Below are 111,483 nucleotides of genomic sequence, written 5' to 3'. Positions count from 1 at the left end.
TCGCCGGCTCCGAGGGCCTCCAGGTCCGCGAAGTGCTCCGTCCAGCACGTGCGGGGGTCCTCCTCCAGGAACCAGAGCAGGGTCAGCCGGGTGTCGACGCCCTCGACCTGCTTCACGTACGTCATGCGGTCGCCGGGCAGCGGGGTCGGGCGGAAGACCGTCACCATCGCCGCCGGTGAGCCGGCGAGGCGGCGGGGCAGGTCGCGGGTGCGGAGGCGGTCGAGCAGGGCCGCCCGCTCCTCCGGGCCCGCCGCGTCGATCACCTGGAGGACCAGCCCGGCGTAGGGGTGGTCGAGGGCGTGGAAGTCGCGGGGGCCCGCCGCCCCGTCGCGGTAGACGGTCGCCTCGTGGTCCTGGAACGAGGTGAAGACGTGGGTGCGGGCGTGGTGGACGCGGGCGTCGCGGTTGAGCCGCTTGTTGATGCCGACGGTCCACTTCATGTGGTCGTCGTAACGGCCCTCGGTGATCCAGTACGTGGAGAGGTAGCAGCCGGTGGTGACCGGCCGGGCGACAGCGGACTTCTCCGGGCCGCGCAGGAGCTGGAGTTCGCGGGTGGCGACCCAGCGGCGGCCGGCGTACATCCAGGGCATGGCCATGGCGCCCGCGTAGTAGTGGTCGTCCTCGTACCAGCGGTTGTACGCGTGCTCCTGGCCCGGGTGCGGTTCGACCATGGTGATCAGCGCGTGGCCGGGGCGGACCCCGTACGGGCCGACGGCCGCCAGTTCCGCGTACGTCTCGCTGCGGGTCTCCTCGCTCACTCTCGTACCCCTTCCCATGTCGGTTCCGGGCTCCTACTCTGACGGACCGTCAGATACTTGGCCAGGGTCGAGGAGGGTCCGGATGCTGCTCCGGGGGAAGACGGTCGTCGTGTCGGGGGTCGGGGCGGGGCTCGGGCACCGGATCGCGGAGACTGTGGTGCGGGACGGGGGCAACGCGGTGCTCGGCGCCCGCACCGAGGCCAGTCTCGCCAAGTCCGCGGCGGAGATCGACCCGGAGGGCCGCCGCACCGCGTACCGGGTCACGGACATCACCGACGAGGTGCGGTGCGAGGCCCTCGCCGCGCTCGCCGTCGAGCGCTTCGGCGGTATCGACGCGGTCGTCCACGTCGCCGCCTGGGACTCCTACTTCGGAGGCCTGGAGGACGCGGACTTCGAGACCTGGCAGGGGGTGCTGGACGTCAACCTGCTCGGCACGCTGCGGATGACCCGGGCCTGCCTGCCGGCACTGAAGGAGCGCGGCGGTTCGGTCGTCCTCATCGGGACGCAGTCGGCGGTGGCGGCGCCCTCGCAGGTGCGGCAGGCGGCGTACGCGGCCTCGAAGGGGGCGCTGACCTCGGCCATGTACTCGCTCGCGCACGAGCTGGGGCCGTACCGGATCCGGGTCAACACCGTGCTGCCGGGCTGGATGTGGGGACCGCCGGTCCAGGCGTACGTCCGGTTCGCCGCACACACCGAGGGGGTGCCGGAGGCCGAGGTGCTGGCCCGGCTCACCGAGCGGATGGCACTGCCCGAGCTCGCGACGGACGGGGACGTGGCGGAGGCGGCGGTCTTCCTCGCCTCGGACCGGGCGCGGGCCATCACGGGGCAGTCGCTGCTGGTCAACGCCGGGGAGCTGATGCGCTGAGCCGCTTCCCCAGGCCACGCCACAAGTTCATAGATGTGAACAAGGGTCAGTGAAGCGAACGATTTTACTGGCCCTTGACCCTCCTTTGCATTGTCCGGGCCTTGCAACTCCCCACACCATGAACCCCGTTCACAAGGCGGACCGGATCCCATGGAGGGGACGCAATGAACAGTCTCGACTGGGCCGTGCTCATCGGCTACTTCGGCGTCATGGTCGCGATCGGCGTCTGGTCCCACAAGCGCGTGGACACCGTCTCCGACTTCTTCACCGCCGGCGGCCGGATGCCCTGGTGGCTCTCCGGCATCTCCCACCACATGTCGGGCTACAGCGCGGTGATGTTCACCGGATACGCCGGCATCGCCTACACCTACGGCGTCACCTCCTACGTCACCTGGTCCTTCCCCATCGCCATCGGCATCGCCATCGGCGCCCACCTCTTCGCACCCCGTCTCAACCGGCTCCGCTCCCGCCTCCGCGTCGCCTCCCCGCTCGAATACCTCAAGGACCGCTACGACCTCCCCACCCAGCAGGCCCTCGCCTGGTCCGGCGTCCTCCTGAAGATCGTCGACGTCGGAGCCAAGTGGGCCGCCATCGCGACCCTGCTCTCCGTCTTCACCGGCATCTCCCTCAACCAGGGCATCCTCATCACCGGCGTCGTCACCGGGATCTACTGCACCGTCGGCGGACTCTGGGCCGACGCCCTCACCGAACTCGGCCAGTTCGTCATCCAGCTCCTCGCCGGCGTCGCGATGCTCGTCGCGGTCCTCGGCGAACTCGGCGGCCTCAGCGCCCTGTGGACCGTGTGGGACCGGCCCGAGCTCCAGGGCCACACCGCCCCCACGGCCGGCCCGTACACGCTGACGTTCCTCCTCGCGTACCTCTTCATCAAGACCTTCGAGTACAGCGGCGGCATGTGGAACCAGGCCCAGCGCTACATGGCCACCCCGTCCGCCCGCGAGGCCACCCGCTCCGGGCGCCTCTCCGCCGTCCTCTGGTTCGTCTGGCCGCTCGTCCTCTTCTTCCCCATGTGGTGCGCGCCGCTGCTCGTCCACCCGGAGAAGCCCGACGGCTCCGACGCGTACGCCCTCATGACCGAACAGCTGCTGCCGCACGGCCTCCTCGGGCTCGTCGTCGTCGGCTTCTTCTCGCACACCATGGCCATGTGCTCCTCCGACGCCAACGCCATCGCGGCCGTCTTCACCCGGGACATCGCGCCCGTCCTCAGCAAGGCCGCGCGGAGCTGGACCCAACGGGCCGGACTGCTCGCCGCCCGCTGGTCGACGATCGCCTTCCTCGGCCTGTCGATGGCCGTCGCCACCCAGGTCGACTCCCCCACCTTCAAGGACATCATCACCGTCGTCATCAAGTGGGTCGCCGGACTCATGGGGCCGATCGCGATCCCCTTCATGCTCGGCCTGCTGCGCCCCTTCCGGAAGTCGGGCCCCACGGCCGCGCTCGTCTCCTGGGCGGCCGGGCTGTTCGCCTTCTGGCTCACCAACTACGGCCTCGACGGCATCGAGCTGCAGATCCAGATCGTCTCGCCGCTCGCGACCTCGCTCGTCCTGTACGTCCTCATCGGGTACGTGAAGCCGGAGGACACCCCGGAGCGGGACGCGCTGCTCGCCCGGCTCGGGTCGGACGGCGGACCGGTCCCCGCGCAGGAGGGCGCGCGGGCGGATCAGCCCCTCGGGTAACGCGCCAGCCAGCCCGGGGAGGACTCCGCCGCGCCGTGCAGGGCCGCGCCCTGGGTCATCTCCATCGCGAAGTCGTCCGCGAGCTCCAGGACCGTCGGGCGGCCCTCCAGCTCGGCCAGCCAGGCCGGCGGGAGGGCCGTCTCGCCGTGCAGGGCGCCGAGCAGCGCGCCCGTGAGCGCGCCCGTCACCGGCGAGGGCCCGTCGTGGTTCACCGCGAGCCGCAGCCCGTGCCGTACGTCCTCGCCGACCAGGGCGCAGTAGACCGCCGCCGCCAGTTGCCCCTCGGCCCGGTCCTCACCGGCCCCGAGAGCCGTCACCCGGTCCGCGTCCGGCGCCCCCTCCCGTACGGCGGTCAGCGCGGCCTTCAGCGCCTCGGTCACCGGCTCGTGACCGGGGCGCACCGCGAGCTGCTCCAGGGCGCGGGCCACCGCCGCCTCCACGGAGCCGCCGCGCGCGAGCCCGTGGACGGTGACCGCGAAGGCGCCCGCCGCGAGGCCGGCCTCCGGGGCGCCGTGCGTCTGCGCCGCGCACTCCACGGCGAGCTGGCAGACGAGCTGCGGCTCCCAGCCGACGAGCAGCCCGAAGGGGGCGGAGCGGGCGAGCGCGCCGGAGTCGGCGGCGTCCGGGTTCTTCGGCCTGTCGAGCGTGCCGAGGACGTCGTCGCCGAGGCCGGTGAGGCAGGCGCGGGGCGGATTGCGGCGGGCGTAGAGCCACTCCTCGCGGGCCAGCCAGCCGTTGTCCTTGCGCCGCTCGTCCGGGCCCCAGTCGCGCTGGGTGGCGGCCCAGCGCAGATGCGCCCGGTGGACGTCGGTGGGCGGATGCCAGGCGCCCGTGTCCCGGCGGACCTGGGCCCTGATGAGGCCGTCCACGGTGAACAGGGCCATCTGGGTCGCGGCGGTGACGGCGCCGCGGCGGCCGAAGACGGGCACGGGGTCCGTGAGTCCGTCGGGGCCGTGGGCCTCGCGCAGCTCCGCGAGCGTGCGGCCGTCGGCGGGCGCGCCCAGGGCGTCGCCGAGGGCCCCACCGAGCAGACAGCCCCGTACGCGGGCCCGGAAGTCCTGCTGTTCGGTGCGGCCCCACACGGCTGCGGCTGTCGTGACCACGACGTGCCCTCCCCCCGTAGACCGGTCTGCGCAGCACTGTAATCGACCGGGTTCGCGCGTTCGGGGCGCGGAACGTTATGTGATCGGACGCCCTTCAGGCCACTTTTGACCACGTTGCACCGCCCGGTGCGGGCAGTCGTCCCGCGCCCCCGCCCGCTGCGGGCAATCGTTCGGCCGGGGCGGCGCCCCCCGTTGTGGGCAGTCGTTCCGCTGGGGCGGCGCCCACCCCTCGCGCCCCCGTTGTGGGCAATCGTTCCGCAGGGCGGAACGGGTGGGCACAACGGGACGGCGCCCCTTGCCGGGCCTAGGCTCCCGCGCCTGAACCCGCACCGGGCCGTGCGGCGCACATGTGGTGCGGGTCCGGGCGCGGAACGCGGGGGCGCCGCGAAGGGCGCCGTCCCGTGTGCCCACCCTCCCCCAAGCTCTCGGCTTCGCTCGAGCAGGGGGACCCCCCTGCCCCGGCGGGACGATCGCCCGCAGGGCGGGTGGGCCGGGGCGCCGCCCAGCAGGGCCCGTGGGCCCCACACGGCGCGGGCCCCACACGGCGCGGGCCCCACACGGCGCGGCGTCGGACCGGTGGGCGTGGCCCGTGTGGAGTGGGGTTACTCCTGGGGCAGGAGCGGGAGGAGTTCCGGGAGGTGGCCGTCCGAGGCCCGGGCCGTGCGCCGGCGCTCCTCCGGGACCTCCCCGTACAGCGTCGTCCGGGGCCGGGACGGCCGCCCCGCCGCCTCCGCGATCGCCTCCAGGTCGCGGATCGAGCGGTACGAGCCGTAGCTCGAGCCCGCCATGCGCGAGATGGTCTCCTCCATCAGCGTGCCGCCCAGGTCGTTCGCGCCCGAGCGGAGCATCTCCGCCGCGCCCTCCGTGCCCAGCTTCACCCAACTGGTCTGGATGTTGGGGATCCAGGGGTGCAGCAGCAGGCGGGCCATGGCCGTCACCGCGCGGTTGTCGCGGGCGGTCGGGCCGGGGCGGGCGATGCCCGCGAGGTAGACGGGCGCGTTGGTGTGGATGAAGGGGAGGGTCACGAACTCGGTGAAGCCACCGGTCTCCTGCTGGATGCGGGAGAGCGTGCGGAAGTGGCCGAGCCAGTGCCGGGGCTGGTCCACGTGTCCGTACATCATGGTGGAGCTGGAGCGGATGCCCAGCTCGTGGGCCGTCCTGACGACCTCGATCCACGTCGCCGCCGGCAGTTTGCCCTTCGTCAGCACCCAGCGGACCTCGTCGTCCAGGATCTCCGCCGCCGTACCGGGGATCGAGTCGAGGCCGGCCTCCTTCGCCGCCGTCAGCCACTCCCGTATGGACAGGCCCGTGCGGGTCGCGCCGTTGACCACCTCCATCGGCGAGAAGGCGTGCACGTGCATCCCGGGAACCCGTTCCTTCACCGCGCGCGCGATGTCGAAGTAGGCCGTGCCGGGCAGGTCGGGGTGGATGCCGCCCTGCATGCAGACCTCGACGGCGCCGACGTCCCAGGCCTGCCGGGCGCGGTCCGCGACCTGGTCGAGGGAGAGCGTGTACGCGTCGGCGTCGGTGCGCCGCTGGGCGAAGGCGCAGAAGCGGCAGCCGGTGTAGCAGACGTTGGTGAAGTTGATGTTCCGCGTGACGATGTACGTGACCTCGTCGCCGACCACGGACCTGCGGACGTCGTCCGCGATCCGCGTGAGGGCGTCGAGCGCCGGGCCGTCGGCGTGCAGCAGGGCGAGCGCCTGGGCGTCGGTGAGCCTCGTCGGGTCGTCGGCGGCGACGGAGAGCGCCTCGCGGACGTCGGCGTCGACGCGCTCGGGGACCATGCCGGGGGCGGCGGCCTCGCGGAGGGCCTCCCAGTCGCCGTACACGTCGCCGAAGTCCTCGCGCCGGTCGGACGTGCGGCCCTCGGTGTCGATGGTGGCGTGCAGGTCGGTGCGGCCGGTGGCGGTGAAGGCCTCGTCGGGCTCCTGCCAGGGCAGGCCGCGAACGGGCGCGTCGGGATTCGCGAGGCCGGTCTCGGGGTCGGCGAGGGCGCGGACGTGCGGGAGGAGCCGGGGGTCGAGCCAGGGTTCGCCCCGGGTGACGAACTCTGGGTAGACGCAGAGCCGTTCGCGCAGTTCGAAGCCGGCGGCGGCGGAGCGGGCGGCGAGCTCCTCGATCCGCGGCCAGGGGCGCTCGGGGTTGACGTGGTCGATGGTGAGCGGGGAGACCCCGCCCCAGTCGTCGATGCCGGCGGCGATCAGCCGTTCGTACTCGGAGTCGACGAGGTTCGGCGGGGCCTGGAGGCAGGCGGAGGGACCCATGATGAGCCGGGCGACGGCGACGGTGGCGACGAGGTCGTCGAGTTCGGCGTCCGGCATCCCGCGCATCGCCGTGTCCGGCTTGGCGCGGAAGTTCTGGATGATCAGCTCTTGGATCGAGTGGTACGCGCGTGCGACGCGGCGCAGCGCGAAGAGGGACTCGGCCCGCTCCTCCAGGGTCTCCCCTATGCCGAGCAGCAGCCCCGAGGTGAAGGGGACGGAGGAGCGTCCGGCGTCCTCCAGCACCCGCAGCCGCACGGCCGGTTCCTTGTCGGGGGACCCGTAGTGGGGACCGCCGGGCTCGGACCAGAGACGGGTCGCGGTCGTCTCCAGCATCATGCCCATGGAGGGCGCGACGGGCTTGAGGCGCTGGAAGTCGGTCCAGGACAGGACGCCGGGGTTGAGGTGGGGCAGGAGCCCCGTCTCCTCCAGGATGCGGATCGCCATGGCCCGTACGTACGCGATGGTGTCGTCGTACCCGTGGGAGTCGAGCCACTCGCGGGCCTCGGGCCAGCGGTCCTCGGGCTTGTCGCCGAGGGTGATCAGGGCCTCCTTGCAGCCCGCCTCGGCGCCGCGCCGGGCGATGTCGAGGACCTCGTCCGGCGACATGAACATCCCGTGCCCGTCCCGGCGCAGCTTGCCGGGGACGGTGACGAACGTGCAGTAGTGGCACTTGTCCCGGCAGAGCCGGGTGAGCGGTATGAACACGCTCTTCGAGTACGTGACGACCCCCGGCCGCCCGGCCGCCTCCAGACCGGCGTCCCGCACGCGCCCCGCGGACGCCACCAGGTCCGCCAGGTCCTCTCCCCGCGCCCGCAGCAGCACGGCGGCTTCGGCGACGTCGAGCGCGACGCCGTCCCGGGCCCGTTTGAGGGCGCGGCGCATGGCGTTCCCGGTGGGTCGTCCTGCCTGGTGATCCGTCATGGACCGAGCATACGAGCGAGCTGGGGGGCGAAGCTCCTCCGTTGCGGGCGATCGTTCCGCGCCCCGCCCCTGTTGTGGGCAGTCGTCCCGCTGGGCGGGACGGGTGGGCACACGGCGGGTGGCGAGGGGCGCCGCCCAGCAGGGCGCGGCGCCCGTACGGGTGGGGGCGGGTGTTCAGAGGTACCGCGCGTACTCGTCCAGGACGCCCAGCACCTCCCCCTCGTCACCCGGCGGCAGCTGCAGGACGACCTCCTCGCAGCCCAGTTCCTCGTAGTGGGCGAGTTTGCCGGGGTTCGGGAGGACCGCGTACGGGACGAGCTGGAGGGCCTCCGGGGCGCGGCCGGCCTTCTCCCAGGCCTCGCGGAGGACGGGGAGGGACTCCGTCAGGCCCCGGCCGCCGATCGGCATCCAGCCGTCGGCCTGCGCGGCGATCTGCGCGAAGAGCTTCGGTCCCGCCGCGCCGCCCAGGAGGACGCGCGGGGCGCCGCCGGCCGGCTTGGGCCAGACCTCCGAGGCGCTTACGGAGTCGCCGTGCTCCCCCGCGTACGCCGTCGGTTCGGGCGCCCACAGGGCCCGCATCAGGTCCAGGCGTTCGCGGCCGAGCTCGCGGCGGGTGGACCAGTCGACGCCGTGGTCGGCGGCCTCCTCCCGGTTCCAGCCGAAGCCGACGCCGAGGGTGAACCGGCCCCCGGAGAGGTGGTCGAGGGTGGCGACCTGCTTGGCGAGCACGATCGGGTCGTGCTGGGTGACCAGGGTGATGCCGGTGCCGAGGCCGAGGCGTTCGGTGACGGCCGCGGCCTGTCCCAGGGCCACGAGCGGGTCGAGCGTCCGGGCGTACTCCCGGGGCAGCTCCCCGCCCGCCGGGTGGGGCGTGGCCCGCTCGACGGGGATGTGGGTGTGCTCGGGGAGGTAGAGCCCCGCGAAGCCGCGCTGCTCCAGCTCGCGCGCGAGCCGTACGGGGCCGATGGTCTCGTCGGTCAGGAAGATCGTGGTCGAGATCCGCATAGCGGCACGGTAGGGGGTGGGACGCGGATTTCCGAGGGGTGCGGGGGGCCGGCTCTCAGGAACGGGCCGGGTCCACCGCCCGCTGCTCCGCCGCCAGGTCCCCGCACCCGCCGTGCTCCCAGACCCGAGACCCGCTCGCGGAAGCGCTGGAGCGTGAGCGGGGTCCGGTCCTCACCGGGGACGCCCTCGAAGTGGACCGTGCCGCAGCGGTGGCGGTACCAGCCGTGCGACCAGAGCTCCTCGGCGCGGTGCCGTCCGCGCGTCAGGCGCGTGAAGGCGGCCTTGCGCCGCCGCACGAGGACGAGGACGGCCACGAGCGGCGCGAGCGCCGAGATCCGTCCCAGGACCTCGTGGGCCGGCGGCGGCTCGGCGGGGACGCCGAGGCAGCCGATCGCGTACGACGACGGCCCGGGCAGGCGTACGTGGTGCGGCTCATGGCTCCCCCTCGTTCCACGGGCGCGCCGTGGGACGGATCATGCCGTCCCGGGTTCCCTCCGACCCGTTCGAAAACCGCCTGCGGCCTCCTCCTCCGCCCCCTACCGTTGCCGGGTGCTGAACCGAATCGAGACGTACTACGACACCGTCCCCCGTTCCTCCGCCCGCGCCGAGGACTTCGGACCGCTGACCCTCTTCGTGCAGGAGGGGCGGGGCTGGCCCTACTACGCCCGCCCGGCGCTCGGGCACGAGGGCGAGGTCTCCCCGGAGGCCGTGGAGAAGGTGCGGGCCCGGCAGCGGGAACTGGGGGTGCCCGAGGCCTTCGAGTGGGTCGCGGAGACGACGCCGGGGCTGCGGGCCGCCGTGGAGGCGACCGGCCTCACCGTGCACGAGCACCCGCTGATGGTCCTGGAGGGCGAGCCGCTCCCCGTGCCGGAGCCCGAGGGCTTCACCGTACGGATGGTGGGCGCGGACGACCCCGCCCTGGAGAGCGCCGTCGCCGCCCCGTACGCCGCCTTCGAGGCGGAGCCGCAGCCCGGCACCGCCGCGCGGATCGCCGACCGGATCACGGCCGGCTGGACGCGGCTCGCGGCGGCCCTGGACGCCGACGGGAGCGCCCTCGCGGCCGGCCAGCACCAGCCCGTCGGGCCCGTCACCGAGGTGGTCGGCGTCGGCACCGTCCCGGCGGCGCGGCGCCGGGGCCTCGGGCTCGCGGTCACGGCCGCGCTGGTGGCGGACGCCCGTGCCCGGGGTGTGGAGCTCGTGTTCCTCACGGCCTCGGACGCGGACGTGGCCCGGCTCTACGGCCGGCTCGGCTTCCGCACGATCGCGACCGCTCTGATCGCGGAGTCCTGATCACGGAGGGCTGATCACGGAGGCCCGGAAGAAAATGTCGAAAAAGTTCTCCGGTCGTGTCACATCCTCGGCGCGCGGTCCGTCAGTGCAGTGAAAGCGACGCACGAACGACGGAGAACGAGGAGTGCTCACCATGGCGCACACGCCCCAGGCCCGCATGACCAACCCCGCGTACGTCCTGGCCGACGCCGGTCCGGCGATCCAGAACCTGCTCAAGGCCACCCGTCAGGGCGGGGTCGACGAGTCGATCCTGGAGCTGGTGCACCTGCGGGCCAGCCAGATCAACAACTGCGGCTTCTGCGTCGACTACGGCGCCAAGAGCGCCAAGAAGAACGGGGTCGGCGACGAGAAGCTGTTCGCGGTCGCGGCCTGGCGCGAGGCGCCGTACTTCTCCGACGAGGAGCGGGCGGCCCTCGCCCTCGCCGAGGCCGCGACCCGGCTCGCCGACGTCTCGGACGCGGTGCCGGACGAGGTGTGGGACGCCGCCGCCGACCACTTCGACGAGAAGCAGCTCGCCGCGATCGTGCTGATGGTCGCCGTCACCAACCTGTTCAACCGGCTCAACGTCACCGTGCGGCAGCCCGCGGGCGTGGGGTTCTGACCATCAGCACGTCCACCGGGTCCTCGGACTCCAGCCCGAATCCCTCCCGCTCGTAGAGGCGGCGGGCCGCGCTGCCCTGCAGGACCACGAGGCGGACGGGCACGCCCGCCTCGTCGGCCCGGGCGAGCAGTTCGCGCAGCACCGCCGTCCCGAGGCCCAGGCCCCGGGTCTCGGGGGCCAGGTAGAAGTGCTCCAGGTAGAGCCCTTCGCCGTTCTCGTACGGGCGCACCGTGACGCACCCGGCGAGGGCGCCGTCCAGTTCGATCACCGAGGCGTGCGCGGGCGAGAAGCCGTCCCGGAGCCGCTGTCGCACCCGGTGCTCGTCGTAGCGGCCGAGGCGCACCAGGTCGTCGCGCATGGCCTCGGCCCGCAGCTCGGCCATCGCCTCGACGTCCTCGGCGCGGCCGGGGCGCAGCACCCAGTTCGTCTCCCGATACATGCACGCATCCTAAGGAGTCCTCCGTGTCCGCACGCATGACCAACCCCGCCCTCGTCCTGCCCGAGGCCGTGCCCGCGATCCTCCAGCTCGTCAAGGCGGTCCAGTCGGGCGGCGACGTGCCCGCCACCACCCTCGACCTGGTCCACCTGCGGGCGAGCCAGATCAACGGCTGCGGGTACTGCGTGGTCGGCGGGGCCCTGAAGTCGCAGAAAGAGGGCGAGACGGACGAGCGGCTGCACGCCGTCGCGGCCTGGCGGGAGACCCCGTACTTCACGGAGGAGGAGCGGGCGGCGCTGGCCCTCGCCGAGTACGCGACCCGGCTCGCGGACCGCCCGGACGCCGTGCCTGACGCGGTGTGGGAGGAGGCGGCCCGGCACTACGACGAGAGGCAGCTGTCCCAGATCGTGCTGTGGATCGGGGTCACCAACCTCTTCAACCGGATCAACGCGACGACCCGGCAGCCGGCCGGCGCGACCTGGTAGCCGTCGGGCCGGGTGACCCGGTGGCCGTCGCGACGGGTGACCCGGTGGCCGTCACCACGGATGACCCGGTGGCCGTCACGGCGGGCGGCCCGCGGTCGTAACCGGATCCGCGCCGTCCGCGTTGGAGCGGGCATGAAGAGGATCCTCACCGCAGCCGCCCTGACCGTCTTCGCCGCCGCCGGTGCCGCCGGCGCGGCCGCCGGGACCGCGGCCGCCGACACCGGCGGCATGAACCTTCCCTCGGTCGTCCCGCTCAGCGGCGTCCTGACCCCCAAGGCCAAGCCGGCCGGCACCCCCGACCTGCCGCCCGCCAACGCGGCGGTGGAGCGCCTGCTCCCCGGGCACCACTGAGCCGTACGAACGTAACGAGGGTGGCGGGACCCCCCACGGGCCCGCCACCCTCGCGTTTCCGGGACGCCTCAGGAAGGCGTCAGTCCGCGACCACCAGCGACGGGGTCTCCTTGGTCAGGACCTCGCCGCGGAAGAACGCGGGGCTCCTGCGCTGCATGACCAGCATGATCACCACGCCGAGGAGCAGCAGGCCGACGCCGATCACGAAGACCGAGCCGACGCCGAAGACCGCGGAGCCGGAGCCGTAGGCCGGGTCCCACATGTCGTAGAGCGTCTTGCCGAAGACGGCGGTGAGCATCAGGCCGCCGAGGAGCGGGATCACGCCCTTGAAGGCGAGGTCGCGGGCGGAGCCGAAGAGCTCCTTGCGGAAGAACCAGACGCAGGCGAAGGCCGTCAGCGCGTAGTAGAAGCAGATCATCAGGCCGAGCGCGTAGATGGTGTCGACCAGGACGTTCTCGCTGACCAGGGTCATCACGGTGTAGAAGACGCCGGTGGCGACGCCGGCCACGATCGTGGCCTTGCCGGGGACCTTGAAGACGGGGTGGACCCGGGCGAAGGACGGCGGCAGCGCCTCGTAGCTGGACATGGCGAGGACCGTGCGGGCGACCGGGATGAAGGTGGTCTGCAGGCTCGCGGCGGCGGAGGCGAGGACGGCGACGAAGAGCGCGATGCCGAGGACGGGGCCCATGACCGGGCCCGCGAGGGCGGCGAAGACGTTGTCGGAGGTCTCCGGGTTGGCGAGGCCGAGGCCCTTGTCCCCGGAGCCGACGACCATCTGGGCGGCGATGCCGGTGGCCAGGTAGGAGCCGACCAGGACGACCATCGAGATGAGCGCGGCGCGACCCGGGGTCTTGTCGCTGTCGGTGGTCTCCTCGTTGGCCGTGAGACAGGTGTCCCAGCCCCAGTACATGAAGATCGACAGCGAGAGGCCGGCGGTGAAGGCCGCGAAGGAGCCGACGGAGAAGGGGTTCAGCCAGGACCAGGAGAAGGAGGCGCCGGTCGGGAAGTCGACCGAGCCGGCCTTCTGGAAGGCCATCACGACGAAGACCGCGAGGACGGCCAGCTGGAGGCCGACGAGGGTGTACTGCACGCCCTTCGTGGCGGTCATGCCGCGGTAGCTGATCGCGGTCGCGGCGGCGATCAGGGTGAGGCAGGTGAGGATGTGGACGGCCTTGTTGTCGTCCAGGGCGGCGATCGAGGGGTTGCCGGTGACCTCCCCGGCGAGCAGCCAGAAGTACGAGGTCGCGACGCCCGCCAGGTTGGACAGCACGATGATCGTCGCGATCACCAGGCCCCAGCCGCACATCCAGCCGACCTTGGGGCCGAAGGCCTTCACGGTCCAGGTGAAGGACGTGCCGCAGTCCGGCATGCGCTTGTTGAGCTCGCGGTACGCGAACGCGACGAGCAGCATCGGCAGGAAGCCCGCGAGGAAGACCGCGGGCATCTGCAGGCCGACCTCGCCGGCGGTGGAGCCGAGGGTGGAGGTCAGGCAGTAGACGGGGGCGACGGTGGAGATGCCGATGACCGCGCTGCCCATGAGGCCGACGGAATTCCCGCCGAGGCCCTTGGTGCGCACGCCATGGGCGTCGCCCGGGGCGTCGGCGCCCCCTACCGTGTCTCCGGCCCGCGGCCGCACGTCCACCTGAGTCATGAACTCGACGTTAAATGCTGCGGTTTCCATATCCGGAGGGACAGACTCCGCTCAATTGATCGATCATCGCCTTGCATTGCGGGGGTCGAATCGGACACTCGCCAATGATTGAAAGATCGACCAACCTCACCGGCCGACCAACCGGTAGGTCCGGCGGCGAGTGTCCGATATGCGGGAACCGCAGCAGCGCCCTAAATGTCCGTTTCAAAATTTTCCCGAGAAATTTTCGGGCCGGTCCTCACCCCGGTTCTTCCGGGCCATCTCCCGGCCCTCGCTCCGGTTCTCCCGGCCCTCACCCCGGCCAGACGACCGCCTGCAGCTCGCTGTACGCGTGCAGCGCGTACGAGCCCACGTCCCGCCCGACACCGCTCTTCTTGAAGCCGCCGAACGGCGCCTCCATGTTCCGGCCGATCGTGTTCACGCCCACCCCGCCGGCCCGCAGCCGGGCCGCGACACGGAACGCGCGGGCCACGTCGCCCGACCAGACGTAGTCGATCAGCCCGTAGTCGCTGTCGTTGGCGAGCGCGATCCCCTCCTCCTCGTCGTCGAAGGGGACGACCACCACGACCGGGCCGAAGATCTCCTCCCGCACCACCCGCATCTCGTTGGTGCAGTCGGCGAGCAGCGTCGGGGCCACGTAGAAGCCCTTCGCGAAGTCCGGACGCTCGCCGCCCGCCACGACCCGCGCCCCTTCCTTCCTGCCCAGCTCCACGTACGACTCCACCCGGTCGCGGTGGGCCGCCGAGATCACCGGGCCGACCACCGTCCCCTTCTCCGCCGGATCCCCCACCTTCATGAAGGCCAGACAGCCGGTGAGCTTCTCGATCAGGCGATCGTGGATCCCGCGCTGGGCCAGCACCCGGGTCGGGGCGGTGCAGATCTGCCCGCTGTAGAAGGCGAAGGTCGTGCCGATCCCCATCACCGCCGAGTCCAGGTCGGCGTCGTCGAAGACGAGCGCGGCCCCCTTCCCGCCCAGCTCCATCAGCTGCCGCTTGAGCGAGCGGCCGCAGACCTCGCCGATCGCCTGCCCGACGGCCGTGGAGCCGGTGAAGGAGACCATGTCGACGTCCGGGGAGTCGACGGCGGCCTCGCCGACCGCCTGCGCGGAGCCGGTGACGACGTTCACCACGCCCGCCGGGACCCCGGCCTCCTCCAGGGCCCGGGTCATCGCGTACACGGAGAGCGGGTCCTGCGGGGCCGGCTTCACGAGCACCGTGTTGCCCATCGCGAGCGCCGGGGCGATCTTGCCGGCCGGGTTGGCCCAGGGGTTGTTGTACGAGGTGATGCAGGTGACGACACCGACCGGGCGCCGCACCGCCACCGCGCCGAACACCCCGGCCTTCCCCATCGGACCGGCCTCGTTGATCTGCGGGGGCAGCGCCTGCTCGACCGGCTCCATCGCCCCGCGCGCGTACCGGCGGAACCGGGAGGCGCCGACGGCGACCTGCATCCCGCGCGCGGTGCCGGTGGTGGCGCCGGTCTCGGCCCGGGCGAGGAGCGTGTTCGCCTCGGCGTCCCGGGCCATCAGGTCCGCGGCCCGGTCGAGGATCGCCGCCCGCTCCTCGGGCCGCGTGCGGGACCATGTCGCGAAGGCCTCGCGGGCGGCGGCGGCCGCCTCGTGCACCTGGGCCCGGGAGGCCTCGGGCGCGAGCCCGACGACCTCCTCGGAGGCGGGGTCGATCACCTCGTAGTGCCCGCCGTCGGGCTCGACCCACTGCCCGCCGATGAAGAGCTTCTCGGTCCTCACGTTCCCGGTCCTCACGTTCTCGGTCGTCACCGCGTGCTCACCGTCCTCGTGTCACGGCCCGAGCGCAGGACGCGCCCCGGGATCGCGCCGGTCACCTGGTCGTCCCGTACCGTCTCCACGCCGTTGACCCGCACCGACACGATCCCGACCGCCCGCGAGTCCAGGCGCGGGCTGTCCCCCGGCAGGTCGTGCACCAGGGTCGCCGGGCCCGCGTCGATCCGCTCCGGGTCGAAGAGGACCAGGTCGGCGTGGAAGCCCTCCGCGATCCGGCCGCGCTCCCGGAGCCCGAAGAGCCGGGCCGGGTCGTCGCTCAGCATCTTCACCGCCCGCTCCAGGGGAACCAGCTTCCGGCCGCGCAGACAGTCGCCGAGGAAGCGGGTCGTGTACGGGGCGCCGCACATCCGGTCCAGGTGCGCGCCCGCGTCCGAGCCGCCGAGCATGACGTCCTCGTGGTCCCAGGTCTCCCGGCGCAGCGCCCAGGAGGCCGGGTCGTTGTCGCTGGGCATCGGCCACAGCACGGTCCTCAGGTCGTCGTTGGCGCAGATCTCGACGAGGGCCTGGAAGGGGTCCTGGCCGCGCTCGGCCGCGATGTCGCCGACGACGCGTCCGGTGAGACCGTCGTTCTCCCTGCTGTACGTGTCCCCGATGACGTACCTGCCGAAGTGCGCGAGCCGCCGGAAGACCCCGGCCTCCTTCGAGTCCGCGCGCCGCAGCATCTCGGCGCGTACCTCCGGGTCGCGGAGCCTGGCGATCCGCTCGGGCACGGGAAGGCCGAGGACCTCCCCCCACCCCGGGATGAGGTTGAGCGCGCAGAAGGTGCCGAGGGACATGTTCATGGGGGTGAGGATCGGCATCGTGAGCGCCACGATCCGGCCGCCGGACTTCCGGGCCCGCTCGGAGGCGGTGAGCTGGCGCGGGACGCGCTCGGGGACGGCGGCGTCGATGGTCAGGACGTTCCAGTTGAGGGGCCGCCCGGCCGCGGCGGTCATCTCGACGAACAGCTCGATCTCCTCGTCGGAGAACTGGTCGAGGCACCCCGCGAGGATGGCCTCGATCTGCGTCCCCTCGTGCTCGCCGACGGCCTTCGACAGGGCGATCAGCTCGGCGGGGCTCGCGTGGCGGGAGGCGACGGGGGCGCCGTCGCCGTCGGAGTGCGTCGAGGACTGGGTGGTGGAGAGCCCCCAGGCGCCGGCGTCCATGGCCTCCTTGAGGAGGGCCACCATCTGCGCGAGCTGTTCGGGAGCGGGCTGCCCGCCGACCGCGTCCGGGCCCATCACGTACCGGCGCAGGGCGCAGTGGCCGACCATGAAACCGGCGTTGACGGCGATCCGGCCGTCGAGGGCGTCCAGGTACTCGGCGAAGGACGACCAGCTCCAGTCGACACCCTCTTCGAGGGCCTTGAGCGCCATGCCCTCGACCTTCGACATCATCCGGCGCGTGTAGTCGGCGTCCTCGGGCCGGTCGGGGTGGAGCGGCGCGAGCGTGAAGCCGCAGTTGCCGCCGGCGACGGTGGTGACGCCGTGGTTCATGGACGGGGTGGCGTACGGGTCCCAGAAGAGCTGGGCGTCGTAGTGGGTGTGCGGGTCGACGAAGCCTGGGGCGAGGACGAGGCCGGTGGCGTCCTCGGTGGTACGCGCCGTGGCCCCTTCCCCGGGGAAGACGATCCGGCCGTCGCGTATCCCGACGTCGGCGACGCGGGCGGGGGCGCCGGTGCCGTCCACGACGGTGGCGCCCTTGATCAGGTGGTCGAGCATGACGATCCCTCTCCGTGCGCTGTCCTCTGTCCTCTGTGCGTGTCCTCTGTACGTGGGTGCGGGCGCGGGCGTGGATGTGCCCCGGACCGGGGCCGCCGCGGAACGGCCTCCGGCCGGGGCAGGTACGGGGCGACGGTCCGGGAAGACGCCACCCCGCGCTTCAGTGCCGCCCCTGGTGCGGGCGGTCGTTCCGCGCCTCGTCGTCCGTTGTGGGCAGTCGTTCCGCAAGGGGCGGAACGGGTGGGCACAACGGACGGCGCCCTTGCCGGCGCCCGAGGCTCATGGGCCTGAACCCGCACCCGTGTGCGCCGCCGCTCGGGTGCGGGTCCAGGCGCGGGACGCGGAGGCGCCGCTGGAGGGCGCCGTCCCGTGTGCCCACCCGTCCCGCCCTGCGGGACGATTGCCCACACGGAGGTGGCGGGGGGGCACCGCCCCGCCGGGCGCGGCGCCCGCACGGCCGGGGGCGCCGGCCAGTAGGTGCGTGTGGGGAGCGGGTCAGCTGCCCGCGGACTGGCGCATGCGGGTCGTGCGGTGCACCGGATCCGTGTCGATCTTCGGAATCACGTGCTCCCCGATCAGCTTGATCGAGTTCATCGTGTCCTCGTACGAGATCCCGATCGGCAGCCCGAAGGACAGCTGGTCGGCGCCCGCCTGCTCCCACCGCTTGCACTGCGCGAGGACCTCCGACGGGTCGCCGCAGATCATCAGCTCCTCCTGGATGAGGAGTTCGATGATCTCGGCGGAGTACTCGGGGAGGAGTTCGGGCCACTCGGGGATGCCCTCGGGCCGCGGGAACGTGTCGTGGTAGCGGAACAACAGGGACTGGAGGTAGTTCAGCCCACCGCCGACCGCGATCTCGACCGCCTTCTCGTGCGTCTCGGCGCAGATCGCGGTCGAGGTGACCATGACGTTGTCGTTGACGAAGTCGCCGACCGCCTTGGCCTCCTTGATCGCGTTCTTGTAGGACTCGACGACCCACTCCATGTCGGAGACCTTCTGGACGCTGAAGCCGAGGACGCCGAGGCCCATCTTCCCGGCCATGGCGTACGAGGAGGGGGAGCCGGCCGCGTACCACATGGCGGGGTGGGACCTCCCGTACGGCTTGGGGAGGACCTTGCGGGGCGGCAGCGACCAGTGCTTGCCCTGGAAACCGGCGTACTCGTCCTGGAGCCACATCTTGGGGAACTCGGCGATGGTCTCCTCCCAGATCTCCTTCGTGTGGTTCATGTCGGTGATGCCCGGCATGAACCCGAGGATCTCGTGGGAGCCCGCCCCGCGCCCGGAGCCGAACTCGAAGCGCCCCCCGGAGAGGTGGTCGAGCATCGCGACCTTCTCGGCGACCTTGACCGGGTGGTTGACGGGGGCGAGGGGGTTGAAGATGCCCGAGCCGAGGTGGATCCGTTCGGTCGCGTGGGCGAGGTAGCCCAGGTAGACGTCGTTGGCGGAGAGGTGCGAGTACTCCTCCAGGAAGTGGTGCTCGGAGGCCCAGGCGTACTTGAAGCCGGACCTGTCGGCCTGGATGACGTACTCGGTCTCCTCCATGAGGGCCTTGTGCTCGGCTTCGGGATCGGCCTCGGCGCGCTTGCCGACGTATCCCTGTACGAAGATCCCGAATTCCAAGGGGGTTCACCGTCCTCGTCGTTTCTGACGATCCGTCAGATTCCTTGATGTGCCCGACTCTCGCACCGGGGCGCAGGTGCGTCAATACCTGACGTGTCGTCAGAAAAGGCTGACGCCCGCCAGCCAGCCGCCGTCGATCACGAACGGCTGGCCCGTGATGTACGCCGAGTCCTCCCCGGTCAGGAAGAGCGCCAGGGCCGCCACCTCCTCCGGCCGGCCGATCCGCCCGAGCGGCACGAGCTTGCGGTACAGCCCGGCCGTGGTCGCCGGGTCCACGCCCTCCGGGTTGCTCATCGGGGTGTCGATCGCGCCCGGGCAGACGGCGTTCACCCGGACGCCCTTCGCGGCCAGCTCCAGGGCCGCGACCCTGGTGAGCCCCAGGACCGCGTGCTTCGTCGCCGCGTAGGCGCCCACCCCGGCCATGCCGGTGAGTCCCGTGTACGAGGCGGTGTTGACGATCGTCCCGCCGCCGGCCGCGGCGATCTCCGGCGCGACCGTGCGGATGCCCAGGAAGCAGCCGGTCTGGTTGACCGAGACGATCGCCAGGAACTCGTCGAGCGGGGTCGACACCAGCTCGTTGAAGCGGAGGATGCCCGCGTTGTTGACGAGACCGTCGATCTTCCCGAAGCGCTCCTTGGCCGCCGTCACGGCCGCCGCCCAGTCGTCCTCGCCCGTCACGTCCAGGTGGACGTACGCGGCCCGGTCCTCCCCCAGCTCCTTGGCCAGCGCCTCGCCGGCATCGTCCAGGACGTCCCCGAGGACCACCTTCGCGCCCTCGGCGGCGAACAGCCGCGCCTCCTGCTCGCCCTGCCCGCGCGCCGCCCCGGTGACGAGGACGACCCTCCCGTCGAGCTTTCCCATGTCCGCACTCCCTGGGTTCCGTCTTTCGGCCCGTGCCGGGCCCACGGGGCCCGGCACTCCGGTTAGCCGCGTCGCCGTCAGCCGGCAACGCTCCGCGTCGACTCCCCCTCCGCCGTGCGATCGCACGGCCCGGGCCCGGTCCGCCCGGTCCGCCTGATCTGCCTGATCCGCCCGGTCCGCCCGGCCGAAAAGCAGGCCCTAGAGGTGGGGAGCGACCTCCGTGCCGAAGGCCGCGATCTGGTCGACGAGTTCGGCCCGGCTCCGGGAGCGGAACCGGACCTGTATCTGGTGCGCGCCCATCTCCCCGTACGCGCGCAGGGAGGCGGCGAGCTCCTCCGGCCGGCCGCTCAGGGTGCGCCGGCCGACCTCCCAGCCGGGCGTGCCGACGTACAGCGCCTCGGTGATCGCGCCGACCGTGATCGGCTCCGCGATCCCGGCCTCCGCGCGCAGCCGCAGCAGCTTCCGGATCTGCCCGGCGAGCTTCTCGCGCGGGTCGCCCTGTGGCAGCCAGCCGTCACCCTTGAGCGCGGCCCGGCGCACGGCGGCCGGGGAGGAGCCGCCCACCCAGAGCGGGACCCGCTCCTGCGCGGGCCGGGGCAGCTGCCCCAGGTCCTTGAAGGCGAACCGCTCCCCCAGGTGCTCCGGGTACTCCTCGGGGCCGAGGGCCGCCCGCAGCGCGTCGACCGTCTCGTCGAGGACGGCGCCCCGGCGGGCGAAGTCCACGCCGAGCGCCTCGAACTCCTCCTGGACGTGCCCGGCGCCGACCCCGAGGACCAGGCGGCCACCGGAGAGGTGGTCGAGCGTCGCGTACGCCTTGGCCGTGACGAGCGGATGGCGCAGGCCGACGACGGCGACGTGCGAGAGGAGCCGGACGCGCTCGGTGGCGGCGGCGAGGAAGGAGAGCGTGGCCACCGGGTCGTACCAGACGGTGCTCATCGGCCCGGCGAGGCGGCGGGGGACGGCGACGTGGTCGCAGCTCGCGAGGTAGTCGAAGCCGTGTGCCTCGGCGGCGCGGGCGACGGCGAGCAGGTCCGCCGGACCCGCGGCCGCCTCCCAGGCCTCGGCGTAGAGGGTGCTCTGCGACTGGACCGGCAGCTGCATGCCGTAGACCACCATGGGAAACCCCCGCATCTGACGGACCGTCACTTAAGTGAGCAGGCCCATGCTCGTACCTGACGGTTCATCAGGCAAGGGGTAGGGGGGTGGGACTCCGGGCAGGGCGGGGCGGGTCGGGTGGGGGGCCGGGCCGAGTGGGCCCGGCCGAGTCAGGCCCGGCCCGGCCCGGCCGTGAAGCGCGTCGTCCGGCCGGTCGGCCCGAAACGCGCCCGCTCGGGCAGCTGAGCTGCCCGAGCGGGGGGAACGGCCTTCTTCTTCGCGCTCCGGTGGGTCAGGTGCTGTCCGCCGCGCCGGTCGCCCTCACGTGGCGCACCAGGGCCGAGCCGGCCAGACAGACGATGCCCACGGCGCTCAGGAGCGCCAGCGCCTTCGCCCAGGCGAAGGTGGTGCCGAGACTGCTGCCCAGCAGGTCGCCGCCGCGTGCGCTCGCGACTCCGTGGAGCGCGATGACGAGGATGGCGAGGCCCGCGGCGGCGGCCCAGACGATCAGGGTGTCCCGGGCCGCGAGCCATACCGCGCACGCCAGGCAGAGCACGGTGACGACCGCGGACACCGCCTCCGGGTCGCCGCCCGAGCGCAGGCCCGCGAGGTCCACCGGCAGATGGAGGAGGCCGCAGGCGAAGAGCGCGAGCGCCGCGGGCCAGCGCAGTGCCGAGCGCAGCGCTGGCGAGGCGGTGTGGCTGCCGGGACCCGAGGCCAGTGCGCCGTCCAGGGCGGACTTCCGCCCCTTGGCGCCCCGGACGCGCTTCGGCGCGGTGGCGGCCGGTGCGGCTTCCCCGCCGGGGCGCGCGTGGTCATCCCCGCCGGGTTCGGCCTGCCGCGTCCCGCCGTCCCCGTTCCCGGCGGACTGCCAGTCGCTGCTGTCGGCGCCGAGGATGCCGACGAGCTGCACCACGTCCTCGACCGGCCGGCCCACCGCCGCGGCACGCAGCGTGGTCTCGGCCTGGTGGAGGTCGTATCCGGACGCGTTCAGGAGCGCGAGCAGCTGGCGCACCTCCTCCAGCGGGCGGGTGACGGCCGCCGCGCGGAGCGCCACGTCCGCGGGACTGGAGAGTGCGCCGGTCGCCTGGAGGCGGGCCACCAGCGCGGCCACCTCCTCCACCGGCCGCTCGGTCGCCGCCGTCCGCAGGAGCGTGTGGACCGCTTCGTCACCGGACTCGTCGTGGGCCTCGTCATGGGCCGCCGCGGGCTCGGGAGCGGTGTGCGGCTGCGGGTCGGTCAGGGCCTCGGAGGCGGCCGGGGACTCGGGCTCGACCGAACCGTCAGGCTCGGCCGGGGACTCCGGATCGGCCGACAGCTCAGAGGCGGTCCGCGTCTCCTCGCCGGCCGGGGACTCCGCAGCGGTCCGCGCCTCCGGGCCGGCCGGCGGCTTCGCGGTGGCCGGGGACTCCCGGCCGGTCGAGGCCTCCGGTTCGACCGAGGACTCCGGTTCGGCCGAGGCCTCCGGTTCGGCCGAGGCCTCCGGTTCGGCCGGGAGCGCCGTCGTGACCGGAACCGCCGGTGTCACCGGAACCTCCGGTGCGAGCGGAACCGGCTGCGTCGGCGGCGCGAGCGGAACCGGCGGTACGGCGAGGGACGCCGTCGGCCGATCGGGGAACGGAGGCGCGCCGAGCGCCGGGGAGGAGGAGACAAGCGGCTGGCGGGACGGACCCGGGCGAGGCTCTGTGGTCGGCTCTATGTCGTCGTCCGCCGGTGGGATGTGCGGGAGGTCGGGGGTCATGTCACAGGCTCCGTTCGTGAACATCCGGAGGGACGTCCACCATGGCTGTCTCGTGATGTGCAAGAAACGCACACTTGACTACTATTTGCCCGCAGTCCATGACGCATCGCCATCAGGGAAGAGCCTTGTTGGGCCGATGGGGCGACAAGCGGCCCGGGCCGGGGTACGGAACGGGGCCCGCACGGGTGCGGCCGGGCCCCCGAGGAGGGCCCGGTCCGCGCCGAAGGAGACGTCCTACGGCCGCCAGAGACCGTCCGGGGTCAGGCCGAGGAGCCCGATCGCGTTGCCGCGGACGATCCGCTCGACGACGTCCGCCGGCAGATGGCCCATCTGTGCCTCGCCGACCTCCTTCGACTTGGGCCAGGTGGAGTCCGAGTGCGGGTAGTCGGTCTCGTACAGGACGTTCCCCGCCCCGATCGCGTCGAGGTTGAGGAGCCCGAAGGCGTCGTCGAAGAAGCAGCCGAAGACGTGGTCCGCGAAGAGCTCGGACGGCGGGCGGGTGACCTTGTCGGCGACGCCGCCCCAGGCGCGGTTCTCCTCCCAGACGACGTCGGCGCGCTCCAGGATGTACGGGATCCAGCCGATCTGCCCCTCCGCGTACATGATCCGCAGGTTCGGGAAGCGCTCGAACTTGCCGCTCATCAGCCAGTCGACCATCGAGAAGCAGCAGTTCGCGAAGGTGATGGTGGAGCCGACGGCCGGCGGCGCGTCGGCGGAGGTCGACGGCATCCGGCTGGAGGAGCCGATGTGCATCGCGATGACCGTGCCGGTCTCGTCGCACGCCCGGAAGAAGGGGTCCCAGTGGTCCGTGTGGACCGAGGGGAGCCCGAGGTGTGGCGGGATCTCCGAGAAGGCGACGGCGCGGACGCCGCGTGCGGCGTTGCGGCGGACCTCGGCGGCGGCGAGGGCCGGGTCCCAGAGCGGGATGAGGGTGAGCGGGATCAGCCGCCCCTGCGCCTCGGGCCCGCACCACTCCTCGACCATCCAGTCGTTGTAGGCGCGGACGCAGAGCAGGCCGAGCTCGCGGTCGCTCGCCTCGGTGAAGGTCTGCCCGCAGAAGCGGGGGAAGGTGGGGAAGCAGAGCGCGGACTGGACGTGGTTGACGTCCATGTCGGCGAGGCGGTCGGGCACGGAGTGGGAGCCGGGCCGCATCTGCTCGTACGTGATGACTTCGAGGCGTATCTCGTCCCGGTCGTAGCCGACGGCGGTGTCCAGCCGGGTGAGGGGTCTGTGCAGATCCTCGTACACCCACCAGTCGCCGATCGGGCCGTCGTCCCCCTCGGCGCCCATGACCGGGGCGAACTTGCCGCCGAGGAAGGTCATTTCCTTGAGGGGGGCGCGGACGATCCGGGGCCCGGTGTCGTGGTACCGGGACGGGAGCCGGTCCCGCCAGACGTGCGGGGGCTCCACGGTGTGGTCGTCCACCGAGATGATCTTCGGGAAGGTCTCCATGGCTTTCACGGTAGCGCTGATCTGACGACCCGTCAGCTAGTGGGGGCCGGAACGACCGGGTTACCGGCTCACAACGGCTTCACAACGACCGACCCGATGCTGACGGACCCCCTCCGGACAAGGCAGACTGTCCTGGGCGAAACCATCGGCAGGAGCAGGGGGAGCGATGGACCGTGAGAACGGGCCGCGAGTTCCGGCGCAGCGGGCTCCGAAGCCGGGACCGGCGGCCCCGGTGGGCGAAGTGACGGCTGCCGAGGGGACCGCGGGCGCCGACGTGCGCCCGGCCGCGGGCACCGGCACCGGTACCGGCACAGTTGCCGGCCATGACACAGGTACAGGTACCGGCACAGGCACCGGCACCGGCACCGGCACGAGCGGGGACTCCCCCGGCTCGCTCCGCTTCGGGGTGCTCGGCCCCGTCCGCGCCTGGCGCGACGGCGAACCCGTCCCCACCGGCTCCCCGCAGCAGCGCGCCCTGCTCGCCGCGCTGCTCCTGCGCGGCGGCCGCACCGCCACCGCGCACGAGCTGATCGACGCGCTCTGGGGCGAGGAGCCCCCCTCCCAGGCGCTCGCCGCGGTCCGCACCTACGCCTCCCGGCTCCGCAAGGTCCTCGACCCGAAGGTCCTGGTCAGCGAGTCCGGCGGCTACGCGCTCCGCACCTCCGCCGACGCGCTCGACGTGACCGCCGCCCAGGAGCTCGCCGCGGAGGCCGAGAAGCTCCGCGCGGCCGGGGACCGGACGGCCGCCCGGGCGCGGCTCGCCGAGGCGCTCGACCTGTGGGACGGCGAGGTGCTGGCGTCCGTACCCGGTCCGTACGCCGAGACCCAGCGGGCCCGCCTGGAGGAGTGGCGGCTCACCCTCCTCGAAACCCGCCTGGACATCGACCTGGAGGTCGGGGCGCACGCGGAGGCCGTCTCCGAGCTGACCGCGCTCACCGCGGCGCACCCCCTGCGGGAGCGCCTGCGCGAGCTCCTCATGCTGGCGCTCTACCGCAGCGGCCGGCAGGCGGAGGCCCTCGCCGTGTACGCGGACACCCGCCGGCTCCTCGCCGACGAACTGGGCGTCGACCCGACCCCCGAGCTCTCCCGGCTCCAGCAGCGCATCCTCCAGGCCGACGCGGAACTCGCCCGCCCGGTGGAGGAGCCGGCGCCCGCAGCCGCGCCCACGGCCCGCCCCGCCCAGCTCCCCGCGACCGTCCCCGACTTCACGGGCCGCGCCGCCTTCGTACGGGAACTCGGCGCCCGGCTCGCCACCGCCGAGGGCCACGTCATGGCGGTCTCGGCGCTCGCGGGCATCGGCGGCGTCGGCAAGACCACGCTCGCCGTGCACGTCGCCCACGAGGCCCGGCCGCACTTCCCGGACGGCCAGCTGTACGTGGACCTCCAGGGCGCGGGCAGCCGCGCCGCCGCGCCCGAAACGGTCCTCGGCTCGTTCCTCCGAGCCCTCGGCACACCGGATTCGGCCATCCCGGACTCGCTCGACGACCGGGCGGCGCTGTACCGCTCGACGCTGGACGGCCGCCGGGTCCTGGTGCTGCTGGACAACGCCCGCGACGCGGCCCAGATCCGGCCCCTGCTCCCCGGTACGGCGGGCTGCGCCGCCCTGGTCACGAGCCGCATCCGCATGGTCGACCTGGCGGGCGCGCACCTGGTCGACCTGGACGTGATGTCCCCGGAGGAGGCACTCCAGCTGTTCACGAGGATCGTGGGCGAGGAGCGGGTGCAGTCGGAGCGCGAGGCGGCCCTGGACGTGGTCGCGGCCTGCGGCTTCCTCCCCCTGGCGATCCGCATCGCGGCGTCCCGTCTGGCGGCGCGCCGGACGTGGACGGTCTCGGTCCTGGCGGCCAAGCTCGCCGACGAGCGGCGCCGCCTCGACGAGCTCCAGGCGGGCGACCTCGCGGTCAAGGCCACCTTCGAACTCGGCTACGGCCAGCTGGAGCCGGCCCAGGCGAGGGCCTTCCGCCTCCTGGGCCTGGCGGACGGCCCGGACATCTCCCTGGCGGCAGCGGCGGCGGTCCTCGACCTCCCCCTCTGGGACACCGAGGACCTCCTCGAAGCCCTCGTCGACACGTCCCTCGTCGAATCGGCGGCCCCCGGCCGCTACCGCTACCACGACCTGGTCCGGCTCTACGCGCGCGCGTGCGCGGACCGCGACGAACAGCCCCCGTCGGAGAAGGAGGCGGCGCTCTCGCGCCTCCTGGACTTCTACCTCTCGACGGCGGCGCGGGTGTACGCGATCGAGCGCCCGGGCGACCGCCTGGTGGACCACCTGGAACCCACGTCCTACGAGGGCCTGACCTTCACGGACCGCCACGAGGCCCAGGACTGGCTCTACGCGGAGGCCAACTGCCTCCTCGCCTGCGTCCGCCAGTCCGCGTCGTCCCCGACGACCCTGCGGCGGGGGGTGGACCTCCTGTGGGCGTCCCTGGACCTGGGCGAGTCCGGGGCGAACTCCAAGGAGTTCGAGGCGACGGGCGTCGTCGTGCGCGATGCGGCCCGAGCCCACGCGGACGCCAGGGCCGAGGGCCGTGCGCTCATGGTCCTCGCGGGCGTCCACCACACGGCGGGCCGCTTCAAGGAGGCGGACCGCGACGCCGAACTCGCACTGCCGCACGCGGACCGGGCCGGCGATCCGGTACCGGCCTGCTGGTCCGCCAACGCCCGGGGCATCATCGCGCTGTACCAGAACCGGTTCGTGGAGGGCGAGCAGTACCTCACCGAGGCGATCGAGCGGTTCCGCGGCATCGGAGACGAGCCCGGGGAAGCCAGCGCGCTCTGCAACCTCTCGCGCATCCACCTGGCGACGGGCCGTACATCGAGCGCCATAGCGCTCGCCCGGCAGGGCACGGACATATACGACGCGATGGGGCACGCGCTCCGGGGCGCCAACGGGCGGTACGCCCTCGGTCTCGCCCTCACCCAGGACAACCAGCTCACCGCCGCGAGCGAACAGCTCCGTGAAGCGCTGGCGGTCTTCGCCGACAGCCGGCAGCGGCTGTGGGAGGGCATGACGCTCTTCCGGCTGTCCGAAGTGGACATCGCCGCCCGCCGGCACGCCCAGGCGGCGTCGAACGCCGAGATGGCCCTCACGGTGCTGCGGGGCATCGGAGGGGAGTGGCGGCGGGGCAACGTCCTCACCGTCCTGGGGCGAGCCCTGTTCGGCATCGGACAGACCGGTCGTGCGCTCGTCTGCTGGCAGGAGGCACTCGGAATCTTCGACGAACTCGACGCCCCGGAAGCCGAAGAGGTCCGTGCGCTGCTGATCCCCGCGACCGCCGCATAGAGCCGCGCGGCCAGTGCGTTCATCGTTCGTTTATCGCCCCCCGGCATGCTTCTCTGCATGACGATCCGCCGCGTCGGGGGGCAGACGGGTCGCCGATGAGGGCCGCAGCCCCTGAGTACTAGGGTGATCGGCCCCGGAGATTCGTCCGGCTGTCCACGGGGGAATGGCTGGGCGAATCTCCTCACATCTCGGACATCACACGCAGGAGTTGACGAGCATGACGGACCCGATCATCAAGCCCATGGACATGCACGCGACCTCGGAGCCGGCTGTCGACGCGATCACCGAAAAGATCACGGGCGGTCACGACGAGACCATCGCCACCAAGGACATGCACGCCACCTCCGGGCCGGCCGACGCCATCGCGGACAAGGTCCTCGGTGACGGAGCCACCACCGACGACATCCACGTCACGTCCGAGCCGGCCAACTAAGCCACTCCCGACGGGGAACGGCACCGGCGGCGACTTCGGGGGAGCTGCCGGGGCCGAACAGGGAGGTCCGGTCGACGGGGGAGCACACGGGCTCGGGGGACACCCGACGGAACCAGGGGGGATCCGTCCGGGGAGAGCCCGTGCGCAACGCGATCGGACCACCGCACCACGGAGGGGCCGGGCATCTGCCCGGCCCCTCCGCCCTTTCCGTCGCGGCTCACGCCCCCTCGGCGCAGCCCTCCCCCGCCGGGGCGACCGCGCCGCGGGAGACGTAGGCGGTCCAGCGGGCCACGGCGGAGTCGGGTTCCTGTTTGGCGTAGCGGGTGTAGCCGTCGCCGTAGGCGGGGTCCTGGGCGTAGCCGACGACGTAGGTGCGGCCGGGGAGGAGGACGGGGTACAGGGGGTCGTGGCTCGTGTAGCGGCCCTGGGGGTCTCGGCCGACGCCCTGGCCGAGGGTGAGGGTGGTGGGGACCTCGCCCTTGAGGGGGTGGAGGACCCGGAGGCGGACGCGCTGGATGCCGCCGGGGCCGCCGTCGGTGTCGGGTTCGTAGCCGACGGACGATTCGACGGCGGCGTAGGCGAGGTGGCTCATGGCGGCCGGCACGTACTCGTCGTGGGAGAGGTCGGGGAGGCAGAGGGCGTGCACGGGGCCCGTGCGGGCGGTGAAGGCCTCCGTCGCGGCCCACCCTGTGGCGCCGAGGACGAGCGTCCCGGCGAGGACGAGGCCGGCGGTCCGGTGTCGGTTCATGGTCACTTCCAGAGCTTGCGGTAGTTCGCCTCGTCGCGGTCCGTGGGCTCGGTCGGCGGGTTGTCGGGGACCTTCGTCCACATCACGGAGGCCCAGGTGTCCGGCTTGTGGCACAGGCCGAGGGCGTGGCCGAGCTCGTGGACGGCCACGTGCCGGCGGGAGTTCCGGTCCTTGTAGCGGCCGTCCAGGTAGTAGGAGTTCAGGTAGATGTAGTCGACCCCCGGTTTGCCCTGCCAGTAGCCCCCGTGGCCGTCGGCCTTGGAGTAGTCGCGCCACTCCAGGTCGTTGACGCTTCCGGCGTCGTCGGGGGCGATCTTCACCAGACCGAGGGACCAGGCCCGGTGGGCCCAGGTCAGCGGATCGTTGTACTTGCTGTCGTCCTCCCAGCGGAGCTCCTTGCCGTCCACGCTGGAGTCCCCTCGGGTCTCGGACTCCCCGGAGACGCACGGCGCGGGGCCGACGGCGGCCCCGGCGGCGTGGGGGCTGAGCAGGAGGGCCGCGGCCAGGACGGCGGCGGCCGTGACGGGACCGGCTGCCTGCATCGGGGGCTCCTCGCGCGATCCGGGACCGGGGTTCGGAGCGTATCCGCAGGTCCCGGGTCCGGAGTGGTGGATGCACCGCGCGTCATCCGGACGGGCGAGCGCCCGCCGGGAGGCACGCGACCGGACGCGCCCCGCGCGCCGAGTCAGCGATCGGCGGGCGGGGTCGTCGTGCTCGTGCGTCAGCGGGCGTAGGAGCCGAGGCCGACGAGGCAGTAGACGTACTCGCTGATGGTGGTGCCGTTCATGGTGTACCGGTGGGAGAAGGCGTACTCCGTCCTGGGGTTGGAGTTGCACCGGTTCATGTCGGAGGTGAACGGGAAGGTCTGGATGACCTTGTAGTGGGCGTCGGACGCCGAGCACGGCACCTCCTCGACGCCGCTGACGCTCTGTGCGGTCTCCGAGTTCGGGAGGGTGCCGTTGAGGCAGGTGCCCTTCTCGTACGGGTCGGGCTCCTCCTCGGTGGGTGTGGGGGCGGGGGTGAGGACGGGGTCGCTGGTGGGCTCGGGCTCGTACGTGTAGGTCGACGAGGGGGCGGGGCCCGCGCTGCCGCGGCTTTCGTCCTCGTCGTTCAGGAGGTACGAGCCGCCGACGAGTGCCCCGATGACCAGGAGCACGACCAGGCAGCCGAGGCCGCCGGACTTCTTGGGGGCCGCCGCGGCCCCGGCGACCGTGATGCGCAGGTACACCGTGCCCTCGCCGAGCCTCGCCGCGACGAGTTCGCCGTGGCGGCAGGGACGGACGGTGAGGTGCGCGGGACCGGACGGCAGCTGGACGGTGAGGATCACGCCCTGTGCGGCCTGCTGCGGAGTGAGCGTGAGGGGAATCTCTTGCGTCGGCACCGGCTGCTCCTGGGACGGGGAGAGGCGAAGGGCTGCTCATATGACGTGTGTGCGAAGGGAGTTGGTTGCAGTCGCCGCTGTCGGATCCCTGTTGCCGGTTCCCCGTTGCCAGTTCCCCGTTGCCGGATCCCGTTGCCGGATCCTGCTGCCGGATCCCGCCGTCAGCTGCCCGACCGCGCCCTCAGCTCCCCCTTCACCACCTTCCCGCTCGCGTTCCGCGGGAGCTCCGCTACGAACTCGACCTCCCTCGGGACCTTGTAGTTCGCCATCTCCCTGCGCGACCAGGCGATGACGTCGTCGGCCGTCAGGGTCGAGCCCGGCCGCCGGACCGCGAAGGCCTTGCCGACCTCGCCGAGGCGGGGGTCCGGGATGCCGATGACGGCGACGTCCGCGATGTCGGGGTGGAGGCCGAGGAGCTGTTCGATCTCGGCCGGGTAGGCGTTGAAGCCGCCGACGATGAACATGTCCTTCAGGCGGTCGGTGATGCGGAGGTTGCCGGCCCCGTCCAGGACGCCGACGTCTCCCGTGTGCAGCCAGCCGTCCGCGTCGATCGCCGCCGCCGTCGCCTCCTCGTCCTCGGAGTAGCCCTTCATCACGTGGTGGCCCCGGACCAGGACCTCGCCGGAGTCGGAGAGCCGCAGTTCCGTGCCCGGGATCGGGCGGCCCGACGTCGTGGCGATCGTCTCGTCCGGGTCGTCGCGCCGGCACATGGTGACGATGCCGCTCGCCTCGGAGAGGCCGTACGCGGTGAGGACCGTGCCCACGCCCAGTTCGGCGCGGAGGCGTTCGACGAGCCGCAGCGGGACCACGGCCGCGCCCGTCACGACGAGGCGGAGGGTGGAGAGGTCGTGCGCGGTGCGGGCCGGGTGGTCCAGGAGGGACTGGTGGAGGGTGGGCGGGCCGGGGAGGACGGTGATGCGCTCGGCGGCGATGTTGGCGAGGACGGTGTCCACGGTGAAGACGGACTGCGGGACGATCACCGCGCCCCGCATGAGGCAGGCGAGGATGCCGGCCTTGTAGCCGAAGGTGTGGAAGAAGGGGTTGACCACGAGGTAGCGGTCGCCCTCCCTCAGGCCGGCGAGCTCGGACCAGATCGCGTAGCAGCGCAGGGTCTGGGCGTGGCTGATGACGGCGCCCTTGGGGCGGCCGGTGGTGCCGGAGGTGTAGACGACGTCGGAGGGGGACGCGGGGTCGATGCCGTCGGCGCGGGCGCGGACGCGGGCGGCCGGGACGGTGTCGCCCTCCGCGAGGAAGGCCTTCAGGGTCGTCCAGCCCTCGTCGTCGGGGGCGGTGTCGCCGAGGACCACCACCCGCTCCAGGTCGGGTAGTTCGGCGCCCGAGCGGCGCAGGGAGGCGACGTACGAGGTGCCGAGGAAGGTGCCGGTGACGAAGAGCAGCCGGGCGCGGGAGCGCTGGAGGACGTAGGCGGCCTCGGCGCCCTTGAAGCGGGTGTTCAGGGGGACGAGGACGGCGCCGGCGGTGACGGCGCCGAGGGCGGAGACGATCCAGTCGAGGGTGTTGGGGGCCCAGATCGCGACCCGGTCCCCGCCGCGTATCCCGGCGGCGAGGCAGGCGGCGGCGGCCCGTTCGACGCGCTCGCCGAGTTCGGCGTACGTGACGCGGACGCGGCCGTCGACGACGGCCTCGCGCGGTCCGTGGCGCTCGGCCGCCGCCCGGACGAGTCCGGGGATCGTGCCCCACTCCAGGTCACCGCGCACGTCCCCGTCCGGGTGCGTGTCCACGTCCATGCCCAACCTCCCTGTAGCTGACTATCCGTCAGATTAGTTGTAGCCTGACGCGCTGTCAGCAGTGCTGCCCCATGAGGAGGTTCGGTGCTCAAGGACGCCACGGCCATCGTCGGGATAGGACAGACCGCCTTCGCGAAACAGCTCCACGAGACCGAGAAGACCCTCGCCTGCCGGGCGATCCTCGCCGCTCTCGACGACGCCGGGATCACCCCCGGCGAGGTCGACGCCTTCGCCTCGTACACGATGGAGGAGACCGACGAGGTCGAGGTGGCGAAGGCCATCGGGGCCGGCGACGTCACCTTCTTCAGCAAGGTCGGATACGGCGGCGGCGGCTCCTGCGCCACCGTCGGCCACCTCGCCGCCGCCGTCGCCACCGGGCAGGCGAGCGTCGGCGTCGCCTGGCGGTCCAGGAAGCGGGGCTCCGGCCCCCGCCCCTGGAAGAACACCGCCGTCCAGCTGCCCACCCCCGGCCAGTGGACCCGCCCCTTCGGGCTGCTCCGCCCCGCCGACGAGATCGGCATGCTCGCCCGCCGCTACATGCACGAGTACGGCGCCACCCGCGACCACCTCTTCAACGTCGCCCTGGCCTGCCGCAACCGCGCCAACCAGAACCCCGCCGCGATCATGTACGAGCGGCCGCTGACCCGCGAGATGTACATGACCGCCCGCTGGATCAGCGAACCTCTCTGCCTCTTCGACAACTGCCTGGAGACCGACGGCGCCCTCGCCTGCGTGATCGTCTCCGCCGAACGCGCCCGCGACTGCCGACAGAGACCCGTCTACGTGCACGCCGTCGCCCAGGGCCTGCCCGCCCAGCACCACGGCATGGTCAACTACTGGAACGACGACCCGCTCTCCGGCCCCGCCTGGACCGCCGCCCGCCACCTCTGGAAGCAGGCCGACTTCGGCCCCGCCGACGTGGACGTCGCCCAGATCTACGACGCCTTCACCCCCCTCGTCCCGCTCTCCCTGGAGGGCTACGGCTTCTGCGGACGCGGCGAGGGCGGCGCCTTCACCGAGGGCGGCGCCCTGGAGATCGGCGGCCGGCTGCCGCTCAACACTGGCGGCGGCGGGCTCTCCGAGGCGTACGTGCACGGCTTCAACCTCATCAACGAGGGCGTCAAGCAGCTGCGCGGCACCTCCACCGCCCAGGTCCCCGACGCGGCCACCTGCCTGGTCACGGCGGGCGAGGGCGTCCCCACATCGGCCGTCCTGCTGAGGAGCTGAACCCGAATGCTGACACCGGTCATCGACGAGGACGGCGCGCCCTTCTGGGAGTACGCCGCCCGGGGAGAACTGCGGATCCAGGCCTGCGCCTCCTGCGGCGAGCTCCGCTTCCCGCCCCGCCCCTGCTGCCCGCACTGCCGGTCCTTCGACAGCGAATGGCGGCTCATGTCCGGACGCGGCCGGATCTGGTCGTACGTCCTCCCCCACCCGCCGCTCCTGCCCGAGTACGCCGCCCAGGCGCCGTACAACGCGGTGCTCGTCGAACTCGCCGACGCCCCCCGCATCCGCCTCGCCGGCAACGTCGTCGCCGCCCCCGACGCCCCCCTGAACTCCGTCGACCCGGCCCGGCTGCGCATCGGCGCCCCCGTGCGGGTCGCCTTCACCGAGGTCGACGGCGTCACCGTCCCCCGCTGGCTCCTGGAGCGGACATGAGCGTCCGGGTCGAGCGCGACGAGGAGACCGGGGTCGCGGTCGTCACCCTCGACCGGCCGGAGAAGCACAATGCCGTCACCCTCGACATGGCCCGCGAACTGGGCTCCGTCTGGCGGGGGTTCCGGTACGAGGACGAGGTCCGGGCGATCGTCGTCACCGGGGCCGGCGACCGGGCCTTCTGCACCGGGATCGACCGCGAGGACGCCGGAAGGATCCCGCAGCCCTCCTCCCCGTACACGATCGACGACCCCCTCCTCACCCTCGGCCCCAAGGCCAACGACCTGTGGAAACCGGTGATCGCCGCCGTCGAGGGCATGGCCTGCGGCGGGGCCTTCTACCTGCTCGGCGAGGCGGAGTTCGTCATCGCGGGCGAGGGTGCCACCTTCTTCGACCCGCACACCACCTACGGCATGGTCTCCGCCTTCGAGACCGTCCACATGGCGCGGAAGATGCCGTACGGAGAAGTCGCCCGGATGGCCCTCATGGGCACCGCCGAACGGGTCTCCGCCCGGCGCGCGTACGAGACGGGACTCGTCTCCGAGCTGACCGCGCCGGGCGGCGCGCTCGACGCCGCGCGGTCGGCCGCCGCCGTCATCGCCTCCCACCCGACCGAGGCCGTCCAGGGAACCGTACGGGCGCTGTGGTCGGTCGACGAGGCCGCCCGCGCCCGGGCCCTCGCCCACGCCCCGCACCTGGTGGCGCTCGGGAACCTGCCGCCGGAACGGCAGGCCGGCCTGTTCACGACGAGGGCGAAGGGCTACCGGACGCGGTAGGGGTGGCGGTGGGCGTGGCGGTGACGTCGACCCTGTCCACCGCGTACACCCTGCAGTTCTTCACCTGGCCGACCAGCCCGGGGGTCTTCATCGGAATGTCGTGGATCCTGGCGCCCCCGCTCTCGACGTCGACCCGGGCCTCGGCCAGCTCGACGAGCGAGCCGCCCGCCCCCTCGAACTCCAGCAGGATCCGGAACGTGCCCGTCACCCCGCTCCTCGGCGTGACCCGCACCGTCGCGTCGGTGTCCGCCTTGCGGGCCGGCTTGCCCTTGCGCTTCTTCTCGGCGGGGTCCACGCAGTCGATCACCTCGACCTCGACCTCGGCCTGGGCCTCCGTCGGGGTGCCCCCGGAGGCGGTGGTGTCGCCGTTCGCGCCGCTGTAGTCGTTGTTTCCCTGCTCGTCGCTGGAGCAGCCGCCGCCCGAATCGTCGTCGGAGTCCGAGTGGCTCCGGCTCTTGCCGCTCTTGCTCTTCCCGCCGCCACCGCCGCTGCTGCCGTGGCCGCCCTTGCCGGTGTGGAAACCGGTCAGCGCGAGGACCACCACCGTGAGCGTCGCCGCGAGCTTCAGGCGTGTCCGTACCATCGCCGCCGTCTCCTTCTGCGTGTCGTGTCCGCGCCACCCTAACGTCGCTCCCGCGCCGCGTGGCGGGGCCCCCTCACCCGGCGTAGCGTCGGGAACGAGGGCCGGACCGTCTAGGAGGGCCGCACCGATGATCCGCGACATAGCCGGCTCCGTCCTGGCTCTCGCCGGAGCGACGGCCGCCGTCTGGAGCCCCTTCCGTGCCTGGTACGACGGCCGTCCCGGGCGTGACTACGCCATCGGGGACCTGTTCACCGGCATCACCGACGCGAAGGCCGACGTCCTGGGCTCGATCCTGCTGCCCTTCGCCTTCGCCGCCCTCGTCACCCTCGTCGGCGTACTGCTCCGCTCCCGCCTGCTCGTCGCCCTCGCCGGGCTGGTCGTCCTCGGCTTCACCGTCCTGTGGATGGTGCGGCTCGGCCAGGCGGAGGGAAGCCTCACGATCGGCGCCGACGGCAGGGGACTCGGCGATGGGGTCGCGAACGCCTTCGGCGGCGGGGTCCTGCTGCTCCTCGGCGCGCTCGTCATGCCGGGCCGGCACCACGCCCGCAGGACGAGCCGGGTGGACCGGGCGCCCCGGCACAAGCACCCGCCCCTGGACGGCCCGCCGGCGGACCGGGCCCCGGCGGACGGAACCCAGGCGGACGGGACCCTCGCGGACGGGCACCGGCCGCAGCCGCCCTACGCGGCCCCGACCCAGACCTACGACATGCCGACCTGGGACCGGGACCGGGGCGACGACGGCAGCCCGCCGCCCCCGCCGCCCCCGCGGCGTTAACGCGCCGCGGCGCCCCTGCCCGTCGCCGTGCCCTTGGCCGCGTCGAGCGCGTACACGCAGCGGTCCTTGCTGCACGCGTACACGACCCCGCCCTTCGCCACCGGCGAGCCGGTGATCTCGCCGCCAGTCGCGAGCTTCCAGCGGAGCTGCCCACCGGTCGCGTCCAGGGTGTACAGGACGTGGTCGGCCGAGCCGAAGTGCACCCGGCCGTCGGCGACGACCGGGGAGCCGACCAGCTCGCCGCCCGCCGCGAACCGCCACCGGGGGGTGCCGGTGACCGCGTCGAGCGTGTAGAGCGCGCTGCCGCTGCCCACGTGGACGTTGCCGTCGGCGACGAGCACCGGCTCGGCGGACTGGCGCGGCTCGGTCGCGATCCGCCAGCGGTCCTGGCCGGTGGTGGCGTCGAGCGCGTACACGGTGCCGAGGTGGTCCGAGAGGTACACCCCGCCGCCCGTCACGGCCGGCCCCGGCGCGAAAGCGGGCGGGGAGAGGAAGACCGCCGGCGCCTCGAAGTGCCAGCGGACGTGCCCGCCGGCGATGTCGATCGACAGGACCCTGGTCCCGGCGGAGACGTACACGCAGCCGTCCTCGGCCGGGGCCACCCGGACCGGCACGTTCGCGCAGGAGGCGGCGTCGCCGATCGGGTACGACCAGCGCTCCACGCCCGTGCGGGCGTCGAGGGCCTGGAGCCGGGCGTCCCGCCACACGTACACGGTGTCGCCGTGCACGGCGGGCCCCGCCTCCGGGGTCTCGAAGTCGGTCTGCGCGCCGGTGAGCTCCCACAGCTTGGCGCCGTTGGAGGCCTCCCAGCCCTGCACCCCGCCGCCGCGCGTGCCGGTGACGACCGTGCCCCGGTCGACCTGCAGCGAGTACACCCAGGCGTCCGTGTGCAGCCGCCAGCGCTCGCCGCCGTCGGTGGCGTCGAGGGCGTACAGGGTGGGGCCGTCGGAGGCGTGGATGCGGCCCGAGGCGACGGCCATCGACCAGGCCACGTCCCGGGTCTTGAACTGGCGCCGGCCGCTCCCCGTGTCCAGGGCGTGCACCTCGAAGGAGGTCACGTACAGCAGGTCGCCGTCGACGACCGGGGTGCCCCACACGTCGTTCGACATCCGGAAGCGCCAGGGCCGCCAGTGACCGGGCTCCGGCGGGGGCTGCGGGGCCGCCGTCTGGTCGGTGCCCTGCGAGGGCACCGACACGGGACGGGAACCCTGCTGCGGGGCCTGCTCGGCCCCGCTCGGGCCGCCGCCGGGCGGGCGGATCCAGCCGGTCGCGGGGCCCGCGTCGGCGCCCCGGCCGACGGCGAGCGCCGCCCGGGTGTCGGCGACCCGGGGGCCGGGGCCGATCGGCACGGTCGCGCCGCCGAGGCGCACGGGACCGCCCGCGCCCTCGGCGGGACCGGCGTGCCGGCCGCCGACGGGCGCGTGCTCCGGCGCGCGCTCCGGGAAGCGGGGGTCGGGGCGGGGGCCCGGCGGGTCCGCCGGGGGCCGCGGCGGCGTCACCGGGCCGGGCAGCTGACGGCCGCCGCCGCGGCGCTGCTCGATCATGGCGGTGGCGCTCTGCGGCAGCCAGGCGGAGGCCGTGCCGCTGTCGTCGCTGCCGGGGCCGAAGAGGTGCGGGGCGAGCTGCGCCTGGAGGTCGGCCGGCGTGGGCCGGCGGGTGACGTCCATCTGCATGCAGGACTCGATGAGGGGCCGCAGCTCCTCGGGCAGGCCCTCCAGGTCGGGGCCCTCGCGGAGCAGCATGAAGACGGTCTCGACCGGGTTGGCGCCGTGGAAGGGCGCGTGGCCGGTGGCGGCGAAGACCAGCATCGAGCCCAGCGAGAAGACGTCGCTGGCGCCGGTCACGCTGCGCGAGTCGCGGGCCTGCTCGGGCGACATGTAGGCGGGCGTGCCCACGGCGACGTTGGTCATCGTCAGCCGTGTGTTGGAGACGCCCGACGCGATGCCGAAGTCGATCACCCGGGGGCCGTCCTCGACGACGAGGACGTTGGACGGCTTGAGGTCACGGTGGACCAGCCCCGCGCCGTGGATGGACTGCAGGGCCTCGGCGACACCGGCGGCGAGCCAGCGGACGGCCTGGGCCGGAAGCGGCCCGCACTCGTTCACTATCTCTTCGAGGGAGGGCGCCGGCACGTAGGCGGTGGCCAGCCAGGGCACGGCGGCGCGCGGGTCGGCGTCGACGACGGCCGCCGTGTAGAAGCCGGAGACCGCCCGGGCGGCCTCCACCTCCCGGGTGAAGCGGACCCGGAACAGCTGGTCCTCCGCGAGCTCCGTGCGCACGGTCTTGATCGCCACGCGCCGGCCCGAGGCCGAGCGCGCGAGATAGACCAGGCCCATTCCGCCCGCGCCGAGCCGGCCCAGCACCTCGAAGGGCCCGATACGTCTCGGGTCGTGCTGCGTCAGCTGTTCCACTTGCCTGCCACCTCCCCGTACGGGCCATGAGGGTACGGCCCCGTGGCCCCTGATTCTTCCTGTCCGAGGCCCTGGTTGCGAACCCGGGGGCGGATCGGGGTGTCACAGGTTCGCTTTCCATGAATACGAGTAGGCGTTCGAGGGGTCGCCAGTTCTGGTGCACGCGTGCGGTACCTGCATATTCGTGCGGTTCGGAACGGCATGGTGGACGCCATGAAGCCCACCCCGACCCTGCGGACGATCGAGCCCGCGTTCCTGGTCCCCGGGCCGTCGGGCGTGGCGATCCGCACGCGCCTCAAGGGCCTGGGGCCGACGGACGAGAAGGTCCTGCGGCAGGTGGGCGCGCATCTGGGATCGCTCGCGTCGAGAGATCTCAAGATCCGCTGGCCGCCGCCCAGGCGGACGCGGCTGCCGGTCGCGTCCGTGTGGTGCGCGGCGGAAAACGGCTCGCCCGCTCACGGCACAACCTTGAGACCACCCGTCACGACGCTGCCGCCGTGGCCGTCGGAAGACGCGCCCAAGGACACCCGATGCGTGCCGCCCGGAAGCGGAGAGAACGCGGGCCACCAGAACGCCCAGCACCGTTCGGGCGTTCGGCTGAGCACGAGTCCTGGCAACTGGCAACAGGACCCGCTCCCACTCAGCCTTCAGGAACGGTGTCACAGGTCATGACGGGTCCTGGCGGCACAGCTAGGTAGCGGCCGGTTTCGGCTCCTCGCGGACGGCGAAGCGGGCGCCCTGGTTGTCGTGGAGGACGGCGACGCGGCCGTGCGGGGTGTCGGAGGCCGGGGTGGCGATCCGGCCGCCGAGCCGGACGGTGGTCTCGCATGCCTCGTCGCAGTCGGCGACGGCGAAGTGCACGAGGACGTGGCCGGGCATCTCGGCGGGGAAGTCGTCGGTGATGACGGCCCGCCCGCCGAAGGCGCTTCCGCCGCCGGGCCGGGAGCCGGGCGGGGACCAGACGCGGTAGTCGAAGCCGGCGTCCCCGCCCTCCCGGGGGGCGTCGGCTTGGCGGCCGAGGTAGCCGAAGACGGTGGCGTAGAAGGTGTCGACGGCGTCGGGGCTGCGGGTGTAGACCTCCATCCAGCAGAAGGATCCCGGCTCGCCCGTGACCTCGAAGCCGTCGTCGTCGCCCTCCTGGCGGAGGCCGAAGACCGCGCCGCCGGGGTCGGCGGCGAGCGCGTAGACGCCGAACGGGCCGACGGGGTAGGGCTCCATGACCATCTGGCCGCCGGCGGCCTTGATCCGGGCGGCGAGGGTGCCGGCGTCCTCGGTGGCGAGGTAGAGGGTCCAGGTGGTGGGCATGCGTCCGTCCCTCTTGGGGACGAGCCCGGCGACCCGGCGGCCGTCGAGGAGGGCCTCGTCGCGGTCGGGGTCGAAGGTCCAACCGAAGAGCTCGCCGTAGAAACGCTTGCCCGCCTCGAGGTCGGGAAGCTGTGCGTCCACCCAGCACGGGGTGCCCTCAGTACGTACGGCCATGCCCCCACGCTAGGACGGCGGGGGCGGCCCCGCACGCCCCGGGATGCGAACAAAGGGGCGATTCGTCGGGCCGGAGCCCTTGCGGCGCTTGAGTTGTCCACCGGCGTTGTCCACAGCCTGTCCATAAGCCTATTCGGGTAGGGGACTGCCCGCGCCGCTCCCGCGCCGGCCCCCGCCGCTCCCGGCCGCCGTCGGTACGTCCGGCACCGCGGCCGGCACCGCGGCCGGCACTGGCTCGATACCGCCCCTGCCCCTCGACCCACGCACCCGCACCGACCTCGCAGAACGGGGGCGTGCCGGGGGTGCACCCCATTTGCAGTCGGCCGAATCGCGCGCTGATCCCCCCTCGGTAAGCTGACGGCATGACAGGACAAGTACGCACCGTCGACGGCCGCGTGGCCGGACGACGCGGCCAGGCGACGCGGCAGAAGCTGCTCGACTGCCTCGGTGAGATGCTCAGCTCCTCGCCCTACCGGGACGTCAAGGTCATCGATGTGGCCCGGAAGGCGGGTACTTCACCCGCGACGTTCTATCAGTACTTCCCGGACGTCGAGGGGGCGGTCCTCGAGATCGCGGAGGAAATGGCCAAGGAGGGCGCCGCGTTGACCGAGCTGGTCAGCGGTCGCTCCTGGGTCGGCAAGGCCGGCTGGCAGACCTCGGAGGAACTCGTCGAGGGCTTCCTGGACTTCTGGCGGAAGCACGACGCGATCCTGCGGGTCGTGGACCTCGGCGCCGCCGAGGGCGACAAGCGGTTCTACAAGATCCGCATGAAGATCCTGAACTCGGTCACCAACTCCCTCACGGACGCGGTGAAGGAGCTCCAGGCCAAGGGCAAGGTCGACAAGGACGTCAGTCCCGCCGCGATGGCCGGCTCCCTGGTGGCGATGCTGGCCTCGGTCGCCGGCCACCAGAAGGGCTTCCAGACCTGGGGTGTGAAACAGGCCGAACTCAAGCCGAACCTGGCGCTGTTGGTGCACCTGGGCATCACGGGCAAGAAGCCGACCAGGTAGCGCCGGCCCCCTCCTTCATCCGTCCTGTCGTCGACGCCGACGGCGACCCGCCCCTGCGACAAGGGGCCGGGACCGCCGTCGGCGTCGTCGTGTCCGGGCCCGTCGACGCCCGTCCCGGGCGCGGCGGCGTGCTGGTGCCCGGCGCGGCCAGGAGCGGTCCGGTCCGGCGCGGGCCGGTCGCTATCTGCGCGTGAGGCGGAAGAGCCGGATCTCGCGCTCGATCCGTGCCTGGTACGTGGCGTACGGCGGCCAGAACTCCAGCGCCGCCTTCCAGGCCGCCGCCCGTTCCTCGCCCGTGAGCAGCTCCGCCCGTACGGGCACGTCCTCGCCCCGCCAGTTGACCTCGGCGTCCGGATGGGCGAGCAGGTTCGCTGTCCAGGCCGGGTGGCCCGGCCGGCCGAAGTTGGAGCCGACGAGGAGCCAGCGGCCGTCCCCCTCCGGCATGCAGGCGAGCGGGGTGACGCGTGGCAGCCCGCTCCTCGCGCCCCGGGCGGTGAGGATCACCCCGGGCAGCATCCGTGCGCTGAGCAGCACTTTTCCCCTGCTCAGCCGGTGCACGGCCCGGTCCATGGCCGGGATGACGTGCGGGGCGACCTTGGCGAAGGTCCGGGTGGAGGACACCTTCTGCACGAGCTTCCGTCCGGCGGGCATCTACGCCGCCTCCTCTCCGAGGAGTCCGGTCCGTTCCGCCGCCCGGGCGCGCAGCCGGCGGGCGGGACCGAAGAGCAGTTCGTCGGAGGCGGCCCGTTTGAAGCAGAGGTCTTCCCAGGCGAGCGCCTCGTCGGCGGTGGCGCGCAGCGCCTCCAGGGCGTGGGCGAGGGCGAGCGGCCCGCCGTCGGGTCCGGGGCCGGGTTCCCGGGCCGCGCAGTGGGTCAGCGAGCGGGCCGTGTCGACCTGGACGTGGAGGTCGGCGAGGCGGTGCCGGGAGCCATACCGTCCGCGGGAGCGGATGTGCTCGACCGCGCGGTCGAGGGCGGCTCCGGCGGCGCCGACGGCCTCGGCGGCCAGCATCACGGCGGCGGTGCGGCCGGTGGCGGCGAGGGCGCCGAGGACGTCGGCCGGTTCCTCGCCGAGGAGTTCGGCGCCGGCGTCCCGGAACTGGACGGTGGCCTGGGGCCGGGTGAGGTCGAGGGCGGGCCGCCGGGTCCGCACGAGTCCGGGAGCGTCCGCGGGCACGAGGAAGAGGAGCGTACGGCTGCGGGCGAAGCCGCCGGCGTGGGCGGCGACGAGGAGCAGTCCGGCGCTGTGGCCGTCGAGGACCCGGTCGGCCTCGCCGTAGAGGCGCCAGCCGCCGTCCGCCGTGCGCGCGGCCTGGATGCCGCCGGCCCGGCCGCCGCCCGACCAGTCCCCGCCGGCGTTGTCGCCGGTGAGGCCGAGGGCGAGGGCGAGGCCGGCGGGGACGGCGAGGGCGCAGGTGAGGGTGGCGTCGGCGACGCGCGGGAGGAGTGCGGCGCGCTGGGCGGGGGTGCCGAGGGCGGCGATGAGCGGGGCGGCGAGGACGGTGGTGGCGAGGAGCGGGGAGGGGGCGAGGGCGCGGCCGGTCTCCTCGCAGAGGGGCGCGAGCTCGGCGGGGCCGCGGCCGGCGCCTCCGTACTCCTCGGGGAGGGTGAGTCCGGCGAGGCCGAGGGTGCCGGACAGCTGGGCCCAGAGCGCGGTGTCGTACCCCTCGGGGCCGACGCCCGGGGCCCCGTCCGCCCCGCCGCGCCCGGCGGCGAGCAGCTCCCGCAGGGCGCGGCGGAGTTCCCGCTGCTCCCCGGCGGGCGGCGCGGGCGGCGGCACGGGCGCGGCGGCGAGCGGTCCCGCCGACGGCCGGGCGGACGGTCCCGTCGACGGGGCGGCGGGCGGTTCCGCCGGGGGCGGGCCCGCGGACGGTGCCGCCTTCGGGGCGTCGAGCGCAGCGGAATCGGCGTCCATGGAGCTCCCTCCGTATCTGACGGTGCGTCATGCTAGGCCCGTACGCGGCTTGTTGCCCAGAGGAGTGCCGGTCCCGATTCAGGAAATCTGATGTACCGTCAGATTCATGCCCACCACCACACGCAGCTCCCGCCGCGTCGCCGTCGTCGGCGTCTCCCTCTCCGACTGCGGCCGGGTCGACGAGGCCACCCCCTACGCCCTGCACGCCCAGGCCGCCCGCCGCGCCCTCGCGGACAGCGGCCTCGACCGCTCGCTGGTCGACGGCCTGGCCTCGGCGGGCCTCGGCACGCTCGCCCCGGTCGAGGTCGCCGAGTACCTGGGCCTGCGCCCCCGCTGGGTGGACTCGACCGCCGTCGGCGGCGCCACCTGGGAGGTCATGGCCGCGCACGCCGCCGACGCCATCGCCGCCGGTCGCGCGAACGCGGTCCTGCTGGTGTACGGCTCCACCGCCCGCGCCGATATCAGGGCCCGGCGCCGCACCGCGAACCTCTCCTTCGGCTCGCGCGGCCCGCTCCAGTTCGAGGTCCCGTACGGGCACACCCTGATCGCCAAGTACGCGATGGCCGCCCGCCGCCACATGCACGAGTACGGCACGACCCTGGAGCAGCTCGCGGAGGTGGCCGTCCGGGCACGGGCGAACGCGGCGCTCAACCCGGAGGCGATGTTCCGCGAGCCGATCACCGTCGACGACGTCCTGGGCGGGCCGATGATCGCGGACCCGTTCACCAAGCTGCACTGCTGCATCCGCAGCGACGGCGGCTGCGCGGTGCTGCTCGTGGCCGAGGAGTACGTCCGGGACTGCCGCAAGGCCCCGGTCTGGGTGCTCGGCACGGGCGAGCACGTCTCGCACACCACGATGTCCGAGTGGGAGGACTTCACGGTCTCCCCGGCGGCCGTCAGCGGCCGGCTGGCCTTCGAGCGGGCGGGCGTCCGGCCCGCGGACGTCGACCTAGCCGAGATCTACGACGCCTTCACCTACATGACCTTGGTGACCCTGGAGGACCTGGGCTTCTGCGCGAAGGGCGAGGGCGGCGCGTACGTCCAGGAGAAGGACCGGATGCCGGTGAACACGGACGGCGGCGGGCTGTCGGCCTGCCATCCGGGGATGCGAGGCCTGTTCCTGCTGGTGGAGGCGGTGCGCCAACTGCGCGGCGAGGCGCCGGGGTTGCAGGTGCGCCGGCCGGACGGCTCACTGCCGGAGCTGGCGGTGGCCTCGGGGACGGGGGGCTGGTTCTGCTCCTCGGGGACGGTGGTCCTCGCCCGCGACTGACCGACCACCGAACCGACCACCGCACCGGCCACCGGGCGGCCCGCCGGACCGGCCGCCGGACCGACCACCCGAAGGATCTATACAAGCGTCATAGACAAACGTGTAGGACATCCGTATATTCATGTCCGCGGGCAGGGGAACGGCCCGCAGACACCCGACGAGGAGTCCGACATGCAGCGCACCGCCAAGACCGTCCTGATCTCCGGCGCCTCGATCGCCGGCCCCGCCCTCGCCCTCTGGCTGCACCGCTACGGCTTCGTCCCGACCGTCGTCGAGCGCGCCCCCGAGCTCCGCACCGGCGGCTACAAGGTCGACATCCGCGGCACCGCGATCGAGGTCTGCCGCCGGATGGGCGTCCTCGACGAGATCCGCGCCAACTCCACGGACATGCGCGGAGGTTCGTACGTCGACGACGCCGGCCGCACCATCGGCGAACTGCCCGCCGACATCTTCGGCGGCCGCGTCGAGGGGGATGACGAGATCATGCGCGGCGAGCTCGCCCGCATCCTGTACGACCGGACCCGCGAGGACGTCGAGTACGTCTTCGGCGACTCGATCGCCGAGATCGCGGACGACCCCGCGGACACGGACGGCGTCACCGTCACCTTCGAGAGCGGCACCGTCCGCCGCTTCGATCTGGTCGTCGGCGCCGACGGACTCCACTCGAACACCCGGAGGCTCGCCTTCGGACCGGAGGAGCGGTTCAAGCACCACCTCGGCGCGTACATCTCCATCTTCACGGCCCCCAACCACCTGGACCTGGACCGCTGGGAGACGTACCACGCGCTCCCCGGGAAGCTGGTCTGCGTCTACAGCTCCGCCGGCGAGACCGACGCCAAGAACCTCTTCGTCTTCTCCTCCGCCGAGGCACAGCCCGACCACCGCGACACCGCCGCCCAGAAGCGCTTCCTCACCCGCGCCTTCGAGGGCGACGGCTGGGAGGTCCCCCGGCTCCTCGGCCACGCCGCCGAGGCCGACGACTTCTACCTCGACTCCATGTCCCTCGTGAGGATGGACCGCTGGTCGAAGGGCCGCGTCGTCCTCCTCGGAGACGCCGCCCACTGCGCCTCCCCCGCCTCCGGCCAGGGCACCGGCCTCGCCCTCGTCGGCGCCTACGTCCTGGCGGGCGAACTCGCCCGGGCGGGCGGCGACCACACCGTCGCCTTCGCCCGCTACGAGCGGCACATGCGGCCCGGCGTGGAGCGCAACCAGAAGATGGCCGAGGGCTTCGTCAAGGAGATGGTCGTCGACCGGAAGTGGAAGATCGCCCTGCGCATGTTCATGGTCCGGACCCTGCCGAAGACCCCCTGGAAGAACCTCATCGCGAAGAAGATCCGCGACGAGATCCAGGCGGCGGCCGCCGCGGTCCCGGTCGAGGACTACGCGGCACCGGCCGCCGGCCGCACCGCCGCACGCCCTACCGTGGCCGCATGACCGACTTCCACCGCGCCCTCCGCTCCCTCAGGGTCTGGGACACCGAACTGCCGTCCTTCGACCCGGCGGGCGCCCCGCCCGAGCCGCTGCCCCTCTTCCACGACTGGTTCACGGCGGCGGCCGCGGCCGGCCAGACCGAGCCGCACACCCTCTCCCTGGCCACCGTGGACGAGGACGGCAGGCCCGACGTCCGTACGGTGATGCTGCACGACGCCGACGCCCGCGGCTGGCACTTCGCCTCGCACGCCACCAGCGCCAAGGGCCGCCAGCTCGCCGCCCGCCCCGAGGCCGCGCTCGGCTTCTACTGGCCGGTCCAGGGCCGCCAGGTCCGCGTCCGGGGCCACGTCGTCACCGGCACCCCCGAGGAGGCGCACGAGGACCTCCACGCCCGCACCACCGGCGCCCTGGCCGCGGCGCTCGTCGGCCGGCAGAGCGAGGTCCTCGACTCCCCCGCGACCCTCGCCGAGGCGAGCGAGGCGGCCTGGCACCGGGCCGAGGCGGAACCGGACGCGTCCGCCCCCACCTGGACCCTGTACGTCGTCGAACCGGCCGAGGTCGAGTTCTTCCAGGGCGACGCCCGCCGCCGCCACCTCCGCCTCCGCTACCGCCGCACGGCGGACGGCTGGACCCGCGAACTGCTCTGGCCCTAGGGGACCTCCGGGCCGTACATCTCCTCGATGTCCCGCGCGAAGTCCCGCAGCACGGCCCGTCGCTTGAGCTTCAGGGACGGCGTCAGGTGGCCGGAGGACTCCGAGAACTCGGTGGTCAGGACCCGGAAGGCGCGGATCGACTCGGCCCGCGAGACCAGCCGGTTGGCGTCGTCCACCCCGCGCTGGAGCGCGGCGAGCAGCTCCGGGTCCCGGACCAGCTCCCAGAGCGCCAGGTGGTCCTTGTGCCGCATCCGCCGCCAGTGCGTCAGGCCCTCGTGGTCGAGGGTGATCAGGGCCGTGACGTACGGGCGGTCGTCGCCGAGGACCATGCACTGGGCGACCAGCGGGTGGGCGCGCAGCCAGTCCTCCAGCGGGGCGGGGGCCACGTTCTTGCCGGCCGAGGTGACGATGAGGTCCTTCTTCCGGCCGGTGATCCGGAGGTAGCCGTCCGCGTCGAGCGAGCCCAGGTCCCCGGTGGGGAACCAGCCCTCCTCGGTGTACGGCAGGGCCGTCCCGCGCTGGGCGTCCCAGTAGCCGGCGAAGACGTGACCGCCCTTGAGCCAGACCTCGCCGTCGTCGGCGATCCGGACGGCCGTGCCCGGCAGCGGCCAGCCGACGGTGCCGGTGCGCGGCCGGCGCGGCGGGGTGACCGTGGAGGCGGCGGTGGTCTCCGTCAGGCCGTACCCCTCGAAGACCTCGACGCCGGCGCCGGTGAAGAACTCGGCGAGCCGGGCGCCCAGCGGGGAGCCGCCGCAGATCACGTACTTCACCCGGCCGCCGAGCGCGCTGCGGATCCGCCGGTAGACGAGCGGGTCGTACAGCGCTCGCGCGGCGCGCAGGGAGAGCGAGGGCGAGGCCTCCCGTCCGTACCGGCGGGCGATCCGGGCGGCCCGGTCGAAGACGGCCGCCTTCCCGCCGCGCTCGGCGGTGGCGCGGGCCCGGTCGAAGACCTTCTGCAGGACGTACGGGATGGCGAGGAGGAACGTGGGCCGGAAGCCGGCCAGGTCGGTGAGGAGTTCCTCGCCCTCGACGGAGGGCGCGTGCCCGACCCGGACGCGGGCGCGGACGCAGCCGACGGCGACCATCCGCCCGAAGACGTGGGAGAGCGGCAGGAAGAGCAGGGTGGCGGGGGGATCCTTGCTCTCCGAGACGAAGACGGGGTGGAGGAGCCGGACGGCGTTGTCGACCTCGGCGAAGAAGTTGGCGTGGGTGAGGGCGCAGCCCTTGGGCCGGCCGGTGGTGCCGGAGGTGTAGACGAGGGTGGCGAGGGCGTCCGGGGTGAGCAGCCCCCGGCGGGCGGTGACGGCCTCGTCGGCGACCCGCGCACCTGCCGCGCGGAGGTGGTCGACGGCGCCGGTGCCGAGGACCCAGAGGTGGGCGAGGCCGGGCAGCTGCCGTCGTTCGGCGGAGACGAGCCGCGCCTGTTCGGCGTCCTCGACGACACAGGCGGCGGCGCCGGAGTCCTGGAGGATCCAGCGGGTCTGGAAGGCGGAGGAGGTGGGGTGGACGGGGACGGTGACGAGCCCGGCGGCCCAGGCGGCGAAGTCGATCAGCGTCCACTCGTAGGTGGTGCGGGCCATGAGCGCGAGCCGGTCGCCGGGTCGCAGGCCGGCGGCGATGAGGCCCTTGGCGACGGAGTGCACCTCGGCGGCGAAGCGGGCGGCGCTGACGTCGTACCACTTCCCCTCCGCGTCCTTCCTGGAGAAGAGGACGGCCTCGGGCTCCTGCCGGGCGTTGTCGTAGGGCAGGTCGGCGAGCGAGCCGCGGGCCACCCGGGGAACGAGCGCGGGGACGGACACCTCCCGCACGCGCCCTTCCACCACCACCTTCCGGGGTTCGACCGGCTCTGTCTCGGATGCGGCGGTGACGACGGACACGTGCGGCTCCTCGGTCTGCGCGATGAACTGAGGTCGTGCGTCGGTACGTTGAGCCCTGAGTTGTCCTGACTGCCCGGACTAGCCGGTAACCTTACTGCCCGGTAAGCGCTCACGGGGAGACCAGCGCTCGCTTTTCACGAGGTTTCCGAGCCCCGCCCAGGCGAAGTTCATCAGCGTGGTGGCGGCCTCCTTCGCCGTCACCCCGGGGGTCTCGTTCGCCCAGTCGGCCAGCGACTCGGCGGATCCCGTCAGCGCCTGCGCGAGCGCGTCCACGTCCCGCCCGGTGATGACCACGTCCGCCTCCCGGGCGGCCTCCCCGATCAGCCCCGCCACGAAGCCCACGATCTCGTTCCGCATCCGCGCCACCTCGCCGGCGAACGGCTCCCCCTGCGTCCGCGCCTGCCGGCTGAGCACCACCCACGAGTCCGGATGCCCGGCCGCGTGCGTGAAGAAGGCGAGCAGCCCCGCCCAGAGCCGCTCGTCCGGCGGCACCTCCGGTCCGCCGACCCCGGCGTCCACGGCAGCGAGCAGCGCCCCCGCCTCACGCCGGATGCAGGCGGTGAACAGCTCTTCCTTGGATCCCAGGTACAGATAGACCAAGGGCTTGGAGACCCCGGCGAGCTCGGCGATCTCGTCCATGGACGCCGCCTGGTACCCGTGCCGGGCGAAGCACCGCACGGCCGCGTCCACCATCTGCCGCTCCCGCACCGCCCGCGGCAACCGCCGCGCCTTCGCCCCACCGGCCATGGCGGCCCCACCCCTGCTTCCAAGATCCGCTGGATGCCCCGCGAAAGCGTACGTGCCCCCTGCCCGGTCCGGGCAGGGGGCACGTGTGCGCTTGGCGGGGATCAGGCGGCGGCCGTGACCGCGACCTTCCGGTCGGTGCCGGTGCCCTCGGCCGGGTCGTCGACCGGGGACGCCGTCACGGCGTCGTACTTGTCGAGGTCGAGGATCTTCTCGCGGGCGGAGACGATCACCGGGATCAGGGCCTGGCCCGCCACGTTCGTGGCCGTCCTGACCATGTCCAGGATCGGGTCGATCGCCATGAGGAGGCCGACGCCCTCCAGGGGGAGGCCCAGGGTGGAGAGGGTCAGGGTGAGCATGACGGTCGCGCCGGTGAGGCCGGCGGTGGCCGCCGAGCCGATGACCGAGACGAAGGCGATCAGCAGGTAGTCGCCGACGCCCAGCTGCACGTCGAAGATCTGCGCGATGAAGATCGCGGCGAGCGCCGGGTAGATCGCGGCGCAGCCGTCCATCTTGGTCGTGGCGCCGAACGGGACGGCGAAGGAGGCGTACTCCTTCGGGACGCCGAGGCGCTCGGTGACCTTCTGGGTGACCGGCATGGTGCCGACGGAGGAGCGGGAGACGAAGGCCAGCTGGATGGCGGGCCAGGCGCCCTTGTAGAACCGGAGCGGGTTGACCTTGGCGACCGTGGCGAGCAGCAGCGGGTAGACGCCGAAGAGGACCAGGGCGCAGCCGACGTAGATGTCGGCGGTGAAGGTCGCGTACTTGCCGATCAGGTCCCAGCCGTAGTCGGCGATGGCGAAGCCGATGAGGCCGACGGTGCCGAGCGGGGCGAGGCGGATGACCCACCACAGGGCCTTCTGGAGGAGTTCCAGGACCGACTCGGAGAGGGTGAGGATCGGCTTGGCGCGGTCGCCGAGCTTGAGGGCGGCGATGCCGGCGACGGCGGCCATGAAGACGATCTGGAGGACGTTCAGCTCGGTGAAGGGCGTGATGACGTCCGTGGGGACGATGCCGGTGAGGAAGTCGATCCAGGAGCCCTCGTGCTTGGGGAGCTTGCCGTCCTTCGGCGTGAGGCCGGTGCCGGCGCCCGGGTCGGTGACCAGGCCGATCGCGAGGCCGATGCCGACCGCGACGAGCGAGGTGATCATGAACCAGAGCAGCGTGCGGGTGGCGAGGCGGGCGGCGTTGTTCACCTTCCGCAGGTTGGTGATCGACACCAGGATCGCGAAGAAGACGAGCGGTGCGACGGCCAGCTTGAGCAGCTGGACGAAGATGTCGCCGATCTGGCCGAGGGTCTCCTTCAGCCAGGTGACGTCCTGGCTGCGGGCGACCCAGCCGAGCAGGGCGCCGAGGGCCAGACCGGCGATGATCTGGACCCAGAAGGGGATCTTGGGTATCCGGGGCTTCGTCTCGGGCGTCACGGACGCGGACACGGGCACACTCCACAGGTGCGTATCGGGAAATACGGGGACGGGGGTGCGGCACACACGCGCTGGGCGCGGGCCGCTGCATGATGCCGGATCAGAAGGCGCGGCAACAGACCGCGGACATACAGCGGCAGAGATCGACGTGCAGGCGCGCCACGAGCGGGGTGCTCATGGCATGGGTGGGGCGCGCTGCAGACTTCATGTCGAATACGTTAACACTTGAACTTTGAGAACCTCAAAGCTCTTCTTTGAGCCACGAGGACCCGTTCTACCTCCGAAACGCAGAACACCCCAGGCAGGAGCCTTGGAAGGCCCGGCCCGGGGTGGGGTGCTGTGAGGAAGCTTACGCAGCCTTTACGCGGCCCGCGGCTACAGCGCGTCCTCCTGGGAGCGGTTCGAGTCCAGTCGCCCCTTGACGCGCTCGACCTTCGCGACCACCTCCGCGCTCGCCTCGTCCCGCACCTTGCGCAGGAGCACGAAGCTGAGGGGGGCGGAGACGACGATGGAGAGGACGAGGACCCAGAGCAGGTTCGAGTCGCCCAGACCGCGCGGCAGCGCGCCGACGTAGACGAGACCCCACAGGGCGAGGAAGCACCCGGAGAAGATCCCGAGCCGCATCAGCGTGTAGCGGAGCATGTCAGTCCAGTCTTCCGTTCCGAAAGATCCCGAAGTTTCCCAGCGGGACGAGCGCCTTCCAGTGAAGCACGCGGCGGCGTCAGATCCGGGACCGGGCCTCTTGAGCGCCACGGAGGTAATAGATAAGCTCCTGCCATGACCCTTACGTTCGAGGTGGACCCGGCAGTCGACCCCGCTTTGCGCGACGGCGTGCTCTCCCTCTGGGCCGACGTCTCCAACGCGGGCGGCGCCGTCGGCTTCGTACCCCCCGTGACCCCCGAGGAGATACGCCCCGCGCTGCTCAAGCACCTGGTCGCCATGGCCGAGGGCGGCACCCGCCTCCTCGTCGGCCGCGACGAGGACGGCCGGGTCGCCGCCACCGCCTTCTTCACCTTCAACACCCACCCGCTGATGACCCACTGGGTGTGGCTCTACACGGTGATGGTCCACCCCCGGCACCAGGGCCGGGGATACGGCCTCGACCTCATGGCGGCGGTCGAGCACACCGCCCGCACCGCCGAGGGCTTCGAGGCGATCGAGGCGATCCGGCTGACCTGCCGGGGCGGCACCGGCGTCGACGGCTTCTACGCCAGGTCCGGCTACAAGGAGGTCGGCCGCGTCCCCGACGCGATCCGGGTCGCCCCCGGCGACGACCGGGACGACATCATCATGCTGCTGCCGCTGAAGTGAGCACGGGAAAGGGCCGGCGGGGGATCCCCCGCCGGCCCTTCCGTCGCGTCATGCGTCAGACCCGCATCGGCTGCGGCGACTCGCGCCGGTCCGGGTCCGGGCCCGGGTACTCGCGGATGATCTCGTACCGCGTGTTCCGCTCGACCGGCCGGAAGCCCGCGTCACGGATCAGTTCGAGCAGGTCCTCGCGGCCCAGCTTGTTCGGCGTGCCGTAGTTGTCGGCGTCGTGCGTGATCTTGTACTCGACGACCGAGCCGTCCATGTCGTCGGCGCCGTGCTGGAGCGCCAGCTGCGCCGTCTGGACGCCGTGCATGACCCAGAAGACCTTGACGTGCGGCACGTTGTCGAAGAGCAGCCGGGAGACCGCGAAGGTCTTCAGCGCCTCGGCCCCGGTCGCCATGGTGGTGCGCGCCTGGAGCTTGTTGCGGATCTTGCCGTCCTGCATGTCCACGAAGTCGTGCTGGTAGCGCAGCGGGATGAAGACCTGGAAGCCGCCGGTCTCGTCCTGGAGCTCGCGGAGCCGGAGCACGTGGTCCACGCGGTGGCGCGGCTCCTCGATGTGCCCGTAGAGCATGGTCGAGGGGGTCTTGAGCCCCTTCTCGTGGGCGAGCCGGTGGATCCGGGACCAGTCCTCCCAGTGGGTGCGGTGGTCCACGATGTGCTGCCGGACCTCCCAGTCGAAGATCTCGGCGCCGCCGCCGGTCAGGGACTCCAGGCCGGCCTCGATGAGCTCGTCGAGGATCTCGGAGGCGGAGAGGCCGGAGATCGTCTCGAAGTGGTGGATCTCGGTGGCGGTGAACGCCTTGAGGGAGACGTTCGGCAGGGCCTTCTTGAGCTCGGAGAGGGAGCGCGGGTAGTAGCGCCAGGGCAGGTTGGGGTGGAGCCCGTTGACGATGTGGAGCTCGGTGAGGTTCTCGTTCTCCATCGCCTTCGCGAGGCGCACGGCCTCCTCGATGCGCATGGTGTACGCGTCCTTCTCGCCCGGCTTGCGCTGGAAGGAGCAGTAGGCGCAGGAGGCGGTGCAGACGTTGGTCATGTTCAGATGCCGGTTGACATTGAAGTGGACCACGTCGCCGTTCTTGCGGGTCCGGACCTCGTGGGCCAGACCGCCGAGCCAGGCGAGGTCGTCGGACTCGTACAGGGCGATGCCGTCCTCACGGCTCAGCCGCTCACCGTCCCGGACCTTCTGCTCAAGTTCGCGCTTGAGTCCCGCGTCCATGTACGGCCGCCTCCCTTGTATCTCCGAAATCAAGCTCTGCCCACCGTACTCTCAGCCCTCTTCAGGCAGCTCTCCGACCCGGTTCTCCCACTTGGTGGAGAGCACGATCGTCGTACGGGTGCGGGAGACGCCCTTGGTGCCGGAGAGGCGGCGGATCGTCTTCTCCAGGCCGTCGACGTCGTTGGCGCGCACCTTGAGCATGAAGGAGTCGTCGCCGGCGATGAACCAGCAGTCCTCGATCTCGGCGAGGTCCTTCAGGCGGCGGGCCACGTCCTCGTGGTCGGCGGCGTCGGAGAGGGAGATGCCGATGAGGGCGGTGACGCCGAGGCCGAGCGAGGCGGCGTTCACGGTGGCGCGGTAGCCGGTGATGACGCCGGCCGCCTCCAGCCGGTTGATGCGGTCGGTGACGGAGGGGCCGGAGAGCCCGACGAGCCGGCCGAGCTCGGCGTACGAGGCACGGCCGTTCTCGCGCAGGGCCTGGATGAGCTGCCTGTCCACGGCGTCCATAAAGAGGAACCTTCCATTGTCCAGCGATACCGCGAGTATAGGTATAGAATCTAAGGCACACAGGGGCGACACCCTGTGAATCTTTCAGTAGATCAAAGACGATCTTTCAGGAGTGGTGTTCACCGTGTACACGATCGAGATGGCCTACGCCCGCATGCGTGAGCTGCAGGAGCTGGCCGGCCGCTCGCGTGCCCACCAGCCGTCCGCCGCCTCGAAGCGCGTCCCGAAGAAGGCCGCCAAGAAGCGCTAATCCGTGCGGGAAGCTCCACCGAGCTCTCCCTCCCAACGGCGGTACAGCCGATGCGGCACCCCTGCCGCGTCGAGCACCCGCCCGGCGACGAAGTCCACCAGATCCTGGATGTGCGTCGCCCCCGCGTAGAACGCCGGAGAGGCGGGCAGCACCACGGCGCCCGCCTCGTCCAGCGCCACCATGTGCTTGAGCGTCTGTCCGTTCAGCGGGGTCTCCCGCACCGCGACCACCAGCGGACGCCGCTCCTTCAGCGTCACGCTCGCGACCCGCTGCAGCAGGTCCTTCGAGAGCCCGAGCGCCACTCCCGCCACAGCCGCGGTCGAGGCCGGCACCACCAGCATCCCCTTCGCCGGGTACGAACCGGAGGACGGCCCCGCGGCCAGGTCCCCGGCCGCCCAGTACCGCACGTCGTCCAGCCCGCCCGACACGTCGAAGGCGTCCGGCTTCCCGTCCGCGCCCCGCGCCAGCCAGGCCGCCAGGTCGTCGCGCCAGTGCGCGTCCCGGAAGGCGATCCCCGTCTCGTCGAGCAGCGTCAGCCGCGAGGCCCGCGACACGACGAGGTCGACGCTCTCCCCCGCGGCGAGCAGCCCCCTCAGCACGGCGGCGGCGTACGGCGTACCCGACGCCCCGGAAACCCCCACGATCCAGGGGGTGCGCTTGCCGTCGTTCATGCCGTCGAGCCTATCCGTCGTCACGCCGGGGCTACGGGGTGAGCCCGCGGACCAGCAGGTCGAGGAGGGCGCACACGAACAGGCTGATGCCGATGAAGCCGTTCGTCGTGAAGAACGCCCTGTTCAGCCGGGACAGGTCGTGCGGCTTCACGATCGTGTGCTCGTAGCCGAAGGCGGCGATCACGATCACCAGACCGACCCAGAAGAAGAGGCCCGCGTCCGTCAGCAGGGCGTACCAGACGAGGAGCCCCGTCGTCACGACCGCCGAGGCGCGGGCGCCCCACAGCGCCGCCGGGACGCCGAAGCGGGCCGGCACCGACATCACGCCGTGCGCCCGGTCCGCCTGCACGTCCTGGCAGGCGAAGATCAGGTCGAAGCCGCCGATCCAGACGCCCACCGCGAGGCCCAGGACGACCGCGTCCCAGGACCACTCGCCGGTCACCGCGAGCCACGCGCCGATCGGCCCGATGGACTGGGCGAGGCCCAGGATGGCGTGCGGGAAGTTCGTGAACCGCTTGCCGTACGGATAGACGACCATCGGGATGACGGCCAGCGGCGCGAGCGCCAGACAGAGCGGGTTCAGCAGGGCGGCGGCGCCGAGGAAGACGACGACGGCGATCCCGGCCCCCGTCCACGCGGACCGCACGGACACCGCACCGGTCACGAGCTCCCGGTTCGCGGTCCGCGGATTGCGCGCGTCGATCTCGCGGTCGATGATCCGGTTGCAGGCCATGGCGAAGGTCCGCAGGCCCACCATGCAGACGGTGACGAGGAAGAGCGTCCACCAGTGGATGTTCCGGTCGAGCCGGAACATCGCGGTGAGGGAGGCGATGTAGGCGAAGGGCAGGGCGAAGACCGAGTGCTCGATCATCACGAGCCGCAGGAAGGCCTTCGTACGTCCCGGCTGGGCACCGGGCACGGCCGCGGTGGTCACAGCCCGTACTCCTTCCAGCGGCGGTCCACCAAGGCCGCCGTCGCCGGGTCCGACTCCACCATGTCGGGCCAGCCGCCGTCCCGGGTGTAGCCCTCCTCGGGCAGCTTCTTCGTGGCGTCGATACCGGCCTTGCCGCCCCAGAACTGCTGGTACGAGGCGTGGTCGAGGTGATCGACCGGCCCCTCGACCACGGTCAGGTCACGCGCGTAGTCGGTGTTCCCCAGGGCCCGCCAGGACACCTCGTGCAGATCGTGCACGTCGCAGTCCTTGTCGACGACGATGATCAGCTTGGTCAGCGACATCATGTGCGCGCCCCAGATGGCGTGCATGACCTTCTGCGCGTGCTTCGGGTACTTCTTGTCGATCGAGACGATCGCGCAGTTGTGGAAGCCGCCCGACTCCGGCAGGTGGTAGTCGACGATGTCCGGCACGATGATCTTGAGGAGCGGCAGGAAGAACCGCTCCGTGGCCCGGCCGAGCGGCCCGTCCTCGGTCGGCGGCCGGCCGACGACGATCGACTGGAGCAGCGGGCGCTTGCGCATCGTGACGCAGTCGATCTTCAGCGCGGGGAACGGCTCCTGCGGGGTGTAGAAGCCGGTGTGGTCGCCGAAGGGACCCTCCGGCAGCATCTCGCCCGGCTCCAGCCAGCCCTCGATCACGACCTCGGCCTGCGCAGGGACCTGCAGCGGGACGGTCTTGCAGTCGACCATCTCGATCCGCTTGCCCTGCACGAAGCCGGCGAAGAGGTACTCGTCGATGTCGCCGGGCAGCGGCGCCGTCGAGGCGTACGTGACGGCGGGCGGGCAGCCGAAGGCGATGGCGACCGGCAGCCGCTCGCCCTTCGCCGCCGCCACCGCGTAGTGGTTGCGGCTGTCCTTGTGGATCTGCCAGTGCATGCCGATGGTGCGCTTGTCGTGCCGCTGGAGCCGGTAGAGCCCCAGGTTCCGCACGCCGGTCTCGGGGTGCTTGGTGTGGGTGAGGCCCAGGTTGAAGAAGGACCCGCCGTCCTTCGGCCAGGTGAACAGCGCCGGCAGCCTGTCCAGGTCGACGTCGTCCCCGGTGAGGACGACCTCCTGCACGGGAGCGTCCCCGCTCTTCACCTTCTTCGGCGGCACGTGGACCATCGAGCCCAGCTTCCCGAAGGCCTCGCGGACCCCGACGAAGCCGTGCGGCAGCTCCGGCTTGAGGAGTCCGCCGATCTTCTCGCTGATCTCGCCGTACGACTTCAGGCCGAGCGCCTTGAGCAGCCGGCGGTCCGTCCCGAAGACGTTCATCGCGAGCGGCATGGCGGAGCCCTTGACGTTCTCGAAGAGGAGCGCCGGCCCTCCCGCCTTGTTCACCCGGTCGACGATCTCCCCGACCTCCAGGTACGGGTCGACTTCGGCCTTGATGCGCTTGAGGTCGCCTTCGCGCTCCAGGGCCCTGAGCAGCGAGCGGAGATCGTCGTAAGCCATGGCGCCAAGTATCCCCGAGTACCGCTCGCGCTCCCGCCCCGGGGCCGGGCGGGTCTCGCCGGGGGTCCGGGGTCGTCCCCCGGAACGGCGCAGCCGCCACGGGCTAGGCTTGGCCTGTCACCGGGGCCGCCGAAACGCGCCCCCGCCACCGCTTCCAGGGGGCCGCACCACATGCTCAGGGCACTGATGTACATCCTGCCGCTGGCACTGACGATCTACGCCTTCATCGACTGCCTGAACACTCCCGAGGACGAGGCCAAGCACCTGCCGAAGGTGGTCTGGGTCATCATCATCCTGCTGTTCTGGATCGTGGGCCCGATCGTCTGGTTCGCCGCCGGCAAGATGCGCCACGCGCCCGCCGGAGGCCGTACGCCCTCCGAGTGGCACCGCAACCACCGGCACGAGTGGGTGGCCCCCGACGACAATCCCGAGTTCCTCAAGTCGCTCAGGGAAGAGAACAAGAAGGACGAGTCCCTCCTCAAGGACTGGGAGGCGGACCTGCGCCGCCGCGAGGAGGAGCTGAAGAAGCGCGAGCAGGGCAAGTCCGGCGAGGACACGGGGACCGAGGGCTGAGGGAGCTGCGGCTCCCGGCCGCCTTCGAGGAAGTCGCCGCCTCGCTACGGGCGTGCTGCTGGGTCGCCTCGAGCGCCGCCGCCCGTTCGGGCATCGGCAGGGAAGCCCCCTGGGCTCGTTCCTCGTGACTCCTCCCCCTCATGAACGAGGGGGCTTCTCGCTGTGCCGGTGGGCTTCGCGACGGACCGGTCCGGCCCGTAGAACGTTCGCAGCGCCCACCGTGTCCGCGTGCGCGGTGTGGCCGCACGAGACGCGGTGGAACTTCTCCTGTGTGGGCCGGTTCTCCGCCGAGACGTGCCCGCGTTCGGGGCAGGTCCGGGAGGGGTTGCGGGGGTCCACGGCGATCACCTCCCGTCCGGCGCCGTGGATCGGCTTGTTCAGGCCGCGCCCACCCCGTCTCGAAGCTCTCCGCGTCCGGCGACGTCTCACGGCACGTCCTGGTGAGACCACCCACGGAATACCCACGAGAGAGGCGGAGTTGGCACCGGATACCCCAAGACACCGGAGCAACAGACATGACGCTGGACGCCTCGCACCGCCCGGACCGCTCGTTCCTCTTCGTCCTCGGCAGCTCGCGCGCCGACGGCAACTCCGAGATCCTGGCCCGCGCGGCGGCCGAACACCTGCCCGCCGACGTACCGCGACGCTGGGTGGACCTGAACCGGCTGGTCCTGCCCGACTTCGAGGACGGCCGGCACGAGGACGCCGCCAGGCGGCCCGGGGAGACCGAGGAACTCCTGCGACAGGCGACGCTCGACGCCACCGACGTCGTCATCGTCTCGCCCCTGTACTGGTACAGCCTCTCCGCGCAGGCCAAGCGGTACCTGGACTACTGGTCGGGCTGGCTGAACGTGCCCGGCTCGGACTTCAAGGAGCGGATGGCGGGCGGCACGCTGTGGGGGGTGACGGCGATGGCGCACGACGAGCACGAGGTCGCGGACGGCCTGGTCACGGGCCTGAACCACTCGGCGGCCTACCTGGGGATGCGCTTCGGCGGAGTCCTGACGGGCACGGCCTCCCGCCCGGGCCGGATCCGGGCCGACGAGCGGGCGATGATCCGCGCCAAGACCTTCTTCCAGGGCGAGGCCCCGCTCGCCCTGTTCCCTTACGAGGAGGGGGCCGGCGCCGTCGCGTGAGGCCCGACCGCCCGGGGAGGCCGTCTCCCCGGGCGGGAGACCCGACGCGAGACGTCAGTTGTCGGAGCCGACGGTGTTGTCGTGGCCGGCGTTGAAGACGTCGTCGTGCGCGAACTGGAGCCAGTCGCCGAAGACGACGGTGTACGAGCCCTCCGGCTCGATCTCGACGTTCACATCGGCACTCGCGACGCCGGCGGTGCCGAGGACGACGGCCCCGACGGCGAGGGCGGTCAGCAGGGAGCGCATGGCAGAGACCTCTCGGTGGAACGACAGAACACTCCGCAAGCTAAGGCCTCCTGTCCCCCGTCCTCCCCGACCCGGCCGGTGCGGTCCCGGGCCTCAGCCGATCGGCGGCAGCCCGAAGCGACCACGGGAGGGGCAAAGTGCCGCCGCGGCGTCCGGCGGCACTCAGGGATTCCCCGCGAGCAGGGCGGAGGGCGCCCCGTGGCAGGGGCACTCGCACACCAGATGACGCACCCCCGGTACGCCGCTGTCGCGGGGTGCGTGGTCCCGGCAGCGGTCGTGGCGGCCGACGACGCAGCGCGGCGAGCGGAACTCCGGCTCGGGCGCGGACACGAGGGCGTGCGTCAGCAGGGAGACGGTCACCGCGTCGGCGATCTCCGGCGTCACCCACCAGCCGTCTCCCGCGCGGTCGCGGTGCGGGCCGTCATGGCCGACGGCCAGCACGCAGACCGAGCCGCCCCACACCGGCCGCACGACCTCCGCGACGGCGAACACGGAGCGCCGTGCCCCACAGCGGCTCATCGGGCGGCCCCGGCGTGGATGTTCCGGTGGTCGACGTCCACGCCGACCGTGGCGAGCCACAGCGTCCGGCGGCGCCTGCGCTGCGCGGCCCGGGTGGTCGGGCGGGTTCGGTGCCTTCCGGTGGGCGGGAGGGTCAGCATGAGCAGCCCCAGCAGAACGGGCATCAGCGCCCAGCCCAGTACGCGCGCGATAGGGTTCAGCACGTCGTCAACTCCCTTACGAGTTGGTGGCCATGCCCCGGGGCCGGTAGGACGGCCGCCGGGGTCTTTCGTGCGTCACACCGTAGTGCGTGATGCACCGTGATGCATCACGCTGTAGCTAGAGCCACCCATACGTGTCCTTGTATGACTATCTAGCGTTGAGCCATGAGCCTTGATCCGAAGTCGGGACGCCCGCTGTACATGCAGCTGGCCGACGTGATCGCAGCGAAGATCGCCACCGGGGAGTACGCCCCCGACCGGGTGATCCCCACGCCTGGCCGCCTGGCCGAGGAATACGGCATCGCCGTACTGACCGGCCGGCGGGCCATGCGCGAGCTCCGCGAGCGAGGGCTGATCTACACGGTGCCCGGCAAGGGCTCCTACGTCACGCCCGCTGCCGGATCGGACACCCCCTCGGGGGAGGAGTAGCACCCGTGTGATGTCCCCTCCCCGTCGGGGAAGAGTCCTCCCCATGGACCAGGAACAAGCACACCGGTGGCTCGCCACCGCCCTCGGTGAAGCCCGCGCCGGGCTCGCCGAGGGTGGGATCCCCGTCGGCGCCGCCCTCTACGGCGCCGACGGGGCGCTGCTCGGGCGCGGGCGCAACCGGCGGGTGCAGGACGGGGACCCGTCCATGCACGCGGAGACCGCCGCCTTCCGGGCCGCCGGGCGGCAGCGCTCGTACCGGGGGACGACGATGGTCACGACCCTCTCGCCGTGCTGGTACTGCTCCGGGCTCGTGCGGCAGTTCGGGATCTCGCGGGTGGTCGTCGGGGAGGCGGAGACCTTCCACGGCGGGCACGACTGGCTCGCCGAGCACGGGGTGGAGGTCGTCGTGCTCGACGACCCCGAATGCGCCGCGCTGATGCGGGAGTTCATCGCACAGCGCCCTGCTCTGTGGAACGAGGACATCGGGGATGAGTGAAGCCGACCTTCCCGTCATCGACCTGACCCGCGACCCCGCCCCGCAGCTGCCCGCCGTCGACCGCGCCCTGCGCGAGGCCGGGTTCCTGCTGGTCACCGGGCACGGGGTGGATCCCGGTCTGCGGGCCGCCATCCGCGAGACGGCCCGCGCCTTCTTCCACCTCCCCGCCGCCGTCAAGGAGCGGTACGCCGTGCGGGTCGGCGGGCGCGGGTGGCTCGGGCCGGGCGCGGAGGCCAACGGGTACGCGGAGGGCACGGCGACCCCGCCCGACCTGAAGGAGTCGCTCTCCTTCGCGGCGGAGGAGCCGACCGGGGACCCGGCGGTGGACGCCGAGTGGTTCCTGCCGAACACCTGGCCAGAGGAGGTGCCCGAGCTGAAGCCGCTGGTGGAGGCGTACCTGGCGCAGATGAAGGAGCTGTCGGACCGGGTCCTCGATCTGCTCGGCACCGCGCTCGGCGAGGAGCGGGACTTCTTCACCCGGCACACCGGGCGCCCCACGTTCGGCTTCAACATCAACTGGTACCCGGGGCGGGAGCGGACCGGCGAGCCGGAGCCGGGCCAGTTCCGCATCGGCCCGCACACGGACTTCGGCACGGTCACCGTCCTGGACCGGGAGGCCGGCAAGGGCGGACTCCAGGTGTTCACCGACGCCGGGGGCTGGCAGGACGCTCCGTAAGATCCGACCGCCTTCACCGTCAACATCGGTGACTTGATGGCCGGTTGGACCGGGGGACGGTGGAGGTCGGGGCGCCACCGGGTGCTGCCGCCGCCGGCCGACGTGCCCACCGAGGAGCTGATGTCGCTGGTGTACTTCTACGAGTGCACGCCGGGCACCACGATCCACGGCATCGAGTCGCATTCCTATCTGCGGGCCCAGCTCGACGCCATCGCCACGGACTGAGAACAGGTCCACAACAGAGTCGAAAAGCCGACCGCTTTCCCAACACACCGTCGATATCCTTGAGTTGACTGTGACGGGGGTGGCAGGGGCGTGGACAGGGAGCTGTACGGCCGTGAGGCGGCCTTGGACGAGGGCGGGCTCGTCGCCCGGCTCGTCGGGCTCACCCGGCAGGGGGCCGCGCGCGTCGCGTACGAGCACGGGGACGACCCGCCGGTGACGGTCTTCACCGGCGGGCGCGGCATGGGGAAGACCGCCCTGCTCAAGGAGGTCCGCAACCGCTACAAGGGCCACACGCCGCTCGCCCTCCTCGACTGCGCCCACATCGAACCGCCCGCCGACCACGGCCCCGGCTGGACCCCGGTCACCGGAGCCCTCTCCGAGCTGGCCGTGCAGCTGTCGCCGAAGGTGCTGGGCGCCCGGCCCGTGCGCTTCCCCCGGCTCTCGCTCGGCCTGGTCGCGGTCGCCTCGCTCGCCTGGTCCCAGGAGGACGACGAGCGGGCCCGGCGCGACCTCCAGCGGCTCGGGCCGCTCCTCGCTACCGTCGACGCGACCCGGGGCGCCGCCGCCAACTGGGTCGGCAAGGTCCTCGCCAAGCTCGCCGCCAACTTCGCGGACGCCGCCGCCCCGCTCGCCGGGCTGCTCGCCGAGGCGACCGTGGAGACCGTCCTGGAGGAGGTGTTCGGCCGTCTCCAGCGCACCTCCGAGGGCTGGTACGGCGCTTACCGCAACGCCGGCGGGCGCGCCAAGGCCGGGCTCCAGCAGCTCGCGGTCGACTTCGAGCAGGGCGGCCGGCGCCGCGGCGAGGCCGAGGCCTTCCTCGTCGGCGCCCTCACCGAGGACCTGCGCCACGCCTACACCGGGCTCCAGCGCGGCGCCCGCATCGGCAGGCCCCTGCTCCTCCTCGACAACGCCCACGAGCCGCTCGGCCGACAGCTCGTCGAGCCGGTCCTGCGCGCCCGCGCCGAGGGCCGCCGCGACCGGGTCGTCGTCCTCGCCACCTCCCGGGTCCGCGACCACGAGGGCCTGCGGCAGGCCACCCGCACCCGGCTGCCGGAGACCGCGCACCGGGCGCCCTGCCCGCGCGGGGCGAGCATCGGCTCGGGCATCCTCGCCGTCGAGCTGACGCCGCTCTCCCCCGCCCAGACCCGGTCCGCCTTCGACCACCACGACCCGGCGGGCCGCACCCCCGCCGAACTCGCCCGCGCCGTCCACCGGCTGACCGGCGGCCGGCCGCTCGGCGTGGCCCTCCTCGGCCGGGCCGCCGGCGAGGCCCCCGCAGAGCTGCGGGCCGGCCTCACCCCGGGCCGGCTGCTCGACCTGACGGTGGAGCTGCGCGAGGACGCCCCGCCGGTGCCCGTCGCCCCCGCGCTCCTCGCCGAACTCCTGCCGGTGCGCAGACCGGGGCCGTACGCCGTCCTCGCCGCGACCCACGACGAGGAGTCCGCCCGGATGCTCGCCCATGCCCGGCTCCAGGCGGAGTCCCTGGACGGGGACGTGGCGCTGCGGGTCCGCGACCAGTTACGCGCCGAGGACTGGGGCGAGGGCCCCGGACACTTCGTCGCCGACCCGCTGCTGCGCGCCCTGCTCCTGTACCGGCTGCGCTTCGAGGACGACGACCATCCGCGGTACGCCGCCTGGCACGCCGTCCACGAGACGCTGTACCGGCACTACGGCCCGGGCCCCGGCCCGTACCGCCTCCACCACGCCCTCGCCCTCGGCCGCCCCGAGGAGGCCGTCACGCACCTGCGGGAGACCTTCCCCGAGCGGGACGTCCTCGGCTGGCTCGGCCGGCTCCGGTTCATCGCCGCCGCCCCGTACCCGCGCGAGCGGAACCGGCCGGGTCCCGACCCGCGCCGGGCGGTCGCCCTCGGGCAGGAGCCGCCCGGCGCCCTCCCCGCCGGCCTCGACCCCGACACCACCGAACTCCACCTGTCCGTGCGGCGGCTGCTGCACGCCGTGTGGCTGCTCACCGATCCGCTCGCACTGCCCGACGACGAGGTCGCCGACCGGCTCGCGCACGAGCTGCGCCGGCTGTCCGGCCGCCATCTGACGGGCAGCGGTTCGCTCTGGGACGCGGCGAGCCACTGGCCGCGCGACATCCGTGCCTGGCGGGAGCCGTCGCTGCCGCCGGGCCGTGAGAACGGAGTCTGACGCCATGCCCGATCGACTGGTCCTCCGGCTGCGCCGGCGCGTCCGCACCCCCCGCCAGAAGCTCGTCGCCTCACTGGTCTCCGCCGCCGTCGTCCTCGGTCTCGGCGGCTACGGCATCTCACGGCTGACCACCCCGGAGGACCGTTCCTGCGCCGCCGGCGTGGCCCGTCCCGTCGGCAGCGACGAGTGCGTCGGCGTCAACGGCGACGGCCACGCCTTCGGCGTGCCGGAGCTCGCCGAGGTCGCCGGGGCCATCGGACGCGAGAACGCCACGCTGAAGGCCGGCGAGTACGCGACCGTCGCCGTGCTCCTGCCGCTGACCTCCACCGACGGCGGCATGCGGGAGAAGGTCCTGCGCGAGATCCAGGGCGCGTACGCCTACCAGTACCGGGCCAACCACGAGTCCAACAGCGAGACCCCGAAGATCCGCCTGGTCCTCGCCAACACCGGCAAGGGCAACGCCCACTGGCGCGAGACCGTCGACCGGCTCGTCGCCATGACGGAGGCCCCCGACCGGCTGCGGGCCGTCTCCGGCGTCGCCACCTCCTCCACCGAGGTGCGGGAGTCGGTGGCCGCCCTCACCGCCGCCGGGATCGCCGTCGTCGGCACCACCATCACCGCCGACGACATCGCCAACGGCCCCGGCCACAACCGCTACCCGGGGCTCGCCCGCGTCTCCCCCACCAACACCGACGAGGCCAAGGCCCTCTCGCACTTCGGCCGGGTGGACGCCGCCAAGGCCTTCCTCGTCCAGGACACCCGGACCGGCGACCACTACACCGACACCCTCAAGGCCGCCTTCACCGCCAACCTCAGGGGCGCCCCGCACGAACCGGCGCTCTTCACCTCGCCCGCCGACCCCACCGAGGAGGGCACCACCGCCAACACCTTCCGCCAGATCACCCATCTGATCTGCGACACCCGCGCCGAGACCGTCTTCTTCGCGGGCCGCCACACCCAGCTCCGGCAGTTCATCAACGCCCTCGGCTCACGCGGCTGCACCGACCGCGCCTTCACCGTCCTCACCGGCGACGAGGGCTCCTACCTGGGCGCGGACAAGAAGCTCGACCGCAAGGCGCTGAAGGCGAAGCTGACCGTGCGGTACGCCTCGCTCGCCCATCCGGACGCCTGGAAGCCGGCACCGGGGCGGCAGACTCCGGTGACGGGCGGTTCGGTGGTGGCGTACTCGACGTTCCTGACGGACATCGCCCGCGCCGCGAAGGGGCCGGTGGCGCTCACGGACGGCCAGGCGATCATCGCGTACGACGCCATGGCGACGGCGGTCCACGCGATCCGCCAGGCCACCCCGCAGGGTGCGGCGTACCCGGCGAAGGAGGACGTGGGGACGCAGTGGCCGCAGGTCAAGGGCTCCCTGCGGGTGGAGGGCGCGAGCGGCTGGATCTGCCTGGACAACTACGGCAACCCGTACAACAAGGCGGTCCCGATCGTGGAACTGGCCCAGGACGGCACCCAGCGCTACGTCCAGACGGCCTGGCCGGAGGGCCGGCCACCGACGGAGACGTGCCTGCCGCCGAAGAAGGGGTGAGCGCCCGGGCTCCCCGCCCCTACGGCACCCACTTGGGCCAGGGAGCCTCGTCGCGCTCGTACAGCTCCCGCAGATGCCTCCAGCGGTCCGGCGTCCAGTCCCGCCAGTCCGTGGGGTGGCCGTCCAGCGCGGCCACGAGCCGCTCGAAGTGGTCGTGCCACCCCGCCAGACAGTCCAGCCGGTACTCCCGCGACCCCCGCACCTCGTTGGTGAAACGCAGCACGGTCGACCCGCCGCCGTCGGGCCCCGGCTCCAGGTGGAACCGGATCCGGCCGTGCGGAGGACCGACCGTGTACTCGGCCACGACGTCGGGGTCCCAGGCGGTCACCCGCCCCGAGACCTCGGTGTCGCTGTTGAGCCAGCGGAGGGTGACCCGCCCGCCGAGCCGCGGCTCCAGCGGATCCGCCTCGCAGAGCCAGGCCGGCAGGCCCTCGGGCGAGGCGACGGCCGCCCAGACCGCCGGCATCGGCTGCGGGAGGTTCACGACGAAGTGCAGCAGATGCCGGTCGCCGTCGTGGGTCTCGCTCCTGCCCCGGGAGATCTCGCTCATACCTCCAGCGTCACCCCGGGACAGGTCCCGTGCCAGCTCAGACGCCTGCGTAGGAGTGCTTGCTGCTCACGAAGATGTTGACGCCGTAGTAGTTGAAGAGGAAGCAGCCGAAGGCGATGAGCGCGATGTACGCGGCCTTCCGCCCCTTCCAGCCGGCCGTCGCGCGCGCGTGCAGGTACGCCGCGTAACCGACCCAGGTGATGAAGGACCAGACCTCCTTGGCGTCCCAGCCCCAGTAGCGGCCCCACGCGTCACCGGCCCAGATCGCACCGGCGATGATCGTGAAGGTCCAGAGCGGGAAGATCGCCGCGTTGACCCGGTACGCGAACTTGTCGAGGGTCGCGGCGGCCGGCAGCCGCTCCAGCACGGAGCGGGCGAAGGCGCCGGGCTTGCCGCCGCCGGCGAGCTTGTTCTCGTACGAGTCGCGGAACAGGTACAGCAGGGTGGCGACGGCACCCAGGTAGAGCACAGCGCCGCAGAAGATCGCGGTGGAGACGTGGATCCACAGCCAGTACGAGTCGAGCGCGGGCACCAGCTGGTCGCTCTCGGTGTACAGCATGGTGGTCGCCACGCCCAGGTCGAGCAGGACCGTCGTGACCAGCGGCAGGCCGATCCAGCGCACGTTCTTCCCGGCCACGAGGAAGGCCAGGTAGACGCCGACCGCCACCGTGGAGAAGGTGGTGGAGAACTCGTACATGTTGCCCCAGGGGGCGCGCTGCACGGAGACCGCGCGGGCGATCACCCCGGCCGCCTCGATCGCGAAGGCGAGGACGGTGAGGGAGACGGCGATCCGGCCGTACAGGTCGCCCTTGACGGTGCCGCCGGCCGCTCCCGGGCCGTCGGGCACGTCACGGGTGCCGGCGGTGGAGCGCGTCACGATCTTCGGCTTGTCGAGGACCGCCGTGCCTCCCCCGGCCTGCTTGACCTTGACGGTCACCGCCGGGGTCGCCGCCTGCTCGGTCAGCGCGGCGGCGGTGCGGCCGACCTTGCTGCGGCTGCCGAACACCCATTCGGCGATGTGGGCCAGGAAGGCCAGGGTGTAGACGGCCATCGAGGAGTAGACGAGCGTGTTGCTCATCTGCGCCAGGCCCTCGTTGGTCGTGGCGGCGAGGATCACTTCTCGGCCCCTTCTTCTGCTGCTGCTTCGGCAGGTTCCGGCGCCTGGGGCGCCTGTGCGGTGAGCATGACCGCGAGCTCGGCCAGCTCTTCGGGGAGCTTGGCGGACTCGCTGCGGCCGAGTCCGGCCATCTCGACGACGGTCACGCCGTCCTCACCGCGCGCGGCCCGGACCCAGACCCGGCGGCGCTGGATGAAGAGCGATCCGGTCAGGCCGGCGATCGCGGCGATCGCGCCCGTGAGGGCGAGCCCGTTGCCGGGCTGCTGGGAGATCTGGAAGCTCGCCCACTCCTTGATGTCCTTCTCGAAGGTGATCGAGCCGGCGCCGTCGGGCAGCGTCATGGTCTCGCCCGGCAGAAGGCGGTTGGCCTTGCCGGTGCCGCCCGTGACGGCGAACTGCTTCATCTTGGAGGAATCGAGCTGGTACACGTTCTGCGGCAGACCGGAGTTCACGCGCAGGTCGCCGTGGAAGCCGGTGAGCGCCATGACGGGGAAGTCGAGTGCGGGGAACTGCGAGAACATCGTGCCCTTGCCGGCGCCCGCGAACGTCGGCACGAAGAAGGCCTGGAAACCCAGCTGCTCCTTCTTGCCGTTCTTGTCGCGGTAGCCGTCCATGACCTTGATCGCGCCGGTCGACGTGATGTTGTTGTCGATCGGCAGCAGCGGCACGGCGCCGTGGAAGACGGTCTTGCCGCGGCCGTCCTTGACGGTGACGACGGGCGCGTACCCGTGGGCGATCAGATAGACCTTGGAGTCGCCCACCTTCAGCGGCTCGTTGACCTTGATGACCGCCTTCTTGTCGGCACCGCCCTGCGAGTAGCTGACGGCCGCCTCGAAGGTGCGCGGGGTGCCGCGCTGGGGGCCGTTCTTCTCGTACGTGCCGTTGAAGGAGTTCAGGGTGAAGCTGAACGGCTCCAGCTCGTCGACGCCGAACTGGGAACCGGACTTGAAGTCGTCGTACTGGGTGAGCGTGTTGGAGAAGCCGTCGCCCTCGACGATCAGCTTGCCGCCCTCGGACTTGAAGAGCTGGCCCCAGGCGAAGGCGACGAGCATCACGATCAGGGCGACGTGGAAGGCCAGGTTCCCGACCTCACGGAGGTAGCCCTTCTCGGCGGCGACGGCGTTCCCCGCCGTGTGCGCGCGGAAGCGGCGCCCCTTGAGGACGGCGAGCGCGGCCTCACGGACCTGCTCGGGCTCGGCCTCGGTGCGCCAGGTGGTGTAGGCGGGGAGCCGGTCGAGGCGCCGGGGGGCGCCCGGCGGGCGGCTGCGGAGCTGGCCGACGAACTGCCAGCTGCGCGGCACGATGCAGCCGATGAGGGAGACGAACAGCAGGATGTAGATCGCGGAGAACCACACGGAGCTGTAGACGTCGAAGAACTGCAGCTTCTCGTAGAGCGGGGTGAGGGTCTCGTGGGCGTTCTTGAACGCCTGCACCTTCAGCTCGTCCGCGCTGGTCTGCGGGATGAGGGAGCCGGGGACGGCGCCCAGGGAGAGCATGAACAGCAGGATCAGCGCGACCCGCATGGAGGTCAGCTGCCGCCAGAACCAGCGGATCCAGCCGACGACCCCGAGGGTGGGGCCGCCGATGGCGGTGTCCTCCTGGGGGGCCGTCGACAGCTGGGCGCCGGCCGCCTCGTCGGCGGTACGCCCGGTCTCCGTCGTATCGGTCTTGCTCATGGAATTCAGATCCCCACCGTGAAACCGCTGGACCAGCCCTGCATCGTGGCCACCATGCTGTCCCACGCGCCCGTCAGGAGCAGGACACCGGTGACGATCATCATTCCGCCGCCGATCCGCATGACCCACACATAGTGCTTCTTGACCCAGCCGAACGCGCCGAGCGCCTTGCGGAAGGCGATGGCGGCGAGCACGAACGGCACGCCGAGGCCGAGGCAGTACGCGAAGGCGAGTACCGCCCCGCGGCCGGCGCTGGCCTGCTCCAGGGCGAGGGCGTTGACCGAGGCGAGCGTCGGGCCGATGCACGGGGTCCAGCCGATGCCGAAGAGCGCCCCGAGGAGCGGGGCGCCGATCAGCCCGGCGACGGGCTTCTTGTGGAAGCGGAACTCCCGCTGGGTGAACCAGGGCATCAGGCCGAGGAAGAACACGCCCATGAGGATCATGAGCACGCCGAGGACCGTGGTGAGCGTCTCGCGGTACTCCTGGAGCGTCGATCCGAAGTAGCCGAAGAGCGCGCCGCCGGAGACGAACACGGCGGTGAAGCCGAGGACGAAGAGGACGGCACCGGCGGTCATCCGGCCGCGGCGGCTCTCGGCGAGGTCGGTACCGGTGACGCCGGTCACGTACGAGAGGTAGCCGGGGACGAGCGGGAGCACGCACGGCGAGAAGAAGGAGACGAGCCCGCCGAGGACCGCGAGGGGCAGGGCGAGCAGCAGGGCTCCGCTGGTGACCGTCTCGTTCACGGGCTCACTTCTCCTTGAGGAGGGGCTCGATCATCGACCGGAGCTTCTTCTCGTCGAGCGCCATGAGGGAACGGGCGGCGATCTTGCCCTCCTTGTCGAGGACGACGGTGGAGGGGATGCCCTGGAGGCTGAGGGTGCCCTTGGGGAAGCCGAAGAGGATGAGCTTGCCCTGCGGGTCGTAGAGGCTGGGGTAGGGGATCCCGTAGTCCTCTTCGAACGCGATCGCGGGCTGCTTGTTGGGGTCGCGGGTGTTGAGGCCGACGAACTCGACGCCCTGGCCCTTGAGCTCCTTGGCGACCTTCGCGAAGTGGGGGGCCTCGGCGCGGCAGGGGCTGCACCAGGAGCCCCAGGCGTTGAGGACGACGACCTTGCCCTTGAGGTCGGCGACGTCGAGCCGCTTGCCGTCGAGGGTCTCGCCCGCGAGCTTTCCGGTGGCCGCGCGCTCGCCCTTGGCGGCGGTGGAGATGCCGCCCGTGTTGGTCACGAAGTTGGTGTTGCCACCGCCGCCGGACTTGCCGTTGTCGTCGCCGCCGCAGCCCGAGAGCGCGAGGGCGGCGGCGGACAGCATTCCGACGGCGATCAGGGTGCGCCGGGTGCTTCGGGGGGCACGGCTAAGGCTCATGTGAAAAGTTTCGCATGGGCGTTTGGGGGATCTTGGGCACCCCCCTACGTGCCCGTAAAGCCCCTTGTCAAGATCGCCTAAGCGGTGGGGGTGGAGGAAGGGGTCGCGGGGGTGGGCCTGAGGAAGGCGTTCCAGCCGCCCGCGGGCCTCTGTCCGACTTCCAGCGAGCGCAGTTTCTCCAGGATCTTCGGGTCCTGGACGTCGAGCCAGTCCACGAACTGCTTGAAGGAGACGAGCCGCACGTCCTTCTTTCCGGCCATTCCCTTGAGCGCCTCTTCGACGGCGTCCATGTAGATGCCGCCGTTCCACTGCTCGAAGTGGTTGCCGATGAAGAAGGGCGCGCGATTCGACTCGTACGCGCGCGTGAAGCCGGAAAGGTACGCCTCGGCCGCCTGCTTGCGCCAGCCCGGATAGCGCGAGGGCATGCCCTTGGTCGTGTTCTTCGACTGGTTGGCGAGCATGTTGTAGTCCATGGACAGGACCTCGAAGGAGTGCCCGGGGAAGGGCACGGCCTGGAGGGGGAGGTCCCAGATCCCCTGGCGCTTCGTCGGCCACATCTGCCGGCCGCCGGGCGAGCTGGCGTCGTAGCGCCAGCCCAGGCGCTTGGCGGTGGGGAGCAGGTTGTCCTGGCCGAGGAGGCAGGGGGTGCGGCCGCCGACGAGCTCCTTGGAGTAGTCGAAGGGCAGCGGGTCGAGGTCGGTCCAGCCGCTGTTGGTCTTCCACTCGGTGACGAACTTCATCGCCTGGTCGATCTCGCTCTGCCACTGGGCCGGGGTCCAGTTGCCGACGGAGCCGGAGCCGCCGCAGAAGTGCCCGTTGAAGTGGGTGCCGATCTCGTGGCCTTCGAGCCAGGCCTGCCGGACGTACTTCAGGGTCTCCTTGATGTGATCGTCGGTGAGGTAGCCGATGTCGGAGGCGCCGACGCGGTTGTTCGGCGGGCGGTAGAGGTCCTTCTTCGACTCGGGGAGGAGGTAGATCCCGGAGAGGAAGAAGGTCATGGCCGCGTCGTTGTTCTTCGCGAGTTCGAGGAAGCGCGGGAAGAGGCCGTTGCCGACCTCGCCGGCGCCGTCCCAGGAGAAGATCACGAACTGGGGCGGGGTCTGGCCGGGTTCGAGCGGGACCGGGGCGTCGGGCTGGTGCGGCTGCTTGCCGGTGTCGGCGGTGGAACCGTCGCCGATGAGCCGGGCGTCGTCCTTGGTCGGGGTGGGCGTGCCCGGGTCCGCCGAGACGTCACCCCCCTTGCCGGGGCCGGAACGTCCCGGCTTGTCCTGATTTCCGGTACTGCACGCGGCGAGCCCCATCGCCGCAGCGGCGCCAACGCCCGCTCCGAGCAGCCCCCTTCGACTGATCCCGCTGATCCCGCGCATGACATCCCCATTCGCGCTGACGTGTGACCTGAACGTCATCCAAACCGACAATGAGTGAGATGCCGGGAGGAACACGGAGGTTCCGGAAAATCGCACAAAAATTTCAGGGCGGACGGATGACATGAACATCATCCGACCGCCCTGAACTGTGGCCCCTCGGTACCGCGCTGTCCAGTGGGACCGCACCGCGTCTCACGGGGCTGCGCCCCTGGAGTACGCGGGCCATGCCCTCGGGGCGCGCGGGGCTGCGACCTCGGGCGCGCGGGACTGCGCATCCTCGGTGCGCGCGGGGCTACGCCCCGAAGGCCTTCGACTTCCCCTTGACCGGCTTCGCGCCCGCGAGGAGGTGCGCCGGGACGAGGTCCCGGGCCGGCTCGCTGTACCCGACCGAGACGATCTTGTCGCCGCGGTACGTGAACGAGGTCAGCGAGGCCAGCGTGCACTGCCGACGGCGCGGGTCGTGCCAGAGCCGCCGCTTCTCCACGAAGCTGCGGACGATCCAGATCGGCAGCTGGTGGCTGACGCAGACCGCCTCGTGCCCCCGGGCCGCGTCCTTCGCCGCGTCGAGCGCGCCCATCATGCGCACGACCTGCTCGACGTACGGCTCGCCCCAGGACGGCTGGAACGGGTTGGTGAGGTGCTTCCAGTTGCCGGGCTTGCGCAGGGCCCCGTCACCGACGCCGAAGGTCTTGCCCTCGAAGACGTTCTCCGCCTCGATCAGCCGCTCGTCACTGGCCAGGTCCAGACCGTGCGACTTGGCGATCGGCATCGCCGTCTCCTGCGCCCGCTCCAGCGGGGAGGCGACGACGTACGCGATGTCCCGGCCGGCCAGGTGCTCGGCCACCCGGTCCGCCATCTGCCGGCCCAGCTCGGAGAGGTGGTAGCCGGCGCGGCGGCCGTACAGCACGCCGTCGGGGTTGTGGACCTCGCCGTGGCGCATCAGGTGGACGACGGTGATGTCCTGGTCACGGGTGTTCTCGCTCATGCCGTGGCCTCCGCGGCGGCACGGGCCGCGGCCGGGAGCGCGGCGGCGATCCGCTCGATCGCCCGCTCGTCGTGCGCGGTCGACACGAACCAGGACTCGAACGCGGACGGCGGCAGGTATACGCCGTCGGCCAGCATCGAGTGGAAGAAGGCGTTGAAGCGGAACGCCTCCTGCTTCTTCGCGTCGTCGTAGTTCCGCACCTCGTCGGCGGTGAAGAACACCGAGAACATGTTGGACGCGGTCTGCAGCCGGTGCGCCACGCCCTCCTTCGCCAGCGCGCCCGTGACCAGGCCCTGGATCTCCTCCGAGACCGCGTTCACCTTGTCGTACGCGGCCCCGTCGAGCAGCCGCAGCTGCGCGAGCCCGGCGGCGGTCGCGACCGGGTTCCCGGAGAGGGTGCCCGCCTGGTAGACCGGGCCGGCCGGCGCCAGGTGCCCCATGACGTCCGCGCGGCCACCGAACGCGGCCGCCGGGAAGCCGCCGCCCATGACCTTGCCGAAGGTCATCAGGTCGGGCTTCACGCCGTCGACGCCGTACCAGCCGGCCCGCGAGGTGCGGAAACCGGTCATGACCTCGTCGGAGATGTACAGCGCGCCGTTCTCCCGGCACAGGTCCGCGAGCCCCTGGTTGAAGCCCGGCAGCGGCGGCACGACGCCCATGTTGCCGGGCGAGGCCTCCGTGATCACACAGGCGATCTCGCCCGGGTGCGCGGCGAACGCCTGCCGCACGGCCTCCAGGTCGTTGTACGGCAGCACGATCGTGTCGCCGGCCTGGGCGCCGGTCACGCCGGGCGTGTCCGGCAGGGCGAAGGTGGCCAGACCGGAACCGGCCGCGGCCAGCAGCGCGTCCACGTGGCCGTGGTAGCAGCCCGCGAACTTCACGACCTTGGCACGCCCGGTGAACCCGCGGGCCAGCCGGATCGCGGACATCGTGGCCTCCGTGCCGGAGGAGACCAGCCGCACCTGCTCGACCGGCTCGATCCGCGCGACGATCTCCTCGCCGAGCGCGACTTCGCCCTCGCCGGGCGTACCGAAGGAGGTGCCGCGGGCCACGGCGGCCTGCACGGCGGCCGTCACCTCGGGGTGCGCGTGGCCGAGAATCATCGGTCCCCACGAGCAGACCAGGTCGACGTACTCACGACCGTCCGCGTCGGTGAGGTACGGACCGGAACCGGACACCATGAACCGGGGCGTTCCGCCCACGGCCCGGAAGGCACGCACCGGTGAGTTCACGCCGCCGGGCGTCACGAGGGAAGCGCGGTCGAAAAGCGTCTGTGAGACTGGGGCTTCGTATGAATACGGCACTGTGATCCTGACCTGCGAGAACGACTTCGGGCACGACATCGGGAACGGAGGGACGGCGGTGAGCATCCTGTCTGTTACGCCGAGGCGCTCCCCGTCCGCGTCTGCGAAACTGGGGCGTCATAGGGATGACTCACGGAATCCATGGTGTCAGAGGCCACGGCGTTCTTGCGGACAGGTGTTTCACCGTACGAACGCGGGGGAGGTCACTGACACGATGATCGGGTTGCGCGGCGGGGTCGTGTTGCCGAGAAAAAGCAGTCGGGTGGAGATATGCATCGCGGTGGCGGACCGGGCGAGGGGACGGACGACCTGGGTCCGGAGTCTGCCCGGCGGGGAAGGCACCGGCGCAGGCGAACCGAGGAGCCGACCGCTTCGGAGCACCGGCCGAAGCCGGAGCCCGTGGCGGACTCGGCCCCTACGACCGGGGGCCGGAGCTTGGGGGTGACGTACAAGTACTTCGGCGCGCCCAACAGCGCCACCGCGGCACAGGTCCCGATCTCGATGCGCCCCGAGGAGCTCGGCGGGGACGAGCTCGGCATGGGCGGCATGTTCACCAAGATCAAGCCCGAGACGATAGCGGCCATGGTCCTGACCGGCATCCAGGGCATGCCCCTGCACAAGGTGCCGCCGCTGGAGCTGGTGGTGCTGCACCCGGACTACGCGGTGGTGAAGCTGCCGATGACCGTGGTCGACCCGCTGCGCGGGATCGGCGAGGAGTCGGTCGGCGCCGCCGCCTTCATCTGGTCGACGGTTCCGGACCGAGGGGGCCCGCGCGACGCCTTCGACGTCTACCGGCTCCTCCACGAGTGGCAGGACTTCTCGGTCCGCCTCCACGAGGCGGGACACCAGCCGTACTGCCTGGTCTGGCCGTGAGCCGACCGGCACGCAGGCGTTTCGCCGCACTTCCACCCCTCATAGGTGCTGAAATTAGGACGAATCCTATGGAATGCGCGGAAGTCGCGCCCTGAGGGGAGCCCGTACGTCCTGGCGACTCCCCGTACGAGGAAGGAGCCAGACGCGTGAGCGCAGTACGCATGACCGGCCGGCCCATGCAGATCGGCGAGGTCGCCGCACGGACCGAACTGTCGCTGCGGACCATCAGGCAGTACGAGGACAGCGGCCTGGTCGCCCCGTCCGCGTCCTCGCCGGGCGGCTTCCCCCTCTACACGGACGCGGACGTGTCCCGGCTGATGGTGGTCCGCCGGATGGGCCCGCTCGGATTCACCCTCGACGAGACCCGCGAGCTCCTCGGCGCCGTGGACCGGCTGTCCGCCGACCGACCGGGCACGGACGGCGAACTCGAACCGGACGAGCGGGCCGCCCTGGTGGCCCGCGTCCGCCGCTACGAGGAGGCCGCCGCGGAGCGCGTCGCCGAACTGCGGGCCCAGCTCGCCCGCGCCGAGGAGTTCGCCGCCTCCCTCCGCGCCCGTCTCGTGTAGGACCGGCCAGGGCTGGTGCGCCTATGCGGCCAGGGCCTCGGCGAGGTCGCGGAAGAAGCGGGCGTACGCGGCGGGGCTGGGCGGGGTCTCGGGGTTCCAGGGGGTGCGGCGGACCCCGGAGGGGAGCTCGTACGGCGGGGTCGCGTGCTCCCGGTCGTCGAAGAGGACCAGGTCGGGACGGAGTTCGGCGACTCCGTCCCAGTCACCGGTGAGCCAGTTGGCGCCGGGCCCGGGACCGGGGTCGAGCAGCCGGACGCCCAGCCCGGCGAGGTGCGCCAGCTCGGGCCAGGCCTGCGGCCGGGCGAGGTGCACCTGCTCGGGCCCCGCCCCGGAGAGCGCGAGCACGGCGGCCCCGGACCTGGCGGCGACGTCCCGGAGGACGGCTTCGGCGGCGACGAGCTCGGCGGCGGACTCGTAAGCGGAGCCGGAAGCGGAAGCGGAGCCGGAAGCGGAAGCGGGTCGCGGGGGCTCGGCGGTGAGGCTCGCGGCCAGCGCGGCGAAGCGGTCGAGGATCGCCGGCAGGGCGAGTTCGCCGCTGACGGAGAGCGCGACGAGGGGGACCCCGAGCCGCTCGGCGACCGCCTCGTCGAGCGCGTACGGGCTCTTGCCGTCGTAGGTCACGTCGACGATCACGTCCGGCCGCAGCTCGCCCAGCGCCTCCTCGTCCAGGGCCCGGCCCGGTCCGAGGTACGGCACCCCGGCCGCCCGGAGGCCGCCGGCCTTGGCCGGATCGAGCGCCTCGCCGTCGTGCCCGGAGCCGTACACGGCGACCGGCGTCACCCCCAGGTCGAGCAGCGCCGCACCGGCCCGCACGTACGCGACGAGGCGCAGCGGCACGCGGGCCGCCCCCAGCTCCGTACCCCTGTCGTCCGTGAATCCCCATCCCTCTGTCCCGGACATGCGGCTGCTCCCTCCCCGGCCGGAATCTCCCTCGTCCGTCACCTTGGAGGGGTTCCCCGGCCCGCACAAGAGGGCCTGCCGCCCACCGCCGACGGGCCGGACCGGGACTTCGGTCCCGGTCCCCCCTGCCGAAAGTCCCCCAGGGTGGTGTTAACTGAACGAGTCGGGAGGAAGCAGTAGGAATCACCAGCGCCGTCGTGCACGCGCGCGCCACCTGCCGGGGCGCACCGCATACGGGCGGCCCTCACGCCCTGGAGTGAGCCATGTCCTTGCCCGGCCCGTTCTCGGACCCCCGTGTGATCACGCTCTTCGGTCTGCTCGCCGTCTCGACGGTGGCGTGGCTGACGCTGAACCTGCGGGCCAGGGCCCGCGCCCGCCGCGAGCTTGCCGGCCTCCCCCTGGAGCGGGTCTGGCACCCACAGGAGTCGGTGCCCCTGACGCCCGAGGAGGAGCAGGCCTTCGGCCAGGTCGTCTCCCGTCTCACCCCGGGCCCGGCGGGCCGCCTGCTCTGACCGGCCCTAGCATGCGGGGCATGTCCGCCTCCGCTCCCCGCCCCCGCCGGGACACCCGGGGCATCGTCGACCCCGCCGAACTGCTCTCCCGGGTCCGCTTCCGCCGCCACGTACCGGCGCCGGAACTGCGGCCGTATCTGGAGCACTACTGGCTGATCGACTGGGAGCTGCCGGAGCCGTACGCGAGCCGTCTGGTCCCGCATCCGTCGGTGAACGTCGTCTTCCAGCGGTACGGGCCGCCGGGTGCCCCGGCGACGACGGCGAGCGCGTCGGCCGAGGTGGCGGGGGTGGGCCTGGGCCTGTTCACGCAGAGGCTGGCGGGGACGGGCCGGGTCTGCGGGGTGCAGTTCCGCCCGGGCGGCTTCCGGCCCTTCGCGCCCGCGTGGCCGGTGTCGGCCTGGACGGGCCGGCGGGTGCCGCTGGAGGACGTGTTCCCTGACGAGGACGCGGGCGAGGACGGATACGGAAGCGGGAAGGGGAACGGGACCAGGAACGGGAACGGGATCGCAAGCACCGACCCCCTGACCGCCGTACTGTCCCCCGACGACGACCACGCGCGCGTGGCGGCGCTCGACGCCTTCCTCCTGGCCCGTGGACCGGAGCCCGATCCGGCCGCCGGGCAGGCCATGGAGCTGGTGGACCTGATCCGCTCGGACCGCACGGTCCGCAGGGTCTCCCGGCTGGCCGCCGCGAGCGGCCTGTCGGCGCGCTCGCTCCAGCGCCTCTTCGCCGACCACGTCGGCGTCGGCCCGAAGTGGGTGATCCTGCGCTACCGGTTCCACGAGGCCCTGGAGCGGGCCGAGTCGGCGGGGGCGGCGGACTGGTCCGCGCTCGCCGCCGAGTTGGGCTACAGCGATCAGGCCCATCTCGTACGGGACTTCACGGCGACGATCGGGGTGCCGCCCACCGCGTACGCCCGTGCGGTGTCAGTGCCCTGACCTACCGTGCGGGCATGGATCACGAGACCTCGTCCGTACGCCTGGAAGCCTGGTCCGAGGAGGACGGCGACCTGCTGCGCGCCCTGAACGCACCGGAGTTGACGGACCACCTCGGCGGCCCGGAGACCGAGGAGCAGCTCGTCCGGAGGCACCGGCGGTACGTGAGGCTGAGTGCCGACGACACGGGGGCGGGGCGCATGTTCCGGATCGTGCTGCTGCCGGAGGGGGCCGTGGTGGGCAGCATCGGCTTCTGGGCGCGGACCTGGGACGGCGAGCCCGTGTACGAGACGGGCTGGGCGGTGCTGCCGGGCTTCCAGGGCCGGGGCCTGGCGACGGCCGCCACGCGCGCGGTGGTCGCCGAGGCCCGGGCCGCGGGGCTGCGCCGCCATCTGCACGCGTTCCCGTCCGCGGACAACACCGCGTCGAACGCGGTGTGCCGCAAGGCGGGGTTCGAACTGCTCGGCGAGCGGGACTTCGAGTACCCGCCGGGGAACCCGATGCGCTGCAACGACTGGCGGTTCGACCTCGGTCAGCCGGCGTCGGGGGCGGTGAGCGGCCGGGTGAAGTGGAAGGCCACGATGTCGAAGCGCTCACGCAGGTAGAAGCGGTGGGCGCCGGTGCGGTGGGTGCCGGAGTCGAGGTTGAGCTCGTGGCACCCGGCCGCGCGGGCGTGGTCCTCCAGGTGGGCGACGAGCGCGTGTCCGACGCCGGTGGAGCGGTCGGCGGCGGCGGTCACCAGGTCGTCGACGTAGAGCTTGCGCAGGGAACTGGTGTTGTTGACGATCCGCCAGCCGGCCGCGCCGACGCAGCGGCCGGCGTCCGTGTAGGCGGCGGTGAACCGCAGCCCCTCGGGGTGGCCGGCCTCGTAGACCTCGCGGAAGAGTTCTGGGGTGAGGTGGGGGCGGAGTTCACGGAGGACCGGCAGGAGGTCGCTCTCCAGCCGGGGGTCGCCGGGGGCCAGGTCGATGATCTTCATGGCGGGGACGGTACCCCAGGTTTTCTCAGGGTTGACGGGCAAGGTGCGATCACGGATATTTATCTGTGCAACACAGAGAATGCATCGCGCAGAGAAGCTCGGAGGCCCCTCATGACCGTTCTCGTCACCGGAAGCCGCGGCCGCGTCGCCGCCACCCTGCTCGGCCTGCTGGACGCCGCGGGCGTCAGGACCAGGGCCGGATCCAAGAACCCCGCGGACCTCTCCCCACCCCCGGGCGTCGACACCGTGCGCTGCGACCTCGCCGATCCGGCCACCTTCGACGCCGCCCTGGAAGGCGTCGACTCCGTCTTCCTGTACGCCGAGGCCGCGCACGCCGGCACCTTCGCCGACCGGGCCCGCGCCGCCGGCGTCGAGCACGTCGTCCTGCTCTCCTCCAGCTCCGTCCTCGCGCCGGACGCCGCCGAGAACGCCGTCGCGGCCTCGCACCTCGCGGCCGAGCGCGCCCTGTCGGCCGCCGCGGAGTCCGGCGCCTTCGAGGTCACCCACCTCCAGCCGGGCGCCTTCGCCACCAACGCCCTGCAGTGGGCAGGGGCGCTCAAGGGCGGCCAGGGTCCGGCGCTGCCGTACCCGCACGCGTACGGCGACCCGATCCATGAGCGGGACGTCGCCGAGGCCGCCTTCGCGGTGCTCACCGATCCCCGGCTGCGCGGCTCCTCATACCTGCTGACCGGCCCCGAATCACTGGACTTCACCGATCAGCTGGCGATCCTGGCGGAGGTGACGGGCCGCCCGGCGCGGTACAGGACGGTCACTCCCGAGGAGTGGAAGAGCTCGGTGGCGGCCTTCGTCCCGGAGCCGTTCGCGGACGCCCTGCTCTCCTACTGGGCCTCCCACGACGGCCGCCCGACCCCCCTGACCAGAACGGTCGAAGACCTGACGGGCCACCCCGCCCGCACCTTCACCACCTGGGCCACGGACCACGCGGATGCCTTCCGCCCTTGACCCGCGTTGTGAGCGGTCGTTCCGCCGGGGCGGAACGACCGCCCACGACGGAACGGCGCCCATAGCCGCGCCCAGGCTCCCGCGCCTGAGCCCGCACCCCCTCGCGCGCCGCCCTGGAGGTGCGGGCCCCGACCCAGGGGGCCGAGGCCCTCGGCCCGGCAAGGGCCGAATTCCCTGGCCGCCACCCGAGCCCCGATGCCATCCTGGTCCCCGTGAACGGACCGCAGATCCAGATCAGCTTCGCCCCCGCCCTCCACCTCTTCGTCCCGGCAGACCGCCGCTCGGGCCGCACCCCGCTGACCACCGACGGCACCTCGTCGCTCGGCCACGTCGTGGAGTCCCTGGGCGTGCCGCTCACCGAGGCCGGCCGGCTGCTGGTGGACGGGCGGCCCGTCGACGCCTCGCACGTCCCCGGCACGGGCGAGACCGTCGAGGTGGAGGACGTGGCCCGCCCGCAGCCGGTGCCGGGCGCACCGCTCCGGTTCCTGCTGGACGTGCACCTCGGCACGCTCGCCCGGCGCCTGCGACTGCTCGGCGTGGACGCGGCGTACGAGAGCGAGGACATCGGCGACCCCGCCCTCGCCGCTCTCTCCGCGCGCGAGCGGCGCGTGATGCTCTCGCGGGACCGCGGCCTGCTGCGCCGCCGCGAACTGTGGGCGGGCGCCTACGTCTACAGCGACCGGCCTGACGACCAACTCCGTGACGTACTGGAGCGGTTCGCCCCTCCGCTGGCGCCCTGGACCCGCTGCACGGCGTGCAACGGGGAGCTGAGCGACGCCGACAAGGACACGGTCCGCGAGCGCCTGGAGCAGGGCACCGAGAAGACGTACGACGTGTTCGCGCAGTGCGTGGAGTGCGGCAGGGTCTACTGGCGCGGCGCGCACCACGCGCGCCTGGAGGCGATCGTCTCCGACGCGGTGAGGGAGTTCGGCGGGGCGGCAGCCCACTAGAAGGCACTTGCCGGAAGGCCCCGTCAGCCGAGGTCGCCCCCGCGCAGCCGCTCGATCTGCGCGGCACTGACCTCGACGGTGCGTCGCATGTGGGCGATGAGCAGCGCGACCTCGGCGTCGCTGTAGACGTCGAACATCGTGCCCCAGGTGCCGTTGAGCTTCCGCCAGAGGGCGCCGAGCTCCGCCATCCGCTCGGGGACGAGCGCCACCAGGACCCGGCGCCGGTCCTCGGTGTCGCGCCGGCGGCTCACGTAGCCGGAGCGCTCCAGCCGGTCGACGAGCCGGGTGGCGGAGCCGGTGGTGAGCCCGGTGAGTTCGGCGATGCGTCCGGTGGTGACCGGTCCTTCCTCCAGGCTGAGCAGGTTCAGGCACTGCACGTCGGTCGGGTGGAGCCCCAGGTGGTCGGCTACGGCCTGGTTGAACAGGGCGTAGGCGGCCATGTAGCGGCGGGCTTCCCCGTACAGCTCGGTCATGAGCGCCTCGCGCCGGACGGAACTCTTCTGCGTCATGCAGATATTGTACGGACCGGGCATCCCGGAGTCACGAACCGGGCCGGCCGGAGCGAGGCCCGGCCCCCTCAAGGCGACTCGGCGGTGAGGTACCGCTGCACGGTGGGCGCCAGCCACGCCACGATCTCCTCGGCGGACATCTCGACGGCCGGCGACAGACGCAGCACGTACCGGGCGAGGGCCATGCCGAGGATCTGGGAAGCGACGAGCGCCGCCCGGCGCGGGGCGTCCGCCGGATCGGGGCAGACGCCCCTGGCGACCGGGCCGAGCTGCTGGGCGAAGATCGCCCGCATGCGCGCGGCCCCGGCCTCGTTGGTGACCCCCACCCGCAGCATCGCGGTGAGGACCTCGTCGCTCTCCCAGCGCTCCAGGAAGTGGGCGACCAGGACGGCGCCGACGTGCCGCTCGGGCAGGGCGCCCAGCTCGGGGAGGCCGATGTCGACCTCGGAGGCGGCGGCGAACAGCCCCTCCTTGTTGCCGTAGTAGCGCATCACCATCGACGGGTCGATCCCGGCGTCACGGGCGATGGCACGGATGGTGGCGCGCTCGTACCCGTCGGAGGCGAACCGCTCGCGGGCGGCCTCCAGGATGGCGGCCCGGGTGGCGTCGGAGCGGCGGACGGTCGTCATGCCAACAACTGTAGGCCAACAGGTGTTGACACGCCATTCGGGCCGCCCTAATGTTGCCAACAAGCGTTGACCAACAGTTGTTGGCAAACGATCGTGGGCACCCTGGAGGCAGCCATGAGCACCACGGACACGGACGTACTGGTCATCGGCGCGGGCCCCACCGGGCTCCTGCTCGCCGGAGACCTCGCCGCCGCCGGCATCGACGTCACCCTCGTCGAGCGCCGCCCGCGCGGCCTCGGCAACATGACCCGCGCCTTCGGCGTCCACGCCCGCACCCTGGAGCAGCTCGACGCCCGCGGCCTCGCGGACGAACTCCTCGCCACCGGCACCACCCTGGCCACCGCACGGCTCTTCGGCCGCCTCGACCTGGACCTGACCCGGCTGCCCACCCGCTTCAACCACCTGCTCGTCACCCCGCAGTACGAGGTCGAGCGCCTCCTGGAGCGCCGGGCGGCCGCCGCGGGCGTCACCTTCCGGTACGGGACGGAGCTGCGCGGCCTGCACCAGGACGCCGACGGCGTCACCGCTGAACTCACCGACCCCGACGGCACCCCGCTCGCCCTCCGCGCCCGCTACCTGGTCGGCACGGACGGCGTCCGGAGCTCCGTGCGCACCGCCCTCGGCCTGCCCTTCCCCGGCCACTCCGTGATCCGCTCCATCGTCCTCGCCGACGTGCGCCTGACCGAGGAGCCCGCCGACTCGTTCACCGTCGTCGGCTCCGGAGACACCTTCGCCTTCCTCGCCCCCTTCGGCGACGGCTGGTACCGGGTCATGGGCTGGACCCGCTCCCGCCAGGTCGCCGACAGCGAGCCCGTCGACCTCGACGAGGTCCGCGAGATCGCCCGCAAGGCCTTCGGCACGGACCACGGCATGCACGACGCCCGCTGGATCTCCCGCTTCCACAGCGACGAGCGCCAGGCCCCCGCCTACCGCGTCGGCCGCGCCTTCCTCGCCGGAGACGCCGCCCACGTCCACTCCCCCGCCGGCGGCCAGGGCATGAACACCGGCCTCCAGGACGCCGCCAACCTCTCCTGGAAGCTCACCGCCGCACTCCGCGGCGAGGCTCCCGACCCCGAGGCCCTCCTCGACAGCTACCAGTCCGAGCGCCACCCCGTCGGCGCCATGGTGCTGCGCAGCAGCGGCGCCATCGTCCGCCTCGCGATGGCCCACACCCCGCTCACCCGCGCCGCCCGCTCCCTCGCCGCCCGCTTCCTGAACGCGGTCCCGCCCGCCTCGGCCCGCGCCATGGGCATGCTCAGCGGCATCGGCATCTCCTACGCCCCCGCACCGGACGCCGACCGCCCCTCGGGCCGCCGCGCACCCGACGCCCACCTCCGCGAAGGACGGCTCTACGAGCTGCTCCGACGGGGCGAGTTCGTCCTGATCGCCCCGGAGGGAGCGACCCCGGCACTGCCGGCGACCGCCCCCGTCACCCCCGAGCACCTCGTGCGGGCCACCTGGACGGACCCGGCGAAGAAGGCCGCGGTACTGGTCCGCCCGGACGGATACGTCCACTGGGCGACCCCCTGAACGCCGAGCCCGCCTCAGAAGACATAGGGATCCCCGGTGGCGAGCACCAGAACACGGTGCCGGTCGTTCCGGGGATTCCGGTCGGCCACCCCGTCCCGCCAGGCCGTGGTGATCTCGACCGTCATCTCGTCCGGGAGGGCCGCGGTCCGCAGGTCGAGCGCCAGCTCACCGGTACCGCCCGCGGCCCGCAGCTCACCCGTCCGGCAGGACACCACCCGGTCGCTGCTCCACAGACAGTCCGGAGGCAGCTCCTGGCCACCCGCCATCGGCTGGGAGAAGGCGAGGCGGACCGTCGCCTGGGAGACGTCCGAGGGCCCGTGGTTCTCACTCACCAGCCAGACCCCGACCCTCCCGCCCCAGAGGGAGACATGCCCGTGATGAGACAGATCCGCCTCGGCCCCGCCCACCGCCGGCACCACGGCACCGGCACCGGTACCCACACCCACCACCACGGTCGCGAGAGCGACCCCGAGCACACCTTTCCGCAATCCACGCATGGACCCAAAATAACCACAACTCATCACATATTCTGACAACCCATCAGCCCGCGTGTCCCATGACACGCTGCCCCCATGCCGATCACCCGCTCCATCGCCCTCTTCGCCCTCGCCGCCCTCTTCGAGATCGGCGGCGCCTGGCTCGTCTGGCAAGGCGTACGGGAACACCGCGGCTGGCTCTGGATCGGCGCGGGAGTCATCGCCCTCGGCACCTACGGCTTCGTCGCCACCCTCCAGCCCGACGCCGAGTTCGGCCGCGTCCTCGCCGCCTACGGCGGAGTGTTCGTCGCCGGCTCCCTCGCCTGGGGCATGACCGCCGACGGCTACCGCCCCGACCGCTGGGACGTCACCGGCGCCCTGATCTGCCTCGCCGGCATGGCCGTGATCATGTACGCCCCACGCGGCCGCTGAACCACGCCCCGACCTATCCTGACCAGGCGATCGACGTAATCGACCACCTGCGCGAGGAGCACGTCATGACCGGCCCCGGTACCCCCATCGCCGTCATCACCGGAGCAAGCAGCGGAATCGGCGCCGCCACCGCCCGACAGCTGGCCGCCGCCGGCTACCGAGTGGTCCTCACCGCCCGCCGCAAGGACCGCATCGAAGCCCTCGCCGCCGAGATCAACGAAGCCGGCCACCAGGCCACCGCCTATGCCCTCGACGTCACCGACCGCGCCGCCGTCGACGACTTCGCCACCGCCTTCCGCACCCTCGCCGTCCTCGTCAACAACGCCGGCGGCGCCCTCGGCGCCGACCCCGTCGCCACCGGCGACCCCGAGGACTGGCGCCGGATGTACGAGGTCAACGTCCTCGGCACCCTGAACATGACCCAGGCCCTGCTCCCCGCCCTCACCGCCAGCGGCGACGGCACGGTGGTCGTCCTCTCCTCCACCGCCGGCCACTCCACCTACGAGGGCGGCGCCGGCTACGTCGCCGCCAAGAACGGCGCCCGCGTCCTCGCCGAGACCCTCCGCCTGGAGATCGTCGGCACCCCGGTCCGCGTCATCGAGATCGCCCCCGGCATGGTCAAGACCGACGAGTTCGCCACCACCCGCTTCCGCGGCGACACCGACAAGGCGGCCAAGGTCTACGCGGGCGTCGCCGAACCCCTCACCGCCGACGACGTGGCCGACACCATCACCTGGGCCTGCACCCGCCCCCCGCACGTCAACATCGACCTCCTGGTGGTCCGCCCCCGCGCCCAGGCCTCCAACACCAAGGTCCACCGCGAACTCTGACACGTCCGGGTGAACCCCCTCGATCACCCACACGCCACCCGAAGACGCGCCCTAACGTCGAAACAACTCCATACAGAACGGCCCTCGACCGGGATTGCCGTCCCGGCCGAGGGCCTCACCATCAGGAAGGCAACACTTCCCATGGCTGAACAGGACCCTAGCGCGCCCGCACTGTTCGACATCAGTGCCCTCACACCCGCCGCGCCGTCCTTCATGGACCTGGAGAACCCCGAGTACGCCTACATGTTCGGCTTCCTGCAGGCCGACGGGCACCTGGCCCGCGGCGCGGGCCAGAAGGGCAAGCTGACCGCCGAGATCAACGCGCGGGACATCCACATCCTCCGCGAGTTCCAGCGCCTGACCCCGTACTACAGCTCCGTCACTGAGCGGGTCCGCACCACCAACTTCGCCGAGCAGCACCACTCGGCCACATGGACGCTGTGCGCACTCGAAGCCAGAACCATCATCAACGAGCTCGGAATCCCCTACGGCAAGAAGTCCAGGACCATTCGGCCGCCTCGCGTCGAGTTCTCCCGGCCCGACTACCTGCGCGGCGTCATCGACGCCGACGGGTCGCTCGGCTGGACTGCAGAGGGCATCCCGTTCCTCTCGTTCACGTCGGCCAGTACGGCCGTGGCCGCGTACCTGTGTCACTACACGAAGAAGATCACGGGCGCCGAGCGCATCGCCCGCCGCAACACCCGCGACCAGGTCTACGTCATCACGTACTGGAAGGAGCAGGCCCAGCAGCTTGCCGAGCACCTCTACTACCCCGGCTGCCTCGCCCTGGAGCACAAGAAGGCCAACGCAGCCGCGATCCAGGCCTGGGTGCGTCCGGCAGACATGAAGATCGCACCCCCGCGCCGACGCTGGACCGCAGCAGACGACCGCGAACTGCTGCGACTCGGCGACCCCGCCACCGCAGCCATCGCGCTCGACCGCACCGAGCAGAGCTGCTTCATGCGCCTATGGCGCCTCCGCACCGGCCAGGCACCCATGCCTGCCCAGTAGCCGGCACAAAGCAAGGACGGGGTGCCGTTGACGCGGCACCCCGTCCCATTTCGCTTTCAGCCCTTCACGCAGATGACCTGCTTCAGCTTGGCGACGACCTCCACCAGGTCCCGCTGCTGGTCGATCACCTTCTCGATCGGTTTGTAGGCACCCGGGATCTCGTCCACGACGCCGGAGTCCTTCCGGCACTCCACGCCCCGCGTCTGCTCCTCCAGGTCCCGCGTCGAGAAGCGCCGCTTCGCCGCGCTCCGGCTCATCTTCCGGCCGGCACCGTGCGAGGCGGAGTTGAAGGACGCCGCGTTCCCGAGGCCCTTCACGATGTACGAGCCCGTGCCCATCGAGCCCGGGATGATCCCGAACTCTCCGGAGCCCGCCCTGATCGCGCCCTTCCGCGTTACCAGCAGGTCCATGCCCTCGTACCGCTCCTCCGCCACGTAGTTGTGGTGGCAGGAGATCACCGGATCGAAGGTCACCCTGGCCTTGCGGAACTCCCGCCGGACGACCTCCTGGAAGAGCGCCATCATGATCGCGCGGTTGTACTTGGCGTACTCCTGCGCCCAGAAGAGGTCGTGCCGGTAGGCGGCCATCTGCGGGGTGTCCGCGACGAAGACCGCCAGGTCGCGGTCGACGAGACCCTGGTTGTGCGGAAGCTTCTGCGCCTGGCCGATGTGGTACTCGGCGAGCTCCTTGCCGATGTTCCTGGATCCCGAGTGCAGCATGAGCCACACCGAACCGGACGCATCGACACAAAGCTCCACAAAGTGATTCCCTTGGCCAAGGGTTCCCATTTGCGTAACCGCCCGCTCCCGCCGGAACTTCACCGCGTCAGCGACCCCGTCGAACCGCGACCAGAAGTCATCCCACCCCGCCGTCGGGAACTGGTACAGCCGCTTCGGGTCCACTGCCTCGCGGTGGAGGCCCCGGCCCACCGGGATGGCCTGCTCGATCTTCGAGCGGAGGCGGGACAGGTCGCCCGGCAGGTCGTTCGCCGTCAGGGAGGTCTTGACCGCCGACATCCCGCAGCCGATGTCCACACCGACCGCCGCCGGACAGACCGCACCCTGCATCGCGATCACGGACCCGACCGTCGCACCCTTGCCGTAGTGCACGTCCGGCATCACGGCGAGGCCCTTGATCCACGGCAGCGTCGCCACGTTCTGCAGCTGCTGCATGGCGCCGCCCTCGACCGAGGCGGGGTCGGCCCACATCCTGATCGGTACTTTCGCGCCCGGTACCTCTACGTACGACATACTTCCTCGATTCCCCCGAAAAGTCTGATAACGCAAAAACCGGAGCCAAAGCCCGTACAGGTGACAGGGGAGCGACATCAACGGCTGCGTGTGCGATAGACATTGTGTCCACCAGCCGGGTTCGCGCGGCAAACAGTTTTCGGGAAAGACTTCGGGTGAAGGGAGCCTGGGACCGTGCAGCGAAAGAGGTACGCACCCGGCCGCACCGGGTCCACGGCTCGCACCGCCGTCGTCCTCGCACTCGGCCTGGGCCTGGGGGCCGGCCTCACCGCGTGCTCCGCCGGCACCCCCGCGGACGACGTCGCCGTCGACGCCAAGGCCGGCCAGGCCGCCGCCCCCGTCGCGCCCCCCGGCCGCTACCGCACCCTCTTCGAGCCCTGCGGCGCCGTCCCGCAGGCCACCCTCAAGGTCCTGCTCCCGGGCGCGGCCGCGCTGCCCGACGCCGAGCGCGACAAGGCGTACCGGGGCGTCGCGGCCGTCACGTACGACACCGACCGGCGCGTCGGGTGCACGTGGAAGGCCGATACGGCGGACACCTCGCACTGGCTCTCCCTCGACGTCGAGCGGGTGGTGTCGTACGACGCGGCCGTCAGCGACGACGACCGGGCGCAGGAGGTGTACGTCCGCAAGCAGGTCGCGGCGGGCATCCCGGTGCCCACGGCGCCTCCCACTCCCACGGCGGCTCCGACGGTTCCGGCGACGGGTGCTCCTTCCGCCGCGGGGAAGCCGGCCGCGGGGTCGGCCGCTCTGGCGGGCAAGGCGCCGTCGGCGGGTGCCACTCCCGCCGGTGCGCCCACGGGCGCTCCGGCCGGCAGCCCCAGCGGTGTGCCCACGGGTTCCGCGTCCCCGGGTTCCGGTCCGGCCGCGACCGGTCTGGGGCCCCGGGTCCTGGAGGGTCTGGGGGACGTGGCGTATCTGGACGACGCCCTCAGCGCGGTCGGCGCGAACGGTCATCAGCGTGCTGTCAGCGTGGTCTTCCGCACATCGAACGTGATCGTGACGGTCTGGTACCGGGAGCAGACGACGGGTTCCCCGGAGGCCCCCGACAGCGCGGAACTGCAGGAAAAGGCCCGGTATCTGGCCCGGCAGCTCGCCGAGCGGCTTGAGGAGTAGCCGTTCGCATCCGCTCCGTGAGCGGGTGGCGACCACGTAACGTGTCGGCGTACCCGTGGCCGTGTCCATGGCCGTGTGCCCTGGCTGCGGCCGGTGGGCCGTCGGCCGGACCGTACGACAAGTGACTGAAGGAACCATGCAGCGATCAGCTCCGCGAACGCGACTCACCCGCATACTCGCCTGCGCCGCCGTCCCGGTGATGCTCGTCGCCGCGGGGTGCTCCTCGGACTCCGACGACTCCGGCAAGGCGCAGGGGCAGGGTGGGACGACCGTGTCGGCGTCCGCGACTCCGTCGCCCTCGCAGACGACGAAGGCGGTCGAGCCGGCGAGGTTCGCGAAGCTGCCGGAGGTCTGCAAGGCGATCTCCGCGAAGACGACGGCGTCCTTGGTGCCCAAGGCGAAGACGAAGAACGGCACGCCGGCCGTCTCCAGTGACCTGGCCAGTCGTGGTGGCTGTTCGTGGAACGGGCTGGAGGACAAGGGGGTGAAGGGCTCGCAGTACCGCTGGCTGGACGTGTCCTTCTACCGGTACGAGTCCGATGCCTCGCTGGGCAGTGGTCAGGAGCGGGCGCAGGAGAACCTCGCGAAGGAGCTCGCGAAGGTCGAGGCGACGCCGGGTGCGAAGAACCTGCGGACGGTCGTGGCGACGGGCATCGGGGACGAGGCGAAGACGGTGACGTACCGGCTGCGCAAGACGGACGAGGACTTCGTGTACACGTCGGTCGTGGCGCGTACGGGCAATGTGCTGGTCCTGCTGTCGTACAACGGTGCGGGTTACGCGGGTGCGGACACCCCGTCGGAGAAGACGATCACGAGTGGTGCGGTGAAGGCGGTCAAGGAGGCCGTCGCGGCGGTCGCGGCAGCCAACAAGTAGTCACAAACCAGCGCAGAGTGCCGTGTGAGTGCGGAGCCCGTCCCTCCCCCGGGGGCCGGGCTTCGCTCACATGTGCCACTCTGTGCGCGCGGGATGTCGAAATGACGGGAGGGGTCGCGGGTGGCCGCGATGCAGCTGACACGCACACACCGAATACTCATCGGCCTCGTCATCGGCGGTGCGCTGATCATCGCGGGGATCGGTTTCGCGGGTTCGTACGCCGCTGTGCGCGAGCTCGCCCTGCAGAAGGGCTTCGGCACCTTCTCGTACTTCTTCCCGATCGGCATCGACGCGGGCATCTGTGTGCTGCTCGCTCTGGATCTGCTGCTGACCTGGTTGCGGATCCCCTTCCCGTTGCTGCGTCAGACCGCGTGGGTGCTGACGGCGGCGACGATCGCGTTCAACGGTGCGGCCGCCTGGCCTGATCCGCTGGGTGTGGGCATGCACGCGGTGATCCCGGTGCTGTTCGTGGTGGCCGTGGAGGCGGCGCGGCACGCGGTGGGCCGGATCGCGGACATCACGGCCGACAAGCACATGGAGGGCGTGCGGATCACCCGTTGGTTGCTGTCGCCGGTGCCGACGTTCCGGTTGTGGCGTCGGATGAAGCTGTGGGAGCTGCGCTCGTACGAGCAGGTCATCAAGCTGGAGCAGGAGCGGCTGATCTATCAGGCCCGGTTGCAGGCGCGTTTCGGGCGGGGTTGGCGGCGCAAGGCTCCGGTGGAGGCGTTGATGCCGCTGCGGCTGGCCCGGTACGGGGTGCCGTTGGCGGAGACGGCTCCGGCGGGGCTCGCCGCGGCCGGCATCGAGCCGGCGGTGCTGCCTCCGGGGTCTCCTCAGCCGGTGCCGGTGTCGGCGCAGGCGCAGGCGGTGGCGCTCGCGCAGCCTCAGCAGCCGGTGGCGCTGGGGGCTGCGGTTCCGGCGCAGGCCCAGGGCCCGGAGGACCAGGTGCCGGGGCCGGCGCAGGTGCCGGGTCAGGCGCAGGTGCCGGGTGGGCCGGTGAATCACGAGAGTCCGTGGTTCGATGCCCCGCAGGTCTCTCCCGAGGCGTACGAGGGCACGTACAACCCGCAGATCGTGGAGGGGCTCGAGCCCATGCCGGTCCCGGTGCCGCAGGGGCCGGAGGACGTGCCCCCGCCGGGTCCGGAGGAGTTCGTGCCGTATCCCGAGTACGTCGAGGAGCCGCAGCCTCCGGTGAACGATTTCGAGGAGGACGTCTTCAAGATCATGTGGACGTACGTCCAGGACCACGACCAGTTCCCGGCGGATGCGGAGCTGGCGCAGCTGGTGGCGGCGCACTACGGCCTCCAGGAGTTCCCCGCCTCGGACATGGACCTGCTGTACCAGCTGATCCCGGGGGTTCAGAAGCGGGTCGCGGAGGGCATGGCGGAGCACGACACGCCCTGACCACGCCTTGTACGCGGAGGGGCCGCCACCGGGAGGATCCGGGTGGCGGCCCTTTCGCGTGCGTCAGGTCGCGCGCTCAGGTCGCGCGTCCGCGTTCGCTCACGCGCCGAGCAGCTTGCGCACCCGCTCCGCGCCCACCGCGAGCAGCAGCGTGGGCAGGCGCGGGCCGGTCTCGCGGCTGACGAGGAGCTTGTAGAGCAGGGCGAAGAAGGCGCGCTGGGCGAGCTTCAGTTCCGGGGTCGGCTTGGCTTCGGGGTCGAGGCCGGCCATGACCTTCGGGACGCCGTAGACGAGGGTGGTGAGTCCGTCGAGCGACCAGTGGGTGTCGAGGCCCTCCAGGAGGAGGCGGAGCGATTCGCGGCCCTCGTCGTCCAGGGAGCCGAGGAGCTCGGTGTCGGGCTCTTCGCGGACGACGGTGCGCTGGTCGGCCGGGACCTGGTTGGTGATCCAGTTCTCGGCGCGGTCGAGGCGCGGGCGGACCTCGTCGAGGGAGGTGACCGGGTTCTCGGGGTCGAGTTCGGTGAGGATCCGCAGGGTCTGCTCGTCGTGGCCCGCGGTGATGTCCATGACGGAGGCGAGGGTGCGGTACGGGAGCGGGCGCGGGGTGCGCGGCAGCTCGCCGGCGGCCGTGCGGGTGGCGCGGGAGTGGGCGGCGGCGTCGGCGGGCAGGACGGAGCCGTCGGCGACCTTGGCCTCCAGCTTGTCCCACTCGTCGTAGAGCCGCTGGATCTCCTGGTCGAAGGCGATCTTGAAGGACTGGTTGGGCCTGCGGCGGGCGTAGAGCCAGCGCAGGATCTGGGGCTCCATGATCTTCAGGGCGTCGGCCGCGGTGGGCACGCCGCCCTTGGAGGAGGACATCTTGGCCATGCCGCTGATGCCGACGAAGGCGTACATGGGGCCGATGGGCTGGACGCCGTCGAAGATGCGGACGATCTGGCCGCCGACCTGGAAGGAGGAGCCGGGCGAGGAGTGGTCGACGCCGGAGGGCTCGAAGATGACGCCCTCGTAGGCCCAGCGCATGGGCCAGTCGACCTTCCAGACCAGCTTGCCGCGGTTGAACTCGCTGAGCTTGACGGTCTCGGAGAAGCCGCAGCTGGTGCAGGTGTAGGCGAGCTCGGTGGTGTCGTCGTCGTAGGACGTGACGGTGGTGAGGTCCTTCTCGCACTGTCCGCAGTAGGGCTTGTACGGGAAGTAGCCGGAGGCGCCGCCGGAGCCGTCGTCCTCGGCGGCGGCGCCGGAGCCCTCCTCGGCTTCCAGCTCGGCCTCGTCGACGGGCTTCTGGGACTGCTTCTTCGGGGCCTTCTTCGTCCGGTACTGGTCGAGGATGGCGTCGATGTCGCCGCGGTGCTTCATCGCGTGCAGGATCTGCTCGCGGTACGCGCCGGCGGTGTACTGCTCGGTCTGGCTGATCGGGTCGTACTCGACGCCCAGCTCGGCGAGGGACTCGACCATGGCGGCCTTGAAGTGCTCGGCCCAGTTGGGGTGGGGCGAGCCGGCGGGGGCCGGGACGGAGGTCAGCGGCTTGCCGATGTGCTCGGCCCAGGAGGCGTCGATGCCCTCGATGCCGCCCGGCACCTTGCGGTAGCGGTCGTAGTCGTCCCAGGAGATGAGGTGCCGGACCTCGTACCCGCGGCGGCGGATCTCGTCGGCGACCAGGTGCGGGGTCATGACCTCGCGGAGGTTGCCGAGGTGGATCGGGCCGGACGGGGAGAGGCCGGAGGCGACGACGACCGGTTTGCCAGGCGCACGTCGCTCCGACTCGGCGATGACCTCGTCCGCGAAACGGGAGACCCAGTCGGTCTCGGTGCTGCTCTGAGCCACGGTCGTACGTCCTTCTTTCTTGAAGCGTCAAAGCCTTACAGCTCTACGTCTGTCATTGTCCCAGACGGAACGACGCGCTCCGAAGTTGTCCACAGGGGGAGAAAACACGTTGCTCTCCCATGGGACACTTGACAAGCGAAATAGACCACCGGACTCCTCTGGACCCCTCCACTGGACTCCTCCGACGGAACGGAAGCTCATGGCCTCGGTCCCTTCCCTCGCTTCGACCGTGCAGCAGCGCCTCGCGGACGGCCTCTCGGCGGCTCTGCCGGACGCCGCGTCCGCCGACCCGCTGCTGCGACGAAGCGACCGGGCCGACTTCCAGGCCAACGGCATCCTGGCGCTGGCCAAGCAGCTCAAGGGCAATCCGCGTGAGCTGGCGACGAAGGTCGTCGAGGCGATCCCGGCGAACGACGTCCTGAAGGAGATCGAGGTCTCGGGCCCCGGCTTCCTGAACATCACGGTGACGGACGCGGCGATCGTCGACACCCTCGCGGCCCGTGCGGCGGACGCGCGTCTCGGCGTGCCGTTCAACGAGTCGGCGGGCACGACGGTCATCGACTACGCCCAGCCGAACGTGGCCAAGGAGATGCACGTCGGCCACCTGCGGTCGGCCGTGATCGGCGCGGCGATGGTCGAGATCCTGGAGTTCACCGGCGAGACGGTGGTCCGGCGCCACCACATCGGCGACTGGGGCACCCAGTTCGGCATGCTCATCCAGTACCTGATCGAGCACCCGCACGAGCTGGACCACTCGTCGGAGGCGGAGGTCTCCGGCGAGGAGGCCATGTCGAACCTGAACCGGCTGTACAAGGCCTCGCGGGCCCTGTTCGACTCGGACGAGGAGTTCAAGACGCGGGCGCGTGCCCGGGTCGTGGACCTCCAGGCCGGCGACGAGGAGACCCTGGCCCTCTGGCAGCGGTTCGTCGACGAGTCGAAGATCTACTTCTACTCGGTCTTCGACAAGCTGGACATGGACATCCGGGACGGGGACGTCGTCGGCGAGTCCGGGTACAACGACATGCTGGTGGAGACCTGCCGCATCCTGGAGGAGTCGGGCGTCGCGGTCCGCTCCGAGGGCGCGCTGTGCGTGTTCTTCGACGACGTGAAGGGCCCGGACGGCAATCCGACGCCGCTGATCGTGCAGAAGTCCGACGGCGGCTTCGGCTACGCGGCGACGGACCTGTCGGCGATCCGGGACCGGGTGCAGAACCTGAAGGCGACCTCCCTGCTGTACGTGGTGGACGCCCGTCAGTCGCTGCACTTCAAGATGGTCTTCGAGACGGCCCGCCGGGCCGGCTGGCTGAACGACGAGGTGAAGGCCGTCCAGCTGGCCTTCGGCACGGTCCTGGGCAAGGACGGCAAGCCGTTCAAGACCCGTGAGGGCGAGACGGTGCGGCTGGTGGACCTGCTGGACGAGGCGGTGGACCGGGCGACGGCGGTCGTCCGCGAGAAGGCCGAGAAGGTGGGCCTGACCGAGACGGAGATCGTCGAGAACGGCCAGTTCGTCGGCATCGGCGCGGTGAAGTACGCGGACCTGTCGACGTCCGCGGCGCGGGACTACAAGTTCGACCTGGACCAGATGGTGTCGCTGAACGGCGACACGTCGGTGTACCTGCAGTACGCGTACGCCCGTATCAGGTCGATCTTCGGCAAGGCCGGTGACCGTACCCCCGTCGCCCACCCGGAGCTGGAGCTCGCTCCGGCCGAGCGTGCGCTCGGCCTGCACCTGGACCAGTTCGCCGAGACGGTGTCCGAGGCGGCCGCGGAGTACGCGCCGCACAAGCTCACCGCCTACCTGTACCAGCTCGCCTCGCTGTACACGACGTTCTACGACCAGTGCCCGGTCATCAAGCCGGAGCCGGCGAAGGAGGTCGCGGAGAACCGCCTCTTCCTCTGTGACCTGACGGCCCGCACGCTGCACCAGGGCATGGCCCTGCTGGGCATCCGGACGCCCGAGCGCCTCTGACACGTCCGGAACGAAGCCCCCGGTGCGGAACGCCGTACCGGGGGCTTCGTCGTCAACGGATGGTGTGCGAGGTCCGGCCGGACACCTCGTCGATCTCCTTGTGGGCCTTCTGGAGGAGCTGTGAGGCGAGGTCCATGAGGGCGCGGGCGCCGGCGATCTCCTCGCCCACCCGCAGCTGTTCCGGATCGGACGGGTGCCGGTTCGCGGTGCCGTGGGCCCGGAACTCGGTGCCGTCGCCGAGCCGGACCATGGCCGCGGCCCGTGTCCGGTCGCCTTCCTCCTGGAACTCCATCTCCACATGCCATCCGACAAGCGTGTGCATCATGAGGACCACCTCCACCGAGGTACCTGTCGGCTACCACTCCAGGGTGCGCCGCCCGGTGCCGCCCCACCACTCGCCCCGTTGTCAGTGGCTGCCCCTAGCTTCTGATCATGGCGATGATCCCGAACCAGCTGCCCAGGCTCGTGTCCGATCCGACCGGACGTTCCCTCGGCCTCGACCTGCCGCCCGGTGCCCTGACGGGCCCGGCGGACGCTCCGTACCTCTGGTCGGGGCACGGCGCGGCGGGACCCGCCGCCTGGGCGGCGCTGCGCCCGGCGGCGCGGACGGCGGGGCTGCTGCCGGTGCTGCTGGGCGGTGAGTGGGGCCTGGACAGGTGGGGGCTGGAGCCGGGGCGGATGAGCGACCCGGCGGACCATGACGCGGACGGGGTCCTCGCGGAGTTCTGGGGCCACTACGCGGCCGACGAGATACCGGAGGAGGAGCGGGACCCCGCGGTGGCCGCCTCCGTGGAGGAGCTGTTCGGCGAGCAGCCCGGGTACGAGGGGGTCGTGGCTCCGTTCGCCGCGGGCTGGCCGGGCCTGGCTCCGGCCCGGCCCCTGACCACGGACCCCGACCGGGCGGCGGCCACCGTCGCGGAGATGCTGACGGAGCCGGGCTTCTGGCTGGACGACGCCCGCCCGGCGCTGGTCCCGGCTCGGCGGAGCGCCGACATACCGGCGGTCATCGGCTGGAGCGGGCCGCTGAACCACGAGAACGACGTGGCCCGTCTGTGCGCGGTGCTGCGCTCCTGGGAGGACCGTTTCGGCGCCCGTGTCGTCGCGCTCACCTTCGACCAGCTGGTGGTCTCGGTGGCCGCCCCGCCCCGGACCGTGGAGGAGGCCGAGGCGGTGGCGGCGGAGCACTTCGCGTTCTGCCCGGACAACATCACGCAGGGGAACCATGACGGCCTGCGCGAGTACGCCCGGGAGGCGCTGGTGGACGCCCCGGTGTGGAGCTTCTGGTGGGACTAGGTCCCGGCTATCGGCGTCCGGCGGACAGGTTCCGGGCGGCCTCGGTGGCCCAGTAGGTGAGGATCATCCGGGCGCCGGCGCGGCGGATGCCGGTGAGGGTCTCCATGATCGCCTTGTCGCGGTCGATCCAGCCCTTCTCGGCGGCGGCCTCGACCATCGCGTACTCGCCGCTGATCTGGTAGGCGGCGACGGGCACGTCGACCGCGTCGGCGACCTTGGCGAGCACGTCGAGGTAGGGGCCGGCCGGCTTGACCATGACCATGTCGGCGCCCTCCTCCAGGTCGAGGGCGAGCTCGCGCATCGACTCGCGGAGGTTGGCGGGGTCCTGCTGGTAGGTCTTGCGGTCGCCCTTGAGGGAGGAGCCGACGGCCTCGCGGAAGGGCCCGTAGAAGGCGGACGAGTACTTGGCCGTATAGGCCAGGATCGCCACGTCCTCCTTGCCGATGGTGTCCAGGGCGTCGCGGACGACCCCGACCTGGCCGTCCATCATCCCGGAGGGGCCGACGACGTGGACGCCGGCGTCGGCCTGGACCTGGGCCATCTCGGCGTAACGTTCCAGCGTGGCGTCGTTGTCGACCCGTCCCCGGGCGTCCAGGACGCCGCAGTGGCCGTGGTCGGTGAACTCGTCCAGGCACAGGTCCGACATGATGACCAGGTCGTCGCCGACCTCGGCCTTCACGTCCCGGATGGCGACCTGCAGGATCCCGTCGGGGTCCGTGCCGGCCGTCCCGGCGCCGTCCTTCTTCGCGTCCTCGGGCACGCCGAAGAGCATGATGCCGGAGACCCCGGCCTCCAGCGCCTCCACGGCGGCCTTGCGCAGGGTGTCCCGGGTGTGCTGCACGACCCCGGGCATGGCCTGGATCGGCACGGGCTCGGTGATCCCCTCGCGCACGAACGCGGGCAGGATCAGGTCGGCGGGATGCAGCCGCGTCTCGGCCACCATCCGGCGCATGACGGGCGTCGTCCGCAGCCGCCGCGGGCGCGCCCCGGGAAAGGATCCGTACGAGTTCATGAATCCGAGGCTACGCCCGCGCGCGCCGTGCCCTTACCGACGCGTTGTGGGCATACGCCCACCCCCGTCGTGGGCAGTCGTTCCGCTGGGGCAAGGGGGTCCCCCCTGCTCGAGCGGGACGACTGCCCACACGGAGGTGCGGGGGGCACCGCCCAGCAGGGCGCGGCCACACGGCAAGTGGCGGGCGTACCGACCCGGAAACGCTCAGGGTGCGGGTCCGGAAGCCGGACCCGCACCCCACAACCCCGTTACGTCGTGCGACGCCGCCGCGCCCCCGGTCGCCGCTCGCTCGGCCGTGTCACCGGATCCCCCGCCTCCAGCGCGGACTCCCGGCGCCGCAGGCCGAAGTCCGCGAGGGCCTCGGCGAGCTTGTGGACGGACGGCTCGGGCGAGAGCACGTCGACCCGGAGCCCGTGCTCCTCGGCGGTCTTGGCCGTGGCGGGCCCGATGCACGCGATCACGGTCACGTTGTGCGGCTTGCCGGCGATGCCGACGAGGTTCCGCACGGTCGAGGACGACGTGAAGAGCACGGCGTCGAAGCCGCCGCCCTTGATCGCCTCCCGCGTGTCCGCCGGCGGCGGCGAGGCCCGGACGGTCCGGTAGGCGGTGACGTCGTCGACCTCCCACCCGAGTTCGATCAGGCCCGCGACCAGCGTCTCGGTCGCGATGTCGGCGCGCGGCAGGAAGACGCGGTCGATCGGGTCGAAGACGGGGTCGTACGGCGGCCAGTCCTCCAGCAGCCCGGCCGCGGACTGCTCGCCGCTCGGCACGAGGTCCGGCTTCACGCCGAAGTCCACCAGGGCCGCCGCGGTCTGCTCGCCCACCGCCGCGACCTTGATGCCGGCGAAGGCGCGGGCGTCGAGCCCGTACTCCTCGAACTTCTCCCGCACGGCCTTGACGGCGTTCACGGAGGTGAAGGCGATCCACTCGTACCGGCCGGTGACGAGTCCCTTGACCGCCCGCTCCATCTGCTGCGGGGTGCGCGGCGGCTCGACGGCGATGGTCGGCACCTCGTGCGGCACGGCGCCGTACGAACGCAGCTGGTCGGAGAGCGACGCGGCCTGCTCCTTGGTGCGCGGCACGAGGACCCGCCACCCGAAGAGCGGCTTCGACTCGAACCACGACAGCTGGTCCCGCTGCGCCGGGGCGCTGCGCTCGCCGACCACGGCTATGACGGGCCGGTGTCCCTCGGGGGAGGGGAGGACCTTGCCCTGCTTGAAGACCTGGGCGATCGTCCCGAGGGTGGCGTTCCAGGTCCGCTGGCGGGTGGTGGTGCCGGCGATGGTGACGGTGAGCGGGGTGTCCGGCTTACGGCCTGCCGCCACCAGCTCGCCGGCCGCCGCGGCGACCGAGTCCAGGGACGTGGAGACGACGACGGTCCCGTCGGAGGCGCCGACCTCGGCCCAGCACCGCTCGTCGGCGGTCCGGGCGTCGACGAAGCGCACGTCGGTGCCCTGTGCGTCGCGCAGCGGCACACCGGCGTAGGCGGGCACGCCGACGGCCGTGGCGACGCCGGGGACGACCTCGAAGGGGATGCCCTCGGCGGCGCAGGCGAGCATCTCGGCGCCCGCGTTCCCGTCGAGTCCGGGGTCGCCGGTCACCGCACGGACGACCCGCCTGCCGCCCCGCGCGGCCTCCATGACAAGATTGGCGGCATCCCTCAACACGGGGACACCGGCGGTTGTTGACGTCTCGTCAATGACCGTCAGCTCAGGCGTGCTCACCCCCACGCGCGCATGGCCGCGAACGACCTCGAGCACCTCCGGCTCGGCGATCAGGACATCCGCTCCGGCGAGGGCCTCCACGGCCCTGAGGGTCAGGAGACCGGGGTCGCCGGGTCCTGCGCCGAGGAATGTGACGTGCCCGTGGCCCGCGAGGGCCGGGGACAGCGGGCTGGTGGTCGGGCTGGTGGGGTTCAAAGTGCTCGCTCCCCCATAAGACCGGCCGCACCCTTGGCGAGCATCTCGTCCGCGAGTTCGCGTCCGAGCGCCAGGGCCTCGTCGTGCGAGGTGGGTACGGGTCCGGTGGTGGACAGCTGCACCAGCGTCGAGCCGTCGGTGGTGCCGACGACGCCGCGCAGGCGCATTTCGGTGACAACCTGCCCGTGACCGGGGTCGTCGGCCAGCAGGTCGGCCAGCGCACCCACGGGTGCGGAGCAGCCGGCCTCCAGGGCGGCGAGCAGGGATCGCTCGGCGGTCACGGCGGCCCGCGTGTGCGGGTCGTCGAGCGGCGCGAGCGCGGCGACGAGTTCGGTGTTCGACGCCAGGCATTCGACGGCCAGGGCCCCCTGGCCGGGGGCGGGCAGGACGGTGTCGACGGCCAGCGGCTCGGCGGAGAGGCCGTCGAGGAGTTCGTCGGTCCCGCCGATGCGGTTGAGTCCGGCGGCGGCCAGGACGACCGCGTCGAGCTCGCCCTTGCGGACGTAGCCGACGCGGGTGTCGACGTTGCCGCGGATGGGGACGCAGGTGATGTCCAGGCCGTGGCCCCGCGCGTGGGCGTGGAGCTGTGCCATCCGCCGCGGGGAGCCGGTGCCGACCCGGGCGCCCCGGGGCAGCCGGTCCAGCGTGAGGCCCTCGCGGGCGATCAGTACGTCGCGCGGGTCCTCGCGGCGGGGGATCGCGGCCAGCACCAGGTCGGGGTGCTGGGCGGTCGGCAGGTCCTTCAGGGAGTGCACGGCGAAGTCCACCTCGCCGGCGAGCAGCGCGTCGCGCAGGGCGGCGACGAAGACGCCGGTGCCGCCGATCTGCGCGAGGTGCTCCCGGGAGGTGTCCCCGTACGTCGTGATCTCCACGAGCTCGACGGGCCGGCCGGTCAGCTGCCGGACGGCGTCGGCCACGTGCCCGGACTGGGCCATGGCGAGCTTGCTGCGCCTGGTCCCGAGCCTCAGTGCCCTCTCGGTCATACTCGCCCTCGGTTCTTGACGTCGGCGTCATTCAGGTCGGCCCGGCTGACAGAAGCCACCGTCTCCGGGTCGAGGTCGAAGAGTGTCCGCAGCGCGTCCGCGTACCCGGCGCCGCCGGGCTCGCTGGCCAGCTGCTTGACCCGCACGGTCGGCGCGTGCAGGAGCTTGTCGACGACGCGGCGCACGGTCTGGGTGATCTCGGCGCGCTGCTTGTCGTCGAGGCCGGGGAGGCGGCCTTCCAGGCGGGCGACCTCGCTGGCCACCACGTCGGCGGCCATGGTGCGCAGGGCGACCACGGTCGGGGTGATGTGGGCGGCGCGCTGGGCGGCGCCGAAGGCGGCGACCTCGTCGGAGACGATGCCGCGCACCTGGTCGACGTCGGCGGCCATGGGCGCGTCGGCGGAGGCCTCGGCGAGCGACTCGATGTCGACGAGCCGGACGCCGGGGACCCGGTGGGCGGCGGCGTCGATGTCGCGGGGCATGGCGAGGTCGAGCAGGAAGAGCGGGGCCGTGCGTGTCCGCGCGGCGGCCTCGACGGCCTCGCCGGTGAGGACGAGGCCGGTGGCGCCGGTGCAGGAGACGACGATGTCGGCACGTGTCAGTTCGTCGCCGACGGCAACCATCTCGACCGCGTGTGCGGCGACTCCCGTGCCGCCGGGCTCGGTCAGGATCTGCGCGAGCCGCTCGGCGCGGGCCAGGGTGCGGTTGGCGATGACGATCTCGGAGACGCCGGAGCGCGCGAGCGTGGCGGCGGCGAGCGAGGACATCGACCCGGCGCCGATGACGAGGGCCTTCTTGCCCTTGGCCCAGGTCTCGACCTCCGTGTCCTGGGCGAGCTGCTCCAGGCCGAAGGTGACGAGCGACTGTCCGGCGCGATCGATCCCGGTCTCGCTGTGGGCGCGCTTGCCGACCCTCAGGGCCTGCTGGAACAGGTCGTTGAGGAGCCGGCCCGCGGTGTGGAGGTCCTGGCCGAGGGCGAGGGTGTCCTTGATCTGGCCGAGGATCTGGCCCTCGCCGACGACCATGGAGTCGAGGCCGCAGGCCACCGAGAAGAGGTGGTGGACGGCCCGGTCCTCGTAGTGCACATAGAGATAAGGAGTGAGCTCGTCCAGGCCGACGCCGCTGTGCTGCGCGAGGAGCGTGGACAGCTCGGCGACACCGGCGTGGAACTTGTCCACGTCGGCGTAGAGCTCGATGCGGTTGCAGGTGGCCAGGACGGTGGCCTCGGCGGCCGGTTCGGCGGCGAGGGTGTCCTGGAGCAGCTTGGCCTGGGTGTCCGCCGACAGCGAGGCCCGCTCCAGGATGGAGACGGGGGCGCTGCGGTGGCTCAGTCCGACGACGAGGAGGCTCATGCCGGCATCACCGCGGGGACGTCCCCGTCGGGTCCCTTGTGGCCGGTGTCGCCCGCGGCGCCGCGGGGGGCCGGCGGCACGACGGCCGTGGCGGCCTCGGGCTCGGCGCCCGTGTCGGGGCCCTCCTCGGTGCTCGTCTCCTCGCCGGCCTTGCGCTGCTCGTGGAAGGCGAGGATCTGCAGCTCGATGGAGAGGTCGACCTTGCGGACGTCCACGCCGTCGGGCACGGAGAGCACGGTGGGGGCGAAGTTCAGGATGGAGGTGACTCCGGCGGCCACGAGCCGGTCGCAGACCTGCTGGGCGACGCCGGCCGGGGTCGCGATGACGCCGATGGAGACGCCGTCCTCGCTGATGATCTTCTCGAGGTCGTCGCTGTGCTGGACGGGGATCCCGGCGACCGGCTTGCCGGTCATGGCGGGGTCGGCGTCGATGAGCGCGGCGACGCGGAAGCCGCGGGAGGCGAAGCCGCCGTAGCCGGCGAGGGCGGCGCCGAGGTTGCCGATGCCGACGATCACGACGGGCCAGTCCTGGGTCAGGCCGAGCTCGCGGGAGATCTGGTAGACGAGGTACTCGACGTCGTAGCCGACACCGCGGGTGCCGTACGAGCCGAGGTAGCTGAAGTCCTTGCGCAGCTTCGCGGAGTTGACCCCCGCCGCCGCCGCGAGCTCCTCGGAGGAGACCGTGGGTACGGAGCGCTCCGAGAGCGCGGTCAGTGCGCGCAGATACAGCGGAAGCCGGGCGACGGTGGCCTCGGGAATTCCTCGGCTACGGGTCGCCGGTCGGTGAGTTCGGCCAGTTGCCACGGTGCTCCTGCGGGATGAGCGGGGCTGCAGGCGGCCATACGTCCCAAGACCGCCCCGTCGAATGCAGGCTATGTCTTTGTGAACGCGTGCACAAAGATGGTGTCCGTTTTGTCCGCCCAAAGTGACCGGGGTCACGCGGCCGGTTCGTATCGTCGCGGAACCGCGGAGCGCGTCAGAGCGTTGAGAACCCGAAGGGGGCAAAGCCGCACACTCTCCTCACGACGCCGCCCCCGAAACCCAACAAAACGTCCACGATGGTAACCGCCTTCCGGTCACGCACCCAGTTCGCGCCGGAGCCGTCCGGCGTCCACGCGCCAGAAGGTGTGCTGCTCGCCGTCGATCAGGACGACGGGGATCTGCTCCCAGTACGCCCGGTGGAGCTCCTCGTCCCGGGTGATGTCCTTCTCCTCCCAGGATGCTCCGGTCTCCGCGCAGACGGCCTCGATCACTACGCGGGCGTCGTCGCAGAGGTGACACCCCGGCTTGCCGATCAGCGTCACCACCCGCGAGGCGGCGTCCTTCTTCTTCGTACGTCCGAACATGGCGTCCATTCTGCGGGGCCCGGCAGCCCCCCGTAACACCGTCGGCGCCGACTGTTCACACCCCGGCATCCTCACAAGTCGGGAAGTACCGAACAGACTGGCTATGCTCAACGGCATGGCCGCTCTGGGATGGCTCACCCCCCGTAGGCGCTCCGCCACCGCGCGCAGCGTCCTGGCAGGCGAGGCCGCCGCCGAGGCGGCGCGCAAGTCCTCGCTCCAGCTGGAACAGGAGCGCGAGGAGGCCGCCGCCACCGAACCCGCGACCGCCGAGCCCGAGTTCCCGGTCGTCGGCGACGTGCGCGCGGCGGCCTTCTTCGACCTCGACAACACCGTGATGCAGGGCGCCGCGATCTTCCACTTCGGCCGCGGCCTGTACAAGCGGAAGTTCTTCCAGCGCCGCGAACTCGCGCGCTTCGCCTGGCAGCAGGCCTGGTTCCGGCTCGCCGGCGTCGAGGACCCCGAGCACATGCAGGACGCCCGCGACAGCGCCCTGTCCATCGTCAAGGGCCACCGCGTCTCCGAACTGATGTCGATCGGCGAGGAGATCTACGACGAGTACATGGCCGACCGCATCTGGCCCGGCACCCGCTCCCTCGCCCAGGCGCACCTGGACGCGGGGCAGAAGGTCTGGCTGGTGACGGCCGCCCCGGTCGAGACGGCCACGATCATCGCCCGCCGGCTCGGCCTGACCGGCGCGCTGGGCACGGTCGCCGAGTCGATCGACGGCGTCTACACGGGCAAGCTGGTCGGCGAGCCCCTGCACGGACCGGCCAAGGCCGAGGCGGTGCGGGCCCTCGCCGCCGCCGAGGGCCTCGACCTGAGCCGCTGCGCGGCGTACAGCGACTCGCACAACGACATCCCGATGCTGTCGCTGGTGGGGCATCCGTACGCGATCAACCCGGACACCAAGCTCCGCAAGCACGCGAAGGACCGGGACTGGCGGCTGCGCGACTACCGGACCGGCCGGAAGGCCGCGAAGGTCGGCATCCCCGCCGCCGCGGGCCTGGGCGCGCTGGCCGGGGGCACCGCCGCCGCGGTCGCCCTGCACCGCCGCCGCCACTGACGCTCCCCGCGAGGTCGCGCCCCGGCCCGCCGGGCCGGTCTGCCGATACGTTTCGGCTGCGATCATCTGCGACAACCCCGGACCAGGCGCGCTCACCCGTCCGTGGTCGAACAGCACCGCACAGGTCGACTCCCGGGCATTCCCGCTTCCTTACCCCGCAGCGGCCCGGTTCACTCACGCCTCCCGGACTTGAGCACAACGCATCGCCGGCGCAGTCACACTCGGAAGCTAAGTGATCAACAAACGGTCACGAACTGCGACTTGATGCGACTACAAGCAGTAACAGATACGTCGGAACCGGTGATTTGAGCAACTGGGTGTAGCGCTGCCTGTACGAAGCGTTATTCTCCTCAGACGCACAAAGGACCCCTCACGTCGCCACGACGGGTGAACGGTCCCGCACTGCACGTGATGGAAGCTCTGCCTCTGGGAGTCTCGTGTACCCACACGTCGGGGTTGACACCTCGGGCCTGGCTACGCTGCGCGCAACGGTCCTCGACCACTTGCGCGGCTTCGTCCCCACCGCGTACGCCGGCCCTGTCCCCGCCTTCGCCTTCGCCGCACCGGCACCCGCCGGACCTTGCTACGCCCTGGCCGACGGCGGCGCCGCCGTGGGCAGACGGGGCGCCCGCTCCGGAGCCTCGACCACCGCCCGCCGCCCCACCGCGGACAGTGACAGCGCCCGCATGATGGACCTGGTCGAGCGCGCCCAGGCCGGCGAGGCCGAGGCCTTCGGCCGCCTGTACGACCAGTACAGCGACACCGTCTACCGCTACATCTACTACCGCGTCGGCGGGAAGGCGACGGCGGAGGACCTCACCAGCGAGACCTTCCTGCGCGCCCTGCGCCGGATCTCCACCTTCACCTGGCAGGGCCGCGACTTCGGCGCCTGGCTCGTCACCATCGCCCGGAACCTGGTCGCCGACCACTTCAAGTCCAGCCGCTTCCGCCTGGAAGTCACCACCGGCGAGATGCTCGACGCCAACGAGGTCGAGCGCAGCCCCGAGGACTCCGTCCTGGAGTCCCTGTCGAACGCCGCCCTGCTCGACGCCGTCCGCCGCCTCAACCCCCAGCAGCAGGAGTGCGTGACGCTCCGCTTCCTGCAGGGCCTCTCGGTCGCCGAGACCGCCCGGGTCATGGGCAAGAACGAGGGTGCGATCAAGACCCTCCAGTACCGGGCCGTCCGCACCCTGGCCCGCCTCCTTCCGGACGACGCCCGCTGACCGCTCCGCGCCCCCCATACGCACCCCCCTGCCCCGGTCCGCGCCCCCACGCCCGCACCTCCCCCCACATCCCCACGACCCCCGCCCAACTCACAGTCGGTGACGCCCCGATGACGCACTGGTCCGATCATCTTTCGCGCGTAACCCAAGTGCCGCGCCGCTCGTTGTGCGGGATGCAGGCTCCCTGTGGTCACGCCATGTCCACAGCCACTCACTCTTTCGTGTGGATGTGCTCAAGGTGTGCAACCTTCCGGACACCCCGGGGAGTCGACCGTCATGACGAGAGGAGGTGCCGCCAGTGATCGCGAACGTATCGGCGCACCGGCGGGCGAACGCCTTCGCCCAGGCCCTGGAGGACCGGGCGTCCGAGGACGCGGCGGCCGAGCAGCCCGAGGCCCCGGCGGAGCCGGCCGAACCCGCCGAACAGGGGCGGCTGTTGACCTTGGCGAACGGCCTCGGAGAGCTGCCCAAGCCACAGCTCGACCCCGAGGTCAAGGTGGTGCAGCGAGCCCAGCTCGTCGCCGCCATGGAGGCGATGCTCCTGGAGGGGAGCGCCGCCGCGGGCCCTACGGTGCCGGAGCAGCGGACGTCCACCGGCAAGGGAGTCCACCGGGCGTCCCCTCTGAGGAAACTGCGCCCCCGGTCCCGCTGGACCAAGGGCCTCGCCGCCGGCGGCCTCACGGTCGGTGTGGCGGCGGGCGCCTTCGGCGGAGTGGCCGCTGCCAGCTCCGACGCCCTCCCGGGTGACTCGCTCTACGGACTCAAGCGGGGCATGGAGGACATCAAGCTGGGCATGGCGGACGACGACGCGGACCGCGGCGGCATCTACCTCGACCAGGCCTCCACCCGCCTCAGCGAGGCCCGTCGGCTCATGGAGCGCGGCCGCGCCGGGGAGCTCGACCACGAGTCCCTCGCAGAGATCCGCCGCGTCCTGGGCGGCATGAAGCACGACGCCGCCGAGGGCCACCGGCTGCTCCGCGCGGCGTACGAGCGGGACGGCGAGATCGGCCCGATGGCCCGGCTCAACTCCTTCGCCCAGGCCCACCGGAGCACCTGGAACGGCCTCCGCGACCGGCTCCCCGTCCAACTGGCGGACGTCGGCAGCGAGGTGACGGACGTCTTCGACGCCATAGACGAAGACGTCGAGCCGCTCCAGTCGGTGCTGCCCCGCACCCCCGAGAAGGGCGCGATCGGCTCGGAAGGGCCGCGAAGCAGCCCCACCGTGCCCCAGGGCACCCAGGGCACGGACAGCCACCGGACGCCCACCGGCCAGGAGACGTCCCCCTCGTCGGGCAGCCACTCCGCCTCGCCCCGCCCGTCCGGGTCCAGCGCGGGAGCCACCCCGAGCACGGGCGGCGGCACCGGCTCGACCGAGGACGACGGCCTCCTCGGCGGCGGAGCCGGCGGACTGCTCAACCCCTCCCCGACGGGCACGCCGACGGCCCCCACGGAGGAGCAGTCGACCCCGGACGTGCCGGACGTGACCCTTCCGCCACTTCTGCCGGGTCTCCTTCCGGGCCTCGGCATCGACAGCGAGGACGCTCGCTAGCAAGGAGAAGGGGCGCCCCCACGGACGGGGGCGCCCCTTCTTCCTGCCTCGAAAGCACCGGTCGAAGCACCGGCCGAAAGCACCGGTCAGAGCACCGGCCGAAGCACCGGTCAGAAGAACACCGACCGCCGCTCCACCAGCAACTTGTAGAGCGTGTGCTGGATCTGCTCCCGCACCTGGTCCGTCAGGTTGAACATCAGCATCGGGTCCTCCGCCGCCTCCGGCGCGTACGAGTCCGTCTCGATCGGCTCGCCGAACTGGATCGTCCACTTCGTCGGCAGCGGCAGCGCCCCGAGCGGCCCCAGCCAGGGGAAGGTCGGGGTGAGCGGGAAGTACGGGAAGCCGAGCACCCGCGCCAGGGTCTTGGCGTTCCCGAGCATCGGGTATATCTCCTCCGCCCCCACGATCGAGCACGGCACGATCGGCACCCCGGCCCGCAGCGCCGTCGAGACGAAGCCGCCCCGCCCGAACCGCTGGAGCTTGTACCGCTCCCCGAAGGGCTTCCCGATCCCCTTGAAGCCCTCCGGCATCACCCCGACGATCTCGCCGGCGCGCAGCAGCCGCTCCGCGTCCTCCGCACAGGCCAGCGTGTGCCCCGCCTTGCGGGCCAGCTCGTTGACGACGGGCAGGACGAAGACCAGGTCCGCCGCCAGCAGCCGCAGGTGCCGCCCGGCCGGATGGTGATCGTGGACGGCGACCTGCATCATCAGCCCGTCCAGCGGCACCGTCCCGGAGTGGTTGGCGACGATCAGCGCCCCGCCCTCGGCCGGGATGTTCTCGACGCCCTTCACCTCCACCCGGAAGTACTTCTCGTACAGCGGGCGCAGCAGCGACATCAGGACCTGGTCGGTGAGCTCCTCGTCGTAGCCGAACTCGTCGACCTCGTACTCGCCGGTGACCCGTCGCCGCAGGAACGCGAGCCCGCTCGCGAGCCTCCGCTCCCAGCCGCTCCCGCCGGCAGCGGCCCGCTCCGGCTCCGGGGCCGGCTCCGGCCCGGCCCCGGAGAGCCGCTCGGCCTCCCCCTGCTCCCCGGCCTCCTCAGGCGCCTGCTGGGGCCCCGGCAGGGCCCGCACGGCCGCCGCCTCGCCCTCGGCCCTGACAGGCCGCCGACGGGCCCGTGAGCGGTCGTCGTCGAACGGAATGACCTTGGCGTCCGCCATCGCAGTCGGGTCTCCTCAGGCGCCGTGGTGAAGGGTGGAAGCTTCGGTGGAGGGAGCGGCCGACGGAGCCAGCCGTCCGGCGAGCCGGTCGACCGCCCCGGCGAGCAGCTCGGGCGGCAGCAGCCCCGGCCCCCGGCCCCGCGCGAAGTCGGCGAGCGCCTCCGCCGTCGAGTAGCGCGGCACGAAGCCGAGGACCTCGCGCGTGTGGGCCGTCGAGACGACCCGGCCGTGCGTGAGGAGCCGGATCTGCTCGGGCGCGAAGTCGGTGATCCCGACCGTGCGCAGCGCGGTGCCCACCCAGGTGACCGCCGGCAGCAGCACCGGCACCGTCGGCCGTCCGAGCCGCCGCGCGCACTGGGAGAGCAGCAGCACCCCGTCCCCGGCCACGTTGAACGTGCCGCTGTTCTGGGTCGCCCTGCGGGGCTCGTGCGCCGCCAGGCGCAGGACGTCGATCACGTCGTCCTCGTGGACGAACTGCAGCCGCGGGTCGTAGCCGAGGACGGTCGGCAGCACCGGCAGCGCCAGGTACTCGGTGAGCGGGGAGTCGATCCGGGGCCCGAGGATGTTCGCGAACCGCAGCACGCACACCGCCACGTCCGGCCGGCGGCGGGCGAAGCCCCGGACGTACCCCTCGACCTCGACGGCGTCCTTCGCGAACCCGCCGCTCGGCAGGGACTTCGCGGACGTCGTCTCGGTGAAGACGGCCGGGTCCCGGGGCGCGGAGCCGTAGACGCTCGTACTGGACTTGATCACCAGCCGCCGGATCCGCGGCGACTTCTGGCAGGCGCCGAGGAGCTGCATGGTGCCGATGACGTTGGTCTCCTTGACCGACGTCCGGCCGCCGCCGCCGAGCGCCGTGCCGGTGACGTCGAGGTGGACCACCGTGTCGACGTCGTGCTCGGCGAGGACCTTGGCGATCTCGGGCCGGCGGATGTCCGCCCGTACGAACTCGGCGGCGCCGAGCTGGTGCGCGGGATCGACCGCGTCCACGGCGATCACCCGCTCCACTTCCGGGTCCCGCTGGATGCGCCGCACGAAGCGGCCGCCCAGATGCCGGGCGGCACCGGTGACGAGCACGACCTTGCCCAAGATCAGCGCCTTCCGTCCGTCTTCCGTCGGTCGCTTCCGTCCGTCTCTGTCGGTCGCTTCCGTTGGTCGACACCGTAGCGCCTCGACATTTCCGCGGGATAAAAGCGTGGCCCTATCAAAGAGGCGTGGCCCCCCACCGCGAACGGTGAAGGGCCACGCCTGACGCACAACGCTGCGAAGCAGCTGTCGCCTTACTTCTTGTTGCGACGCTGAACGCGCGTGCGCTTGAGCAGCTTGCGGTGCTTCTTCTTCGCCATCCGCTTGCGCCGCTTCTTGATAACAGAGCCCACGACTACCCTCGCTCACTTCTCGGAACATCCCCGCCTCGGCGGGGATCGGTGCGGGGCGTCTGGGCCCACACGACCTACGTCGGCCTAGCCTACCGTCCCGAGGACCACGCTTGTAATCCGAGGGCCATACAGAGCTCTCCCGGCGTTACGGCCGCGCGCTCGCTACGCGGTCCCCACCCCCACGAAGGACTCCCTCAGGTACTCGTGAACGGCCTGTTCCGGAACCCGGAAGGACCTGCCCACCCGGATCGCCGGCAGATGACCGCTGTGCACCAAGCGGTACACGGTCATCTTCGACACGCGCATCACCGAGGCGACTTCCGCCACGGTCAGAAACTTGACCTCGTTGAGAGGTCGATCGCCAGCAGCCATGACCCACCTGTACCTTCCGCCGCGACGCCCACCGGCTTCCCCTCCGGTGACTCTTCGTCGCCGAGCGCTCACTCTCCAGACTAGGGGCGGGTGGTACGAGTGGGGAAGAGGAGCTGCCATCGGCCGTTTACCGTGACAGACACGCTCGATTGAGTACATAGCGCGTCAGCGGGAGGTACGAGGCGGAGCACACCCCGTCGTCAAGCGGTACGGCCACCGACACCTGCCCCTCGGCCTCCCCGACGAACAGAGCAGGATCATCCGTATCGGCGAGACCGATGGCCTCGATACCCAGCTGACCTGCCCCGCAGACCCATCCGTGGTCCCCCACCACGAGCTCCGGCAGCGGCCCGCCGTCCTCGGCCGCGGTCTCCAGAGCGGCCCTGACCGGCAGCGGCGAGTGGGAATGCGCCCCCGGCACGCGCCCGTCCACGGGGGGCCCCGGTTCCCGTACCAGCGCGACCCCGCGTACGTAGTCGAGGAGGTACGTGCGTACGCCGAACCGGGTCGTTATGTCGACACATCGCCCCTGCGCCGGTGTGAGGACAAGACATCCCGCCGCCGACAAAGCGTCTGCGAGAGCGACGTAGAAACCGAGCAGACGGTGCGGATGACCCGTCCCGAAGAGCACCGGAACCCGCCGCGCGGCCGCCGCGCCCAAGCGCGCGGCGAAGGCGTCGAGCCCCCGCACCGTACGCTCCGGATCGATGGCGTCCGGCCCCGACCGGTGCGCCGGATCCCCCGACACCCCGCACTTGTCGGCCATCAGCCGCAGCAGTCCCGCCTCGTCCCACCCCCAGTCGGGGTCGAGCCCGAGCAGCACCCGCGGATCGCGCGCGGCGAAGAGCCGATAGCTCCGCAGGTTCTCCTCCCGCGAGGTCGCCACCGTGCCGGCCAACCCCGACGCCAACAGATGCGCCCGCAGCGCCCCGGTACTCAACACCCGTCCGATGCTGCCGGAACACCCCCGCCCGGGGACCCGAACCTCCCGGACACCCCACCGTCGGCGTAACGCCCAGGAGAACGTTCTAGATCGCCTAGGCGAGCAGCCCCCGCAGCGGGAAGGCCGCCTTCCGCGTCGCCAGCACCGCTTGGTCGAGCCGGTCCGCCGGGTCGTACCCCTCGGCCCAGTCCCGGAAGCCCACCGGCCACCGCCCGTCCGTCATCCGCAGCGGTCCCGGCTGCCGGGTCCGCGCGTACGCCTCGTCCCGCCAGGACGCCGGGATCACCGACTCCGGGTCCACCGGAGCGTGCGCCGCGATCCCCACCAGATGCGTCCACGACCGCGGCACGACGTCCACCACCGCGTACCCGCCACCGCCCAGGGCCAGCCAGCGCCCCTCCGCGTGCGCGTGCGCGAGCTCGTGACAGACCTCCTGCACCGCCCGCTGCGCGTCCAGCGACACCGCCAGATGCGCCAGCGGATCCTCGAAGTGCGTGTCCGCCCCGTGCTGCGTCACCAGCACCTGCGGCCGGAAGTCCGCGAGCAGCTCCGGCACGACCGCGTGGAAGGCCCGCAGCCACCCCGCGTCCCCCGTCCCGGCCGGCAGCGCCACGTTCACGGCCCCGCCCTCGCCGGCCCCCGCCCCGCCGGTCTCCTCCGGCCAGCCCGTCTGCGGGAACAGCGTCCGCGGATGCTCGTGCAGCGAGACCGTCAGGACCCGCGGATCGTCCCAGAACGCCGCCTGCACCCCGTCCCCGTGGTGCACGTCCACGTCCACGTACGCGACCCGCTCGGCGCCCAGTTCGAGCAACCGGGCGATGGCGAGCGAGGCGTCGTTGTAGATGCAGAACCCGGATGCGCCGCCCGGCATCGCGTGGTGCAGGCCGCCCGCGAAGTTCACCGCGTGCGCGGCCTCCCCGCGCCAGATCGCCTCCGCCGCGCCCACCGACTGCCCGGCGATCAGCGCCGACACCTCGTGCATCCCGGCGAACGCCGGATCGTCGACCGTGCCGAGCCCGTACGCCTGGTCGGCCCGGCGCGGGTCCGCCGACGCCGCCCGCACCGCCGCCACGTAGTCCTCGCGGTGCACGAGCCGCAGCGTCGACTCCCCGGCCGGGCTCGCCGCCACCACGTCCACCGCCCGGTCGAGCCCGTAGGCCCGCACCAGCGACATCGTCAGCGCGAGCCGTACCGGATCCATCGGATGCTCGGACCCGAAGTCGTACTGCGTGACAGCTTCATCCCACATCAACAGTGCGCGGCCGCTCATGCCCGCCACCGTATCGGGCCTCTCGCAAACCGAACGACGTGGCGTACACCACCGTCACCAGGACCAGCACCATCGGCACCGCCATGGCCCCCCGATAGCTCCACGCGTCCCCGAGCGCCCCCACCAGGGGGGACCCGACGAGGAAACCGACGTAGTTGAAGACGTTGAGCCGCGCGACCGCCGCGTCACTGGCTGCCGGGAACAGCCGTCCCGCCGCGGCGAAGGTCTGCGGCACGATCACGCTCAGCCCGAACCCCAGCACCGTGAACCCGGCGATCCCCGCCCAGGCGCCCGGAGCCAGCGCGACCAGCGCGAACCCGAGGCCCGCCAGCACCGTCCCCGCCCGGACGACCGCGACGGCCCCCAGCCGCCGGACCCCGAGGTCCCCGACGGTCCGCCCGAGCAGCGTCGTCACCATGTACGCGTTGTACGGCACGGTCGCCAGCTCCTCGGAACTGCCGAGCACGTCCTGGAGGTACTTGGCACTCCAGTTGGAGACGGTCGAGTCCCCGATGTACGCGAAGGTCATCACGAGACAGAGCGGCAGCAGCACCTTGAAGGCGACACCGCTCCCCTCCCCCGCCCCGGCCGGCACGGACCCCTCACCGGCCACGTACCACCGGCTGCCGACGAACGCGACGGGCAGCAGCACGGCCACCACCGGCAGGTAGGAGACGAACAACGACAGGTGCCAGTGCGCCCCCGCCCAGGCCAGCGAGGCCCCCGCGATCCCGCCGAGGCTGTACGAGGCGTGGAAGCCGAGCATGATGCTCCGGCCGTACGCCCGCTGGAGGCTCACCCCCAACATGTTCATGGACGCGTCGAGCGCACCGACCGCGATCCCGAAGAGCCCCAGCGCGACCGCCGCGTGCCAGAGCTCGGAACCGAGCCCCACGGCGAGGAGGGCCAGCAGCACGAAGGGCTGCGCCCACCGCAGGACCACCGCGGGCCCCACCCTGGCGACGGCCTTCTCGGTCGCCACGCTCGCCACCCCGGCCAGGATCGGCACGGCGGCGAGGAAGGCCGGCAGCAGCCCGTCCGAGATCCCGTACTGGTCCTGGATAGCCGGTATTCGGGTCACGAGCAGGGCGAAGGTGACCCCCTGCACGAAGAAGCTGACCGCCAGGGACCCCCGCCCACGCCGCAAGCGCGCATCTGTCATGGCGGCACAGCGTAGGGCCGGAACCTACCGCTGGGTAGATGGATCACGTCCCCAAAATCGCGGGGAGCTCGTCCATGCTCCCGAAGAAGCCCTTGGCCCCGGTCAGCTTCTCCTCGGGCGTCATCGCGGTGAACCCGTACACGTCCATGCCGGCGGCCAGGGCGGCCTGGACGCCGGGCCCGCTGTCCTCGACGACCACGCACCGCTCGGGAGCGACCCCCATCCGCTCGGCGGCGTGCAGGAACAGATCGGGCCAGGGCTTGCCCCGGCCGACGTCCTCGGCACTGAACACGATCTCGTCCCGGAACCAGGCGTCGAGCCCGGTCTTCCGGTGACCGACCCGGATCCGCTCATGGCTCCCCGAGGAGGCCACACAGTACGGCACGCCGGCGGCGACCAGCCCCTTGAGCACGTCGGCTGCCCCGACCACGGCCTCCAACTCCGCCTGGAAGGCGGCGAAGACCCGGGCGTGGAACGTCTCGTCGAAGTCCGCGGGCAGCCGCTGCCCGCTCCGCTCCTCGACCAGCTCATGAATGCGATGCATGGCGGAACCCATGTAGTCCCGCACCGACTCCTCGTACGTGGTGGGATGCCCGAGCTCCGTCAGATAGCCGGCCAACAGGGTGTTGGAGATCGGCTCGCTGTCCACCAGCACACCGTCGTTGTCGAAGATGACCAAGTCGTATCGCATGGCCACAGCCTAGAACGCAAAAATGCCTCAACCCCCGGACA

Annotated in this window: 109 protein-coding genes and 1 pseudogene (1 of these 110 only partly in view); 45 read left to right on the top strand and 65 right to left on the bottom strand. The window is 72.1% G+C overall.

All coding sequences use genetic code 11. The features are described 5' to 3' along the window. A protein-coding gene (locus K7G60_RS09810; protein ID WP_225800420.1) for a hypothetical protein crosses the window boundary here: on the bottom strand, window positions 1-758 show its 5' portion. 76 nt of this gene lie to the left of the window's left edge; only the first 758 of its 834 coding nucleotides appear in the window; it begins with the start codon at window positions 756-758; its stop codon lies beyond the left edge, outside the window. Window positions 759-840: 82 nt separating this feature from the next. On the opposite strand from K7G60_RS09810, the gene K7G60_RS09805 reads away from it, so the two are divergent. Together K7G60_RS09805 and K7G60_RS09800 are read left to right on the top strand one after the other, a co-directional pair. Further along, window positions 841-1,623, top strand: a complete 783-nt coding sequence (locus tag K7G60_RS09805; RefSeq protein WP_225800419.1) for an SDR family oxidoreductase — start codon at window positions 841-843, stop codon at window positions 1,621-1,623. Window positions 1,624-1,787: 164 nt separating this feature from the next. After that, the gene (locus K7G60_RS09800; protein ID WP_225800418.1) at window positions 1,788-3,317 is read left to right on the top strand and encodes a sodium:solute symporter family protein; all 1,530 of its coding nucleotides are present in this window, start codon (window positions 1,788-1,790) and stop codon (window positions 3,315-3,317) included. Here K7G60_RS09800 and K7G60_RS09795 read toward each other — a convergent pair. The 3 genes from K7G60_RS09795 to K7G60_RS09785 all read right to left on the bottom strand — a co-directional run bounded on the left by K7G60_RS09795 (window position 3,302) and on the right by K7G60_RS09785 (window position 8,613). Next, window positions 3,302-4,420 carry an ADP-ribosylglycohydrolase family protein gene (locus K7G60_RS09795; protein ID WP_225800417.1) on the bottom strand — a complete coding sequence of 373 codons (1,119 nt, stop codon included), beginning with the start codon at window positions 4,418-4,420 and terminating at the stop codon, window positions 3,302-3,304. The two genes, K7G60_RS09800 and K7G60_RS09795, sit on opposite strands and share 16 nt — an antisense overlap. Before the next feature lie 602 nt (window positions 4,421-5,022). Continuing rightward, window positions 5,023-7,608, bottom strand: a complete 2,586-nt coding sequence (locus K7G60_RS09790) for a bifunctional FO biosynthesis protein CofGH (protein WP_225800416.1) — start codon at window positions 7,606-7,608, stop codon at window positions 5,023-5,025. A 174-nt stretch (window positions 7,609-7,782) separates the two neighbouring features. Beyond that, window positions 7,783-8,613: an LLM class F420-dependent oxidoreductase gene (locus K7G60_RS09785; protein WP_225800415.1), complete on the bottom strand. Its 831-nt coding sequence runs from the start codon at window positions 8,611-8,613 to the stop codon at window positions 7,783-7,785. Window positions 8,614-9,162: 549 nt separating this feature from the next. Between K7G60_RS09785 and K7G60_RS09780 the strand changes: the two genes are divergently transcribed. Together K7G60_RS09780 and K7G60_RS09775 are read left to right on the top strand one after the other, a co-directional pair. After that, complete coding sequence (locus tag K7G60_RS09780) at window positions 9,163-9,903, top strand: GNAT family N-acetyltransferase (protein ID WP_225800414.1); 741 nt, start codon at window positions 9,163-9,165, stop codon at window positions 9,901-9,903. A 133-nt stretch (window positions 9,904-10,036) separates the two neighbouring features. Then, a complete protein-coding gene (locus tag K7G60_RS09775) occupies window positions 10,037-10,504 on the top strand; it encodes a carboxymuconolactone decarboxylase family protein (protein WP_225800413.1) in 468 nt (155 codons plus the stop codon). Here K7G60_RS09775 and K7G60_RS09770 read toward each other — a convergent pair. Beyond that, a complete protein-coding gene (locus K7G60_RS09770; protein ID WP_225800412.1) occupies window positions 10,470-10,943 on the bottom strand; it encodes a GNAT family N-acetyltransferase in 474 nt (157 codons plus the stop codon). The genes K7G60_RS09775 and K7G60_RS09770 overlap by 35 nt on opposite strands. A gap of 23 nt (window positions 10,944-10,966) precedes the next feature. On the opposite strand from K7G60_RS09770, the gene K7G60_RS09765 reads away from it, so the two are divergent. Both K7G60_RS09765 and K7G60_RS09760 read left to right on the top strand, forming a co-directional pair. Continuing rightward, complete coding sequence (locus K7G60_RS09765) at window positions 10,967-11,425, top strand: carboxymuconolactone decarboxylase family protein (protein WP_225800411.1); 459 nt, start codon at window positions 10,967-10,969, stop codon at window positions 11,423-11,425. Between the two features lie 132 nt (window positions 11,426-11,557). After that, window positions 11,558-11,776, top strand: a complete 219-nt coding sequence (locus K7G60_RS09760; RefSeq protein WP_037676247.1) for a hypothetical protein — start codon at window positions 11,558-11,560, stop codon at window positions 11,774-11,776. A gap of 79 nt (window positions 11,777-11,855) precedes the next feature. On the opposite strand, the gene K7G60_RS09755 is transcribed toward K7G60_RS09760, so the two are convergent. From K7G60_RS09755 to K7G60_RS09720, 8 genes are all read right to left on the bottom strand, one after another. Then, window positions 11,856-13,427, bottom strand: coding sequence for an APC family permease (locus K7G60_RS09755; RefSeq protein WP_225800410.1), 1,572 nt, complete (start codon window positions 13,425-13,427; stop codon window positions 11,856-11,858). Between the two features lie 292 nt (window positions 13,428-13,719). Then, a complete protein-coding gene (locus K7G60_RS09750; RefSeq protein WP_225800409.1) occupies window positions 13,720-15,174 on the bottom strand; it encodes an aldehyde dehydrogenase family protein in 1,455 nt (484 codons plus the stop codon). Window positions 15,175-15,200: 26 nt separating this feature from the next. Further along, entirely contained in the window at window positions 15,201-16,928 is a 1,728-nt protein-coding gene (locus tag K7G60_RS09745; RefSeq protein WP_225800408.1) for an amidohydrolase family protein, read from the bottom strand. A gap of 495 nt (window positions 16,929-17,423) precedes the next feature. Further along, window positions 17,424-18,548 carry an LLM class flavin-dependent oxidoreductase gene (locus K7G60_RS09740; RefSeq protein WP_225800407.1) on the bottom strand — a complete coding sequence of 375 codons (1,125 nt, stop codon included), beginning with the start codon at window positions 18,546-18,548 and terminating at the stop codon, window positions 17,424-17,426. Window positions 18,549-18,647: 99 nt separating this feature from the next. After that, window positions 18,648-19,409, bottom strand: coding sequence for an SDR family NAD(P)-dependent oxidoreductase (locus K7G60_RS09735; RefSeq protein ID WP_225800406.1), 762 nt, complete (start codon window positions 19,407-19,409; stop codon window positions 18,648-18,650). A gap of 198 nt (window positions 19,410-19,607) precedes the next feature. Beyond that, window positions 19,608-20,525, bottom strand: a complete 918-nt coding sequence (locus tag K7G60_RS09730) for a TIGR03619 family F420-dependent LLM class oxidoreductase (protein WP_225800454.1) — start codon at window positions 20,523-20,525, stop codon at window positions 19,608-19,610. Window positions 20,526-20,796: 271 nt separating this feature from the next. Continuing rightward, window positions 20,797-22,032, bottom strand: coding sequence for a hypothetical protein (locus K7G60_RS09725; RefSeq protein ID WP_225800405.1), 1,236 nt, complete (start codon window positions 22,030-22,032; stop codon window positions 20,797-20,799). 447 nt (window positions 22,033-22,479) lie between these two features. Next, the gene (locus K7G60_RS09720; protein ID WP_225800404.1) at window positions 22,480-23,697 is read right to left on the bottom strand and encodes an amidohydrolase family protein; all 1,218 of its coding nucleotides are present in this window, start codon (window positions 23,695-23,697) and stop codon (window positions 22,480-22,482) included. A 166-nt stretch (window positions 23,698-23,863) separates the two neighbouring features. On the opposite strand from K7G60_RS09720, the gene K7G60_RS09715 reads away from it, so the two are divergent. Both K7G60_RS09715 and K7G60_RS09710 read left to right on the top strand, forming a co-directional pair. Further along, on the top strand, window positions 23,864-26,980 hold the full coding sequence (locus tag K7G60_RS09715) for a BTAD domain-containing putative transcriptional regulator (protein ID WP_225800403.1): 3,117 nt from the start codon (window positions 23,864-23,866) through the stop codon (window positions 26,978-26,980). Between the two features lie 217 nt (window positions 26,981-27,197). After that, complete coding sequence (locus K7G60_RS09710; RefSeq protein ID WP_225800402.1) at window positions 27,198-27,413, top strand: hypothetical protein; 216 nt, start codon at window positions 27,198-27,200, stop codon at window positions 27,411-27,413. 217 nt (window positions 27,414-27,630) lie between these two features. Here the strand turns inward: K7G60_RS09710 and K7G60_RS09705 are convergent, their stop codons facing one another. From K7G60_RS09705 to K7G60_RS09690, 4 genes are all read right to left on the bottom strand, one after another. Next, window positions 27,631-28,161 carry a hypothetical protein gene (locus tag K7G60_RS09705; RefSeq protein WP_225800401.1) on the bottom strand — a complete coding sequence of 177 codons (531 nt, stop codon included), beginning with the start codon at window positions 28,159-28,161 and terminating at the stop codon, window positions 27,631-27,633. Window positions 28,162-28,163: 2 nt separating this feature from the next. Then, window positions 28,164-28,703 (bottom strand): matrixin family metalloprotease, encoded by a 540-nt coding sequence (locus K7G60_RS09700; RefSeq protein WP_225800400.1) that lies wholly within the window; start codon window positions 28,701-28,703, stop codon window positions 28,164-28,166. 179 nt (window positions 28,704-28,882) lie between these two features. Further along, the gene (locus tag K7G60_RS09695; protein ID WP_225800399.1) at window positions 28,883-29,542 is read right to left on the bottom strand and encodes a hypothetical protein; all 660 of its coding nucleotides are present in this window, start codon (window positions 29,540-29,542) and stop codon (window positions 28,883-28,885) included. Between the two features lie 161 nt (window positions 29,543-29,703). Continuing rightward, window positions 29,704-31,260 carry a FadD3 family acyl-CoA ligase gene (locus K7G60_RS09690; protein WP_225800453.1) on the bottom strand — a complete coding sequence of 519 codons (1,557 nt, stop codon included), beginning with the start codon at window positions 31,258-31,260 and terminating at the stop codon, window positions 29,704-29,706. Window positions 31,261-31,374: 114 nt separating this feature from the next. Between K7G60_RS09690 and K7G60_RS09685 the strand changes: the two genes are divergently transcribed. From K7G60_RS09685 to K7G60_RS09675, 3 genes are read left to right on the top strand one after another with little or no spacing between them, the layout of a single operon-like run. Then, on the top strand, window positions 31,375-32,517 hold the full coding sequence (locus K7G60_RS09685; protein ID WP_225800398.1) for a lipid-transfer protein: 1,143 nt from the start codon (window positions 31,375-31,377) through the stop codon (window positions 32,515-32,517). Between the two features lie 6 nt (window positions 32,518-32,523). Continuing rightward, window positions 32,524-32,949, top strand: coding sequence for a Zn-ribbon domain-containing OB-fold protein (locus K7G60_RS09680; protein WP_225800397.1), 426 nt, complete (start codon window positions 32,524-32,526; stop codon window positions 32,947-32,949). Continuing rightward, window positions 32,946-33,722 carry an enoyl-CoA hydratase/isomerase family protein gene (locus K7G60_RS09675; protein ID WP_225800396.1) on the top strand — a complete coding sequence of 259 codons (777 nt, stop codon included), beginning with the start codon at window positions 32,946-32,948 and terminating at the stop codon, window positions 33,720-33,722. The genes K7G60_RS09680 and K7G60_RS09675 overlap by 4 nt, the downstream gene beginning before the upstream one ends. On the opposite strand, the gene K7G60_RS09670 is transcribed toward K7G60_RS09675, so the two are convergent. After that, on the bottom strand, window positions 33,688-34,305 hold the full coding sequence (locus K7G60_RS09670; RefSeq protein WP_225800395.1) for a hypothetical protein: 618 nt from the start codon (window positions 34,303-34,305) through the stop codon (window positions 33,688-33,690). The two genes, K7G60_RS09675 and K7G60_RS09670, sit on opposite strands and share 35 nt — an antisense overlap. A 127-nt stretch (window positions 34,306-34,432) precedes the next feature. Here K7G60_RS09670 and K7G60_RS09665 point away from each other — a divergent pair, with 127 nt between their 5' ends. After that, a complete protein-coding gene (locus K7G60_RS09665; protein ID WP_225800394.1) occupies window positions 34,433-35,080 on the top strand; it encodes a hypothetical protein in 648 nt (215 codons plus the stop codon). Here the strand turns inward: K7G60_RS09665 and K7G60_RS09660 are convergent. Next, the gene (locus tag K7G60_RS09660; RefSeq protein ID WP_225800393.1) at window positions 35,077-37,491 is read right to left on the bottom strand and encodes a PQQ-binding-like beta-propeller repeat protein; all 2,415 of its coding nucleotides are present in this window, start codon (window positions 37,489-37,491) and stop codon (window positions 35,077-35,079) included. The two genes, K7G60_RS09665 and K7G60_RS09660, sit on opposite strands and share 4 nt — an antisense overlap. Before the next feature lie 213 nt (window positions 37,492-37,704). On the opposite strand from K7G60_RS09660, the gene K7G60_RS09655 reads away from it, so the two are divergent. Beyond that, window positions 37,705-38,163: a hypothetical protein gene (locus K7G60_RS09655; protein WP_225800457.1), complete on the top strand. Its 459-nt coding sequence runs from the start codon at window positions 37,705-37,707 to the stop codon at window positions 38,161-38,163. Between the two features lie 18 nt (window positions 38,164-38,181). Here the strand turns inward: K7G60_RS09655 and K7G60_RS09650 are convergent, their stop codons facing one another. After that, the gene (locus K7G60_RS09650; protein WP_225800392.1) at window positions 38,182-38,970 is read right to left on the bottom strand and encodes a VOC family protein; all 789 of its coding nucleotides are present in this window, start codon (window positions 38,968-38,970) and stop codon (window positions 38,182-38,184) included. Window positions 38,971-39,332: 362 nt separating this feature from the next. Here K7G60_RS09650 and K7G60_RS09645 point away from each other — a divergent pair, with 362 nt between their 5' ends. Next, a complete protein-coding gene (locus tag K7G60_RS09645) occupies window positions 39,333-39,980 on the top strand; it encodes a TetR family transcriptional regulator (protein WP_041129739.1) in 648 nt (215 codons plus the stop codon). Between the two features lie 180 nt (window positions 39,981-40,160). Here K7G60_RS09645 and K7G60_RS09640 read toward each other — a convergent pair whose 3' ends face one another. Together K7G60_RS09640 and K7G60_RS09635 are read right to left on the bottom strand one after the other, a co-directional pair. Next, on the bottom strand, window positions 40,161-40,631 hold the full coding sequence (locus K7G60_RS09640; RefSeq protein WP_225800391.1) for a nitroreductase family deazaflavin-dependent oxidoreductase: 471 nt from the start codon (window positions 40,629-40,631) through the stop codon (window positions 40,161-40,163). Beyond that, window positions 40,632-41,894, bottom strand: a complete 1,263-nt coding sequence (locus K7G60_RS09635) for an acyl-CoA dehydrogenase family protein (RefSeq protein WP_225800390.1) — start codon at window positions 41,892-41,894, stop codon at window positions 40,632-40,634. 106 nt (window positions 41,895-42,000) lie between these two features. Between K7G60_RS09635 and K7G60_RS09630 the strand changes: the two genes are divergently transcribed. The 3 genes from K7G60_RS09630 (at window position 42,001) to K7G60_RS09620 (ending at window position 45,248) form a co-directional block, all read left to right on the top strand. Beyond that, window positions 42,001-43,164 carry an acetyl-CoA acetyltransferase gene (locus K7G60_RS09630; protein WP_225800389.1) on the top strand — a complete coding sequence of 388 codons (1,164 nt, stop codon included), beginning with the start codon at window positions 42,001-42,003 and terminating at the stop codon, window positions 43,162-43,164. Between the two features lie 171 nt (window positions 43,165-43,335). After that, the gene (locus K7G60_RS09625; protein ID WP_225800388.1) at window positions 43,336-44,598 is read left to right on the top strand and encodes an FAD-dependent monooxygenase; all 1,263 of its coding nucleotides are present in this window, start codon (window positions 43,336-43,338) and stop codon (window positions 44,596-44,598) included. Beyond that, window positions 44,595-45,248, top strand: coding sequence for a pyridoxal 5'-phosphate synthase (locus K7G60_RS09620; protein ID WP_225800387.1), 654 nt, complete (start codon window positions 44,595-44,597; stop codon window positions 45,246-45,248). The genes K7G60_RS09625 and K7G60_RS09620 overlap by 4 nt, the downstream gene beginning before the upstream one ends. Here the strand turns inward: K7G60_RS09620 and K7G60_RS09615 are convergent. The 4 genes from K7G60_RS09615 to K7G60_RS09600 form a co-directional block, all read right to left on the bottom strand. Next, window positions 45,245-47,125 (bottom strand): long-chain fatty acid--CoA ligase, encoded by a 1,881-nt coding sequence (locus tag K7G60_RS09615; protein ID WP_225800386.1) that lies wholly within the window; start codon window positions 47,123-47,125, stop codon window positions 45,245-45,247. The two genes, K7G60_RS09620 and K7G60_RS09615, sit on opposite strands and share 4 nt — an antisense overlap. A gap of 78 nt (window positions 47,126-47,203) precedes the next feature. Continuing rightward, the gene (locus K7G60_RS09610) at window positions 47,204-47,872 is read right to left on the bottom strand and encodes a TetR/AcrR family transcriptional regulator (RefSeq protein WP_225800385.1); all 669 of its coding nucleotides are present in this window, start codon (window positions 47,870-47,872) and stop codon (window positions 47,204-47,206) included. 101 nt (window positions 47,873-47,973) lie between these two features. After that, window positions 47,974-49,305: a dicarboxylate/amino acid:cation symporter gene (locus K7G60_RS09605; protein WP_225800384.1), complete on the bottom strand. Its 1,332-nt coding sequence runs from the start codon at window positions 49,303-49,305 to the stop codon at window positions 47,974-47,976. Window positions 49,306-49,668: 363 nt separating this feature from the next. Next, window positions 49,669-49,935: a DUF4229 domain-containing protein gene (locus K7G60_RS09600; RefSeq protein ID WP_225800383.1), complete on the bottom strand. Its 267-nt coding sequence runs from the start codon at window positions 49,933-49,935 to the stop codon at window positions 49,669-49,671. Window positions 49,936-50,070: 135 nt separating this feature from the next. On the opposite strand from K7G60_RS09600, the gene K7G60_RS09595 reads away from it, so the two are divergent. Continuing rightward, window positions 50,071-50,604 carry a GNAT family N-acetyltransferase gene (locus K7G60_RS09595; protein ID WP_225800382.1) on the top strand — a complete coding sequence of 178 codons (534 nt, stop codon included), beginning with the start codon at window positions 50,071-50,073 and terminating at the stop codon, window positions 50,602-50,604. A 55-nt stretch (window positions 50,605-50,659) separates the two neighbouring features. Here the strand turns inward: K7G60_RS09595 and mqnE are convergent, their stop codons facing one another. Further along, a complete protein-coding gene (gene mqnE, locus K7G60_RS09590) occupies window positions 50,660-51,823 on the bottom strand; it encodes an aminofutalosine synthase MqnE (RefSeq protein ID WP_225800381.1) in 1,164 nt (387 codons plus the stop codon). A gap of 51 nt (window positions 51,824-51,874) precedes the next feature. After that, window positions 51,875-52,330 carry an Lrp/AsnC family transcriptional regulator gene (locus tag K7G60_RS09585; protein ID WP_030691729.1) on the bottom strand — a complete coding sequence of 152 codons (456 nt, stop codon included), beginning with the start codon at window positions 52,328-52,330 and terminating at the stop codon, window positions 51,875-51,877. A 112-nt stretch (window positions 52,331-52,442) separates the two neighbouring features. Here K7G60_RS09585 and K7G60_RS09580 point away from each other — a divergent pair, with 112 nt between their 5' ends. After that, window positions 52,443-52,580 carry a hypothetical protein gene (locus tag K7G60_RS09580; protein ID WP_225800380.1) on the top strand — a complete coding sequence of 46 codons (138 nt, stop codon included), beginning with the start codon at window positions 52,443-52,445 and terminating at the stop codon, window positions 52,578-52,580. On the opposite strand, the gene K7G60_RS09575 is transcribed toward K7G60_RS09580, so the two are convergent. From K7G60_RS09575 to K7G60_RS09565, 3 genes are read right to left on the bottom strand one after another with little or no spacing between them, the layout of a single operon-like run. Beyond that, window positions 52,577-53,251 carry a UbiX family flavin prenyltransferase gene (locus K7G60_RS09575; RefSeq protein WP_225800379.1) on the bottom strand — a complete coding sequence of 225 codons (675 nt, stop codon included), beginning with the start codon at window positions 53,249-53,251 and terminating at the stop codon, window positions 52,577-52,579. The genes K7G60_RS09580 and K7G60_RS09575 overlap by 4 nt on opposite strands. Before the next feature lie 31 nt (window positions 53,252-53,282). Then, window positions 53,283-54,185 carry a menaquinone biosynthesis prenyltransferase MqnP gene (gene mqnP / locus K7G60_RS09570; protein WP_225800378.1) on the bottom strand — a complete coding sequence of 301 codons (903 nt, stop codon included), beginning with the start codon at window positions 54,183-54,185 and terminating at the stop codon, window positions 53,283-53,285. Further along, on the bottom strand, window positions 54,182-55,639 hold the full coding sequence (locus tag K7G60_RS09565; protein WP_030691726.1) for a menaquinone biosynthesis decarboxylase: 1,458 nt from the start codon (window positions 55,637-55,639) through the stop codon (window positions 54,182-54,184). Before K7G60_RS09565 ends, mqnP begins: the two co-directional genes overlap by 4 nt. 171 nt (window positions 55,640-55,810) lie before the next feature. Here K7G60_RS09565 and K7G60_RS09560 point away from each other — a divergent pair, with 171 nt between their 5' ends. Then, window positions 55,811-56,212, top strand: a complete 402-nt coding sequence (locus tag K7G60_RS09560) for a PLD nuclease N-terminal domain-containing protein (protein ID WP_225800377.1) — start codon at window positions 55,811-55,813, stop codon at window positions 56,210-56,212. Window positions 56,213-56,350: 138 nt separating this feature from the next. Here K7G60_RS09560 and K7G60_RS09555 read toward each other — a convergent pair whose 3' ends face one another. Further along, window positions 56,351-56,560, bottom strand: coding sequence for a zinc ribbon domain-containing protein (locus K7G60_RS09555; RefSeq protein ID WP_374115614.1), 210 nt, complete (start codon window positions 56,558-56,560; stop codon window positions 56,351-56,353). A 167-nt stretch (window positions 56,561-56,727) separates the two neighbouring features. Here K7G60_RS09555 and K7G60_RS09550 point away from each other — a divergent pair, with 167 nt between their 5' ends. Next, window positions 56,728-57,348 carry a flavodoxin family protein gene (locus K7G60_RS09550; RefSeq protein WP_225800376.1) on the top strand — a complete coding sequence of 207 codons (621 nt, stop codon included), beginning with the start codon at window positions 56,728-56,730 and terminating at the stop codon, window positions 57,346-57,348. Window positions 57,349-57,402: 54 nt separating this feature from the next. Here the strand turns inward: K7G60_RS09550 and K7G60_RS09545 are convergent, their stop codons facing one another. The 3 genes from K7G60_RS09545 to K7G60_RS09535 all read right to left on the bottom strand — a co-directional run bounded on the left by K7G60_RS09545 (window position 57,403) and on the right by K7G60_RS09535 (window position 58,316). After that, window positions 57,403-57,594: a hypothetical protein gene (locus K7G60_RS09545; protein ID WP_225800375.1), complete on the bottom strand. Its 192-nt coding sequence runs from the start codon at window positions 57,592-57,594 to the stop codon at window positions 57,403-57,405. Between the two features lie 162 nt (window positions 57,595-57,756). Then, a complete protein-coding gene (locus K7G60_RS09540; RefSeq protein ID WP_225800374.1) occupies window positions 57,757-58,086 on the bottom strand; it encodes a hypothetical protein in 330 nt (109 codons plus the stop codon). Window positions 58,087-58,109: 23 nt separating this feature from the next. Continuing rightward, window positions 58,110-58,316 carry a hypothetical protein gene (locus K7G60_RS09535; protein ID WP_225800373.1) on the bottom strand — a complete coding sequence of 69 codons (207 nt, stop codon included), beginning with the start codon at window positions 58,314-58,316 and terminating at the stop codon, window positions 58,110-58,112. A 162-nt stretch (window positions 58,317-58,478) separates the two neighbouring features. Between K7G60_RS09535 and K7G60_RS09530 the strand changes: the two genes are divergently transcribed. From K7G60_RS09530 to K7G60_RS09510, 5 genes and pseudogenes are all read left to right on the top strand, one after another. Then, complete coding sequence (locus tag K7G60_RS09530) at window positions 58,479-58,742, top strand: GntR family transcriptional regulator (protein ID WP_225800372.1); 264 nt, start codon at window positions 58,479-58,481, stop codon at window positions 58,740-58,742. 43 nt (window positions 58,743-58,785) lie between these two features. Then, window positions 58,786-59,238 carry a nucleoside deaminase gene (locus K7G60_RS09525; protein WP_225800371.1) on the top strand — a complete coding sequence of 151 codons (453 nt, stop codon included), beginning with the start codon at window positions 58,786-58,788 and terminating at the stop codon, window positions 59,236-59,238. Further along, a pseudogene (locus K7G60_RS09520) lies at window positions 59,231-60,139 on the top strand (isopenicillin N synthase family dioxygenase). The gene K7G60_RS09525 and the pseudogene K7G60_RS09520 overlap by 8 nt, the downstream one beginning before the upstream one ends. 90 nt (window positions 60,140-60,229) lie before the next feature. Beyond that, window positions 60,230-62,290, top strand: coding sequence for a hypothetical protein (locus K7G60_RS09515; protein WP_225800370.1), 2,061 nt, complete (start codon window positions 60,230-60,232; stop codon window positions 62,288-62,290). 4 nt (window positions 62,291-62,294) lie between these two features. Beyond that, window positions 62,295-63,836: a hypothetical protein gene (locus K7G60_RS09510; protein WP_225800369.1), complete on the top strand. Its 1,542-nt coding sequence runs from the start codon at window positions 62,295-62,297 to the stop codon at window positions 63,834-63,836. Between the two features lie 19 nt (window positions 63,837-63,855). Here the strand turns inward: K7G60_RS09510 and K7G60_RS09505 are convergent, their stop codons facing one another. The 8 genes from K7G60_RS09505 to hemL all read right to left on the bottom strand — a co-directional run bounded on the left by K7G60_RS09505 (window position 63,856) and on the right by hemL (window position 72,239). Then, window positions 63,856-64,386, bottom strand: coding sequence for an SRPBCC domain-containing protein (locus tag K7G60_RS09505; RefSeq protein WP_225800368.1), 531 nt, complete (start codon window positions 64,384-64,386; stop codon window positions 63,856-63,858). Window positions 64,387-64,423: 37 nt separating this feature from the next. Continuing rightward, the gene (gene ccsB / locus K7G60_RS09500; protein ID WP_225800367.1) at window positions 64,424-65,503 is read right to left on the bottom strand and encodes a c-type cytochrome biogenesis protein CcsB; all 1,080 of its coding nucleotides are present in this window, start codon (window positions 65,501-65,503) and stop codon (window positions 64,424-64,426) included. Continuing rightward, window positions 65,500-67,179, bottom strand: coding sequence for a cytochrome c biogenesis protein ResB (locus tag K7G60_RS09495; protein ID WP_225800366.1), 1,680 nt, complete (start codon window positions 67,177-67,179; stop codon window positions 65,500-65,502). Before K7G60_RS09495 ends, ccsB begins: the two co-directional genes overlap by 4 nt. Window positions 67,180-67,184: 5 nt before the next feature. Beyond that, window positions 67,185-67,922 (bottom strand): cytochrome c biogenesis CcdA family protein, encoded by a 738-nt coding sequence (locus K7G60_RS09490; protein ID WP_225800365.1) that lies wholly within the window; start codon window positions 67,920-67,922, stop codon window positions 67,185-67,187. Window positions 67,923-67,926: 4 nt separating this feature from the next. Then, window positions 67,927-68,544: a TlpA disulfide reductase family protein gene (locus tag K7G60_RS09485; protein WP_225800364.1), complete on the bottom strand. Its 618-nt coding sequence runs from the start codon at window positions 68,542-68,544 to the stop codon at window positions 67,927-67,929. A 77-nt stretch (window positions 68,545-68,621) separates the two neighbouring features. Then, window positions 68,622-69,902, bottom strand: coding sequence for a hypothetical protein (locus K7G60_RS09480; RefSeq protein WP_225800452.1), 1,281 nt, complete (start codon window positions 69,900-69,902; stop codon window positions 68,622-68,624). A 301-nt stretch (window positions 69,903-70,203) separates the two neighbouring features. Then, a complete protein-coding gene (locus K7G60_RS09475) occupies window positions 70,204-70,896 on the bottom strand; it encodes a histidine phosphatase family protein (protein WP_225800363.1) in 693 nt (230 codons plus the stop codon). Continuing rightward, window positions 70,893-72,239, bottom strand: a complete 1,347-nt coding sequence (hemL, locus tag K7G60_RS09470; protein ID WP_225800451.1) for a glutamate-1-semialdehyde 2,1-aminomutase — start codon at window positions 72,237-72,239, stop codon at window positions 70,893-70,895. The genes K7G60_RS09475 and hemL overlap by 4 nt, the downstream gene beginning before the upstream one ends. A 231-nt stretch (window positions 72,240-72,470) precedes the next feature. On the opposite strand from hemL, the gene K7G60_RS09465 reads away from it, so the two are divergent. Continuing rightward, window positions 72,471-73,073 carry a hypothetical protein gene (locus K7G60_RS09465; protein ID WP_190160733.1) on the top strand — a complete coding sequence of 201 codons (603 nt, stop codon included), beginning with the start codon at window positions 72,471-72,473 and terminating at the stop codon, window positions 73,071-73,073. A gap of 161 nt (window positions 73,074-73,234) precedes the next feature. After that, the gene (locus K7G60_RS09460) at window positions 73,235-73,639 is read left to right on the top strand and encodes a MerR family transcriptional regulator (RefSeq protein WP_225800450.1); all 405 of its coding nucleotides are present in this window, start codon (window positions 73,235-73,237) and stop codon (window positions 73,637-73,639) included. A gap of 21 nt (window positions 73,640-73,660) precedes the next feature. On the opposite strand, the gene K7G60_RS09455 is transcribed toward K7G60_RS09460, so the two are convergent. After that, window positions 73,661-74,539: an ABC transporter substrate-binding protein gene (locus K7G60_RS09455; protein WP_225800362.1), complete on the bottom strand. Its 879-nt coding sequence runs from the start codon at window positions 74,537-74,539 to the stop codon at window positions 73,661-73,663. A 263-nt stretch (window positions 74,540-74,802) separates the two neighbouring features. On the opposite strand from K7G60_RS09455, the gene K7G60_RS09450 reads away from it, so the two are divergent. The 3 genes from K7G60_RS09450 to K7G60_RS09440 are packed head-to-tail and all read left to right on the top strand — an operon-like array spanning window position 74,803 to window position 76,591. After that, the gene (locus K7G60_RS09450) at window positions 74,803-75,051 is read left to right on the top strand and encodes a hypothetical protein (protein ID WP_225800361.1); all 249 of its coding nucleotides are present in this window, start codon (window positions 74,803-74,805) and stop codon (window positions 75,049-75,051) included. A gap of 20 nt (window positions 75,052-75,071) precedes the next feature. Continuing rightward, window positions 75,072-75,989: a helix-turn-helix domain-containing protein gene (locus tag K7G60_RS09445; protein ID WP_225800360.1), complete on the top strand. Its 918-nt coding sequence runs from the start codon at window positions 75,072-75,074 to the stop codon at window positions 75,987-75,989. Window positions 75,990-76,003: 14 nt separating this feature from the next. Next, window positions 76,004-76,591 (top strand): GNAT family N-acetyltransferase, encoded by a 588-nt coding sequence (locus K7G60_RS09440; RefSeq protein WP_225800359.1) that lies wholly within the window; start codon window positions 76,004-76,006, stop codon window positions 76,589-76,591. Here K7G60_RS09440 and K7G60_RS09435 read toward each other — a convergent pair. Then, a complete protein-coding gene (locus K7G60_RS09435; RefSeq protein WP_225800358.1) occupies window positions 76,519-76,965 on the bottom strand; it encodes a GNAT family N-acetyltransferase in 447 nt (148 codons plus the stop codon). The two genes, K7G60_RS09440 and K7G60_RS09435, sit on opposite strands and share 73 nt — an antisense overlap. A 111-nt stretch (window positions 76,966-77,076) precedes the next feature. Here K7G60_RS09435 and K7G60_RS09430 point away from each other — a divergent pair, with 111 nt between their 5' ends. Beyond that, window positions 77,077-77,928, top strand: coding sequence for an NAD(P)H-binding protein (locus K7G60_RS09430; RefSeq protein ID WP_225800357.1), 852 nt, complete (start codon window positions 77,077-77,079; stop codon window positions 77,926-77,928). Between the two features lie 212 nt (window positions 77,929-78,140). Then, window positions 78,141-78,878 carry a Mut7-C ubiquitin/RNAse domain-containing protein gene (locus K7G60_RS09425; protein ID WP_225800356.1) on the top strand — a complete coding sequence of 246 codons (738 nt, stop codon included), beginning with the start codon at window positions 78,141-78,143 and terminating at the stop codon, window positions 78,876-78,878. Between the two features lie 23 nt (window positions 78,879-78,901). Here the strand turns inward: K7G60_RS09425 and K7G60_RS09420 are convergent, their stop codons facing one another. Together K7G60_RS09420 and K7G60_RS09415 are read right to left on the bottom strand one after the other, a co-directional pair. Continuing rightward, window positions 78,902-79,387: a MarR family winged helix-turn-helix transcriptional regulator gene (locus K7G60_RS09420; protein ID WP_225800355.1), complete on the bottom strand. Its 486-nt coding sequence runs from the start codon at window positions 79,385-79,387 to the stop codon at window positions 78,902-78,904. Window positions 79,388-79,455: 68 nt separating this feature from the next. After that, complete coding sequence (locus K7G60_RS09415) at window positions 79,456-80,016, bottom strand: TetR/AcrR family transcriptional regulator (protein WP_225800354.1); 561 nt, start codon at window positions 80,014-80,016, stop codon at window positions 79,456-79,458. 114 nt (window positions 80,017-80,130) lie between these two features. Between K7G60_RS09415 and K7G60_RS09410 the strand changes: the two genes are divergently transcribed. Continuing rightward, window positions 80,131-81,546 (top strand): FAD-dependent oxidoreductase, encoded by a 1,416-nt coding sequence (locus K7G60_RS09410; RefSeq protein WP_225800353.1) that lies wholly within the window; start codon window positions 80,131-80,133, stop codon window positions 81,544-81,546. A 14-nt stretch (window positions 81,547-81,560) separates the two neighbouring features. Here the strand turns inward: K7G60_RS09410 and K7G60_RS09405 are convergent, their stop codons facing one another. Continuing rightward, complete coding sequence (locus K7G60_RS09405; RefSeq protein WP_225800352.1) at window positions 81,561-81,878, bottom strand: hypothetical protein; 318 nt, start codon at window positions 81,876-81,878, stop codon at window positions 81,561-81,563. 240 nt (window positions 81,879-82,118) lie between these two features. On the opposite strand from K7G60_RS09405, the gene K7G60_RS09400 reads away from it, so the two are divergent. The 3 genes from K7G60_RS09400 (at window position 82,119) to K7G60_RS09390 (ending at window position 84,295) form a co-directional block, all read left to right on the top strand. Continuing rightward, the gene (locus K7G60_RS09400) at window positions 82,119-82,454 is read left to right on the top strand and encodes a YnfA family protein (protein WP_225800351.1); all 336 of its coding nucleotides are present in this window, start codon (window positions 82,119-82,121) and stop codon (window positions 82,452-82,454) included. A 65-nt stretch (window positions 82,455-82,519) separates the two neighbouring features. Further along, window positions 82,520-83,284 (top strand): SDR family NAD(P)-dependent oxidoreductase, encoded by a 765-nt coding sequence (locus tag K7G60_RS09395; RefSeq protein ID WP_225800350.1) that lies wholly within the window; start codon window positions 82,520-82,522, stop codon window positions 83,282-83,284. Between the two features lie 141 nt (window positions 83,285-83,425). Beyond that, a complete protein-coding gene (locus tag K7G60_RS09390) occupies window positions 83,426-84,295 on the top strand; it encodes a hypothetical protein (RefSeq protein WP_225800349.1) in 870 nt (289 codons plus the stop codon). A gap of 56 nt (window positions 84,296-84,351) precedes the next feature. Here K7G60_RS09390 and K7G60_RS09385 read toward each other — a convergent pair whose 3' ends face one another. Then, the gene (locus tag K7G60_RS09385) at window positions 84,352-85,545 is read right to left on the bottom strand and encodes an RtcB family protein (protein ID WP_225800348.1); all 1,194 of its coding nucleotides are present in this window, start codon (window positions 85,543-85,545) and stop codon (window positions 84,352-84,354) included. Window positions 85,546-85,719: 174 nt separating this feature from the next. Between K7G60_RS09385 and K7G60_RS09380 the strand changes: the two genes are divergently transcribed. From K7G60_RS09380 to K7G60_RS09370, 3 genes are all read left to right on the top strand, one after another. Next, the gene (locus tag K7G60_RS09380; protein WP_225800347.1) at window positions 85,720-86,658 is read left to right on the top strand and encodes a DUF3558 domain-containing protein; all 939 of its coding nucleotides are present in this window, start codon (window positions 85,720-85,722) and stop codon (window positions 86,656-86,658) included. A 136-nt stretch (window positions 86,659-86,794) separates the two neighbouring features. Beyond that, a complete protein-coding gene (locus K7G60_RS09375; protein WP_225800346.1) occupies window positions 86,795-87,532 on the top strand; it encodes a DUF3558 domain-containing protein in 738 nt (245 codons plus the stop codon). A gap of 120 nt (window positions 87,533-87,652) precedes the next feature. After that, entirely contained in the window at window positions 87,653-88,936 is a 1,284-nt protein-coding gene (locus K7G60_RS09370; protein ID WP_225800345.1) for a DUF2637 domain-containing protein, read from the top strand. Between the two features lie 99 nt (window positions 88,937-89,035). Here K7G60_RS09370 and lysS read toward each other — a convergent pair whose 3' ends face one another. Continuing rightward, window positions 89,036-90,757, bottom strand: coding sequence for a lysine--tRNA ligase (gene lysS, locus K7G60_RS09365; RefSeq protein WP_225800344.1), 1,722 nt, complete (start codon window positions 90,755-90,757; stop codon window positions 89,036-89,038). A gap of 199 nt (window positions 90,758-90,956) precedes the next feature. On the opposite strand from lysS, the gene argS reads away from it, so the two are divergent. After that, window positions 90,957-92,726 carry an arginine--tRNA ligase gene (argS, locus tag K7G60_RS09360; RefSeq protein WP_225800343.1) on the top strand — a complete coding sequence of 590 codons (1,770 nt, stop codon included), beginning with the start codon at window positions 90,957-90,959 and terminating at the stop codon, window positions 92,724-92,726. Window positions 92,727-92,778: 52 nt separating this feature from the next. Here the strand turns inward: argS and K7G60_RS09355 are convergent, their stop codons facing one another. After that, window positions 92,779-93,048, bottom strand: a complete 270-nt coding sequence (locus K7G60_RS09355; RefSeq protein WP_225800449.1) for a DUF1876 domain-containing protein — start codon at window positions 93,046-93,048, stop codon at window positions 92,779-92,781. Between the two features lie 110 nt (window positions 93,049-93,158). Between K7G60_RS09355 and K7G60_RS09350 the strand changes: the two genes are divergently transcribed. Continuing rightward, a complete protein-coding gene (locus K7G60_RS09350) occupies window positions 93,159-94,019 on the top strand; it encodes a DUF4253 domain-containing protein (protein ID WP_225800342.1) in 861 nt (286 codons plus the stop codon). 7 nt (window positions 94,020-94,026) lie between these two features. Here K7G60_RS09350 and hemB read toward each other — a convergent pair whose 3' ends face one another. The 6 genes from hemB to K7G60_RS09320 form a co-directional block, all read right to left on the bottom strand. Continuing rightward, on the bottom strand, window positions 94,027-95,031 hold the full coding sequence (gene hemB / locus K7G60_RS09345; protein ID WP_225800341.1) for a porphobilinogen synthase: 1,005 nt from the start codon (window positions 95,029-95,031) through the stop codon (window positions 94,027-94,029). A gap of 248 nt (window positions 95,032-95,279) precedes the next feature. Next, on the bottom strand, window positions 95,280-96,950 hold the full coding sequence (locus tag K7G60_RS09340) for a uroporphyrinogen-III synthase (RefSeq protein WP_225800340.1): 1,671 nt from the start codon (window positions 96,948-96,950) through the stop codon (window positions 95,280-95,282). After that, window positions 96,947-97,933, bottom strand: a complete 987-nt coding sequence (hemC, locus tag K7G60_RS09335) for a hydroxymethylbilane synthase (RefSeq protein WP_225800339.1) — start codon at window positions 97,931-97,933, stop codon at window positions 96,947-96,949. The genes K7G60_RS09340 and hemC overlap by 4 nt, the downstream gene beginning before the upstream one ends. Then, the gene (locus tag K7G60_RS09330) at window positions 97,930-99,285 is read right to left on the bottom strand and encodes a glutamyl-tRNA reductase (protein WP_225800338.1); all 1,356 of its coding nucleotides are present in this window, start codon (window positions 99,283-99,285) and stop codon (window positions 97,930-97,932) included. The genes hemC and K7G60_RS09330 overlap by 4 nt, the downstream gene beginning before the upstream one ends. Further along, complete coding sequence (locus K7G60_RS09325; protein WP_225800337.1) at window positions 99,282-100,088, bottom strand: redox-sensing transcriptional repressor Rex; 807 nt, start codon at window positions 100,086-100,088, stop codon at window positions 99,282-99,284. The genes K7G60_RS09330 and K7G60_RS09325 overlap by 4 nt, the downstream gene beginning before the upstream one ends. Window positions 100,089-100,360: 272 nt before the next feature. After that, a complete protein-coding gene (locus tag K7G60_RS09320) occupies window positions 100,361-100,639 on the bottom strand; it encodes a glutaredoxin family protein (RefSeq protein ID WP_225800336.1) in 279 nt (92 codons plus the stop codon). Window positions 100,640-100,745: 106 nt separating this feature from the next. On the opposite strand from K7G60_RS09320, the gene K7G60_RS09315 reads away from it, so the two are divergent. From K7G60_RS09315 to K7G60_RS09305, 3 genes are all read left to right on the top strand, one after another. Continuing rightward, window positions 100,746-101,693, top strand: coding sequence for an HAD family phosphatase (locus K7G60_RS09315; RefSeq protein WP_225800335.1), 948 nt, complete (start codon window positions 100,746-100,748; stop codon window positions 101,691-101,693). 437 nt (window positions 101,694-102,130) lie between these two features. Further along, window positions 102,131-102,916 (top strand): ECF subfamily RNA polymerase sigma factor, BldN family, encoded by a 786-nt coding sequence (locus tag K7G60_RS09310; RefSeq protein WP_225800334.1) that lies wholly within the window; start codon window positions 102,131-102,133, stop codon window positions 102,914-102,916. 298 nt (window positions 102,917-103,214) lie between these two features. Beyond that, window positions 103,215-104,465, top strand: a complete 1,251-nt coding sequence (locus K7G60_RS09305) for a DUF5667 domain-containing protein (protein ID WP_225800333.1) — start codon at window positions 103,215-103,217, stop codon at window positions 104,463-104,465. A gap of 110 nt (window positions 104,466-104,575) precedes the next feature. Here the strand turns inward: K7G60_RS09305 and K7G60_RS09300 are convergent, their stop codons facing one another. From K7G60_RS09300 to K7G60_RS09265, 8 genes are all read right to left on the bottom strand, one after another. Continuing rightward, complete coding sequence (locus tag K7G60_RS09300; protein ID WP_225800332.1) at window positions 104,576-105,625, bottom strand: lysophospholipid acyltransferase family protein; 1,050 nt, start codon at window positions 105,623-105,625, stop codon at window positions 104,576-104,578. 15 nt (window positions 105,626-105,640) lie between these two features. Then, complete coding sequence (locus tag K7G60_RS09295; RefSeq protein WP_225800331.1) at window positions 105,641-106,714, bottom strand: NAD-dependent epimerase/dehydratase family protein; 1,074 nt, start codon at window positions 106,712-106,714, stop codon at window positions 105,641-105,643. Between the two features lie 191 nt (window positions 106,715-106,905). Then, complete coding sequence (locus K7G60_RS09290; RefSeq protein WP_003948845.1) at window positions 106,906-107,004, bottom strand: 30S ribosomal protein bS22; 99 nt, start codon at window positions 107,002-107,004, stop codon at window positions 106,906-106,908. A 162-nt stretch (window positions 107,005-107,166) separates the two neighbouring features. Then, window positions 107,167-107,376: a helix-turn-helix domain-containing protein gene (locus K7G60_RS09285; protein WP_030223786.1), complete on the bottom strand. Its 210-nt coding sequence runs from the start codon at window positions 107,374-107,376 to the stop codon at window positions 107,167-107,169. 127 nt (window positions 107,377-107,503) lie between these two features. Then, window positions 107,504-108,319, bottom strand: a complete 816-nt coding sequence (locus K7G60_RS09280) for a phosphatase (RefSeq protein ID WP_225800330.1) — start codon at window positions 108,317-108,319, stop codon at window positions 107,504-107,506. Window positions 108,320-108,413: 94 nt separating this feature from the next. Further along, window positions 108,414-109,589, bottom strand: coding sequence for an acetoin utilization protein AcuC (locus K7G60_RS09275; protein ID WP_225800329.1), 1,176 nt, complete (start codon window positions 109,587-109,589; stop codon window positions 108,414-108,416). Next, window positions 109,558-110,751, bottom strand: coding sequence for an MFS transporter (locus K7G60_RS09270; protein WP_225800328.1), 1,194 nt, complete (start codon window positions 110,749-110,751; stop codon window positions 109,558-109,560). The genes K7G60_RS09275 and K7G60_RS09270 overlap by 32 nt, the downstream gene beginning before the upstream one ends. 43 nt (window positions 110,752-110,794) lie before the next feature. Then, a complete protein-coding gene (locus tag K7G60_RS09265) occupies window positions 110,795-111,442 on the bottom strand; it encodes an HAD family phosphatase (protein WP_225800327.1) in 648 nt (215 codons plus the stop codon). Between the last annotated feature and the right edge of the window lie 41 nt (window positions 111,443-111,483).

The sequence above is a fragment of the Streptomyces sp. NK15101 genome, assembly GCF_020400725.1.
Lineage (GTDB): Bacteria > Actinomycetota > Actinomycetes > Streptomycetales > Streptomycetaceae > Streptomyces.
The sequence above is the reverse complement of the archived record's forward strand: the minus strand, read 5'-3'. Positions and strand labels throughout refer to the sequence as shown.

Coding starts and splice junctions, on each gene's coding strand:
- K7G60_RS09805 (WP_225800419.1), top strand. CDS start 841: ATGCTGCTCCGGGGGAAGACGGTCGTCGTGTCGGGGGTCGGGGCGGGG.
- K7G60_RS09800 (WP_225800418.1), top strand. CDS start 1,788: ATGAACAGTCTCGACTGGGCCGTGCTCATCGGCTACTTCGGCGTCATG.
- K7G60_RS09790 (WP_225800416.1), bottom strand. CDS start 7,608: ATGACGGATCACCAGGCAGGACGACCCACCGGGAACGCCATGCGCCGC.
- K7G60_RS09785 (WP_225800415.1), bottom strand. CDS start 8,613: ATGCGGATCTCGACCACGATCTTCCTGACCGACGAGACCATCGGCCCC.
- K7G60_RS09775 (WP_225800413.1), top strand. CDS start 10,037: ATGGCGCACACGCCCCAGGCCCGCATGACCAACCCCGCGTACGTCCTG.
- K7G60_RS09770 (WP_225800412.1), bottom strand. CDS start 10,943: ATGTATCGGGAGACGAACTGGGTGCTGCGCCCCGGCCGCGCCGAGGAC.
- K7G60_RS09760 (WP_037676247.1), top strand. CDS start 11,558: ATGAAGAGGATCCTCACCGCAGCCGCCCTGACCGTCTTCGCCGCCGCC.
- K7G60_RS09755 (WP_225800410.1), bottom strand. CDS start 13,427: ATGACTCAGGTGGACGTGCGGCCGCGGGCCGGAGACACGGTAGGGGGC.
- K7G60_RS09745 (WP_225800408.1), bottom strand. CDS start 16,928: ATGCTCGACCACCTGATCAAGGGCGCCACCGTCGTGGACGGCACCGGC.
- K7G60_RS09735 (WP_225800406.1), bottom strand. CDS start 19,409: ATGGGAAAGCTCGACGGGAGGGTCGTCCTCGTCACCGGGGCGGCGCGC.
- K7G60_RS09730 (WP_225800454.1), bottom strand. CDS start 20,525: ATGGTGGTCTACGGCATGCAGCTGCCGGTCCAGTCGCAGAGCACCCTC.
- K7G60_RS09720 (WP_225800404.1), bottom strand. CDS start 23,697: ATGGAGACCTTCCCGAAGATCATCTCGGTGGACGACCACACCGTGGAG.
- K7G60_RS09715 (WP_225800403.1), top strand. CDS start 23,864: ATGGACCGTGAGAACGGGCCGCGAGTTCCGGCGCAGCGGGCTCCGAAG.
- K7G60_RS09710 (WP_225800402.1), top strand. CDS start 27,198: ATGACGGACCCGATCATCAAGCCCATGGACATGCACGCGACCTCGGAG.
- K7G60_RS09705 (WP_225800401.1), bottom strand. CDS start 28,161: ATGAACCGACACCGGACCGCCGGCCTCGTCCTCGCCGGGACGCTCGTC.
- K7G60_RS09700 (WP_225800400.1), bottom strand. CDS start 28,703: ATGCAGGCAGCCGGTCCCGTCACGGCCGCCGCCGTCCTGGCCGCGGCC.
- K7G60_RS09680 (WP_225800397.1), top strand. CDS start 32,524: ATGCTGACACCGGTCATCGACGAGGACGGCGCGCCCTTCTGGGAGTAC.
- K7G60_RS09675 (WP_225800396.1), top strand. CDS start 32,946: ATGAGCGTCCGGGTCGAGCGCGACGAGGAGACCGGGGTCGCGGTCGTC.
- K7G60_RS09670 (WP_225800395.1), bottom strand. CDS start 34,305: ATGGTACGGACACGCCTGAAGCTCGCGGCGACGCTCACGGTGGTGGTC.
- K7G60_RS09665 (WP_225800394.1), top strand. CDS start 34,433: ATGATCCGCGACATAGCCGGCTCCGTCCTGGCTCTCGCCGGAGCGACG.
- K7G60_RS09655 (WP_225800457.1), top strand. CDS start 37,705: ATGAAGCCCACCCCGACCCTGCGGACGATCGAGCCCGCGTTCCTGGTC.
- K7G60_RS09650 (WP_225800392.1), bottom strand. CDS start 38,970: ATGGCCGTACGTACTGAGGGCACCCCGTGCTGGGTGGACGCACAGCTT.
- K7G60_RS09645 (WP_041129739.1), top strand. CDS start 39,333: ATGACAGGACAAGTACGCACCGTCGACGGCCGCGTGGCCGGACGACGC.
- K7G60_RS09640 (WP_225800391.1), bottom strand. CDS start 40,631: ATGCCCGCCGGACGGAAGCTCGTGCAGAAGGTGTCCTCCACCCGGACC.
- K7G60_RS09635 (WP_225800390.1), bottom strand. CDS start 41,894: ATGGACGCCGATTCCGCTGCGCTCGACGCCCCGAAGGCGGCACCGTCC.
- K7G60_RS09630 (WP_225800389.1), top strand. CDS start 42,001: ATGCCCACCACCACACGCAGCTCCCGCCGCGTCGCCGTCGTCGGCGTC.
- K7G60_RS09625 (WP_225800388.1), top strand. CDS start 43,336: ATGCAGCGCACCGCCAAGACCGTCCTGATCTCCGGCGCCTCGATCGCC.
- K7G60_RS09620 (WP_225800387.1), top strand. CDS start 44,595: ATGACCGACTTCCACCGCGCCCTCCGCTCCCTCAGGGTCTGGGACACC.
- K7G60_RS09610 (WP_225800385.1), bottom strand. CDS start 47,872: ATGGCCGGTGGGGCGAAGGCGCGGCGGTTGCCGCGGGCGGTGCGGGAG.
- K7G60_RS09600 (WP_225800383.1), bottom strand. CDS start 49,935: ATGCTCCGCTACACGCTGATGCGGCTCGGGATCTTCTCCGGGTGCTTC.
- K7G60_RS09595 (WP_225800382.1), top strand. CDS start 50,071: ATGACCCTTACGTTCGAGGTGGACCCGGCAGTCGACCCCGCTTTGCGC.
- mqnE (WP_225800381.1), bottom strand. CDS start 51,823: ATGGACGCGGGACTCAAGCGCGAACTTGAGCAGAAGGTCCGGGACGGT.
- K7G60_RS09585 (WP_030691729.1), bottom strand. CDS start 52,330: ATGGACGCCGTGGACAGGCAGCTCATCCAGGCCCTGCGCGAGAACGGC.
- K7G60_RS09575 (WP_225800379.1), bottom strand. CDS start 53,251: ATGAACGACGGCAAGCGCACCCCCTGGATCGTGGGGGTTTCCGGGGCG.
- K7G60_RS09565 (WP_030691726.1), bottom strand. CDS start 55,639: ATGGCTTACGACGATCTCCGCTCGCTGCTCAGGGCCCTGGAGCGCGAA.
- K7G60_RS09560 (WP_225800377.1), top strand. CDS start 55,811: ATGCTCAGGGCACTGATGTACATCCTGCCGCTGGCACTGACGATCTAC.
- K7G60_RS09550 (WP_225800376.1), top strand. CDS start 56,728: ATGACGCTGGACGCCTCGCACCGCCCGGACCGCTCGTTCCTCTTCGTC.
- K7G60_RS09545 (WP_225800375.1), bottom strand. CDS start 57,594: ATGCGCTCCCTGCTGACCGCCCTCGCCGTCGGGGCCGTCGTCCTCGGC.
- K7G60_RS09530 (WP_225800372.1), top strand. CDS start 58,479: ATGAGCCTTGATCCGAAGTCGGGACGCCCGCTGTACATGCAGCTGGCC.
- K7G60_RS09525 (WP_225800371.1), top strand. CDS start 58,786: ATGGACCAGGAACAAGCACACCGGTGGCTCGCCACCGCCCTCGGTGAA.
- K7G60_RS09510 (WP_225800369.1), top strand. CDS start 62,295: ATGCCCGATCGACTGGTCCTCCGGCTGCGCCGGCGCGTCCGCACCCCC.
- K7G60_RS09505 (WP_225800368.1), bottom strand. CDS start 64,386: ATGAGCGAGATCTCCCGGGGCAGGAGCGAGACCCACGACGGCGACCGG.
- K7G60_RS09495 (WP_225800366.1), bottom strand. CDS start 67,179: ATGAGCAAGACCGATACGACGGAGACCGGGCGTACCGCCGACGAGGCG.
- K7G60_RS09485 (WP_225800364.1), bottom strand. CDS start 68,544: ATGAGCCTTAGCCGTGCCCCCCGAAGCACCCGGCGCACCCTGATCGCC.
- K7G60_RS09475 (WP_225800363.1), bottom strand. CDS start 70,896: ATGAGCGAGAACACCCGTGACCAGGACATCACCGTCGTCCACCTGATG.
- hemL (WP_225800451.1), bottom strand. CDS start 72,239: ATGTCGTGCCCGAAGTCGTTCTCGCAGGTCAGGATCACAGTGCCGTAT.
- K7G60_RS09465 (WP_190160733.1), top strand. CDS start 72,471: ATGCATCGCGGTGGCGGACCGGGCGAGGGGACGGACGACCTGGGTCCG.
- K7G60_RS09460 (WP_225800450.1), top strand. CDS start 73,235: ATGACCGGCCGGCCCATGCAGATCGGCGAGGTCGCCGCACGGACCGAA.
- K7G60_RS09455 (WP_225800362.1), bottom strand. CDS start 74,539: ATGTCCGGGACAGAGGGATGGGGATTCACGGACGACAGGGGTACGGAG.
- K7G60_RS09450 (WP_225800361.1), top strand. CDS start 74,803: ATGTCCTTGCCCGGCCCGTTCTCGGACCCCCGTGTGATCACGCTCTTC.
- K7G60_RS09445 (WP_225800360.1), top strand. CDS start 75,072: ATGTCCGCCTCCGCTCCCCGCCCCCGCCGGGACACCCGGGGCATCGTC.
- K7G60_RS09440 (WP_225800359.1), top strand. CDS start 76,004: ATGGATCACGAGACCTCGTCCGTACGCCTGGAAGCCTGGTCCGAGGAG.
- K7G60_RS09435 (WP_225800358.1), bottom strand. CDS start 76,965: ATGAAGATCATCGACCTGGCCCCCGGCGACCCCCGGCTGGAGAGCGAC.
- K7G60_RS09430 (WP_225800357.1), top strand. CDS start 77,077: ATGACCGTTCTCGTCACCGGAAGCCGCGGCCGCGTCGCCGCCACCCTG.
- K7G60_RS09420 (WP_225800355.1), bottom strand. CDS start 79,387: ATGACGCAGAAGAGTTCCGTCCGGCGCGAGGCGCTCATGACCGAGCTG.
- K7G60_RS09415 (WP_225800354.1), bottom strand. CDS start 80,016: ATGACGACCGTCCGCCGCTCCGACGCCACCCGGGCCGCCATCCTGGAG.
- K7G60_RS09410 (WP_225800353.1), top strand. CDS start 80,131: ATGAGCACCACGGACACGGACGTACTGGTCATCGGCGCGGGCCCCACC.
- K7G60_RS09400 (WP_225800351.1), top strand. CDS start 82,119: ATGCCGATCACCCGCTCCATCGCCCTCTTCGCCCTCGCCGCCCTCTTC.
- K7G60_RS09395 (WP_225800350.1), top strand. CDS start 82,520: ATGACCGGCCCCGGTACCCCCATCGCCGTCATCACCGGAGCAAGCAGC.
- K7G60_RS09390 (WP_225800349.1), top strand. CDS start 83,426: ATGGCTGAACAGGACCCTAGCGCGCCCGCACTGTTCGACATCAGTGCC.
- K7G60_RS09385 (WP_225800348.1), bottom strand. CDS start 85,545: ATGTCGTACGTAGAGGTACCGGGCGCGAAAGTACCGATCAGGATGTGG.
- K7G60_RS09375 (WP_225800346.1), top strand. CDS start 86,795: ATGCAGCGATCAGCTCCGCGAACGCGACTCACCCGCATACTCGCCTGC.
- argS (WP_225800343.1), top strand. CDS start 90,957: ATGGCCTCGGTCCCTTCCCTCGCTTCGACCGTGCAGCAGCGCCTCGCG.
- K7G60_RS09355 (WP_225800449.1), bottom strand. CDS start 93,048: ATGCACACGCTTGTCGGATGGCATGTGGAGATGGAGTTCCAGGAGGAA.
- K7G60_RS09350 (WP_225800342.1), top strand. CDS start 93,159: ATGGCGATGATCCCGAACCAGCTGCCCAGGCTCGTGTCCGATCCGACC.
- hemB (WP_225800341.1), bottom strand. CDS start 95,031: ATGAACTCGTACGGATCCTTTCCCGGGGCGCGCCCGCGGCGGCTGCGG.
- hemC (WP_225800339.1), bottom strand. CDS start 97,933: ATGACCGAGAGGGCACTGAGGCTCGGGACCAGGCGCAGCAAGCTCGCC.
- K7G60_RS09330 (WP_225800338.1), bottom strand. CDS start 99,285: ATGAGCCTCCTCGTCGTCGGACTGAGCCACCGCAGCGCCCCCGTCTCC.
- K7G60_RS09320 (WP_225800336.1), bottom strand. CDS start 100,639: ATGGACGCCATGTTCGGACGTACGAAGAAGAAGGACGCCGCCTCGCGG.
- K7G60_RS09315 (WP_225800335.1), top strand. CDS start 100,746: ATGGCCGCTCTGGGATGGCTCACCCCCCGTAGGCGCTCCGCCACCGCG.
- K7G60_RS09300 (WP_225800332.1), bottom strand. CDS start 105,625: ATGGCGGACGCCAAGGTCATTCCGTTCGACGACGACCGCTCACGGGCC.
- K7G60_RS09285 (WP_030223786.1), bottom strand. CDS start 107,376: ATGGCTGCTGGCGATCGACCTCTCAACGAGGTCAAGTTTCTGACCGTG.
- K7G60_RS09275 (WP_225800329.1), bottom strand. CDS start 109,589: ATGAGCGGCCGCGCACTGTTGATGTGGGATGAAGCTGTCACGCAGTAC.
- K7G60_RS09270 (WP_225800328.1), bottom strand. CDS start 110,751: ATGACAGATGCGCGCTTGCGGCGTGGGCGGGGGTCCCTGGCGGTCAGC.
- K7G60_RS09265 (WP_225800327.1), bottom strand. CDS start 111,442: ATGCGATACGACTTGGTCATCTTCGACAACGACGGTGTGCTGGTGGAC.